The 115,343-nt window shown below is 42.2% G+C and carries 109 protein-coding genes, 16 tRNA genes, 3 pseudogenes and 1 riboswitch (1 of these 129 running past the window's edge); of the genes and pseudogenes, 26 read left to right on the top strand and 102 right to left on the bottom strand.

What is annotated here, in order from left to right:
- A protein-coding gene (locus tag QNI08_RS16410; protein WP_285768467.1) for a nuclear transport factor 2 family protein crosses the window boundary here: on the top strand, positions 1–368 show its 3' portion. The gene continues 82 nt to the left of window position 1, outside the view; the window shows 368 of its 450 coding nt (coding positions 83–450); its start codon lies off the left edge, out of view; the stop codon is at positions 366–368.
- A 487-nt stretch (positions 369–855) separates the two neighbouring features.
- Positions 856–1,308 (top strand): helix-turn-helix domain-containing protein, encoded by a 453-nt coding sequence (locus QNI08_RS16405; protein WP_285768466.1) that lies wholly within the window; start codon positions 856–858, stop codon positions 1,306–1,308.
- A gap of 88 nt (positions 1,309–1,396) precedes the next feature.
- Here the strand turns inward: QNI08_RS16405 and QNI08_RS16400 are convergent, their stop codons facing one another.
- The 12 genes from QNI08_RS16400 to QNI08_RS16345 form a co-directional block, all read right to left on the bottom strand.
- Positions 1,397–2,449, bottom strand: coding sequence for a Ger(x)C family spore germination protein (locus tag QNI08_RS16400; RefSeq protein WP_285768465.1), 1,053 nt, complete (start codon positions 2,447–2,449; stop codon positions 1,397–1,399).
- Positions 2,436–3,509, bottom strand: a complete 1,074-nt coding sequence (locus QNI08_RS16395) for a GerAB/ArcD/ProY family transporter (protein WP_285768464.1) — start codon at positions 3,507–3,509, stop codon at positions 2,436–2,438. The genes QNI08_RS16400 and QNI08_RS16395 overlap by 14 nt, the downstream gene beginning before the upstream one ends.
- On the bottom strand, positions 3,506–4,825 hold the full coding sequence (locus tag QNI08_RS16390; RefSeq protein WP_285768463.1) for a spore germination protein: 1,320 nt from the start codon (positions 4,823–4,825) through the stop codon (positions 3,506–3,508). Before QNI08_RS16390 ends, QNI08_RS16395 begins: the two co-directional genes overlap by 4 nt.
- Positions 4,826–5,354: 529 nt before the next feature.
- Positions 5,355–5,510, bottom strand: coding sequence for a DUF4083 family protein (locus QNI08_RS16385; protein WP_285768531.1), 156 nt, complete (start codon positions 5,508–5,510; stop codon positions 5,355–5,357).
- 144 nt (positions 5,511–5,654) lie between these two features.
- Positions 5,655–6,584, bottom strand: coding sequence for a nucleoside hydrolase (locus tag QNI08_RS16380; protein ID WP_285768462.1), 930 nt, complete (start codon positions 6,582–6,584; stop codon positions 5,655–5,657).
- A gap of 12 nt (positions 6,585–6,596) precedes the next feature.
- On the bottom strand, positions 6,597–7,778 hold the full coding sequence (locus QNI08_RS16375; RefSeq protein WP_285768461.1) for a NupC/NupG family nucleoside CNT transporter: 1,182 nt from the start codon (positions 7,776–7,778) through the stop codon (positions 6,597–6,599).
- A gap of 116 nt (positions 7,779–7,894) precedes the next feature.
- Positions 7,895–8,830, bottom strand: coding sequence for a pseudouridine-5'-phosphate glycosidase (locus tag QNI08_RS16370; protein ID WP_285768460.1), 936 nt, complete (start codon positions 8,828–8,830; stop codon positions 7,895–7,897).
- A complete protein-coding gene (locus QNI08_RS16365; protein ID WP_285768459.1) occupies positions 8,814–9,791 on the bottom strand; it encodes a carbohydrate kinase family protein in 978 nt (325 codons plus the stop codon). Before QNI08_RS16365 ends, QNI08_RS16370 begins: the two co-directional genes overlap by 17 nt.
- A 90-nt stretch (positions 9,792–9,881) precedes the next feature.
- A complete protein-coding gene (locus tag QNI08_RS16360) occupies positions 9,882–10,781 on the bottom strand; it encodes an EamA family transporter (RefSeq protein WP_285768530.1) in 900 nt (299 codons plus the stop codon).
- Between the two features lie 204 nt (positions 10,782–10,985).
- Entirely contained in the window at positions 10,986–12,110 is a 1,125-nt protein-coding gene (locus QNI08_RS16355; RefSeq protein ID WP_285768458.1) for a carbohydrate kinase, read from the bottom strand.
- Positions 12,111–12,501: 391 nt separating this feature from the next.
- Positions 12,502–13,050: a cysteine hydrolase family protein gene (locus tag QNI08_RS16350; RefSeq protein WP_285768529.1), complete on the bottom strand. Its 549-nt coding sequence runs from the start codon at positions 13,048–13,050 to the stop codon at positions 12,502–12,504.
- Positions 13,051–13,553: 503 nt separating this feature from the next.
- Positions 13,554–14,039 carry a peptidoglycan-binding domain-containing protein gene (locus QNI08_RS16345; protein WP_285768457.1) on the bottom strand — a complete coding sequence of 162 codons (486 nt, stop codon included), beginning with the start codon at positions 14,037–14,039 and terminating at the stop codon, positions 13,554–13,556.
- Positions 14,040–14,266: 227 nt separating this feature from the next.
- Here QNI08_RS16345 and QNI08_RS16340 point away from each other — a divergent pair, with 227 nt between their 5' ends.
- The 3 genes from QNI08_RS16340 to QNI08_RS16330 all read left to right on the top strand — a co-directional run bounded on the left by QNI08_RS16340 (position 14,267) and on the right by QNI08_RS16330 (position 18,295).
- Positions 14,267–15,472 carry an L-lactate MFS transporter gene (locus tag QNI08_RS16340; protein ID WP_285768456.1) on the top strand — a complete coding sequence of 402 codons (1,206 nt, stop codon included), beginning with the start codon at positions 14,267–14,269 and terminating at the stop codon, positions 15,470–15,472.
- A 57-nt stretch (positions 15,473–15,529) separates the two neighbouring features.
- Complete coding sequence (gene poxB / locus QNI08_RS16335) at positions 15,530–17,254, top strand: ubiquinone-dependent pyruvate dehydrogenase (protein ID WP_285768455.1); 1,725 nt, start codon at positions 15,530–15,532, stop codon at positions 17,252–17,254.
- Positions 17,255–17,674: 420 nt separating this feature from the next.
- Positions 17,675–18,295, top strand: coding sequence for a GntR family transcriptional regulator (locus tag QNI08_RS16330; protein WP_285768528.1), 621 nt, complete (start codon positions 17,675–17,677; stop codon positions 18,293–18,295).
- A gap of 187 nt (positions 18,296–18,482) precedes the next feature.
- On the opposite strand, the gene QNI08_RS16325 is transcribed toward QNI08_RS16330, so the two are convergent.
- Together QNI08_RS16325 and QNI08_RS16320 are read right to left on the bottom strand one after the other, a co-directional pair.
- Complete coding sequence (locus tag QNI08_RS16325) at positions 18,483–19,028, bottom strand: TetR/AcrR family transcriptional regulator (RefSeq protein ID WP_285768527.1); 546 nt, start codon at positions 19,026–19,028, stop codon at positions 18,483–18,485.
- Positions 19,029–19,337: 309 nt separating this feature from the next.
- Positions 19,338–20,465 (bottom strand): 2-methylaconitate cis-trans isomerase PrpF family protein, encoded by a 1,128-nt coding sequence (locus tag QNI08_RS16320; RefSeq protein WP_285768454.1) that lies wholly within the window; start codon positions 20,463–20,465, stop codon positions 19,338–19,340.
- Positions 20,466–20,606: 141 nt separating this feature from the next.
- Between QNI08_RS16320 and QNI08_RS16315 the strand changes: the two genes are divergently transcribed.
- A complete protein-coding gene (locus tag QNI08_RS16315; protein WP_285768453.1) occupies positions 20,607–21,470 on the top strand; it encodes a LysR family transcriptional regulator in 864 nt (287 codons plus the stop codon).
- Between the two features lie 217 nt (positions 21,471–21,687).
- Positions 21,688–22,998: a CitMHS family transporter gene (locus tag QNI08_RS16310; RefSeq protein WP_285768526.1), complete on the top strand. Its 1,311-nt coding sequence runs from the start codon at positions 21,688–21,690 to the stop codon at positions 22,996–22,998.
- An 84-nt stretch (positions 22,999–23,082) separates the two neighbouring features.
- Here the strand turns inward: QNI08_RS16310 and yyaC are convergent, their stop codons facing one another.
- Both yyaC and QNI08_RS16300 read right to left on the bottom strand, forming a co-directional pair.
- Positions 23,083–23,598, bottom strand: a complete 516-nt coding sequence (yyaC, locus tag QNI08_RS16305) for a spore protease YyaC (RefSeq protein ID WP_285768452.1) — start codon at positions 23,596–23,598, stop codon at positions 23,083–23,085.
- A gap of 74 nt (positions 23,599–23,672) precedes the next feature.
- On the bottom strand, positions 23,673–24,800 hold the full coding sequence (locus tag QNI08_RS16300) for an AbrB family transcriptional regulator (protein ID WP_285768451.1): 1,128 nt from the start codon (positions 24,798–24,800) through the stop codon (positions 23,673–23,675).
- 154 nt (positions 24,801–24,954) lie between these two features.
- On the opposite strand from QNI08_RS16300, the gene QNI08_RS16295 reads away from it, so the two are divergent.
- Positions 24,955–25,827, top strand: coding sequence for a LysR family transcriptional regulator (locus QNI08_RS16295; RefSeq protein ID WP_285768450.1), 873 nt, complete (start codon positions 24,955–24,957; stop codon positions 25,825–25,827).
- 228 nt (positions 25,828–26,055) lie between these two features.
- Here QNI08_RS16295 and QNI08_RS16290 read toward each other — a convergent pair whose 3' ends face one another.
- From QNI08_RS16290 to QNI08_RS16240, 11 genes are all read right to left on the bottom strand, one after another.
- Positions 26,056–27,453: a purine-cytosine permease family protein gene (locus tag QNI08_RS16290; RefSeq protein WP_285768449.1), complete on the bottom strand. Its 1,398-nt coding sequence runs from the start codon at positions 27,451–27,453 to the stop codon at positions 26,056–26,058.
- Positions 27,454–27,573: 120 nt separating this feature from the next.
- On the bottom strand, positions 27,574–28,233 hold the full coding sequence (locus tag QNI08_RS16285) for a cysteine hydrolase family protein (protein ID WP_285768448.1): 660 nt from the start codon (positions 28,231–28,233) through the stop codon (positions 27,574–27,576).
- 135 nt (positions 28,234–28,368) lie between these two features.
- Positions 28,369–28,626: a YciI family protein gene (locus QNI08_RS16280; RefSeq protein ID WP_285768447.1), complete on the bottom strand. Its 258-nt coding sequence runs from the start codon at positions 28,624–28,626 to the stop codon at positions 28,369–28,371.
- A gap of 13 nt (positions 28,627–28,639) precedes the next feature.
- Positions 28,640–30,082 (bottom strand): aldehyde dehydrogenase family protein, encoded by a 1,443-nt coding sequence (locus QNI08_RS16275; protein WP_285768446.1) that lies wholly within the window; start codon positions 30,080–30,082, stop codon positions 28,640–28,642.
- Positions 30,083–30,128: 46 nt separating this feature from the next.
- Positions 30,129–30,410: a hypothetical protein gene (locus tag QNI08_RS16270; protein WP_285768445.1), complete on the bottom strand. Its 282-nt coding sequence runs from the start codon at positions 30,408–30,410 to the stop codon at positions 30,129–30,131.
- 61 nt (positions 30,411–30,471) lie between these two features.
- Entirely contained in the window at positions 30,472–31,032 is a 561-nt protein-coding gene (locus QNI08_RS16265) for an NADPH-dependent FMN reductase (protein ID WP_285768444.1), read from the bottom strand.
- Between the two features lie 59 nt (positions 31,033–31,091).
- Entirely contained in the window at positions 31,092–32,576 is a 1,485-nt protein-coding gene (locus QNI08_RS16260) for an aldehyde dehydrogenase (RefSeq protein ID WP_285768443.1), read from the bottom strand.
- A 6-nt stretch (positions 32,577–32,582) separates the two neighbouring features.
- Positions 32,583–33,395: an alpha/beta fold hydrolase gene (locus tag QNI08_RS16255; RefSeq protein ID WP_285768442.1), complete on the bottom strand. Its 813-nt coding sequence runs from the start codon at positions 33,393–33,395 to the stop codon at positions 32,583–32,585.
- A complete protein-coding gene (locus QNI08_RS16250) occupies positions 33,395–33,973 on the bottom strand; it encodes an amino acid synthesis family protein (RefSeq protein ID WP_285768441.1) in 579 nt (192 codons plus the stop codon). Before QNI08_RS16250 ends, QNI08_RS16255 begins: the two co-directional genes overlap by 1 nt.
- The gene (locus QNI08_RS16245) at positions 33,974–35,119 is read right to left on the bottom strand and encodes an LLM class flavin-dependent oxidoreductase (RefSeq protein ID WP_285768440.1); all 1,146 of its coding nucleotides are present in this window, start codon (positions 35,117–35,119) and stop codon (positions 33,974–33,976) included.
- A 20-nt stretch (positions 35,120–35,139) separates the two neighbouring features.
- Positions 35,140–35,856, bottom strand: a complete 717-nt coding sequence (locus tag QNI08_RS16240) for a GntR family transcriptional regulator (RefSeq protein WP_285768439.1) — start codon at positions 35,854–35,856, stop codon at positions 35,140–35,142.
- A 332-nt stretch (positions 35,857–36,188) separates the two neighbouring features.
- Here QNI08_RS16240 and QNI08_RS16235 point away from each other — a divergent pair, with 332 nt between their 5' ends.
- Together QNI08_RS16235 and QNI08_RS16230 are read left to right on the top strand one after the other, a co-directional pair.
- Positions 36,189–37,601 (top strand): purine-cytosine permease family protein, encoded by a 1,413-nt coding sequence (locus QNI08_RS16235; protein ID WP_285768438.1) that lies wholly within the window; start codon positions 36,189–36,191, stop codon positions 37,599–37,601.
- 466 nt (positions 37,602–38,067) lie between these two features.
- On the top strand, positions 38,068–38,982 hold the full coding sequence (locus tag QNI08_RS16230) for an iron-hydroxamate ABC transporter substrate-binding protein (protein ID WP_285768437.1): 915 nt from the start codon (positions 38,068–38,070) through the stop codon (positions 38,980–38,982).
- 50 nt (positions 38,983–39,032) lie between these two features.
- On the opposite strand, the gene abc-f is transcribed toward QNI08_RS16230, so the two are convergent.
- The 12 genes and pseudogenes from abc-f to QNI08_RS16170 all read right to left on the bottom strand — a co-directional run.
- Positions 39,033–40,664, bottom strand: coding sequence for a ribosomal protection-like ABC-F family protein (abc-f, locus tag QNI08_RS16225; RefSeq protein ID WP_285768436.1), 1,632 nt, complete (start codon positions 40,662–40,664; stop codon positions 39,033–39,035).
- Between the two features lie 327 nt (positions 40,665–40,991).
- On the bottom strand, positions 40,992–42,257 hold the full coding sequence (locus QNI08_RS16220) for an MFS transporter (protein ID WP_285768435.1): 1,266 nt from the start codon (positions 42,255–42,257) through the stop codon (positions 40,992–40,994).
- Between the two features lie 3 nt (positions 42,258–42,260).
- Positions 42,261–42,869: a PadR family transcriptional regulator gene (locus QNI08_RS16215; RefSeq protein WP_285768434.1), complete on the bottom strand. Its 609-nt coding sequence runs from the start codon at positions 42,867–42,869 to the stop codon at positions 42,261–42,263.
- A gap of 211 nt (positions 42,870–43,080) precedes the next feature.
- Positions 43,081–44,586: a malate:quinone oxidoreductase gene (locus tag QNI08_RS16210; protein ID WP_285768433.1), complete on the bottom strand. Its 1,506-nt coding sequence runs from the start codon at positions 44,584–44,586 to the stop codon at positions 43,081–43,083.
- A gap of 874 nt (positions 44,587–45,460) precedes the next feature.
- Positions 45,461–45,979, bottom strand: a complete 519-nt coding sequence (locus QNI08_RS16205) for a histidine phosphatase family protein (RefSeq protein ID WP_285768432.1) — start codon at positions 45,977–45,979, stop codon at positions 45,461–45,463.
- Between the two features lie 266 nt (positions 45,980–46,245).
- The gene (locus QNI08_RS22600) at positions 46,246–46,479 is read right to left on the bottom strand and encodes a hypothetical protein (RefSeq protein ID WP_483313787.1); all 234 of its coding nucleotides are present in this window, start codon (positions 46,477–46,479) and stop codon (positions 46,246–46,248) included.
- A 64-nt stretch (positions 46,480–46,543) separates the two neighbouring features.
- Complete coding sequence (locus tag QNI08_RS16195) at positions 46,544–46,972, bottom strand: DoxX family protein (RefSeq protein ID WP_285768430.1); 429 nt, start codon at positions 46,970–46,972, stop codon at positions 46,544–46,546.
- Between the two features lie 73 nt (positions 46,973–47,045).
- Positions 47,046–47,894 carry a M56 family metallopeptidase gene (locus QNI08_RS16190; protein WP_285768429.1) on the bottom strand — a complete coding sequence of 283 codons (849 nt, stop codon included), beginning with the start codon at positions 47,892–47,894 and terminating at the stop codon, positions 47,046–47,048.
- On the bottom strand, positions 47,894–48,310 hold the full coding sequence (locus QNI08_RS16185; RefSeq protein WP_285768428.1) for a BlaI/MecI/CopY family transcriptional regulator: 417 nt from the start codon (positions 48,308–48,310) through the stop codon (positions 47,894–47,896). Before QNI08_RS16185 ends, QNI08_RS16190 begins: the two co-directional genes overlap by 1 nt.
- Positions 48,311–48,491: 181 nt before the next feature.
- The gene (locus QNI08_RS16180) at positions 48,492–48,797 is read right to left on the bottom strand and encodes an NIPSNAP family protein (protein WP_285768427.1); all 306 of its coding nucleotides are present in this window, start codon (positions 48,795–48,797) and stop codon (positions 48,492–48,494) included.
- 39 nt (positions 48,798–48,836) lie between these two features.
- Complete coding sequence (locus QNI08_RS16175; protein WP_285768426.1) at positions 48,837–49,361, bottom strand: P-loop NTPase family protein; 525 nt, start codon at positions 49,359–49,361, stop codon at positions 48,837–48,839.
- Between the two features lie 136 nt (positions 49,362–49,497).
- A pseudogene (locus QNI08_RS16170) lies at positions 49,498–50,547 on the bottom strand (alkene reductase); the annotation flags it as partial.
- Positions 50,548–50,776: 229 nt separating this feature from the next.
- Here QNI08_RS16170 and QNI08_RS16165 point away from each other — a divergent pair.
- On the top strand, positions 50,777–51,619 hold the full coding sequence (locus QNI08_RS16165) for an alpha/beta fold hydrolase (RefSeq protein ID WP_285768425.1): 843 nt from the start codon (positions 50,777–50,779) through the stop codon (positions 51,617–51,619).
- 176 nt (positions 51,620–51,795) lie between these two features.
- On the opposite strand, the pseudogene QNI08_RS16160 reads toward QNI08_RS16165, so the two are convergent.
- From QNI08_RS16160 to speB, 6 genes and pseudogenes are all read right to left on the bottom strand, one after another.
- Positions 51,796–53,225: pseudogene (locus QNI08_RS16160) on the bottom strand (MDR family MFS transporter).
- A gap of 56 nt (positions 53,226–53,281) precedes the next feature.
- The gene (locus QNI08_RS16155; protein WP_285768424.1) at positions 53,282–53,854 is read right to left on the bottom strand and encodes a TetR/AcrR family transcriptional regulator; all 573 of its coding nucleotides are present in this window, start codon (positions 53,852–53,854) and stop codon (positions 53,282–53,284) included.
- Positions 53,855–54,062: 208 nt separating this feature from the next.
- Positions 54,063–54,155, bottom strand: coding sequence for a putative holin-like toxin (locus QNI08_RS22535; protein WP_220126990.1), 93 nt, complete (start codon positions 54,153–54,155; stop codon positions 54,063–54,065).
- A 503-nt stretch (positions 54,156–54,658) separates the two neighbouring features.
- Positions 54,659–55,420, bottom strand: a complete 762-nt coding sequence (locus QNI08_RS16150) for a class II aldolase/adducin family protein (RefSeq protein WP_285768423.1) — start codon at positions 55,418–55,420, stop codon at positions 54,659–54,661.
- Positions 55,421–55,457: 37 nt separating this feature from the next.
- Positions 55,458–56,879 carry a sodium:solute symporter family protein gene (locus QNI08_RS16145; RefSeq protein ID WP_285768422.1) on the bottom strand — a complete coding sequence of 474 codons (1,422 nt, stop codon included), beginning with the start codon at positions 56,877–56,879 and terminating at the stop codon, positions 55,458–55,460.
- A 92-nt stretch (positions 56,880–56,971) separates the two neighbouring features.
- The gene (gene speB / locus QNI08_RS16140) at positions 56,972–57,970 is read right to left on the bottom strand and encodes an agmatinase (protein ID WP_285768421.1); all 999 of its coding nucleotides are present in this window, start codon (positions 57,968–57,970) and stop codon (positions 56,972–56,974) included.
- A gap of 224 nt (positions 57,971–58,194) precedes the next feature.
- Here speB and QNI08_RS16135 point away from each other — a divergent pair, with 224 nt between their 5' ends.
- Positions 58,195–59,598, top strand: a complete 1,404-nt coding sequence (locus QNI08_RS16135; protein WP_285768420.1) for a sigma-54 interaction domain-containing protein — start codon at positions 58,195–58,197, stop codon at positions 59,596–59,598.
- A gap of 186 nt (positions 59,599–59,784) precedes the next feature.
- Here the strand turns inward: QNI08_RS16135 and QNI08_RS16130 are convergent, their stop codons facing one another.
- From QNI08_RS16130 to garR, 6 genes are all read right to left on the bottom strand, one after another.
- Positions 59,785–60,105 carry an antibiotic biosynthesis monooxygenase gene (locus QNI08_RS16130; RefSeq protein ID WP_285768419.1) on the bottom strand — a complete coding sequence of 107 codons (321 nt, stop codon included), beginning with the start codon at positions 60,103–60,105 and terminating at the stop codon, positions 59,785–59,787.
- A gap of 131 nt (positions 60,106–60,236) precedes the next feature.
- Complete coding sequence (locus tag QNI08_RS16125; RefSeq protein ID WP_257390695.1) at positions 60,237–60,365, bottom strand: hypothetical protein; 129 nt, start codon at positions 60,363–60,365, stop codon at positions 60,237–60,239.
- A 319-nt stretch (positions 60,366–60,684) separates the two neighbouring features.
- Positions 60,685–60,864 carry an IDEAL domain-containing protein gene (locus QNI08_RS16120; protein WP_285768418.1) on the bottom strand — a complete coding sequence of 60 codons (180 nt, stop codon included), beginning with the start codon at positions 60,862–60,864 and terminating at the stop codon, positions 60,685–60,687.
- A 441-nt stretch (positions 60,865–61,305) separates the two neighbouring features.
- Complete coding sequence (locus QNI08_RS16115) at positions 61,306–62,625, bottom strand: gluconate:H+ symporter (RefSeq protein WP_285768417.1); 1,320 nt, start codon at positions 62,623–62,625, stop codon at positions 61,306–61,308.
- Positions 62,626–62,747: 122 nt separating this feature from the next.
- On the bottom strand, positions 62,748–64,193 hold the full coding sequence (locus QNI08_RS16110; RefSeq protein ID WP_285768416.1) for a four-carbon acid sugar kinase family protein: 1,446 nt from the start codon (positions 64,191–64,193) through the stop codon (positions 62,748–62,750).
- Between the two features lie 2 nt (positions 64,194–64,195).
- Complete coding sequence (gene garR / locus QNI08_RS16105; protein ID WP_285768415.1) at positions 64,196–65,086, bottom strand: 2-hydroxy-3-oxopropionate reductase; 891 nt, start codon at positions 65,084–65,086, stop codon at positions 64,196–64,198.
- 246 nt (positions 65,087–65,332) lie between these two features.
- On the opposite strand from garR, the gene QNI08_RS16100 reads away from it, so the two are divergent.
- Positions 65,333–65,977 carry a GntR family transcriptional regulator gene (locus QNI08_RS16100; RefSeq protein ID WP_285768414.1) on the top strand — a complete coding sequence of 215 codons (645 nt, stop codon included), beginning with the start codon at positions 65,333–65,335 and terminating at the stop codon, positions 65,975–65,977.
- Between the two features lie 127 nt (positions 65,978–66,104).
- Here the strand turns inward: QNI08_RS16100 and QNI08_RS16095 are convergent, their stop codons facing one another.
- The 12 genes and pseudogenes from QNI08_RS16095 to uxaC all read right to left on the bottom strand — a co-directional run bounded on the left by QNI08_RS16095 (position 66,105) and on the right by uxaC (position 78,387).
- Positions 66,105–67,226, bottom strand: coding sequence for a GerAB/ArcD/ProY family transporter (locus QNI08_RS16095; protein WP_285768413.1), 1,122 nt, complete (start codon positions 67,224–67,226; stop codon positions 66,105–66,107).
- Positions 67,227–67,271: 45 nt separating this feature from the next.
- Positions 67,272–67,493, bottom strand: a complete 222-nt coding sequence (locus QNI08_RS16090; protein WP_285768412.1) for a hypothetical protein — start codon at positions 67,491–67,493, stop codon at positions 67,272–67,274.
- Positions 67,490–68,725 (bottom strand): Ger(x)C family spore germination protein, encoded by a 1,236-nt coding sequence (locus QNI08_RS16085; protein WP_285768411.1) that lies wholly within the window; start codon positions 68,723–68,725, stop codon positions 67,490–67,492. The genes QNI08_RS16090 and QNI08_RS16085 overlap by 4 nt, the downstream gene beginning before the upstream one ends.
- Positions 68,722–70,314, bottom strand: a complete 1,593-nt coding sequence (locus QNI08_RS16080; RefSeq protein WP_285768525.1) for a spore germination protein — start codon at positions 70,312–70,314, stop codon at positions 68,722–68,724. The genes QNI08_RS16085 and QNI08_RS16080 overlap by 4 nt, the downstream gene beginning before the upstream one ends.
- Positions 70,315–70,553: 239 nt before the next feature.
- A complete protein-coding gene (locus QNI08_RS16075; protein WP_285768410.1) occupies positions 70,554–71,324 on the bottom strand; it encodes an SDR family oxidoreductase in 771 nt (256 codons plus the stop codon).
- 105 nt (positions 71,325–71,429) lie between these two features.
- The gene (locus QNI08_RS16070) at positions 71,430–72,293 is read right to left on the bottom strand and encodes a sugar phosphate isomerase/epimerase family protein (RefSeq protein ID WP_285768409.1); all 864 of its coding nucleotides are present in this window, start codon (positions 72,291–72,293) and stop codon (positions 71,430–71,432) included.
- Positions 72,280–73,302 (bottom strand): Gfo/Idh/MocA family protein, encoded by a 1,023-nt coding sequence (locus tag QNI08_RS16065; protein ID WP_285768408.1) that lies wholly within the window; start codon positions 73,300–73,302, stop codon positions 72,280–72,282. Before QNI08_RS16065 ends, QNI08_RS16070 begins: the two co-directional genes overlap by 14 nt.
- Positions 73,303–73,363: 61 nt before the next feature.
- Positions 73,364–74,524: a Gfo/Idh/MocA family protein gene (locus tag QNI08_RS16060; RefSeq protein ID WP_285768407.1), complete on the bottom strand. Its 1,161-nt coding sequence runs from the start codon at positions 74,522–74,524 to the stop codon at positions 73,364–73,366.
- Between the two features lie 2 nt (positions 74,525–74,526).
- Positions 74,527–75,411 carry a sugar phosphate isomerase/epimerase family protein gene (locus QNI08_RS16055; RefSeq protein ID WP_285768406.1) on the bottom strand — a complete coding sequence of 295 codons (885 nt, stop codon included), beginning with the start codon at positions 75,409–75,411 and terminating at the stop codon, positions 74,527–74,529.
- 17 nt (positions 75,412–75,428) lie between these two features.
- Positions 75,429–76,346 (bottom strand): AraC family transcriptional regulator, encoded by a 918-nt coding sequence (locus QNI08_RS16050; protein ID WP_285768405.1) that lies wholly within the window; start codon positions 76,344–76,346, stop codon positions 75,429–75,431.
- A gap of 235 nt (positions 76,347–76,581) precedes the next feature.
- Positions 76,582–76,782 (bottom strand): annotated as a pseudogene (locus tag QNI08_RS16045) (glycoside hydrolase family 2 TIM barrel-domain containing protein); the annotation flags it as partial.
- A 201-nt stretch (positions 76,783–76,983) separates the two neighbouring features.
- Positions 76,984–78,387, bottom strand: a complete 1,404-nt coding sequence (gene uxaC / locus QNI08_RS16040; protein WP_285768404.1) for a glucuronate isomerase — start codon at positions 78,385–78,387, stop codon at positions 76,984–76,986.
- 259 nt (positions 78,388–78,646) lie between these two features.
- Here uxaC and QNI08_RS16035 point away from each other — a divergent pair, with 259 nt between their 5' ends.
- Positions 78,647–79,828, top strand: a complete 1,182-nt coding sequence (locus QNI08_RS16035; protein ID WP_285768403.1) for an ROK family transcriptional regulator — start codon at positions 78,647–78,649, stop codon at positions 79,826–79,828.
- A gap of 52 nt (positions 79,829–79,880) precedes the next feature.
- On the opposite strand, the gene QNI08_RS16030 is transcribed toward QNI08_RS16035, so the two are convergent.
- The 4 genes from QNI08_RS16030 to QNI08_RS16015 form a co-directional block, all read right to left on the bottom strand.
- Positions 79,881–81,293, bottom strand: a complete 1,413-nt coding sequence (locus QNI08_RS16030; RefSeq protein ID WP_285768402.1) for an MFS transporter — start codon at positions 81,291–81,293, stop codon at positions 79,881–79,883.
- Between the two features lie 340 nt (positions 81,294–81,633).
- Entirely contained in the window at positions 81,634–82,053 is a 420-nt protein-coding gene (locus QNI08_RS16025) for a DUF3021 domain-containing protein (RefSeq protein ID WP_285768401.1), read from the bottom strand.
- Positions 82,050–82,505 (bottom strand): LytTR family DNA-binding domain-containing protein, encoded by a 456-nt coding sequence (locus QNI08_RS16020; protein ID WP_285768400.1) that lies wholly within the window; start codon positions 82,503–82,505, stop codon positions 82,050–82,052. Before QNI08_RS16020 ends, QNI08_RS16025 begins: the two co-directional genes overlap by 4 nt.
- Positions 82,506–82,700: 195 nt before the next feature.
- Complete coding sequence (locus QNI08_RS16015; RefSeq protein WP_285768524.1) at positions 82,701–83,186, bottom strand: PaaI family thioesterase; 486 nt, start codon at positions 83,184–83,186, stop codon at positions 82,701–82,703.
- 438 nt (positions 83,187–83,624) lie between these two features.
- Here QNI08_RS16015 and QNI08_RS16010 point away from each other — a divergent pair, with 438 nt between their 5' ends.
- Positions 83,625–84,479, top strand: coding sequence for a DUF4915 domain-containing protein (locus tag QNI08_RS16010; protein WP_285768399.1), 855 nt, complete (start codon positions 83,625–83,627; stop codon positions 84,477–84,479).
- A gap of 235 nt (positions 84,480–84,714) precedes the next feature.
- Here the strand turns inward: QNI08_RS16010 and QNI08_RS16005 are convergent, their stop codons facing one another.
- A complete protein-coding gene (locus QNI08_RS16005; protein ID WP_285768398.1) occupies positions 84,715–85,287 on the bottom strand; it encodes a YdhK family protein in 573 nt (190 codons plus the stop codon).
- 318 nt (positions 85,288–85,605) lie between these two features.
- Here QNI08_RS16005 and QNI08_RS16000 point away from each other — a divergent pair, with 318 nt between their 5' ends.
- Positions 85,606–86,124: a hypothetical protein gene (locus QNI08_RS16000; protein WP_285768397.1), complete on the top strand. Its 519-nt coding sequence runs from the start codon at positions 85,606–85,608 to the stop codon at positions 86,122–86,124.
- A gap of 284 nt (positions 86,125–86,408) precedes the next feature.
- On the opposite strand, the gene QNI08_RS15995 is transcribed toward QNI08_RS16000, so the two are convergent.
- The 3 genes from QNI08_RS15995 to QNI08_RS15985 form a co-directional block, all read right to left on the bottom strand.
- The gene (locus tag QNI08_RS15995; RefSeq protein WP_285768396.1) at positions 86,409–87,035 is read right to left on the bottom strand and encodes a hypothetical protein; all 627 of its coding nucleotides are present in this window, start codon (positions 87,033–87,035) and stop codon (positions 86,409–86,411) included.
- Between the two features lie 188 nt (positions 87,036–87,223).
- The gene (locus QNI08_RS15990) at positions 87,224–87,991 is read right to left on the bottom strand and encodes an arylamine N-acetyltransferase family protein (protein ID WP_285768395.1); all 768 of its coding nucleotides are present in this window, start codon (positions 87,989–87,991) and stop codon (positions 87,224–87,226) included.
- Between the two features lie 164 nt (positions 87,992–88,155).
- Positions 88,156–89,136 (bottom strand): NAD(P)H-quinone oxidoreductase, encoded by a 981-nt coding sequence (locus QNI08_RS15985; RefSeq protein WP_285768394.1) that lies wholly within the window; start codon positions 89,134–89,136, stop codon positions 88,156–88,158.
- A gap of 283 nt (positions 89,137–89,419) precedes the next feature.
- Here QNI08_RS15985 and QNI08_RS15980 point away from each other — a divergent pair, with 283 nt between their 5' ends.
- The 3 genes from QNI08_RS15980 to QNI08_RS15970 all read left to right on the top strand — a co-directional run bounded on the left by QNI08_RS15980 (position 89,420) and on the right by QNI08_RS15970 (position 91,183).
- Positions 89,420–89,938 (top strand): DUF2243 domain-containing protein, encoded by a 519-nt coding sequence (locus QNI08_RS15980; RefSeq protein ID WP_285768393.1) that lies wholly within the window; start codon positions 89,420–89,422, stop codon positions 89,936–89,938.
- Positions 89,928–90,710, top strand: coding sequence for a cytochrome c oxidase assembly protein (locus QNI08_RS15975; RefSeq protein WP_285768392.1), 783 nt, complete (start codon positions 89,928–89,930; stop codon positions 90,708–90,710). The genes QNI08_RS15980 and QNI08_RS15975 overlap by 11 nt, the downstream gene beginning before the upstream one ends.
- A 107-nt stretch (positions 90,711–90,817) precedes the next feature.
- Positions 90,818–91,183 (top strand): carboxymuconolactone decarboxylase family protein, encoded by a 366-nt coding sequence (locus QNI08_RS15970; protein WP_285768391.1) that lies wholly within the window; start codon positions 90,818–90,820, stop codon positions 91,181–91,183.
- A gap of 68 nt (positions 91,184–91,251) precedes the next feature.
- On the opposite strand, the gene QNI08_RS15965 is transcribed toward QNI08_RS15970, so the two are convergent.
- The 9 genes from QNI08_RS15965 to QNI08_RS15925 all read right to left on the bottom strand — a co-directional run bounded on the left by QNI08_RS15965 (position 91,252) and on the right by QNI08_RS15925 (position 100,268).
- Complete coding sequence (locus QNI08_RS15965) at positions 91,252–91,446, bottom strand: hypothetical protein (protein ID WP_285768390.1); 195 nt, start codon at positions 91,444–91,446, stop codon at positions 91,252–91,254.
- The gene (thiC, locus tag QNI08_RS15960; protein WP_285768389.1) at positions 91,443–93,224 is read right to left on the bottom strand and encodes a phosphomethylpyrimidine synthase ThiC; all 1,782 of its coding nucleotides are present in this window, start codon (positions 93,222–93,224) and stop codon (positions 91,443–91,445) included. The genes QNI08_RS15965 and thiC overlap by 4 nt, the downstream gene beginning before the upstream one ends.
- Positions 93,225–93,363: 139 nt before the next feature.
- Positions 93,364–93,479, bottom strand: a riboswitch (TPP riboswitch).
- A 115-nt stretch (positions 93,480–93,594) separates the two neighbouring features.
- Complete coding sequence (locus QNI08_RS15955; RefSeq protein WP_285768388.1) at positions 93,595–94,383, bottom strand: HAD family hydrolase; 789 nt, start codon at positions 94,381–94,383, stop codon at positions 93,595–93,597.
- A gap of 143 nt (positions 94,384–94,526) precedes the next feature.
- On the bottom strand, positions 94,527–95,060 hold the full coding sequence (locus tag QNI08_RS15950; protein WP_285768387.1) for a histidine phosphatase family protein: 534 nt from the start codon (positions 95,058–95,060) through the stop codon (positions 94,527–94,529).
- A 193-nt stretch (positions 95,061–95,253) separates the two neighbouring features.
- Positions 95,254–95,712 (bottom strand): hypothetical protein, encoded by a 459-nt coding sequence (locus QNI08_RS15945; protein ID WP_285768386.1) that lies wholly within the window; start codon positions 95,710–95,712, stop codon positions 95,254–95,256.
- 271 nt (positions 95,713–95,983) lie between these two features.
- Entirely contained in the window at positions 95,984–96,436 is a 453-nt protein-coding gene (locus QNI08_RS15940; RefSeq protein WP_285768385.1) for a nucleoside deaminase, read from the bottom strand.
- Between the two features lie 254 nt (positions 96,437–96,690).
- The gene (locus QNI08_RS15935) at positions 96,691–97,653 is read right to left on the bottom strand and encodes a DUF4822 domain-containing protein (protein WP_285768384.1); all 963 of its coding nucleotides are present in this window, start codon (positions 97,651–97,653) and stop codon (positions 96,691–96,693) included.
- A gap of 407 nt (positions 97,654–98,060) precedes the next feature.
- Positions 98,061–99,200 carry a zinc-dependent alcohol dehydrogenase gene (locus QNI08_RS15930; protein ID WP_285768383.1) on the bottom strand — a complete coding sequence of 380 codons (1,140 nt, stop codon included), beginning with the start codon at positions 99,198–99,200 and terminating at the stop codon, positions 98,061–98,063.
- A gap of 138 nt (positions 99,201–99,338) precedes the next feature.
- On the bottom strand, positions 99,339–100,268 hold the full coding sequence (locus tag QNI08_RS15925) for a glycerophosphodiester phosphodiesterase (RefSeq protein WP_285768382.1): 930 nt from the start codon (positions 100,266–100,268) through the stop codon (positions 99,339–99,341).
- Positions 100,269–100,495: 227 nt separating this feature from the next.
- On the opposite strand from QNI08_RS15925, the gene QNI08_RS15920 reads away from it, so the two are divergent.
- A complete protein-coding gene (locus QNI08_RS15920) occupies positions 100,496–101,722 on the top strand; it encodes an ATP-binding protein (protein ID WP_285768381.1) in 1,227 nt (408 codons plus the stop codon).
- A 38-nt stretch (positions 101,723–101,760) separates the two neighbouring features.
- Here QNI08_RS15920 and QNI08_RS15915 read toward each other — a convergent pair whose 3' ends face one another.
- Both QNI08_RS15915 and QNI08_RS15910 read right to left on the bottom strand, forming a co-directional pair.
- Positions 101,761–102,591 (bottom strand): ABC transporter permease, encoded by an 831-nt coding sequence (locus QNI08_RS15915; protein ID WP_483313788.1) that lies wholly within the window; start codon positions 102,589–102,591, stop codon positions 101,761–101,763.
- Positions 102,592–102,614: 23 nt separating this feature from the next.
- Complete coding sequence (locus QNI08_RS15910; RefSeq protein ID WP_285768380.1) at positions 102,615–103,382, bottom strand: ABC transporter ATP-binding protein; 768 nt, start codon at positions 103,380–103,382, stop codon at positions 102,615–102,617.
- A 373-nt stretch (positions 103,383–103,755) separates the two neighbouring features.
- On the opposite strand from QNI08_RS15910, the gene QNI08_RS15905 reads away from it, so the two are divergent.
- Both QNI08_RS15905 and QNI08_RS15900 read left to right on the top strand, forming a co-directional pair.
- Complete coding sequence (locus QNI08_RS15905; protein WP_285768379.1) at positions 103,756–104,748, top strand: ABC transporter substrate-binding protein; 993 nt, start codon at positions 103,756–103,758, stop codon at positions 104,746–104,748.
- Positions 104,749–104,775: 27 nt separating this feature from the next.
- The gene (locus tag QNI08_RS15900; protein ID WP_285768378.1) at positions 104,776–105,669 is read left to right on the top strand and encodes a TauD/TfdA dioxygenase family protein; all 894 of its coding nucleotides are present in this window, start codon (positions 104,776–104,778) and stop codon (positions 105,667–105,669) included.
- 176 nt (positions 105,670–105,845) lie between these two features.
- On the opposite strand, the gene clpP is transcribed toward QNI08_RS15900, so the two are convergent.
- Together clpP and QNI08_RS15890 are read right to left on the bottom strand one after the other, a co-directional pair.
- Complete coding sequence (clpP, locus tag QNI08_RS15895) at positions 105,846–106,430, bottom strand: ATP-dependent Clp endopeptidase proteolytic subunit ClpP (protein WP_285768377.1); 585 nt, start codon at positions 106,428–106,430, stop codon at positions 105,846–105,848.
- 30 nt (positions 106,431–106,460) lie between these two features.
- Positions 106,461–107,165 (bottom strand): sigma-70 family RNA polymerase sigma factor, encoded by a 705-nt coding sequence (locus tag QNI08_RS15890; protein WP_285768376.1) that lies wholly within the window; start codon positions 107,163–107,165, stop codon positions 106,461–106,463.
- A 354-nt stretch (positions 107,166–107,519) separates the two neighbouring features.
- Here QNI08_RS15890 and QNI08_RS15885 point away from each other — a divergent pair, with 354 nt between their 5' ends.
- From QNI08_RS15885 to QNI08_RS15870, 4 genes are all read left to right on the top strand, one after another.
- Complete coding sequence (locus tag QNI08_RS15885) at positions 107,520–108,011, top strand: tyrosine-type recombinase/integrase (protein WP_285768522.1); 492 nt, start codon at positions 107,520–107,522, stop codon at positions 108,009–108,011.
- Between the two features lie 15 nt (positions 108,012–108,026).
- Positions 108,027–108,221 (top strand): hypothetical protein, encoded by a 195-nt coding sequence (locus QNI08_RS15880; protein WP_285768375.1) that lies wholly within the window; start codon positions 108,027–108,029, stop codon positions 108,219–108,221.
- A gap of 517 nt (positions 108,222–108,738) precedes the next feature.
- Complete coding sequence (locus QNI08_RS15875) at positions 108,739–108,978, top strand: hypothetical protein (RefSeq protein WP_285768374.1); 240 nt, start codon at positions 108,739–108,741, stop codon at positions 108,976–108,978.
- 323 nt (positions 108,979–109,301) lie between these two features.
- Positions 109,302–110,126, top strand: coding sequence for an STAS domain-containing protein (locus QNI08_RS15870; RefSeq protein WP_285768373.1), 825 nt, complete (start codon positions 109,302–109,304; stop codon positions 110,124–110,126).
- 356 nt (positions 110,127–110,482) lie between these two features.
- Here QNI08_RS15870 and QNI08_RS15865 read toward each other — a convergent pair whose 3' ends face one another.
- The 18 genes from QNI08_RS15865 to QNI08_RS15780 form a co-directional block, all read right to left on the bottom strand.
- Positions 110,483–112,075, bottom strand: coding sequence for an FMN-binding glutamate synthase family protein (locus tag QNI08_RS15865; RefSeq protein WP_285768372.1), 1,593 nt, complete (start codon positions 112,073–112,075; stop codon positions 110,483–110,485).
- 90 nt (positions 112,076–112,165) lie between these two features.
- The gene (locus tag QNI08_RS15860; protein ID WP_285768371.1) at positions 112,166–112,312 is read right to left on the bottom strand and encodes a hypothetical protein; all 147 of its coding nucleotides are present in this window, start codon (positions 112,310–112,312) and stop codon (positions 112,166–112,168) included.
- Positions 112,313–113,292: 980 nt separating this feature from the next.
- Positions 113,293–113,373: transfer RNA gene (locus QNI08_RS15855), tRNA-Leu, on the bottom strand.
- A gap of 573 nt (positions 113,374–113,946) precedes the next feature.
- A tRNA-Leu gene (locus QNI08_RS15850) sits at positions 113,947–114,027 on the bottom strand.
- Between the two features lie 8 nt (positions 114,028–114,035).
- A tRNA-Cys gene (locus tag QNI08_RS15845) sits at positions 114,036–114,109 on the bottom strand.
- 7 nt (positions 114,110–114,116) lie between these two features.
- A tRNA-Gly gene (locus tag QNI08_RS15840) sits at positions 114,117–114,191 on the bottom strand.
- 3 nt (positions 114,192–114,194) lie between these two features.
- Positions 114,195–114,269: transfer RNA gene (locus QNI08_RS15835), tRNA-Gln, on the bottom strand.
- Positions 114,270–114,306: 37 nt separating this feature from the next.
- Positions 114,307–114,382, bottom strand: a tRNA-His gene (locus QNI08_RS15830).
- Between the two features lie 17 nt (positions 114,383–114,399).
- A tRNA-Trp gene (locus QNI08_RS15825) sits at positions 114,400–114,473 on the bottom strand.
- Between the two features lie 6 nt (positions 114,474–114,479).
- Positions 114,480–114,562: transfer RNA gene (locus QNI08_RS15820), tRNA-Tyr, on the bottom strand.
- Positions 114,563–114,578: 16 nt separating this feature from the next.
- A tRNA-Thr gene (locus QNI08_RS15815) sits at positions 114,579–114,654 on the bottom strand.
- A 7-nt stretch (positions 114,655–114,661) separates the two neighbouring features.
- Positions 114,662–114,737: transfer RNA gene (locus QNI08_RS15810), tRNA-Phe, on the bottom strand.
- An 11-nt stretch (positions 114,738–114,748) separates the two neighbouring features.
- Positions 114,749–114,824, bottom strand: a tRNA-Asp gene (locus QNI08_RS15805).
- 5 nt (positions 114,825–114,829) lie between these two features.
- Positions 114,830–114,903 (bottom strand) — tRNA-Met (locus QNI08_RS15800).
- An 83-nt stretch (positions 114,904–114,986) separates the two neighbouring features.
- Positions 114,987–115,062 (bottom strand) — tRNA-Val (locus tag QNI08_RS15795).
- Between the two features lie 16 nt (positions 115,063–115,078).
- Positions 115,079–115,153, bottom strand: a tRNA-Glu gene (locus QNI08_RS15790).
- 9 nt (positions 115,154–115,162) lie between these two features.
- Positions 115,163–115,254 (bottom strand) — tRNA-Ser (locus tag QNI08_RS15785).
- A gap of 5 nt (positions 115,255–115,259) precedes the next feature.
- A tRNA-Asn gene (locus QNI08_RS15780) sits at positions 115,260–115,334 on the bottom strand.
- Between the last annotated feature and the right edge of the window lie 9 nt (positions 115,335–115,343).

Genomic DNA, 115,343 nt, shown 5'->3' with positions numbered 1-115,343 from the left:
GACATTATGTAGATAAAGGGTGGAATGGCAAGGAAGTGAATTTTGAAAAGCTTCCTGCTCTTTTTACAGAAGACGCGGCTTGGAAATGTGCAGCAATGGGTGTGGATTCCAAAGGAATCGATAATATTATCGAAATGTTAAAAGCAGCGACTGCCGAAGGTGAGCTTGGCATGCACAGCTTTACTAACCCGATCATTAATGTCAGTGGAGATAAAGCGACAGGAAAATACTTATTATGGGTTGGTGTAAAAAATCATGATGGTACGAACCTCGTTTATCAAAGTGAGGATGTTGAATACCTGCGCACTGCTGAAGGATGGAAAATCTCTGCCATTAACCTTCACTTTGCCCAATTATTAAACTCATAACTCAATTATAGATAACTTCATTACAAGCCCTCCTGTATACTGCATGTCATTCAGTATACAGGAGGGCTTGTTCATTCACAAAAACCTAATCCACGAATTTTTTGACCGCGTAATACTTATACCCCAGATACATGCTTTATCAAGACTCCAGTAAGGCTCCCGCCAATCGCTGATAGTTAGCCAATAAGCAGAGCCGAGCTTGCTCCCCACTATCACACACATTTTGTACTCACGTTTCATTGGAATGCGATAAACTAAATTTATATTTGATTGAACCTAACCATCGCCCTGACTGAATCATCATCAATACGAGTAAAAGGACGCATGTACAAACAGAAAATATTTTTAATAGAAGGCCAAAAACCTTCATATAACAAGGTTTCCCCTGTTGTAACTCATAGGTTGCGCGGCAATGCGCATATAACTAGCTTTACTTTATAGGTGCCTGTTCACAATACTAGGAATCAAGAAAGGAAATGAACCATTCATGATACTAAGCGAACGATTGAAACAAGAACGAGAAAAAAGGAATTGGTCTCAAAATGATCTCGCAGAGAAGATCCATGTGAGTCGGCAATCCGTGTCGAAATGGGAAACAGGAAAAAATTATCCGAGCATTGAAGTGATCATTCAATTGAGTGACTTATTTCACATAACGATTGATGAATTATTAAGGAGTGACGAGGAATTGAAAGAAAAAATAATACGAGATAGTAAGCAATTGGCTTTTCCAAGGTGGAAGGTATTTTTTGATTGTGTGTTTTTACTTGGATCATTTTTGTTAGTGTCTAAACTCCTCGTTTTGGGTCTTAACAAATTTGTTGGCACAGACATTACATTACTAAAAGGGATGCCGGCTGTGTCGAATTTCCTGCCATTGGCCTTGATGCTAATCGGTGGTATTGGTTCAGATCATTTGAAGGATAAATATGTCCCCTGAATAAAGCCGTCTGCAAAGGGCTCTTGTTGAACAAGAGCCCTTTGCAGTTTACTAAGCGTGCGGCGGAGCTTTCGGGATCAGGAAGGTGTTACTCCATATTAACTTCGACCTCGAAATTCACCTTCAGGTCAGGGAAATATTCATCTCTCCAGTTTTTTAGTTCATTGTAAGAAATCAACTGTTGAAATTCCTGCCCGAATCCAAAGATGTCTGTATGGCTTTCCTGCATCCGTTTAAGTATGTGAAAAAAACGCTCTTCGATGATCCTTTCAAGTTCTTCCATGATTTTTTTATTTGTGACTCCATCATTTCTTTCTAAAACGTTAATTTTTATATTCAAGTTGCTGGACAATGACGGTTTATCATTGTTCAACGATGGTTTGAGTCGGATTGAGCTGTTTGAGACCATAATGCTGGCAAAGCCTAAGCTCTCGATTTTCCCTTTTTCATTTTTGTTTTGCAGCACTCGGATCAATTGGATTTCTTCCGGTTTTAGTCTATCCATTATTTCGCCTTTTTTCAGGATATCGGAGCCTTCAAAGATTAAAACCGTATTCCTTCCGGAACGGATGAGGGGGACGGCAATATCTTTAGTGGAAGAAAATAGGCTTCGATACACTTCCCACACAGGCGTACTAAAAATTTCTGGAGCCCAATCAGCCCCTTTATTGAAAAAATCATAGATGGAAGAAGCATGCACACCCAATTTATCGTTAATGCTTGATAAAACACCCTCAACATTTTCGTCCGTTATGGCCATTAACGATCTGGAGGGAATCTCTTCTGAACCCATTAAAAATTTCACAATATTCGTAAATTCCTTTTGATTATGCGCCAGATGGTTTTGGACGACAATCAATCTTATTTGGGTATAGTCAATGGCATTTTCGGAGTTTGTCCTGATTTTCCCAAGAGCACTTGTAATCGTTTCGCCTGTTCCTGTTACGACTTTTGATACTTGGCTTTCATTTTTAAGTACAGGTATTTGCAATGTCACTTTATACTCTCCGCCATTGGTCTTGGAAATGCCCAATACTAATGGAATGGTGCGCTTATTTATATCTTTAATATCCCAACAGCCGCAGAGAAGGATTACCGTTAAAAACACGACAATGAATTGAAATAGCCTATTGTTTTTCATGGCCCCTTACACCTCCATTCGACCAGAATCCATAAATAAATAGGGCTAATGGAATGATGATCATGAATAAAGCCTGTGCACCGGAGCTCCACAAAAAGTATTTTTCGAGCAAAGATTTGTTCGGAACGACTAGTGCGATTAACAGCGCGATGAAAGAAAATGCAATTATCCAATTTGAGGAATTCCATCTGTATATTTTTTGCATGATTGTTCCTATCAGCCAAAATAAAACGGAATTAGTCAGAATCACTAAGCCAACAAGCAATACACCAAAGAAAATGGCTTGCCGATTGAATGAAAACCAGCTAATATCGATGGAATCCATTGCTTCCAAGAAAGGGTTTTTCAGTGTAACGACCGTATCTTGCCCGAATATAAACAACGGGATATATACGATTGCCAAAAACAATACCGTTACAATCACCCACACTGCCAAAAGCTGGCGAAATATCAATTTTGTTTTGGAAGTTATGAATCCCAAAAAGATAAACGACGAGAATCCTAAAAGATAAAAAAATTTGATATCCAACAAGAACTTAGGCGGAAAATTCAAACCTGGGGTAACATTATGTATATTGAAATTTATAACAGAAGAGAAAATATTCAAAACCACCAATGGAATGACAAACAGGAAAATAAAAATTGCCGAACGTAAAATCGTTCCTAAACCTTTCAAAGCTGTATAAACCGATATGAAAAATAACAGAATCAATATTGCCCAATAGGGGGTCCGTGGCAAGAAAATCGAAATAATGACCTCCGTGTGGATACGAATGTTGAGCGAAGCCAATGCAATCAAGTTGATGGCAAATGGAGTCAGAAAAATGATTGCCGCCCATCTTCCCATTTTCAAAAATATATCGGTGACATTCTGTGCTGGAAAGTAATTCAACCCTTTCATGTAAATCCAAATCAAGATTAATTGCAGAAGGCCTTGGCATATGATTACTTCCCAATGAGCTGTTTTCGTTAACATATAAATGAGATTAGGATATACAACATAGCCAAAACTTAAATGTATGATAATGAAAACTGCTCCGATTTGTATCCGCTGCGTCACTTTATTTCTCCTTCTTTTTTAATACGGAACGTCATATAAGGAATATCGTCCGATGTTAAACTCGCCAAATATATTATGGTGAAAATAAAGCCAGTGCATACCCCAAGAATGCCGAAAAGCGATGCCAATATTAAAATGGGGTATTTCAGCAGTCGAATGTACAACGAGTTTTGCATGCCGATGACCGACGAACTCGCAATCACGACAGCAGTGATCACGATGACCAGCAAATTACTGACCAATTTGGCCTCCACCATTGCCTGTCCCAGTATGATACCGCCAACCATTGTAATTGCGGGACCGACGCTTTTGGGGAGCCTTACGATCGCTTCCAGTATTAGATCAACCAATACGACCATTGCAATGGTTTCCAGAAAGGCCGTTAAAGGAATGCCCTCCCTGCTCTTAGCGACAAACAATGCAAGATCCAGTTTGAATACCTCGGGATTGACTGATACCAAAGCAACATATAATGCGGGAAGGATCAACGTGGCCACAAGTCCGATCACTCTAAAGAATCGAAGCATGAATGACAGGATGAATGGGAAATTACGATCATTTATACTAAATAACATGTCCCAAAGGAGATTGGGGAAAACAAGCGCAAAGGGGCAATTATCTAAAAACAACACGATTTTATTCCTTTTTAATGCATGTATGGCCGAGATCGGCAGTTCAGTGGCAAAAAGATGACTGACAGGACTGAACCTGCGTTTGCCGAATTGCAAATTAAGCTCATCAATGGTTTCAATATCGTTTTTAATTCCTTTTAATTGCTGTTCGACTTTTTCAATAAGGGCATTCGGGGTCCTTCCTTCGATATAAAGCATTGACAGCTTGCGCTTTTCCAGCTCTCCGACCTGATAGGAACAATGGCAAAGACTGGTGGTCGTGAGCCTTTTCCTGATCATTCCGACGTTCGTATTGATATCATCACCAAAGGCATCTGTTGAAGATTGAATGGGACTTTCATTTTTAGGCTCGGAAACGCTGCTCCTTAGATTTTGGATGAATGGATTGACGACGGCATTCTGCTTGCCATCCAGTGAAACGATCACCAAGTTCCCTTCTAGAATGCCTTCAATCAGTTGTTCTGTATTAACGTTTATCCGGTTACTAAGGTTCATGAACAGCGCTTTTGCTGACCTGGAAGAATCCTCTATTTGCTGAATATATAACTTGGACTTAGGTAAATCGACCAGCGTTTTGAATCCCATCAGGAAAATGGTTGTTTTGTCCACTAGTTCTTCTTCAATGAAAAAGTCACCTTGATTGGAAAACGTGGTTTCAAGTTCTTTTACTATTTTATTCCTCATTTATTTTCCCCTTAACAAATAGTAATAAGAAAGATTATTTGCAAAAAGGATCGTTTTTATTCGGTAAACAGGGGCTCACTCAATGATAGGTATATTTTTTTGGTGAAAATATCGTATACAGATGTAAAACTTTTTGGTTTTATAAAAAAAGCTGCCCTTAATGGCAGATTTTAAACTGAAAACAGTCTCGATTAACATCGAGTTTGTCTGAATTCCCCTACATATGTGTTCCATTTGCTCGGTCCTGTAGACACGTATTTCCAAGGCGAAGTCACTCACCTTCCATGCCTATCCCCCTTCATTCCTCTGCCCCCCTACTGTTAGTTAGTTCCAAGGAATTCACCCTATCGTTTAGAGTGAGGAAATCAGCCTTTAAGGTTCAGTTTTTCTCTTAATCTGGATCAACAAAAAAAAGCCGCCCATTTGCAGCACTGAACTTCAACGATAATCGTATGCCTGATTACCATAAACAAGCAAATCAACATTTCGTAACCAAAAAAATGGAATTTACAGTGATCGATGTAAAGCATTATTTCTTATCCTTTTCAAGTAGCTCAATTATTCTATCAAGTTTTTGTTCCGCATTGCCGGACTTGCTTGTATGTCCAGTAACAAGGTTCCTAATAAAAAAATAAACGGCAGAAAATATTCCTGCTACCATAATAAATATGACGATTTGATAAATGATGTCGCCAGAATTAAAAATAAAAAACCACCCCTTTACATAATCAGCTTATTATACCACAATTTTCTTTTTTTATTACGTAGGAACAGGCGATCCTGCCACATGGAAGGATCGCCCGTATTGATTCGTATCTCTCATGAAACTCTAGTATGTCTTCAATGCTTCAATCATCATTTTCCAAAATCCTTCTGTGTCCAGTTCCAATCCATACTTGGCATTCACTTTTCTTCCCGTGATCCCATGCAGATCAATCGAAGTTGTTCCTGCCGTAAACTCACCTTTCGTTTCCACTGTAATATTCACTTCTTTAGTTGTAAACAATTCTGGTGCAACACAGTAAGCGACAGTTAGTACATCATGCACCGGGGCCCCGGAAAAATTGAACATTTCTTTATATGTCGAGGCAAAGAATTCTAGTAATTCCCCCACTATTCTGGCCACATCGTTATCAATTTCCTGCACTTGATCAATGACTTCCTTCGTGGCCAAGGCTTGATGTGTGATATCCAGTCCCATGACCACTAATGGAATGCCACTATCAAATACCTTTTTGGCCGCTTCCGGATCCGCCCAAATATTGAATTCTGCAGTCGGTGTCCAGTTTCCGAATGTCCCGCCGCCCATCAGGACGATTTCTTCAATATTGTCTTTAATTTCTGGTGCTTTCAATAAAGCTAAAGCAATATTTGTCAAAGGACCTGTCGGAAGGATAGTAACGGGATCATCTGCTCCTTTTATAAGCCGTATGATCGTATCGCAGCCATGTTCAGCACTCCAGCTCCGTGAGGGCTCAGGCAATTCAGGACCGTCCAGACCTGAATCCCCATGAATGCCTGGTGCCGTCTCGCGTATGCGAATGAATGGTTCACTTGCGCCTTTTGAAACCAGCACATCGTTTAAAGATACTAAATCACAAATCTTCAAAGCATTCCTTGTCGTTTTTTCGATTTCCGCATTCCCGGAAACCGTCGTAATTCCCAAAATGTCCAATGATGGTTGTGAAGCTGCCAAAATGATAGAAATCGCGTCATCATGCCCAGGATCACAATCCAAAATAATTTTTTTCGTTTTCATCCTACTCTCTCCTTACATGACGATTCCCATGATCGTTCCTGAAATTACGGAAGCCAATGTGGCACCAAGCAAAAGCTTTAAAGCGAATTTTGATACATGATTGCCCTGTTTTTCACTAATGGATTTAATTGAACCTGAAACAATGCCCACCGTTCCAAAATTGGCAAAGCTAACTAAATAAACAGATACAATGGCAATCGTCTTATCAGAAAGGTTTTTTGATATTTCACCAAAATTCAGCATCGCCACGAATTCATTTGTAACAAGCTTTGTAGCCATTATTCCGCCGGCTTCAACGGCTTCAGACCAAGGAATGCCCATCAAAAAAGCAACAGGTGCAAACAGATATCCGATAACCGTTTGGAAAGAAAAATGAAAAACATTTAAAAAGATTACATTGATCAATTCCATTAAGGCAATGAACCCCAATAACATGGCAGCAACCGTAATGACGATTTTAAAGCCATCCATTACACTGTCACCGACCATCTGGAAGAAGGGAACTCTTTGATTCTCTTCCAATTGGATCAAATCCTCATCGTCTTCCAAATCATATGGATTGATGATATTGGCAATGATAAGAGCACTGAATATATTCAGGACAACGGCGGTTACGACATATTTGGGTTCCAGCATCGTCATGTATGCTCCAACCATAGCCATGCTTACCGCACTCATTGCCGAGGTACAGATCGTGTATAGCCTTTTTGATGATAAATGCGGTATTTGTTTGATGATTGTTAAAAAAACTTCAGGCTGACCCAGGACAGCTGTGGACACCGCAAAATAGCTTTCCAATTTCCCCATTCCTGTTATTTTACTTAATACCAATCCTAAATATTTGATTAGGAATGGCAAAATTTTAATATAGTTCAATATTCCAATTAAAACCGACATGAATACCAGGGGCAATAGAGCAATAAAGAAGAAAGTCGTTTTCCCTTCATTCACCATACCGCCGAACACAAATTGAATCCCGGAATCAGCAACCGCCATCAGTTTTTCAAAAAAAACGCCTACATTGGTAATGGCAATCAGGCCAATGCTAGTATTCATCATCGTGTACACTAAAATGATTTGCACGGCCAACATGATGAAAATTCGTTTATATTTTATTTTTTTCCGGTTATTACTAAATGAAAAAGCGATGATAAAAACAAACAGGATCCCTGTTAGCAAGAATAAAAAATCCATTTGACCATCCCCTCCAGCGTGTTAACGCTTTCAACCTTGTATAAAAAACAACTTCCATAAGTCTAGTTGTTTGGTAGAACAACACGGTGAACTTATGGAAGTTGTGGCGATATTGCTTACACTCCCAGTTTATTATCACTCAACTTCTCATTGAATCTCACTGCTATCTGTGTTCCCACTTTAGCATTGTGCTTCACTAATTCGATATTGGCTTCAAGGCTCTTGCCGCCAGTTAATTCCTTGATTTTCCCTAACAGGAATGGTGTACTGTCCTTCCCGATAATATGGTTTTCTTCCGCTTCCCTGATAGCTTGATCGATGATTCCATTGATATAATCTTGATCCATGGCAAATTCTTCTGGAATTGGATTGGTAATCACTGCTCCGCCCTTCAGGTCTAGTTCCCATTTGGTCTTCAATGTCTCTGCTATGACATCTATCGAATCCGTCGAGAAGTTCAATGCATGCTCACTTTCCCTAGTGTAAAACGCTGGCAGGCATTCCGTTTCATAACCTATTACAGGAACTCCCTTTGTTTCAAGATATTCAAGAGTAAGGGCCAAGTCCAGGATTGATTTGGCACCCGCACATATTACAGCCACATCAGTTTGAGCTAATTCCTCAAGATCAGCTGAAATGTCCATGGTGGTTTCCGCGCCTTTATGAACCCCGCCGATACCGCCTGTCACAAAAACTTTGATGTCGGCTAACTCGGCACAGATCATGGTTGTAGCAACGGTTGTGGCGCCTAGCTGTTTGGTGGCGATGATTTGTGCTAAGTCACGTCTCGATACCTTGGCTACATTCGGGCTCTTCCCAAAAAGCTCGAGTTCTTCATCTGTTAATCCAATTTTGATTTTTCCGTCAATAATAGCGATTGTTGCCGGAACAGCACCGTTATCACGAACAATTTGCTCGACCTCCCGCGCCATCTTTACGTTTTGAGGATAAGGCATTCCATGGGAAATGATCGTGGACTCTAATGCGACTACTGCTTTGCCTGACGCCTTTGCCTGTTGCACTTCTGAAGACAGTTCAATATATTTTTTCATTTGAAAATTCCTCCATATCCAATTTAAATTGTTTTTCCGATAATTCTTGCCTAACTGTATATTTTGACATTATCGTTTTATGAGCATTGACCAATCCCGATTTAATGACATGATCAAAATCATTCTGTTGCAGCCAAGAGTATATGACACCTGAACAGAAAGAATCTCCCGCGCCTGTGACATCAGCCACTATCGGTGTCTCGATGGATGGGAAATGTTGTATTTCACCATTGGCAGCCCCGGTGACCACCCCATTTGATCCGTTAGTCACAATAACATTTTCCACTCCTAGCTCCAGCCACACCCTTACTGAATTTTCCCAATCATTCCTATCGTTGATTTTGACATTCAAATAAGTTTCTGTTTCATCTTTATTAACAATCAGCCAACTCACTGCATTCATTTTTCCAGGAAGCGCGCTCATTTTTTGAGATGAAACAGGGATGATGACTAAGGGAATATGGTGTTTTGCCGTGAATGAACCAAGAAATTCTATCGTCTCTCTTGGACAATTCAAGTCCACAACAATGCATTTGGCCATGAGAAGAAGCTCGATATTCTTTAAAAGCAAATCAGGTGTAATGTAATCAAAAATCTTCATATCGGCCAGGGCTAAAGATAGATCACCGTTTTTGTTGATAACCGCCGTATATGAACCGGTTGCTAAATCGGCGATTGTCATGACATGCTCCAAATTCATAAAAGGCGAGGATGACTGATAAATGTCCAACCAATCAGCATCATTTCCTCTTGCTGACAGCAATATGACTTCTTCCCCCAGGCGCCCTAAGTTTTCCGCAATATTCCTTGCTACTCCCCCAACCGTTCTAGAGGAACCTAAGACAGGATTGGAGGTTTTATTGACAATTTCATTTTGGGTATATAGTTTTTTATCAATATTTGCTCCCCCTATACAAATAATGGGGGACTTCTGTCTTCCCGCATTAGAAGTATTAATCAAAACACCACCCCCTTTTCAAACATTTGTTTTTTAATTAAACATATGTTTAGTATACGCTTACATTCTCACTTGTCAATAAATTTTTAAAATTTAGTTAAATGCATTTTTTCTGTTTTTTGTCCCAAACAAATGTTTATCGCTTAAAGTCGAAACGAAAATGCCCATGATAATGATCATGACACCCAATATTTGCAATAAAGTAACCGTTTCATCCAACAAGATGACCGAGATTAATATGGCAACAGGCAATTCGACTGCACTCAATATTGACGATTTGCTCAGTCCTATTTTAGGGATGGATATACTGAACAGATAAACGGGAAGTACCATTCCAAATAAGCCTAAAGCTAACCCATACATCCATAGCCCTTCACTGAAGAGCGTACCATCCCAGATGACTTGAGGTGACTGAAAGACAGCTGTTGTCAGGAAAGCGAAGAAGGCAACCAAAACTAACCGATTAGATGTTGCCATCGTTGATTTTGTTTTACCATTAAAAAATAGAAATAGAGAATAGCATAGGGCTGCTCCAAGTCCCCATAACCAGCCTTGAAGCGGCACCGTCGTTAGGTCGACATCCATTAAGCCAGCAGCCGGTATGGTTCCGACGAACAATAAAAACAGCGCCAAGCATTCAGCTCGTCCAGGAAATTGCCGTTTGGCGATACATGAAATCAGCATCCCTATCCACGTAAATTGAAATAAAAGAACAACAGCCAAAGAAGCAGGTAAATAATTCAAGGAAAGACCATATGAAATATTGGTCATCCCCGTCAAGATTCCTGTAGCGATGATATTTTTGATTCCGCTGCCATCCAATTTATTTCTTTGCGCTGCAAATATGCAAACTGCAAGCATAAAGCCCATGATAAATTGGCTTGTAACTGCTTCCGCAGCTGAAAAGCCATGGCGCATCGACAACTTTATGATGGTTGAAACCACACCGTAGCTGCATGCCCCAATGATTACAAACAGTGGATACAAATACATCTTGCTCACGGGATTCATCTCCTTTCATGTTGCACAACATATAAAAAAAAGAATTTTAAACAAAAGTTTATCATAAAGACAAATGTTTAGTAAATATGGAATCATTTATTTTTCCATAAAAAAAAACCTTGAATTTCTTGTTTTCAAGAAAATTCAAGGCCCGTTTCATGTTTTTAACACTTGTTCACGTGTATATCCTATCGTTTATGTTTCCGGATCCGATATATCCGTATCATCATCCTTGCAGTTATTTTCAACAAGTGCATAAATCTGCTCCGCTGTCACATCCGCATTTGTCTCCCATGTCTGCAAGGTGATAGCGGAAGCCGCCATCCCAAATCGTAATGACCGTTCAAAGGATTCATTTTGGTTCATACCAAACAAAATGCCGCCTATCAATGATTCCTCCACTCCTGTGCTACATAGGAAATGGTCTTGGATTGGAACCAAATGCTCTTGACTTCCATCATTGGCTGCCCAAAAAACCCCCTGCCTGTCTAAGGTAATGATAACTTGTTTGACTCCTCTTTTTATGATTCTCTCGGCTGCTTTCTGGCAATCGTCAATTGTCACAACCTCCATGTCGGCCAAAATCGACGTTTCATCACGATTGGCAATCAATAACTCTATTCCTTGTAAATTAGTCGGCAATCTCGAGGCCTTAGGAGCTGAAACGGGATTCACCCATAAGGTCAATTTTTCCTTTTTGCATCTTTTAATAAGGTATGTCAAGGTTTCTTCGGGAAGGTTGGAATCTGCAAAGATGATATCCGAAGCTGCAAGGTGCGACCAACGGGCTTCGATGAACTCAATGCTAAACTGGTCATAAATCTGCATATCCGCGACCGCTAAAATCATTTCACCAGAATCATCAAGTATGGACGTGTATGTACCTGTTTTCTCCAAATTCATTGCCAAGCATTGACTCACATCCACACCGTAACGCTTCGTTTCCTCCAATAGCCATTTTCCTTCTTGATCATCTCCGACCAATGTAATCAAGGATACTTGGCAGCCTAACCTTCCGAGGTTCTCTGATATATTTCGGGAAATGCCGCCACAAGACTGTCTAACCTGTGCAGGATTGGAAGTGCCATATTGAATCGGCTTCAACGTTTGTGAGGTGCGGTCTATATTAGCGCCTCCAATGCAAGTGACTCGCGACTCTTCCCGAACGATATAAGCCCGTCCTATTATTTCACCCTTTTTTGTCAGGTTCGAAATATATCCTGCCACCGCCGATCTCGATAGTCCAAGTTTTACAGATAACTCCTGTTGAGAAATAAATGGATTTTCCTTGATTAATGCCAAAATATACTGATCTTTCACCGTATTTCCCCTTCCATATCTATTCTCTTTTGTCATATTATTGTGGGTTTATATACATAGACGGCCTATAATAAATAATTCATACCGGTTTTTTCTACTTGTTAAGGTAAGTTAGTCCACCTGTTCATTTGACTTCTCCAACGAAAAGAGTCAGATTGCAAGATTCATTTCATTTTTTACGAAGGATTGTCTTAGTTTTATTTTACCAAAATTTATACAAAGAGCCTATGAATCAAGATTATTCTGCATTGAAAAAGTTCAACCAATAGATTCAGCTGATGGTGAAGCAATATTCGTTTTATTAGCGTCCCTTAACATAGCCACTGTTTCACCTGGATTCGTTCATAAAAATAGCGATTCTTATTAAAGAATCGCTGCGGTTATCATTCACTTATTGAGGATGGATTTCGCTTTGCATCCAATCTAGCTCTGTTGATTTTTTCAATCGTATATTTGCATTTGAACTTCGAAAGTTCTTTAACGTTTCATGGACATGTTCGATAATCCGGGGAGCTGACAAGTGGTTGGCATCATTCGTTGTGTGGGCATCCGCGATAAGGGTGACATCATACTCCAAATCAAAGGCACCCCTGCATGTCGACTCAACACAGTATTCCGTCTGCGCTCCACAAATGTATAGCTGTGTCACGTCCAACTTGTCGAGTGTTTGTTTTAAAAGGGTGTTACTAAACGAATTTGGTACGCGTTTGAAGATGGTCACCTCTTGATTGATTGGCTTCTCAAGCCTCGGGTGAAGCTCCCACCCAGATTCGCCCGTTTTCAAAGGGCCTTCTATGGATTCATGCCGTATATAGATAATCGGTATTTGTTTTCCCCTTGCACATTGAATCAAATAGTTGATGTTATCCATTACCTTATCGCGTTTATAGCCTTCTTCAACAATGGCTGTCTGCACATCAACGATCAGCAATGCTTTCATCGCCACAAATTAGCACCTCCGTCTTTCACTGATTTCATCAACAGAAACAAATCAAGCATCTCCACGGTGCAAGATTTAAGATCAGCAAGCAACATACACACAAATGTTTTTATAATGTGCGGGACATCTCCTTACTTGAAGGAAATGTTAATGTATATTGACTCATTGTCTGTCCTTATTCCACCTATATGGAACGTCCGCCCATTTAAATAAAAGGATGATCAAGAAAATAAAAATACCGGTCAACATATTATCCATCCACTCAACTTCCTTGTAAGCAATGCGTTGCCATATGGATGAAACAAGAAAATATATGAAGGACAATCTTACGCTTTCTTTTTAAATTTTATTCACCGCCTTCATTAGGAACGCTTAACTGCTGCGTTCGTATTTGCACTTGGTTTCATAAATATATTAGACGATTTTTAAAATTACGATGTATGGAACTGAAAAAAGAAAAACGTGCCTAGGCGGCCACGTTTTTCACACGGAACAGTCAAGCCCTAATTGGCATACAAGCGGTATTGATCGCTTAGAGTATCACCATTACCGTAGATATAGGCCTTAGATCCAGATGTATAGGAGGAGTCATCGTACTTCCATTTGATTCTGAGCCCCATGTTTCCCCCTGCCCCATAGGTGTTCTTGCCATTCTTTTTAATATATTGCGAAAAGCTGTCCCACGTCTTGGGCCCAACCACACCATCCACTTTCAGCTTGTTTTCTTTTTGATATTTCCTTACACCCGCTTCTGTTTTCGGTCCGAATATTCCATCGACGTCAACGACGGCTGAATCGGTATAAAAGCCCATGACATTCAGGATATATTGCATATTTCTGACCTCCACCCCATGAGTGTCCTTACGCAAAATAGAATTTTTATCCCAGCTATCGGGATGGTGGAAACCTCCGGCCGATGCGGAAGCTGTGGAAAAAGATATCCCTAAGGCCATTGTCAATACTGCCAAGCTAGTGAATAATTTCTTCATGAAACCATCTCCCTTTCTTTTGTGCATCTCAACCACCTTAACTATTTCCACTCAGCCCCTAAATCCCCCTTCCGACCAATGTCCCGTTTTGAAAATCCCCTCAAATAGTGCCTGGTAGCAACACAGAATAGGAAGATTGATTTTAGTATTCCTACGCTTTGCCCCCTCCCTTAATAATCACGAATAGTACTGCATTCAAGATGGTCATAATAAAAGCAATTGTTCCAATGAAAGGAGGAATCAACATTCCTAGAGTTAATAAGGGATTGATTGTGTTTGGTACGATCATCATCCAGGTAGGCTTGGGCACGATCTACACGTGGAGCTTATTCAATCAGCCCTTGGCAGACAAGTTCGGCTGGAAACTCAGCTCCGTCGCGATCACCTTTTCCATTACAAGCTTTGCATTGGCAGTGGCAACGCTCTTTGCCGGGAGATTGCAGGAAAAATGGGGGCTTCGTTCGTTGATCGCAGTAGCGGCAATCGTGCTTGGAGCTGGATTGATCGCCAGTTCATTCGTTTCATCATTATTGGTTTTATACATCACTGCAGGGATTGTGGTCGGTTTCGCGGATGGGTTGGCCTACATTACTTCATTGTCCAATCTTATTAAATGGTTTCCGGAGCGGAGGGGCTTGATATCAGGAATTTCCGTTTCGGCTTACGGAATGGGGAGCCTGCTATTTAAATACATCAACACATGGTTAATAAATAATGTCGGGGCTTCACAGACCTTTATGTATTGGGGAATCATCGTAATGGCCATGGTGCTGATCGGATCTCGGTTTATAAGGGAGGCTCCGGAGCCATCCGGAACTGATGCGTCCGCTCTTTCAAACTCGAATGATTATACAGTCAAGGAAATGATGCGAACCAAAGAGGTATATCTATTGTTTGTCATGTTCTTCACCGCTTGCATGAGCGGGCTTTATTTAATCAGCATTGCCAAGGATGCAGGTGTCCAATTAGCTGGATTGGATGCGGTCACTGCAGCCAATGCCGTAGCCATGATCGCCATTTTCAACACGATTGGGCGTCTGATCCTCGGAGCCCTTTCGGATAAGGTCAGCCGATTGAAGGTGATTGCCTTCAGCTTTCTCGTCACCGCTGCAGCAGTCCTTGTATTGACCTTGGGGAAAATCAACTTCACCCTCTTTTTTGTCTGTGTGGCAGGCATCGCCTTTTGCTTTGGAGGTAATATTACCGTCTTTCCCGCAATTGTTGGTGATTTTTTCGGTTTAAAAAACCACAGCAAAAATTATAGTATCGTCTATCAGGGCTTCGGCCTTGGTGCTCTATCCGGCTCGTTCATTGCCGCCATCATCAATGGATTCAAGCCGACATTTATGATCATTGCCGTATTATGCATCATATCCTTCATCATTGCTTTAAGGGTGAGGCCCCCCAGTTCCCGCAGGGAAAACCATCTATAACCGTCATATTGCTAAATCATGAAAAATTTATCACCATGAACATCGAGGAGGAAAAGAATGAAGCAAACTATCGCAGACCTACTAATCGACTCATTATTGCAAGCAGGTGTGAAAAGAATTTACGGGATTGTTGGCGATTCCTTGAATGCTGTACTCGATTCCATCAGGCGCTCCGGCAAGATTGAGTGGATCGGGGTCCGCCACGAGGAAGTCGCAGCATTCGCCGCAGGTTCAGATTCCCTTTTGAGCGGCAGCATCGCGGTTTGTGCAGGCAGCAGCGGCCCAGGGAACCTTCATCTTATCAATGGCTTGTATGATTGCCATCGCAGCCGCATTCCCGTATTGGCCATCGCGGCCCATATTCCCAGCAATGAAATTGGCAGTGAATATTTCCAGCAGACTCATCCTGAACAGCTGTTCAAGGAATGCAGCCACTTCAGTGAGCTGGTGTCTAAGCCCGAGCATATGCCTCGCATGGTCACCATCGCGATGCAGCATGCGGTTTCAAGAAAGGGTGTAGCCGTCCTGGTTCTTCCAGGTGATGTAGCTGCAATGCCTGACAATGAAACCGTCCCTGATAAGGTTGTACATGTGACGGAACCGGTTGTCCGCCCATCCGATGCCGAATTGCAAAAGCTGGCGGAATATTTAAATCATGGCAAGCGAATCACATTATTGTGCGGTGCAGGCTGTGAGGGTGCCCACTCCCTTCTTATGGAACTGTGTGACTGCTTGCAGTCACCGATGGTCATTGCCCTCAGGGGGAAGGAGCATCTTGAGTATGATAATCCTTACTCTGTAGGTCTTACAGGCTTAATTGGCTACTCTTCCGGCTATCACGCAATGATGGATTGTGATGTATTGCTGATGCTGGGCACCGACTTCCCATATCGGCAATTCTTTCCCAAGAAAGCCGATATCCTTCAGGTAGACCTCAGGGCCGAGCACCTTGGACGCCGGGCCAATTTAACTTTGGGATTATGCGGTGATATCAAGAATACGATTGAAGCTTTGCTTCCTTACCTTACAGAGAAGCATGGCTCGCGGCACCTGAATAAATTCATTGACCATTATAAGAATGTCCGCGAAGGGCTTGATGAACTTGCAGTGGGTAAACCAGGTCATACACCGATCCACCCTCAATATTTAACGAAAATGGTCAGTGACCTTGCCAGTGAGGATGCCATCTTCACCTGTGACGTCGGGACTCCTACATTGTGGGCAGCCAGATACCTTGAAATGAATGGGAGAAGAAGATTATTGGGATCCTTTAACCACGGTACGATGGCAAATGCTTTGCCTCAAGCAATAGGGGCACAGTGCATGGATTCAGGCAGGCAAGTCATTGCCCTTTCAGGCGATGGGGGCCTTTCCATGTTAATGGGTGATATGCTGACGGTTCAACAACATAATCTGCCCGTCAAAATCATCGTGTTCAATAACAGTGCACTTAGCTTTGTCGAATTGGAAATGAAGGCTGCAGGCTATTTGGAGACAGGTACAGAGCTTAAAAACCCGAACTTGGCAGCCGTAGCCCAAGCAATGGGAATCATGGGGATACGTATTGAAGACCCAGCAGATCTCCAGGATTCACTGAAGCGGGCCTTTGAACATGACGGACCTGTATTATTGGATGTACTGGTGAATCGCCAGGAAATTTCCCTTCCACCAAAAATCGAATTTGACCAGGCACATGGTTTCACATTATGGATGGTCAAGGCAGTCCTGAATGGTGACGGTAATAAATTGATCGAACTTGCCAAAACAAATCTCCTGCGGTAGTCAGATTGATTCAAAAAGGGATCCGCTTCGGATCCCTTTTCCTTCGATTGTCTTGGTTTTTTTATTTGCTGTGAATATAGCACAAGTGATTGATCCTGGAGTTACAACTTATCAGGCAGAAAGGATTTTAGAGTAAGGTTGTTCTTGTTATTTTCGTTAGTTTAGAAGCCAGCCAAATGACCCCTAATATCTTTTCATGATTTCTCCTCTCTTCCTGCTCCTTTCATACATTTCACCATATTTAGATGAATGGAATATAGCTCCATCGAAACGGATTCACCACAACTTTTTGGACACAGTTTTTCAGCGAATAGTACAGCAAGCATTTCCTGTGGTATATTACATACTAACAACCGTTTTATGGAGGGGAGGTTTAAATTGAATATCGATGAAAATGAACCAAAAATAAAGCGGACGTTCATGCGGGATGAAGTGTATGATAAGCTTCAGCATTGGATTATGGTGGGAAAGCTTGAGCCTGGTATAAGATTGCGAGACCAGGCTCTATCTGAAGCATTAGGGATCAGCCGCACTCCCATCCGAGAGGCTTTGCTTAAGTTGGAAGATGATGGACTTGTCATCACTAAAGCCAATAGGTGGACCATTGTATCCCCCATCGTTTTCCAAGAGGCAGCAAATATTTATTCAGTTGTAAGTGCACTGGAAACCCTCGCACTGGAGGAAGCCTTTCACCAAATTTCCTCAACGGAGATAGGGATATTGGAGAACCTCAATGAAGCGTTCAATCAAACGATGCTAACGGGAGATAAATTCGCAATACTGCAGGCAGATAACGAATTTCATGACAAAATCATTCAGCTATCGAACAATTTGGAATTACCCAAGCTGCTCCTGAGTTTAAAAGTGAAAATTCGTCGGATAGAAGTCCATTATTTCAGCCAAAACGATACCATGCTTCCGTCTTATAAAGAACATCAACAAATAATTGAAGCTCTTAAAAAGAAAAATTTAATGCTTGCAAAGGATGCAATCAAAGCGAACTGGAAAAATAGCTTGGAACGTATACGTACGAAATACTGAACAATGGATGATTCAAACGGAAAAAGGCAGGAACCCGCTTCTAGAGGAAGCGCGCTTCTGCCTTTTCCACTCGTTCACTGCCTGCTGTTCATGCAGCATTTCGCCATACAGCCGCATATTTCTTTTGGTATGTCTCGTCTTCCAAAGCCGTTATCAGCTCGAGGGCCTTCTGTTTTATCTCTTTCATCTAAAGGTTCCTTTCCAATAGAAGTCCCAATTGTTCCGCCACGGCTTGAGGAGGGGCAGGAAAATCTTTCGTGAAATAAGCTTCGACTACGCCTACGATAGCCGATCCAAAGAACCTAAGCACAACTTCTTTGTTTAATCCCTGATTCATCCCTTCGTATATATTCACATCACCGCTCAATTCTTCCATAACAAATTCGAGGAACTGATTCCGAAAGGCAGAAGCCCCCTTACTCTTCAGCATCGTCGAAAAGAATAAAAAATTTCTTTCAAAGTATTCGAACCAAATCAGGTTCGCATCGATGAAATCCAACTCGGTTGCTGATTGGCATAGTTTCCTTAGTTCGTCCATATGTTCTTCGATGAGCTTATCCAATAAATCGAACTTGTCCAGATAATGATGATAGATCGTCCTTCGACCTACGTTTGCTCGATCCGATATATCTTGAATCGTAATTTGATCGAAATTTTTTTCAGACATCAGTTCGATAATCGCTTCTTTTATCGCTTGTTGGGATTTGAGTATCCTTCTATCCACCATGGATATTGATGTCACCAACTTTCTATTAATCAGGTTTCCAATTTATTATACACAGTTGCGCAATATCGCATCCATATGTATTTTCCAAGAACAAAGCATTATCAGCCATATCGTTGTGGAAAACATGTATTTAGTAAGACCACTATGCATGAAGTAGCTGCTTAAACACCAGGGGAAAAGGTTTAGATGTAAATGGATGCATAAATATGACGCACCGATGGAATCGATGCGTCATATTTGCAAGGGGGTGTGCACAGGAGATAACAAAAAGACAGTTGGGATGAACAGCCAAGATATAGCCCAATTTTGCTTAAATCAAGCCAATTGGTGAATAAGCTCGTAATTTCTTTTCGTATACACATTTCCCTCTAAAATGATTCTCGCTGTACGCACAACCTTTATGGCACGGATGTGTCCTGCCAGGAAATCGACCTTTGTTTCCATTATGCCTGCCGGGTGGGCCAATCGGAGAACTTCATGTCTGATATCGACCATTTCAGATAAGATCGTTTCCTGTAAGTACGCTCCTGCAGTTGCACAGATTGCCCCTGTAATGGCAAGCGCTTGATGAGGCCTTTGCATGGACATCATCCTGATCACCAAATCCATATCTTCCGCTTTCCTTTCCGTTCCAGTTACATCAACATAATTCATTGGAGGGGCAATGATGGTCATTTTAGGTACAGCTGGAGATTTAATCGTTGCAGATTTCCGGTCGGAAAACCGACACATTTCAGCTGCAATTGAACGGATATCTTCCAATTCATTTAGCTTTTCCTGTGAGAAATCCGCTGGAAGTTCCCTTCCGATCAGGCCAATATCATGAGCCCTTACAAAAACAAGGGGATTGGCGACATCAATGATTGAAACAGGAATGAGCCGGTCTTTCGTTTTGATCATGTCTACTGGGTTCCCCGTAGGAAAAATCTTACCGGTTACAGCTCCTTCTGCACGATTAAAAGAAAGGTATACAGGTGAACCTGTCCCGGGCACACCTGGAATCGAGCAGCTTCCCTCTGTTTTCACCTGCCCATTTTCAACTTCCACTTCCGCTGTAATCAATTTTTGTGTGTTTCTATTAAAAATCCTTACCGTCGTAACAGGCTCTATGGCAGGAACTAGACCTTGTTCGATGGCGTATGGCCCTACCCCGGATGATATATTTCCACAATTCCCTTTAAAATCCACCATTTGGTTATCTATGCTTATTTGGGCGAATGTGTACTCCACATCATAATCCGTTGAATCGGCCTTCTTGATGATCGCTGCTTTACTGGTCAATGAATTAGCTCCGCCAAGTCCATCAATCTGCCGATGATCAGGACTGCCCATAACATCAAGTAAAAACGCTTCCCACTGTGACGGATCAGAAGGCATATGCTCATAATTGAAAAAAACCCCTTTACTTGTGCCGCCCCGCATCAAAACTACTGGTATTTTCATTACACCAACCACCTTTACAATATTATCCCAGTACTACCAGTTCCTTTGAAAGTATAGTATGATAAATTAAATTATAAGTAAAATACATATTTTTTTAAAAAAAACCAAAAAAAATCTTATAATCAATATGAGGTGTTTACTATGGATGAAAAAGATTGGACAGCGATAAGGGTGCTTTATGAAGAAAAAAGCATCACTCGTGCCGCAGAGCGTTTATATATTTCCCAGCCTGCATTAACATACCGGCTTAAAAACCTGGAGAAAGAGTTCGGAACAAGCATTTTCTTTAAAATCAAGGGGGGAATCGAGTTTACTTCAGAAGGAATACATTTAGCTGGTTATGCAGAAGAAATGGTCAAAAAGCTGCAGCAAACCAAAGATTATATGCTGAATATGCAAAACGAAGTAAGAGGCACGCTACGGCTGGGGGTTTCCAGCAATTTCGCCCAATATAAGCTTCCAAAAATATTGAAAAGTTTTTCAACCCAATTTCCGCATGTCCAATTTAATGTCAATACTGGATGGAGTACAGAAATCATGCACCTTCTTGATTCGTCGAGTGTTCAATTGGGCATATTACGGGGGAATTATGAATGGTATGGGATTAAAACGTTGCTCCATAAAGAAAGACTTTGCTTAATTTCTAAACAACAAGTGGATCTAGATAATCTGCCGGAGCTACCGTTCATTAATTATAAAACTGATAGTTCACTGAAAAACCTAATTAACGGCTGGTGGCATGACAGATTCTCGGAGCCTCCATTAGTTACCATGGAGACTGATCGGCAGGAAACGTGCAAAGAAATGGTTAAAAACGATCTTGGCGTTTCCATATTGCCGGAAATATGCATGCAGCCTGCAGATAACTTGCATACGTACGGATTGTCCTACAAAAATGGAGAGCCTGTATTAAGAAATACTTGGTTAATGTATAACCAAGAATCATTAAAGCTATCTTCCGTAAAAAACTTTATTGATTTTTTAAATAAAGACGCCACTCTCTAATCTTCTGGCACAATGAAAATGATGACCCATTTTCATTGTGCTTTTTTTCATACTGGATTATAAGTTTTTTTTTTATAAAAACATTAAAAATCATCTATTTTACTTATTTAAACATTTGTAATATTCTAAAAACAGAACGTAATAGCTGGAAACTATAAGACTAATTTACTTTGCACCTGTTTATTTGTAAGCGATTACTTTATAGGAGGGGATTATCATTCTTACTTTTCTCGGTGTTTCAATGGTCGTCATCTTTACTTACTTAATCATGTCCAAACGTTTGTCACCAGTTACAGCCTTGACAGTCGTCCCGATTGCTTTTGCCCTCATTGGCGGTTTCGGTACCAAAATTGGGGATATAATGCTGGAAGGGTTAAAAGTTGTTGCCCCTTCAGCTGCCTTGCTATTGTTCGCCATCTTGTTTTTCGGAATACTTATTGATGCAGGACTATTCGATCCCCTTATCAAGAAGATGCTAAAAATCGTGAAAGGCGATCCAGTCAAGATTGCAATCGGAACTGCCGTAATAGCCATGACCGTTGCTCTGGACGGGGATGGCACAACGACGCATATGATTACCGTGTCTGCCATGCTGCCGCTTTACTTACGGCTTGGGATGAACCCCCTTATCCTTGCTACGATATCCATACTTTCAGTAAGCATCATGAGCGGGATGACGCCTTGGGGAGGTCCTGCCACAAGGGCGATAGCGTCTTTAGGGTTAAATGCAAATGAATTCTTCATCCCGATTATTCCAACCATGCTGGCTGGCATGGCTTCCATCCTATTTACTGCCTATGTACTTGGAAAACAGGAGCGTAAGAAACTGGGCATTGTTCAAATCCAGCACGCTCCAGGAATGAATATAGCTCTTGATGAGGCAGCGGTTGCTTCAGCCATCCATGACGATTTAAAGCGGCCAAAATTATTCTGGTTCAACCTTATCTTAACGGTTGCAGTCATGGTCGTCCTTGTAATGGGATTAATGCCAGTGCCTGTTTTGTTCCTCATCGGTTTTGTAATTGCTTCGATGATCAATTACCCCAATTTGGAGCAACAAAGGGAACGGCTTGTGGCCCATGCTGGCAACGCCATCACGGTTGTAACATTAGTCTTTGCGGCTGGTATCTTCACAGGGATTTTTTCAGGAACTAAAATGGTCGATGCAATCGCAAATTCATTAGTCGCCATCATTCCGGATTCCTTGGGCTCATTCTTCCCGTTGGTCGTGGCCTTGACCAGCATGCCATTTACATTCGTCTTATCCAATGATGCCTATTACTTTGGCGTTCTGCCCATCCTTGCCGAAGCTGGTGCTGCGTATGGAGTGAATCCATTGGAGGTTGCCCGGGCCTCCGTATTGGGCCAACCGATACATTTTTTAAGTCCGCTCGTTGCTTCGACACTGCTGATAGTAGGTATGGTAAAAACAGATATCGGTGAAATACAGCGGTTTGCATTTAAATGGGCCCTCATTTGTTCATTAATCCTCATCATTGTCGCTATTGTGACGGGAGCTATCACATAATCATCAATTTTCTTAGGAAAACGGGACTGCCGCAAAACCCATTTTGGAGGGTTTATGCGACAGCCCCGTATAAGCTACTGGATGTTAGTCTGATGCCTGACTGATTATGTTCACGATTCTTTTCGCAAGATTCATGACCGTGTAAAGACGCGTATCATTTAAAAACTGCATCGTCGGTAATGGATCAATATAATTCACCATCCCCACGATGTGAAAATCCCCGACTTCCGGCAAAACTTTTTTCAATGCTTTTCCAGGTATAAGCGGCCCCTCTTTCAGCAAAACCTCCCCCACTTGGTTTTGCTCACCTAAACATGCATCCACACTGATGATAAATGGTCTTTTGAATTGTTTATTGATCTCTTTCAATGTTTCCTCCAAGTTAAATGCATGTACAGGTTTTTCCAAGGTGCCAAAAACACGATACGGCACTTGATGTTCTTTTAGCATCGTTCCCACTAAAGGGCCTAAAGAATCTCCTATGGAACGGTCTGAACCTATGCAGAGAAAGATGATATTCTCGTATTGATGACCGGAATGCCGGATTATCTCTTTCATTTTCAATGTTAATGCATCTAATTTTCCAGGATGATGTTCCACAGACCTCCGCTCCTTTTTCTTGATTCTCCATATCACTACAATTATACGAATAATTGAATGAAATGTATGTAGATTCAAGCAGAAGATTGGGAATATATGTTTTTCGCCTGATCCCAATGATTCAATAGCCTGAAGATTGGCGGCAATATAATGCACACGATTATGATTCGGAGTACTTGCACCGCTATGATGAATGTAGAGTCCGCATCCATCAGGATCGATGTGGTCGTCATTTCAGCAATCCCGCCAGGAGCGAATGCAAGTACCGATGTAATAAGGGCGATGCCGGTCATTTTCGAAACAATGATGGCACATAGGATCATCGAAAAAATAAGACCTATCGTACTTATTAAAGCTACGATTATCGTCCGCTTCAACCCAATGAACATATCTTTTTGGAACCTCCCGCCAATACTTGCCGCAATAAACACTTGGGATACGATCATCACGGCATGCGGCCACCATGGAACGATATCATGGCCCATATAAAATGAAGCGGATGATTGAAAAATGGCAACTCCGATCATGCTTCCGATTAACCATGGAGCTGGGAATCTAAGATACTTGGCCAATTGATGTCCGCTGCAGGCGATCCCGATTAACAGGATGGTCCAAAGCACGTTACCGATATCAAAAGATGAAGCAGTCCGAGAAGGTTGGATGACCTGCTCGGCTTGACTGCCGGACCATGAAGAGACAATAAGCGGAATGATGAGGATAACCAGGAAAACTCGCATGGTTTGAATGATGCTGACGACTGCAGTATTCGCCCCTACCTCTTCCGCAATCCCAGGCATGGCAGACAATCCGCCTGGCGCGGTTCCAAAAAAACTAGTCAGCATATCCGTTTTACTGTATTTCCATAGAATAAATCCAGAAAGTAAAGAAAAAAAGATAGATATAAGCAGCATGAGGATAATGGTCATCCAATGCTCCTTGAAAATATGTAAAAATGTCAGGTTTATTTTCTGGCCAAGTTCGATTCCTAAAATACATTGCCCTATTAACAGCCAGTGTTTAGAGGCTCCCCTTTGGTTTTGGCCATGCTCCAGGAATGATGGCCTTAAAAAGGATAATAAGGCTGCCGCCAGGAATGTGCCAATCATCCATCCGATGGAGAGACCGGTCAGCGAGAGGAAATATCCGCCCAGGCTACTTAAGGCGATAAACCAAACGTCTGGAACAAAAGTGTTCATTTTCATTTAAAACATCCTTCTTTCATCACGTTTAAATTGTTGCACCGCTGAATCCCATTCATATTACCAATATAGTATAATCATAGAAATAAATATAATATTGAATTATTATATTTAACCATAAACAAAAGTTATTTCTAATTATTTCGGGGTGATTTTCATGGATGAGAGAGACTGGATCGTTCTCCAAACTCTTTATAATGAGAAAAATATAACAAACGCAGCTAGAGTATTATATCTTTCACAGCCTGCGTTAACCAATCGATTGAAAGCGATGGAAAAGCAATTTGGAGTTCAGATCGTCAAGAGGGGCCGCCGCGGCATTCAATTTACGCCGCAGGGAGAGTATTTGGTAAAAAGCGCCAAGGAGATGTTATGGCATATCCAAAGGATAAAAGAAACGGTTTTGAATATGGAGGATAAGGTTTCCGGAATATTGAGATTAGGTGTTTCAACTTTCTTTACCGATTATAAACTTCCAGGGCTACTGAAGCTTTTTAAAGCTCAGTACCCTGATATTGAATTCAAGGTTACAACGGGATTGAGCAGCCAAATTACCCACCTAATGCATAACCAGGAAGTTCATATCGCCTTTGTAAAAGGAGATCACAGATGGAATGACAAAAAGAAATTGCTCTTTGAAGAAAGTATTTGCATCGCTTCCAAAGAAGCAATTGATATTCGGCTCCTTCCCACCTTGCCTAGAATCGATTATCAGACCGATCCATTGCTTAAGAATGATGTCGATAATTGGTGGGCTGAGAACTATTCACAGCCTCCGCTCGTCAGCATCAACGTCGACAAAGCTGATACCTGCAAAAAGATGGTTGCGAATGGGTTAGGTTACGCAATCATGCCTACCATGATATTGAATGATTTGGATAATATCCACAAAATTAGAATCAGCTCGAAAGATGGGGAAAAGATCATCCGTAAAACCTGGATGTTTTATCACGAGCAATCATTGGAGTTCAATATTGTAAAAGCGTTCGTTGAATTCATGGATGGGATTGACTTGCAAACCATTTCATGATTAAAACTGCAAATTCACGGCCACAAAAAATAAAGCCTGTATCCGAGATGGATCAGGCCGCTTTTCTATTTATGGGGTAAAGTTTATTAAAAGGGAAGTTTGTGCTGTCCACCAATAGCGGTTAGCCCCCCGTATAGCAACTTCATATTCCCTATCTACCTTCGTTTCCCTCTAGGCACTTCGTAAGATTATGGATCTTGTTGCTCTCCCCGAATTTATGTGTACCCATCAGGAAGGGAATTGATCTTGTTCAACCGGCAGGGAATCTCCCTCAGATGGAGACAACGCCTTACTGACCTTTCGCTTCATTGGAAAGTAATACAAGACGGCTGGCAAGAAAAGTCCCATTGCCCAAGCCAGGTCTGCCCCATTGAGTGCTTGGGCGGCAGGACCAACATAAAAAGATGTATTGACAAAAGGAACTTCCGCAATGATTGAGGCGACAAACGCAAAGGTTGCAATCCAGTTGATTTTTCCGTACTTACCATTTAAATCGAAGATATCTTTGACACTATATTCTCCTTGACGCAATATATAATAATCAACAAGGTTAATGGATGTCCATGGAATTAAAAAGTAACTCATAAAAAAGATGAAATTCATGAAGAACTCAAGAAAATTCCCTTGTCCCACAATGCATAAAGTGGTAGCTATGATCGTAATGCAAAGCAGGAACCCCATCCGGACTTTCGGTGTAACCTTGAATTTAAAAAAAGGCTCGATTGTCGTTACCGAGGACATGAAAGCACCGTAAAGATTAAAAACATTAATGGCCAGCTGCCCAAAGACGATCAATGCAAACATAAGGATCGCAAAGTTTCCGAATAAATGGGCTAAGTTGCCTCCGGTGTTGTCGAGAAAATTGGGTAGGGCCACCGTTAAAACTGCACCTAAAACCATCATCCACACAGCACCGATTACTGTACCTGAATAGCTGTACCAAAATGTTTTTGCAGGCGGGGTTTCAATGGGTAAATAGCGTGAGTAATCAGCAACATATGGTGCATACGATAACTGCCATGTAACCGCAATGCTTACTGACAGGAAAAAACCGGACAAAGCGATATTACCCGGTAACCATTGCTCTGCAGGCACCGGCAGCTGAAAGACGATAAAGGTCATGATTAAAAAAAGTAAAAATGATGCTGCCGAAAACCACCTTTGCACCTTGTGAATGAGGTCATAACCATAAAGGGCGACTACAAAACATATCGCACCTATTATAACTATATTCGATGTTTGGTTAATGGGAACAATGTTCGATATCGTTTGGGCCGCAAGAAGTGTATTGCTTGCGAAAAACCCTAAATAAATGAACATCACAAGGAACAAGGGGATGATGGCACCAATGACCCCGAATTGGGCCCTGCTTTGAATCATCTGCGGAATTCCAAGCTTCGGTCCTTGTACTGAATGGGATGCCATGAATATGGCACCTATGAGGGAACCAAGTACGATGGCCATCACACTCCAGAATAAGTTAAGCCCCAGCATGATGGGCAATGACCCTGACACAAGCGTAGTAATGTTCATATTGGCTCCAAACCAAATCGGAAATAAGTCTTTCGCCTTACCATGTCGTTCATTCGCTGGAATATATTCAATGCTTCGCTCTTCCACTTTCATCTCGATTCCCCCTCGATTAGAACATTCACCAAGCCGCTGCCCGAATTATCCTAGATTCATTTCCCGATATGAGCCCATCACCTAAAAAAGTGAACATCAAAAATAGCTATCTACCCAAAATCATTTTAATTTTGAGTAGATTTCCATAAGGTTATCAGGGGAGAATTGGAGTTGGTCCGGAGCTTGCGCCTCCCAGACACGGTGCTTTTCATTTCGCAGCATTTTAACCATTTGATCAGCATCATAAATTTTCAGATCATATACCCAGTTGGCCATCATCAAAGTTGCTGACATATGGGCGCCTAAGGTAGTCGTTCCACACAAATCTTTAACGAGATTAACTTGATAATCACGATAATATGCATCTAATACAGTAGCGAAAACACAACAATCCGTAAGGACCCCTCCAACCAACAAGTGCTTGATATCCAAACTTTTGAGCATCAAGTCGAGATTGGAACCATGAAAGCCGCTGTATCGGTATTTATCAATAATGATGTCATTTTCATGAGGTCCTATCTCGTCTATAATCTCAATGGAATCGGTATGTGAATGATAATAGATAGGCTCTCCTTGTAGATTGACCGGTTCTTTATTGGCAAGTCCAATACCATCTGCCCTGCTTATATGCCGAGTGTAAATTATGGGAATCTCCCGATGGCGGCATGCACTAATAAGTTGCTGCGCTCTGTCGATGATTCCTTCCATCCCGACAACGCTTGAAGTACCGCCTTCTTTTTGTAAATCAATCAATAGAAGCGCCGTTTTTTTCTTATCCACTGTAGCCCACTCCTCAATATCGTACCCTCGAACCCATACTAAGGTACAAGCAAGATGCAAGAACATTAATCTGCCATGTACCATGCAAGAGTAAAGGATAAAAAAATGATGATTGAATTTCATTTGTTCGCTATTCTATAGCAACGACCATTCCTTAAGCTCGAGCCGGCGTGACTTCTCTACAACGTGTGGATCCCTTTCCGCCAGTGTGAGGGCTTCTTCCATCGAATCCGCGATATATACCACTAAACCTCCTGTGCCATCTGCAAACGGGCCTCTTGCAAAAACCTTCCCTTTAATGTCCAATTCATCTAAATATTCAATATGGCGTGGGCGCACATCCCTGTTTTTCTCAGCATCCAGCATATGCAAAATCGCTGCATAATAAGCCATGCTTCTTCACCCCCTAATTACGATTCCAAATGACCAACTTCATTTCAGTCATTTCTTCGACTGCATATTTTAATCCCTCACGCCCAGTACCGCTTTCCTTCACACCTCCGTAGGGCATATTATCGACACGGAATGTCGGAATATCGTTAATCAACACTCCACCAACATGTAAATTCTCTGCAGCATCCAGTGCTGTATGCACATTGTCGGTATAAATTCCTGCTTGAAGGCCGTAGTTGGAATCGTTGACCAAATCAATCGCTTCTTCAATGGATTCGATCTTGTTAATCAGGACGATCGGTGCAAACACTTCCTGACAGGAAACCTTTAAATGAGCTTTGGCATTCAAGATGACGGTTGGATGAAGCAGATTGCCCTCCGCTATTCCACCAGTTGCAATCTTCGCTCCGCCTTGTTTCGCCTCCTCGATCCAATTAAGGGTTCTTTCGACATCATTTGCTGAAATCAAAGCGGAAACCTCCGTCTCTGGATCAAGCGGGTCGCCAAGGGCTAATCGTTTCGTCGCTTCAATGAATAAATCGACAAAGCGATCATGGATTTCTTCATGGACATAGATCCTTTGCAAGGAAATGCATACTTGTCCCTGATTGGAAAACGCCCCATTCACACAGCGAGAAATAATCTTATCCAGGTCTACACCACGGTCAATAATGACGGCCGCATTGGAGCCCAGTTCCAATGTCACGCGCTTCAATCCTGCTTTATTGCGGATTCCAATCCCGACCCCGGGACTTCCAGTGAACGTAATCATATTCACTCTGGAATCGGTGACAAGCTTATCTCCAACCACTCTTCCTCCGCCCGTGACCACATTTAGGGCTCCTTCAGGCAACCCTGCTTCCAGCAATCGTTCGGCCAGGAACAATGATGAGAGTGGAGTTTGGCTTGCTGGCTTTAAGACGATTGTATTTCCAGCAGCAATCGCAGGGCCGACTTTGTGGGCCACCAGATTCATGGGGAAATTGAAAGGTGTTATTGCCCCAATCACTCCGATCGGTTCGCGTACAGTGTAGCCAAGACGATTCTCACCGCCCTGTGCGGCATCCAGCGAGAGCGTTTCCCCATGAATCCGCTTCGCTTCTTCTGCCGCGAACTTGTAGGTTTCAATCGTGCGGGCCACCTCTCCCTTAGCGGATGTTATCGGCTTCGAGGATTCTATCGATATGATATGGGCGGCTTCATCCGCGCGCTCTTCAATAAGCCGGGCCAATGTTTCCAATATCTTCGCGCGTTGATGTGCCGGCATTTTTGCCATCACCTTCAATGCATTTTGTGCCGCTTCGATAGCCCAACCGGTTTCTTCATCTGTAGCCATCGGGATTTGGGCAATGACTTCCCCTGAGTAAGGAGACCGAAGTGGACGATATTCTTTTGCTTTCACCCATTTTCCATTGATGAATAATTGTTTAGTTAAAGCGCTATCTATAATTGTCATATCCCCAGCTACCCTTCACTCTTTGTATGTGCTTTTAGCTAACGATTCAAGTCGATACCATTCTTGGAAAAAAAAACTCTTCTAATTTTACCGTTAATCCCCCATGACCGAATTTATATTGGTTATTTTTCATATCAGAATTTCCTTTGATGAATTCGAGGAAAAATAGGATGCTATTTCGTCTTTCTAGAATGTTATTGATTCCTTGCTTATAAAACCAAGCATCAATGGTATTATAAACCCCTCTATTGATTCCATATTTTTCATTACAAACGGTAATGAAAGATAGATCCGTTAAATGGATGGTCTCATCTACATTAAATAGCAATTAGGTCCCTCCTTGCTACCTCCGTCCCGAGATATTGCTTTTTGTAAGATAATCTTTCCCCTTAATTTAATTGAGGCTCTTGTTTGGCACCTTTCAACGCTCTTTGCATAAACACGACTTCTTCACTCAGCAGGTTGATGCGTTGTAAAACTGCTTCATCTGTCAGCTCATTTTGCGCATTGAAATGATCGTTATGAGCATAAACAGATCCAGGTGCAACAAAGGCACGGAAATAGCTAGCGATGGGTTTCAGCTGATTTTCAATTACCAAGTAATGCTGATACGTTCCGCCATTCGCAACAAAGCCCATTACTTTATTGCGGAAGTCCTTTGGTGGCACCAAATCAAACAGGTTTTTCAAAGCCCCGGTAATCGAACCTTGGAAAATAGGTGTCCCGATAATGTAAAAGTCCGCTGAAGTCACGATATCGATTACTTTTTTTGTATCTTCGGAATAAGTGGATGGATTGCGGCCATCACAAAATTGAAGGTCATAATTTTTTAAATCAAGCAGCTCCACTTCAATATCGGGGTGGTTATTCCTTACCTCTTCTAAGACCCTTTCCACAACGACTTTCGTTTTTGAACCTACAATGGTCCCTGAAATTCCCAATAATTTCATATCGTACCCCTCCTTATTAGAACCCTTCGCCAACATAACATTCATCAATCTAATTTCGCTTATCTCATTATGAACGGGTCAGGAATCGGGTCGGAGGAGGTGTTAACCCATACAACCTTATCCTGCATATAGTCATGGATGGCCTCATAACCGCCTTCCCTTCCGTAACCGCTTAGGCCGGACCCCCCAATTGCTGCGATGGGTGAAATGCTTCGATAAGTATTTACCCATACGATTCCAGCACGTATTGCCTTCGCGACGCGATGGGCCTTTCCAATATCACTCACCCAAATGCCTGCCGCCAATCCGTAATCAGTACTGTTTGCTAATTGAATGACCTCTTCCTCATCTTTAAAAGGGATGACACTTAACACAGGACCGAATATTTCTTCTTTCGTGATCCGTGAAAGGTTATCTGAATGCTCGAAGATCGTAGGTTCAAAATACCAGCCCTTATCCAAATGCTTGGGCCTTTGTCCACCAATCACAAGTTTTCCGCCCTCATCCAATCCGATAGCCACGAATTTCTCGACACGTTCCAATTGCGCTTTCGTTGCCAGCGGCCCCATTTCCGTATCATCGAGAAATGGATCACCGATTTTAATTTTTGAGACACGGTCAACAAGCTTTTTCATTACTTCATCGTAAATATCAACATGTAAAAATGCTCGTGAACCAGCGACACAGCTTTGTCCTGATGCACCAAAGATACCAGCTATGATCCCCATCGCTGCATTATCCGGATTGGCATCCTCAAACACGATATTAGGAGATTTACCGCCAAGCTCAAGTGTTACTTGGGCAAAGTTTTGAGCTGAATTTTGAACGATATGCCGGGCTGATTCCGAACCTCCCGTAAAAGCCACTCGCCTTACAAGAGGGTGTGAAGTCAATGTATCTCCAACAGGCATTCCAAACCCGGTCACCACATTGACGACGCCCGGAGGGAACCCGGCTTCTTCAACCAGCTTCACTAGTTCCAATAGAGATGCCGAAGACACTTCCGAGGGTTTGATGACGATTGTATTTCCAGCCACAAGAGCCGGGGCAAGCTTCAATGTCGTTAAATATAGCGGGGAATTCCAAGGTGTGATGGCCGCTATTACCCCTAGTGGCTCCTTAGATGTAAACGCGAACATTTCTTTTTTATCAATTGGTAAAGTCCGTCCATGAATCTTGTCCGCCAGTCCTGCATAATAATAGAAAAATTCAGGTAAATAATTTACTTGTCCGCGCATTTCCCTGATTAATTTTCCGTTGTCCAATGATTCAACTTTGGCAAGCCCTTCGGAGTGTTCTGCAATCAGCTCACCAAGCCTCCTGACGAGACGTCCCCTCTCAGTGAAGGTCATATTTGCCCACCCTGAACTCAGGAACGCTTGATGTGCAGCTTGAACAGCACGCTCAACGTCCTCAGCGTTTCCTTTTGCAACTTGACACCATGCTTCTTCAGTTGCAGGGTTATAGCTTTCGAAATATTCACCACTTGATGAATCCGACCATTCTCCGTTTATATACATCTGATATTTCTTCAGCTCGTTCACTTACTGTCACCCCTCCACTTTGATTAATGTTTGTTTGTCAATGAAGGAACGAATGGCTTCATTCACGATTTGGGCTCCCTCAATCGGCAGCATATGCTTCATATCGCGCACAATCATCATCTCTGAATCGACGATCTTTTCATGCATCTGTTTAGCCATTTCAGGACTGGATCCCATATCTTGTTGTCCCGTTATGATTTGGGTCGGTACGCTAATTTGTTCGATTTGGGGCCATAGTTCTTGATCAGCCGTAGCAAAAAGACGATAAGCGGCTAAATAAGAAGCGGGATCGTTGGTTTCGAGCCGTTTTCGGATTTGGCTTACCCATTCATTTTGTGCATTCAGGAAATCAGGATTGAACCAACGTTGAATGGCTGGTTCGACCGTTGCCAGGGGCCCTATTCTTTCCACTTCTTCAACCCTTTTCAGAATGGCTTTCCGTTGTTCCTCCGTCCGGTTTGCAACTGCATTCATGATTGTAAGCGTTTTAATTTTTTGCGGATATTTTAGCGCAAATGCCGAAGCGACCATACCGCCCATGGAAAATCCGACAATATGACAGCTCTCGATTTTCAAATAATCAGCCAACTCAGCCAATTGTTCAACAAACTGCGTAAGGACATAAGGACCCGGAGGGTGCAATGACCCTCCGTGCCCTACCATGTCATACACGATGACATGGTAATGCTTGGACAAATCCTCCACTTGCCTTTCCCACATTCTAAGATCAAGGCCTACACCATGAATGAGAATAAGAGATTCACCGGCCCCTCTCTCTTCAAAATGGGTGGAATCTTGCCCATTCGATGCAGCCGGCATTAAACCAGCCCCATTTCAACCATGTCCTGATGCCTGTTTCCTGTTCTAGGATGTGGACGGCCTCCTGTAGAAGCACCAATGGCGACAACGATCTCATCTGCTCTCGGTGCATCTGGAATGGAGGCTTCGAAGGTGATGAAGTGTGATCGCTCTGATTCGTCTGTCTTATGCACCATCGGGATGAGCACAGCAGATCCTGCGCCGCCGCGTTTGTTAGTGAAGCTTAAAATGCTCGTGCCTTTTACGGCATCGCGGAATTTGTTACCGAATTTTAACGTATGGATAAATGCCGATGCATGCTCGACCTCCCCATCAACTCCCACTACCGCTGCCTTTCCGAATGCTTCTACATCATCCGCTGAGCCGATATGCTTAAATAGTTCAGAGACTAATAGTTCGCCGATTTGCGGGGCATATTCATCAATTTCCGGTTTTAAATCGTCCACATATCCCCTGCCAGCCCACGGGTTCTTGATTACCGCCATGGTTGTGATCATTTTGATGGGATTATCAACCTCTTTACCGCCTTCAATACGTGTTTCTTCCACTGCTGTATACACCTTGCGAATTTTCAACATTTACATTACCCCCAATTTGGTTTCTGTGAATCTTGGCATAACTTCTTCCGTAAACAATTTTAAACTTTTCATCATTTTGTCATGCGGCAGCCCATTGTGATTGACCCAAAGCAATAGTGTTTCCAAATTCAGTTCGGCCCTCAATTCTTGAATTTTCTCCGCTACATAATCTGGCGTACCAAACAACAAGTTCCTTGGATGCAGGAATTCATAATTCAACTCTTGTCCTTCCTTCACTGCTTCGCCTGGATCCATGAGGTTACTTAACCCTCTCCAATGACAAATCCACCGGTAGTTGTTCAGCACTGCTTCAGCCGCATCTTGGCGAGCCTGTTCCATCGTTTCCGCTACATATACATCTCGTACCAAGGCAATGCCCTGTCCTAACGGCACCTCATAACCCTTTGCTTTGGAAGCCCTTTCACGATACAGTTCAAAACGTCCTTTCAATTCCTTAACGGTCGGCATCCAGAACATTCCTTTTATATCGTTTTCTGCAGCCAATTCTATCGAACGCGGCGAATCAATTACTTGCCATAAAGGAAGTGACTCCTGATAAGGTCTAGGCATTAGGGAAATTTTATTTATTTCGCCTTGTTCCAGATCCATGAATTCCGAAGTGGCCGGACTCATCGGGTGACTCCACTTCAATCCTTTCGGGGGAAATTGGTATATGTCACCTTGATGTGAAAAGAAACGGTTTGACCAAGCTTTCTTTAAAATTTCCAATGTTTCTTCAAACAATGCCCGGTTTTGTTCCTGATTTGCCGGGTCTGCCAATGTATTTAAATTAGCTGCTTCCCTTCCGTATAATCCTCGGGCGAGGCCAACCTCGACACGCCCTTTGCTCAGCTGGTCGAGCATCGCTATGTCTTCAGCCAAACGCAACGGATGCCAGAAGGTTGCGACATTCGCTGCCTGTCCGATCCGGATATTCTTTGTGCGGGCAGCAATATCCGCACCCATTAAGATCGGGTTGGAAATCAATTCATTGCCTTCATGTCCAAAGTGATGTTCCGTATACCAGATTGAATCATATCCATTTTCATCACAATAAATCGCTTGCTCACGGGCTTCATCCAACACCTTATCATACTCATCATGCCTGCCTTGTCCCGCTAGGTTTGCAAAGATTCCAAATTTCATAACACCCATTCCTCCTCGATTCAATTTTTCTGACCAAGTTTCTTTGCGATATCGATCTTAAGTTGCATTCCACTGGCTTTGACGTGCTCCCTCATTGCTTTCTCGGCTTCCTCGCGATCGCCTTTTTCAATGGCAGCCAGGACTGCCTGATGCTCCTTCAAGGACCTTTCCCTCCGATTCGGATCTTCGATGGTCAGAAAGACGTATTGCCTATAAGGGATTTGATTGAGCAGCAAATTCAGCATGTAACTTAATTTGGAGTTATTGGCACCCTCTTGAATGACGGAATGAAATACTTCATTCGCTTCAACATAAAGCTTTTTATCTGAGGTTTGGATTGCCTTCTCCATGTCGGACACCGCTTGCTTCAGTGTTTGTACGGCCTCGATATTGCCTCTTTCCGCCAGCAGGCCCGCTGCGAGCCCTTCCATGACTTCCTTTAACGTGAATAATTCGTTTAGTTCATCTTCGGTCGGTTTCGTCACACATGTACCGACTCGCGGAATGATTTCGACCAAGCCTTCTCTTTCCAACTGCTTGAATGCTTCCCTTATGGGTGTCCTGCTAACTTTGTAATATTCCGATAAAACGGTTTCCGATAATTTTTGCCCTGGCTCATATTCTCCAGTCACGATGAACTCACGTATGGCATTCGTTACCTGAGCTGTAATTCCTAAAGTCAAAATGGCTGTAATGAAAAGCCCCTCCCCTTTGTAAAAGTATGTACCATGTACCATGCAAGCTCTTGATAAGTGCAATTATAGGCCATGGTAAATAGACTGTCAATTCTAAAAATTAAAAATTTCCATTTTTTCGTTCCTAACTGCCTTTCTACTCTATAAAGGGAATAAACCCAAACCATCTTTAACAAGCATAGGTACAAGCTGATTTTGAGAAAATTCAACAAAATTCCATTTCCCCTTCAATGATCAAACCGAACCTCACCATTTTTCTAATTAAATATTTTTTCTGAAAATATTGACATCTGTATACGCTTACAATTATAGTGAATTTTATAAAATAGCTTGCATGGTACATGGTAGAAAATAATTTGATTGGGGGAACATTGATGAAAGTTGAAACTCGCAGTATAGAGTACATTCCGGCAGATGAGCGCCATGGTAAGGCCCGTGATTTATTTCCGATATGGTTTGGAGCTAACATGCATATTACCACCCTGGTGACCGGTGCACTTCCAATTGCATTAGGCCTCAATTTATTTTGGAGCTTAACGGCCATAATCGCCGGGACCTTATTAGGCGCCATTTTCATGGCCTCCCATTCAGCTCAGGGACCTCAGCTCGGAATCCCGCAAATGATACAAAGCCGAGCACAATTCGGCGTAATCGGGGCGATTTTCCCCTTATTCCTTGTGATGTTCGTTTATTTAGGATTCTTCGCAAGCAGCGGTTTACTTGCAGCACAAACATTAAGCAGTTTAACAAAGATTGATCAAACCTGGAGCATTTTGGCTTTAAATGTTCTTTGTTTTGTTGCCACCATTTATGGCTATAACCTCATTCATAAAATGCAGAAAGTATTGTCGTGGGCTTCGTTCTTCATCTATATCGCAGCCACGTACATCGTATTTCAATTGCAGGTTCCTGCAGGCAGTTGGGAAATGGGACAGCTGGACTTCTCCGTGTTTCTATTGGCAGTCAGTATGGTTGCAACATGGCAACTGGCATACGCACCATATGTGGCGGACTACTCCCGCTACTTACCGGTCACTACACCAACGGCACATACATTCTGGTATAGTTACGCAGGCACAGTGATCGGGACGATTTGGATGATGACACTAGGCGCAGTCTTGACCATGGCAATCCCTAACTTCCTTGATCACTCTGGCGGAAATTTGGCAGGACTATTTGGAAACTTTGCGATAATCATGTTTTTCATCATCATCTTTGGACAACTTGCCATCAATGTCTTTAACCTATACGGAGCATTCATGGCAACGATAACCACCATTGAACCATTCATCAAATTGAAGGTTACACCAAAAGTCAGAATCGGGATGATATTTTGTGTAACAGTTGCCGGAACGGTTCTGTGCTTACTGGGACAAAGTAATTTCCTGGCTTTTTTCTTGAATTTCATCTTTTTCATCAGCTACTTTTTGATCCCCTGGACCTCCATCAATCTTGTTGATTACTATTTACTCCGTCATGGCCAATATAATGTAAAAGATATTTTTGATATAAACGGACAATATGGCAAGATAAATTGGATTGCCTGCATCGCTTTCCTATTATCGATCTTGGCGGAAATTCCTTTCATCAATACATCATTCTATGTAGGGCCGATGGCCAAGAGCTTTGATGGAGCAGACATCGCTTGGGTCATTGGCTTGATCGTTCCGGCTGCTTTGTATTATTTCCCGATGAAAAAGAAATTGAGTGCAACTCTGCTGACTGTACAAAATATCGAATCCACTAGTTCCTCAGAAACAAACAATATTGAAAAAAATGCTAAGTAACCAACTAGAATCATACGGTATGCAAATGACCAAGCGTGCACTGCCTCCCTTCTAGACGGAAAACCAGTAACTCCTATATAAAGGAGTCGGTTATTAGCCAAGATGCATTTTGTGAAATAACCTCAGTATTAAAACATCCACTCCTGAGGTTATTTCTAATTCCTGCTCATAGACCCCCTCTTACAAAAAGGGTTCCCCAGCAGCCCTAAATACCCCGTTTCATATTATAAGCGCATGCTATATTATCCTATGAAACATTCGCGGCTGATGTTTTTCAAACCTTTTAAAGCTTTCGATGAACCTTCTTAAAAATCCTTATTTCATATAGTTTAGCACTCTAACAAAAGTTATTGACAATGATTATCATTACTATTAATATTTGAGGTAGTCTTTCAAATTGTCTATCATTTTTTCACAGTTTTTCCCTGTTTTTACCTATACTATAACCAGCTAGGAGAAAATCAATATGAAAAAGCTTTTCTTACCATTCTTACTGTTGTTCGTACTTATTCTCAGTGCTTGTGGAAACAACGAGAAAACGAACGAAAACAAAGAATCCAAGTCTAAAGCGGATACCGTTACCTATCAATCAGAAACAGGCCCCGTTAAGGTACCTGCAAATCCAAAAAGAATTATCGCTCTTACCAATGGACCAAATGTTTTGGCTTTAGATGGAAACATCGTTGGAATTGATCAATGGACGAATACCAATCCCCTCTTTAAAGATAAGCTAAAGGGAGTGGAAGTCGTTTCAGAGGATAATCTGGAGAAAATCATCGAACTTGAACCGGACCTTATCATAGCTGGATCTCAGATGAAAAATATCAAAAAGCTTAATGAAATTGCCCCTACAGTCGTATTCACGTGGGGAAAATTGGATTATCTATCACAGCAAGTAGAAATCGGAAAGCTTTTGAACAAAGAAAAGGAAGCAACAGACTGGGTTAACGATTTCAAAGAGCGTGCAACTTCCGCCGGGGAAAAGATACGTGCAAAAATCGGTGACGATGCAACCGTTTCTGTCATTGAGAACGATGCCAAGGAATTTTATGTATTTGGAAATAATTTTGCACGCGGAACGGAAATATTGTACCAAGCAATGAATTTGAAAATGCCTGAAAAAGTAAAAGAAAAAGCACTGAAACCGGGCATTTATACCCTTTCAGCAGAGGTGCTTCCTGAGTATACCGGAGATTATATTATCTTTAGTAAAAACCCGGATGTTGAAAATTCATTTGTGGGCACAGAAACATGGAAAAACATTCCTGCAGTCAAAAATGGCCATATCTTTGAAATCAATAGCAAAGCTTCCACCTACAGTGATCCAATCACTTTAGACCACTTGCTGGAGTTCTTCGAAAAATCTTTTCTTAACAGTTAATATGCAAAGAAGGAATTCCCATTAGGAGAATTCCTTCTTTGTTTTAGTCATTAGGAAAGATCTTTTATTTGTTTGGTAAGCTCTTTGAACCGGAGGTCAAGCCCAGCATAGTCTTTATTGTTCGGGGTCATGAAACTTAGCTTTCCTAAAACCTCCTGTCTTTCCGTTTCAAGCTGTAAGCGCGTTTCTTCCCTATTATCCTTTGTCGGCGGTGCTTCACTCATTTGCTTGTATATATTATTATTTGCGATGATGATTTTTGAAGTTGTAGTTTTTTCCAGAAAATAGCGATCATGTGATACGACCATTAACGTACCATTATAGTGTGCTAACGTCTCTTCAAGCTGTTCACGTGAAGCTAAATCCAAATGATTCGTTGGTTCATCCAGGATCAGGACATCCTTCTCTTCCAGGATATATCTCATTAGCTTACACTTCACACGTTCCCCCATGCTCATATTGCTAATGGGTTCCTTCCATTGGGAAGCCATGAATCCTAAATGCTTCATTAAGTTTCGAACATGCCCCTTTTCTGCAAATGTTTCCTTATGAAATAATTGTTCAGGTGTTTGAGCAAGCGGCAGGTCGAATACTTCTTGTGTTAAATAGCCGATGTTTGCTGTGGGTGAAATCCAGATGTCTCCTTCTGCCGTTTCCTGCCCGACGATCACTTTCAAGAAAGTCGTTTTCCCGCTGCCATTCGCTCCCGAAATCGAAACCTTCTCTCCATGCTGGATCGTGAAGTTGGAGGCTTTAAAAAGAGTTTTCCTGTCATATGATTTCGTTAAATTTTTCACTTCCAAAAAGCGTTTTCCCACTTTTTTATTTGCCTTCATCGAGAAGCTGACCGTGTATTCGGCCTCAAGGGGGTCGACTTTAATCTTTTCGAGCTCCTTTTCCAGCCGTTTTTGTTTTGACTTTACTTGGGCATCCATCCGCTTTGCCTTTACACGATAGAATTCCTTTGGGAATTCCTTTTTCGTTGATTGTGCATGCGCTGTTTTAGACCAACTTGTGAGTTCATTCATTTGACCTTCAATGCGTTCGACCATTTTTTGCTGTTTGTCATATTCTCGTTGCTGTGTTTGCCTTTTCTGTTCACGGAATTTCATATAACTGGAATAGTTACCTTTGTGACTGATGAGCATCCTGTTTTCAATGGACCATATTTTAGTTGCAACGGCATCCAAAAAATAACGATCATGTGATACGAGGATAACCGTATTTTTTAGAGCCTTTAGCTGATTGGTGAGGAACTCCAAGCTTTGCTCATCGAGATGGTTTGTCGGTTCATCCAATAATAATATATCTGCATCCTGAGAAAATCCCCCGGCAAGTCGCGCTTTCAATTTTTCCCCGCCGCTTAGCTTCGAAAAGTCGACATTTGGAACATGCCATTTTTCCAATAATTCAGCTTCCATGGGAGTGACAGCTTCAAAGGAATGACTCTCGGTTTCTTGTTCAACCATGGTGATGTTTAGACCGTTCACGACTTGCTTAATTTTGCCTTCAGTCGGTGAATCTTCATTGTTCAATAACCGCAGCAATGTGGATTTCCCCGCTCCATTTTTCCCGATGATGCCAATAATATCGCCTTCCTGAACCGTGACATTCACCTTTTCAAAAATGGTATGATCCTTTATGTCAAAGCAAACATTTTGTAATCGCAATAATTCCTTCATTCAGATCCACCCTTTTAAGGGAGAAAAAAAATCCTCCCAAGATTTTGGAAGGATTAGTCTCATTTTACCGTACTGAAATAAGCCATCTCGCTATAAAGCTCTAATAGCTCAAGAGATGATAGAAAAATGGGCAGACTAATCCTAAATTATTATCATTCGAAATTAAAATTTCAAAATCTAAAAAAATAAGATTAGTTATCCATTGTCCACCCATCATCCCTTTCCATTTATAGTTAGTTCGATTCTAACACTTATCGATTCATTCCGCAATGAAAGAAATTCCCCATTTTATGAATCGGCGGCAACTTGGAAACTGCTTGAAATATTTTATGCTTGAAACCTTTTTTCATGGATATCATTTAAGGCAGTGAATTTCCCCACGATAAAGATGAGGATAAAAGTTCCCAATAAACAAGTTGCCCCTCCTGCCCCTAGCAAGACAAAAGAAATTCCGATCCACTTGGCGAGCAGAGATCCCAGAGCAGGTGCAATAAGCATTGATAAGGTTTGTAATGAAGTGGATGCTGCTGAGACTCTTCCCATCAATTGTTTAGGTGTCTCTGTTTGTAAGATGTATCCATAAGGAACAGACTCACCTGAGCCCATGAAACCAAGGAAAAATGCGCCAATTACCCATGCCGATCGGGGAAGCTGTATAATCTCCATACTTCCAAGCGCCATAAAAATGATCAATGCTCCGCTAACAAGGAATGAACCTGACATAATATGTATCGGTTTTCTTCGCCAGTTAGTCCAGAAGCCAATTAACAGTGAGCCTGCCACACTGCCCAAACCTACGGCACTAATCAGCAATCCAAAATTCCCTTTCGTGAAACCTAAATTTTGCGCAATGAATACAAATAGTCCGTCGTAAAGGAAAATGATAAAAAATGCTACAGAGGAGAGGATTACTGAGCTTTTTAATAATGGGGTATGTGAAATATGCTTTATACCTTCCAATAGTTCTTTCCAATAATGTTCGTCATCCCTTTTTTTATTTTCAGCAATATATTCTTTTTCATCCCTGTTGGGAAGAGTTAATAAAAATAAAATGGCTATCAAAAAACCTGCAGCCTCAAATAAAAATGGACTTTTCGTTCCAAATAAAAATATAAGGCCTCCCCCTAATGCAGGGCCGATGATTTTCATGGAATTACCGGAAAGCTGGCTAAGTGTTACCGCCTGAGGAAGGTAGTTTTCAGGGACTGTAAATCTAATCATACTTTGTCTTGCAGGATCGTAAATGGCTGAGGCTGTTGCTTTCAAAAACACAAATATTAAGAGGATATAGAGGTTAGGGGCAAGAAACATCCCTCCAATAAACATGATTCTTAAAAATAAACAAATGATCATCAATTGTTTTTTTGGAAGGCGGTCGACAATTACACTGGCAAGGGGACCAAAGACGATCCAAGGAAGTCCTAATGTAATGATAACTGCAGCAATGGCTGTCTCATCCAGCCCCCAATGATAAGCAACGATAACTTGTAAAGCAATAAAATCTAGCCAATTACCTAGATCAGAAAATAGCTGCGCGCTAAATAGGGAACGAAATGGACGGAATTTCAAAGGCTCAAATAGTTCTGCTTTCATACGTTATTTCTCCTTTTCCCCTCGAAATGCCTCTCTTCGTCTTGCTAGCAGTTTTTCTGTGTTTCCATTTGGATCCTGACCTTTTGAGAGTTGATTATTTTCGAGGGCATGTATCGATTCCTCTATCCACTTTAACTCGGTTTCCAACCGTAATTCAGCATAGCGGATGGAAAGCATGCCAACATCACTGATGTAAGAAACACCATTTTTTGACCAATCATTTACGAATACAAGCATTTCCTCGGTTGTTTTTTTTCTTTTTACAAGATGACTGATTAACACTGAACCTTCCATATCATCGTGCCAAGTCGACATCTTCATCAATAATTCATCTTTTATAATTGGAAAGGCCGGAGGGAGCCGCAGCCAGTTCTCAAATTCCTGCCACCCTTTTGGCGTAAGCTCATATAGTTTCTTTTTTCGTCCTCCTTCTTCTTGTTCAATGGGAAGAACAAACCCTTCTGCTTCAAGCTTCGTTAATTTTGGATAAAGACTCCCGTAACTCATTCCCCAGTACAATCCAGCAGCTTTATGCTCAAATTCTGCCTTAATATCATACCCAGTACTGGGCCAAAAGCTCAATACAGCAAGAATAGAATGTTCAATTGACAATATACATCACCCTTTCCATATATCCCTTGATATATCAATATATATGTTTATTAATTGAACAATTCTTACAGTTCAAACAAGTACAATTAAATAGTCCATCAGATAAGGCGAGCTATTTTTCCGCCAATGTAGAACCCGTTATTTCCTTCTTATAGCGAGGGCACAAAAAAAGAGCCTTCAATCCAATTTGATTAAAGGCTTTTCCCAAAAATTAACTATAAGCTAATTCTTTTTTTTTGTTCAAACCAAGCGCCTCGGCTGTTGAAGAATGTACTTCAGTCAGAAGCTCTGGATTTTCCATTAGTGACAATCCATAGGATGGAATCATTTCTTTTAGCTTTGGCTCCCACTCTTCCATGTGCTGCGGGAAACATTTTTTGAATACCTCAAGCATGACGTGGACGGCAGTGGAAGCTCCTGGGGAAGCTCCCAATAATGCTGCAATTGAGCCATCAGCTGCACTGACGACTTCCGTGCCGAATTGAAGCGTCCCTTTGCCGCCTTCCGCCGTGTCCTTGATAACCTGCACGCGTTGGCCGGCTACCACTAAATCCCAATCCTCGCTTTTGGCATTCGGGATGAATTCTTTTAACTCTTCCATGCGCTGTTCTTTAGATAACATGACTTGCTGGATCAGGTATTTTGTCAATGACATTTCTTTTGCTCCTGCTGCCAGCATGGTTAAAAGGTTATTCGGTTTTACAGATGTTACTAGATCGAGCATTGAACCTGTTTTTAGGAACTTCGGTGAAAAGCCGGCAAACGGTCCAAATAGCAGTGATTTTTTATTGTCGATAAAGCGTGTATCCAGATGCGGAACAGACATTGGCGGAGCACCGACTTTGGCTTTTCCGTATACTTTCGCATTATGCTGTGCAACAACCTCCGGATTATTGCACACCATGAAAATGCCGCTTACAGGGAATCCGCCAATGTGCCTTCCTTCAGGAATTCCGGATTTTTGAAGCAAATGCAGGCTCCCGCCACCGCCTCCGATAAAGACGAATTTTGCAGTATGGCGCTCGACGCTGCCGTTATCGGCATTACGCACTTTTAATTCCCATGAACCGTCTTCAGTTCGTTTCATATTATCGACACTATGCTTATACTTGATATCGACGTTTTTCGTCTTTAAGTGATCGAACAACATGTTCGTCAAAGCACCGAAATTGACATCCGTTCCAGTGTCGATTTTCGTAGCTGCTATCGCTTCCTTCGATTGACGATCTTGCATGATCAGAGGAATCCATTCCATCAGTTTTGCTGGATCATCTGAAAATTCCATCCCTTCGAATAAAGGGTTGTTTGTTAGCGCTTCAAAACGTTTCTTTAAGAAAGTTACATCCTTATCTCCCTGCACCATACTCATATGCGGCAATGGCATGATAAAGTCCTGTGGATTTTTGATCAGCTTATTGTTTACAAGATATGACCAAAACTGAGTTGAAAGCTGAAATTGTTCATTGATTTTTATGGCTTTGCTAATATCTATAGATCCGTCCGGTCTTTCAGTTGTGTAGTTCAGCTCACACAGGGCAGCATGCCCCGTTCCCGCATTGTTCCACTCATTAGAGCTTTCCTCTCCTGCGCTTTCAAGCTTCTCAAACACCTTGATATCCCATGCCGGTACTAATTCTTTCAGAAGTGTCCCCAAAGTGGCACTCATGATTCCGGCGCCAATTAAGATGACGTCTGTTTTAGTTTCTCTGTTGCTCATTTTAACCTTCCTCACTCCCTATTTTTGCAGAAAGGATGTAGGCGCTCCTGCATAGGCGTCACACCAAGTCAAGGCGTGACTTAGTCACACACCTTTTCTGTCTCCATTATACCCCTATAATAGTGTAATACAATTGTTAATAGATTTAAATAACTACTATTACTATATTGTTAATATTTAGTTCGATGAAGTAATGAAATCATGAAAGAAAAAAACTGCTTTACACCTAGCCGCCCTTCCAGAAACTCAAGCACTGTCGGTTCATGGAGGAATTAATTTGCATGATTTTTCCTTCTTGCGGATTTCCTTACACCATATATATTACCATTATGCACCAATTTCAAACTTTCACGATAGTAATGATTTATGCTTTTACAGAATTTCCGAAGTGTAACCATTACCTATACTTTCATCATACCAACATGAGTGGTCCGTCCAGAAAAGCGATGGACCCATTTACTATTATAACACTTTTATTTAAGAAAACCGGATACAATCGCACGTACAAAAGGCCGCCATTTGGCGGCCATCTAACGTTGTACTCAACTTTCCAACCCTTTTGTATGAATGTCCATGGTGTATATTCCGCAGCTTCTTGTGAAATACTGACAATACATTTTGGCATTTTCATTTTTAAGCGTTTGCTCCGTCACCTGTTGATTTTTCCTCTTTTCTTTACCCTTAAAAACACTTATGAATACGATTCCCTTTTTAGAGTGGCCATTCTTCAACTTATCAAGAATGATTCTACTATCATTATCTTGGTGGAAGTTAAGTACGCTGGAAAGGATAATGAATTAATTATTTTCGGTTCAATCTCGAACGCCAATTACTAGCAAGCATCGAGAATCATGCATTCCAAATACCGATTTTTTTAATCCAGATGACTGGTACTATTCATGATTCTTATAAGCTTATATGGGTGCTCCGTATATTCAAGAAGATGTATGCCTGTATTATTGGAAACGAACCATATATCATTCATTTCGTGTGGTAATTGCAAGAACCTTGCAATCAAGTTCGTTATCATTCCGCCATGGGAAATGATAGCAATTCTTTTATAGCTGGCACTGTTCTCTTTGATATCGGACAAGACCTGTTGTGCACGCTTGGTAAAATCCTCTTCACTTTCGCCCTCTTGCCTTTCTCTTAAGCCGTCCAGAAATTCCACTGGACATTTGATCGTATCGGAAAGCATTCCTGCAGTCCCACTGGCACGAAGCAAGGTACTTGACCAGATGCATTCCGGGGGAAACTCTTCTGAAACCCTTCGGCACATTTTTTTCACTTGTTCGATTCCATTGGCGGTTAAAGGTAAATCTGTCGTTCCTTGATAATCTTCTTCAAGGAAATCATCTTCTGATTCACCATGTCGAATTAGTAATAGCTGCAAGCTAACACCTCATTTTTAATTTTATGCCTTCAACTTATTAATTCTATTTACCTTCAATAAAACCTGCAAAAAAGATGGCACTGTCTTTCACGAAAACATCAATGATGCGGGCGAATATGACAACCTCTCACCGTCATACCTTTTAGAAAAAGTTAGGATGTGACATTGCTGGATATGGGGAAGGATACGCAAATCGTTTTTTATGTAATAAAAGGCTCAGCAATAAAGAAGTTTCTCGTGTTGGACCTAATTGTTGGGACAGGGATTTATTTCACGATCAAGATCATCTCATCCAGCATAATAATGGCGAGCGTCGGCAGTTTCATCGGAACGGAAGGAATCAAGCAGGCGCCGAAATATTTAAAGAAAATGCAACGGGATTGATGCTCCTTGTCGCCAATTAACACCCCCATTTTAAAAAGGGCTGTGCACGGGGTTCCATCATCCTCTTTGGATAATGAGACATATGCACAGCTCCTGCTTCTCTTTATGACTTTCAAAAGTTCGCTTCCCCCTAGTACTCGACTGGAGAGATGTCCCTCAAATAATAGTTCATTCATCGTGTTAACCTGCGATTGATTTAGAGCTTTGCCCTCGTTTATGGGTAGGTAATTTAGAGTCTAATGACAGGAATCGGCTTCCATTTAAAACTAGGTGCAGGGCACTCACCATAAGTATGAGGTCCATTTCGTATCCTGCCCCTTCCTCATTGCCCAAGAAACCTGCCGGAAGCTTCACATAAATGATGGCACCCGCCATGATGAATGCAAGGAGAACAGAGATTACTCTTGTACCAAGCCCGACAATTAAAGCTATACCACCAGCCAATTCGATTGTTGCAACTGCATAAGCCATGAATCCTGGAATGCCGATACTTTGAAACCATCCGGAGATGTTATCCAATCCGCCTTGGAATTTGGACAAACCATGCATAAAAAACGTAACACCAAGCATCACTCTTAATAAAAACGTCCCGATTTCTTGTTTATTCATGAGACATCCCTCCTTAATTTTATTAACACTACAAAGTGTAGTGTTATAATCCAGAAAAATCAAGTGAAAGCCATCAGACAATCACTATGGTCATTCCCAACAGGATGATCAAAACATTTATCGAGACGAAAATCGTAGTAAAATTCGCTCTTAGTGGAATCGTTTCATGTGGATCGACTAGCTGCCGAAGCCTGTAATCAACCGCTTCATTTGAAAAGTGAGCAAGTACAGGAGCAGAATTATCAGCGCAGCAATATTTTATTAACTTCAACAATGCAACGCTTATGGCTAGTTCAGTCCCCGTTTTCTTTATCGCATATTCATCAGCCAATAATTCACTCATTATTTTATAATTTTTATAACACCATTTTGTGAGCGGGATGAACCATAATGCTTGAGAAATTAACTGCAGCGTGAAGATTACTAATGGGTGATAATTTTTTTGGTGAAAGGATTCGTGCTCCAACACCGCTTCCAGCTCGTCAACGTCCAATAATTCCATTAAACCCGTACTGATAACGATGAACGGGTTCCAGAACCCCAATGTAAATGCAAGTGGTTCATCAGCGTTCACCACTAAGATGTTTTTGACGTGGTTGAAAGTCTCATTCATTGATTTTGTCCCTTCATCGTTTTTGGCGATGAATAACTTATGTTTGAGCTTCCTCGATAGGAAAAACTGCTCTGCAATTGTAAATATCGTGTTCATGACACTGTAGGCAATCACAATATTCAGCAAAGTGATGACCGCAAAATAGTATATTGTACCTTCCTTGAATAAACTAAAGCAAAATTTAAAGAAGTTTGCTTTAATATTGACTCCAAAAAGGATATGCACCAAAAACGCACCCATTTGACTCCATGCTGCACATGCGATTAAAAGGCTCAGGCTTACGACGAAATACGACTTTTTCTTCCACATTACAATTTATCCTTTTTCAAGGCTAGGATCTTTTGTTCCAATTTTTCAATTAAACTTGGGTCGGCATCTTTCATGGCATCAAGCATATGGCTAATGACCGCCCCGCCAAATTCATCAAGTAAATTTTCAGTCAGCTTCTTTGACTGCTCTTCTAAAAACTCTTCCTTAGACTGCACAGGAATAAATAATGAAAGCCTTCCTTCGGACCTCTTTTTTAAGATACCTTTTTCAACCAGCCGGTTCATGACAGTCATCACCGTATTAAAATTGAGTGGCTTGTCTTTTTCCAAGTACTGCTGAACCGCTTTGATACTCAGCTCACCCTTCTTCCATAAACATTCCATGATACTCGCTTCCAATGGTCCGAAAAAACGATTCAGGCCAACTTCATCATATTTAAAAATTTTAATATCCATCTTCCGCCCTCCACTATAAATAGTAGTGGAAAAATTTGATGAAATCAAATTTCAGAAGCTTGTCTCCCAAACTAGTACGATATAAATGAACGTGAAGCAACTGCGTATCTCTGCGCTTCACTTGGTTCACAAGGAAAAAGAGCTGCCAAAGCAACTCTTGAAAAGAATATTCACTCATTGTTCATTCAAATACAGGGCGCATGAAGCTTCTTTCATAGCTGATGATGCATTTGGTCTCTTCTGCATATTTATATGCCGCTTGACATTCTTCATCCAAGCCCATCTTTACCCGATACTCTTCGTATGCCGCTAGACTCGGGAAGGTGAATAATGCATAGGCAATATTATTGGCTCCCTCATGAGGCAGGAAATACCCTTGATGTGAACCGCCTAATTTGTTCACCAAGCGAATCCACATTTTACCGTATCCCTCGAACTCAGCTGCTTTGTATGGGTCGATCACGTATTTCAGATAGCATGTTACCAATGTCCATTCCTCCTTTCTATACCTATTTCCCTGTCAGGCTTACTCATTCCTTCCATTTAAGAAATATCCTTCAATTTTTTGCTTGCTGTCCAAAATGAGGATTACCTTGCCAGGCTCTTTCCTTTGAATCTCGACCAATCTGCTTTTCATTTTTTTCTTGCGAGAATGATAGGTTGTAAGGATGAATTTAATAAACGCCCAGTCCAGTTTTTCTACGCATCCTTCACGCATATCGGGTCTTGTCTTTCCCTCATTGATCAATCGGCGCTTTACTACACGATACAGGCAAACGCGAAGGGGAAGTTCCAAATAAAAAATCGTGTCGGCATGCTTCAAGCGTATATCGATCGAATTACTATAATTGCCCTCCATTATCCACTTATCGTGAGCTAATACTTCCTTCTGGGCAGCTAAAAACTCCTCAAATGGGGCCTCGACCCAATCAGGTCTCCAGTAGAATGTATCCAAATGATGGACATCAATATCCAGAATGTTCCCGAGCATTCTGGCAAAAGTGGATTTTCCAACACCTGCGGACACTCCAATTACTATAATCCGTTTCATTGCCTGCCTCCCTTTGCTTTTTGAAATCATTAGTGGGCTAACTGCTTACCCTTCGGTCACATCAGAAAAGGCGATTCCCCTGAAATGGAGAATCGCAAATGGAAAAGCTGCACTCATGCAGCACCCTGTTTTTTCATTAAATCAATTGGCTTAAATGTTGCTTTGCATCGTACTCAACCAGTTTTTCATCTTGCTTGATTTTTGTCAGGTAATCAGGGTTGGCGATGAGCGGACGGCCTATTGCCGCAACATCGATGATTCCTTTTTCCAATGCGGCTTCCGCTGTTTCAGGATCAAATCCGCCGACACCAACTATCACCCCATCCCAGTGTCTGCGAACCAATTCATGCAAAGTCGCTCCTCCGGCAATCGGTTTGGTGAATTCCATCGTGGACGGATGAATCATTTTGACACCCGTTTCTTTAAATGCCTCAATGAATGCTACTATCGCTTTTTCTGGATCTTCCCACATATAAGTTGGCTGATCTATTTTAAAAGCGGAAAAACGGATAAGCGTCCGGTCCGCTCCGACTACATCGATGACGGCATTAAGCACTTCCTTCATCAAAGTCAGGCGTTGCTTTAAATCACCGCCATACCGGTCCGTCCTTTTATTGGACGCGTCGGAATTAAACTGGTCGATCAAGTATCCGTGTGCACCATGAATCTCCACACCGTCAAAGCCTGCTTCGATTGCATTTCTAGCCGCTTGTTCATATTGATCCACTACTTGTGCTATATCTTTTCCAGTCATTTCCTCGGGCACTTCGAACGGCTTTCCGAATCGTGAAACCTTTCCTTCGGCGGCGATGGACGATGGTGCCTGTGGAGGAAGACCTCCAGCAATCTCGTGGTGGCTTGCACGGCCGACATGCCAGATTTGCGCTATGATCTTCCCCCCTTCAGCGTGTACGGCTTCCGTCACCTTTTTCCATCCATCGATTTGCTCTTGCGTATACAGGCCGGGAACGCCAGGATTCCCCTTTGCCCTTGGTGATATCACCACACCTTCTGTAATGATGAGCCCGATACCATCTTGGGCACGCTTTCTGTAATATTCTACGATCGCTTCATTCACAACACCCGTTTCGTTATCGGCAAACGACCGTGTCATGGGAGCCATCGCAGTTCTTGTTCTTAAATTCCAAGCACCAATCGTTACAGGTTCAAAAATTTTAGTCAGTAATCGATTCATTCGAATTCCTCCTGTTAAGCGCGTTGTTTTTTTGATAAATATCTATCATTGTGTAAGATTATCCGAAATATGGGTAATATTCAAATAATTAACTCCAAATCCGTTCCATTTGATAAAATATGGTAATAAAGACCAACGAGATTTTATTTTCCCGGCATATGTAAGAGGATAATCATCAAATTTCTTATTAACCGAGCAGCTGCAATAAGGAGGATATTACATGTGGAAGCGTAAAATGATTGAAACGAAACGTGGTAAGTTCGAGGTCTTTGTTCAAGGTGAAGGTGAACCAATATGCATCACTCATTTATATAGCGAATTCAATGAGCTTGGCTACTATTTTGCGGATGCATTTGTAAATGATTTCGGCGTGCACCTTGTAAATTTGAAGGATGCCGGAAGCTCTTCGAAATCCGCTGTAGACGCAGAATTGAGCATGAAGGAATCTGTGATGGATTTAGAAGCCATCAGGGAAGAATTAGGTTTGGAGCAATGGGGCTTTGCTGGGCATTCAACTGGGGGGATGCTCGGTTTGGTTTATGCAACGTGCTTTCCCGAGTCCCTTTCCAAGGTAATGGCCGGGGGGGCAACCGCTACAAACAAATATATGGAGCATAAAGGCAGTATGTACAGTCCTAGCAGCACGCTTAATCAGAAGTGGAAAGAGATATTTTCCATCATGAAATCATCACAACATACAATTGAGGACAAAAGATCTGCCAGTAGAGAGTGGACGGATATGTCACTATACAATAAACGGAAACGAGATGGATACTTTCGGCAACCTTCTAGCGGCAGAGTCGTTCAAAGGCGGTTAGATTACTTTTCCTTTTATGACTTGCCTAATTTTAATATACAAGATGAACTCACTAGGGTTAGTATTCCGGCTATCGTTTATTGCGGACGGCATGATGCACAATGTCCTTTGGTTTTCTCAAAAGACATCGACGCCAGATTGAAGGATTCGACACTTTATATCTTTGAAGAAAGTAACCACTTTCCTTATCTCGAAGAAAAAGACCGGTTCCTTGACATGGTATCGGATTTCAGGAAAATGTACTGAATCATTTTGTGCCGGCCATGCGAATGGGTTTATCCAGTGGTGCGCCCTTGACCGTATTTCCTAAACGGACGTCTCTCCCGTTTCAAAATCTAAAGAAGATGCTGCCTGCAACATACAGACAGCATCTCAGGCGAGTTGCACAGCTTTATAATTCTTCGATTTTTCCTTTCTTGTTCCTATTCTTCGCGCGCCGCTTTGATGAAGAACGAAATGATCAAACCGACAATGGCAAGGGCAAGACCGAAAATGAAGGCATCCTGAACTCCCGCCGTCAAAGAATTGCTAACGACTGATGGATCGAACGGATCTTTTGCATTAGCGATATAGTTTTTTTGGGAGGCTGACATGATGGTAATGGCTACCGTCGTACCGATGGCACCCGATACTTGCTGCAGCGTATTCATGAGTGCCGTGCCATCGGGATATAAATTTTTCGGCAGTTGATTCAGCCCGTTTGTCTGGGCAGGCATCATGACCATCGAAACACCAATCATAAGGAAGGTATGCATGGCTATCACCATGATGACGGACGTTTCAGCCGTTACATTCGTCAAGGTCCATAACATCGCTATCATGATCACGAAGCCTGGAATCACTAAGCCTCTTGGACCGAACTTATCAAAAATGCGGCCAGTTATCGGTGACATGATACCATTCAGCACACCTCCAGGCAATAGCACAAGCCCCGCGGAAAATGCGGCCAATGCAAGCCCGGTTTGCAAGTATAAGGGTAAAAGGATCATGGAAGACATGATGATCATGAAGGTAATGAAGACGGTCATTAGCCCTAGGGTGAACATCGGAAACTTTAAAACACGCAAGTCGATCATCGGTCTATCCATATCGAATTGTCTTAAGGCAAACAGGAATAAAGCTATAAGGCCTATTATGAGCGAGGCAAGAACGATAACGTCCTCCAGCCTTGATCACCTACAATACTAAATCCATAAACAATTCCCCCAAAGCCGATTGTCGATAAGATTATGGAAGGCACATCGATTTTTGGCTTGGTGATGGATGAAACGTTTTGCATATACTTGAGACCAAAAAGCAAGGCAATTACAAAAAACGGCAAAGATACCCAGAATATATAATTCCATTTCAGATTCTCGATGATCAAACCGGAAACCGTCGGTCCGATTGCAGGTGCAAACATGATCACTAGCCCCATCAAGCCCATCGTCGCTCCCCGTTTATGAATCGGGAAAATCACCAAAATCGTATTGAACATGAGCGGCAATAAAAGCCCTGTTCCAATTGCCTGAATGACACGTGCAAGCATCAAGATGCCGAATCCAGGTGCTATCGCTGCTATAATCGTCCCAATAATGGAAAACACCATGGCTGCAATGAATAGCTGCCGTGTACTGAACCATTGGAGCAAAAGACCGGAAACCGGAACCAATATACCCAAGGTCAATAAGTAACCCGTAGTCAGCCATTGTACGGTGGAAGGGCTGATGGTGAACTCCTGTATGAGGTCCCCAAGCGCCATATTTAAAGCGGTCTCACTGAATAACCCGATGAATCCTGCAATTAAAAAAGAGATCAAAATGGGTGTCGTTCTTATGGCCGGACTTTGCTGCTTTGTTGCATCTGTAGACATAAAATGAATTCCTCCAATTTCTTACTGTGTTACTAAGCTGAAAATTTTCCGCCTGACTATTTAGTTACCAACAATAACGGGATTTGTTCGGCTATCGCTTTTAACGGCTCCCCGTTTTTTGCCGTTAACGATAAAAGGATTCCGCCTTCGATCAATGCATTGATGACGATACTTAATTCTTTTGATCGTTTCTCGCTGTAATTCGCCTCTAGTAATTTCTGCACATAAATGGCTTGCCAGTCCTTCATCGCCTCTTGACACGCTGTTCTTATCGGCTCGCTTGTCGTGAAAGTTTCCGCGGCTATCGTCCCGATCGGCAGTCCCAATAGATTTTCCCCTTCCTCAAAAAGCCCGGATAAGTGTAGAATATGAGCCTGGATCGCTTTAATCGGATCATCAAACTCCCCAAATCCCCGTTCAATTTCATCGATGACGATTTCTTTCGTATGAATGACCGCTGCGATCGCCAATTGTTCCTTACCTTTTGGAAAATAATGATATAGGGAACCTTTAGGAATCCCACTTTCCTCTATGATGTCCTTAAGCCCGACACCATAATATCCGCGTATTCGAAAAAGTCGTGAAGCAACCTCAATAAGAATGTCTTTTGAGTTTTTTTTGCCTGCCATAGCTGGATCACCCCTAAAAAATTATATCAACCGGTCTATATGAATATACGGGGATATCAACGTTTTGTCAAAGCTGAATGCTTAAGAAGCGTTTGGAACGTCTGAAACAAAAAGAACACCTCATGTGGTGTCCTTTCCTTTTTCCATTTAGGTCATGGAACGAAATATCGCCGCAGTTTATAGCCTCACATGAACTTACTCAATAACGTCAAGGATTCTTGTCATGATTCTTGAAATCAAGAATAGCAATTACAAACATGCCAAAGCTTAGCATCAGGGAAATAACTTCGAACGTACCCATCCATACATCGCCTCCTTACAATCAAGCTTTTCCTGATCGGAGATTGTCCTATACAAAAAAACATGAAACAGTGGCCTACGCACCCCATCCAATTCCTGCTCTAATCCAAAATCTTTTTCGCCCCGGCATTTGCAGCCCTGAGTGAAGGGCGGGGACCTACTTCCTTTTTTCTGGAAAACTCCGACCCATGCTTGATTGCCCCCCATGCCTCCAAAGGTAGGGAAATTGCTGAGTAAGATGCGCTTTTCCTAAATGATTCGTCTCCCTAAGCCAATGGTTCAGTTAGGGATCACACAAGCAAGTTTTGTTTGAACCGGTCCCTTCCTGAAATCGAAAAAACACCTATCCCAGTTATTACGAGGATAGGTGTTTTTCTAAATGCGATGATTTAAAAAATGCAAAGCATTCGAATCGAATGTTATAGACTTATCTGGAACTGCCTGACGGCTGAAGACTACGTATACATGTAGGAAGATTTGGCTGGCAACAGCCTACAGCACGAATCATTTCAACAGATCCGGCTGCTCTTTTCTGATTTTATCCCAAAGCGGCTGAAAGCTAAGCCACCCCTCATATTCCGTCCCCGTTTGTTCTGCCGTTAATCTTGCATACCCTTCATCAATGAATATCGGCTTACCCGCCATTTCGGCCATAATCTGCGCTTGACATGACCGTTCCATCGTTATGAACCACCAAACGGCTGAATCCACTGATTGGCCAACCGTTAATAATCCATGATTACGAAGGATGACAGCTTTATTTCGCCCTAGCGCCTGAGCGATCCTTTTTCCTTCTTCGGCTGCATAGACTACACCGGTAAAATCATCGAATAGTGTATGGTCACCATAAAATTGGCAGGCATCTTGGGTGATCGGGTCCAGCAATCTCCCCAGTGATGACCAAGTCTTTCCATAAACGGAATGAGCATGTGCAGCCGCAATCGCGTCCGGCCTCGCTTTATGGATTTCCGAATGAATGGCGAAGGCAGCGCCATTCACTGAATGCTCGCCCTCCACAATATCCCCTTTGTGATTCACCAAGATAAGATCTGTTACCGAAATTTGGCTGAAATGCAGCCCGAAAGGATTGACCCAAAAATGATCTGTATATTTCGGGTCGCGTACCGTGATATGGCCTGCTATCCCCTCATCAAAGCCAAACTTCGAAAAAAGGCGGAATGAAGCTGCCAGCCGTTCTTTCCGATGTTGGCGCTCTTGCTCCAGTGTACTGAATGTAGCCGGCTGCAAGGAAATCGTCTTCGTCATTTTCCTTCCTCCTCATAATTTATTCTGAAACAATCCATCAATTGGCAATATCTATGTCCTTCCCCTTTAGATCACCTTTAGGTAAGGTTTCATTTTGGGGACTTAGCAAAGTAAGGGCAGTGATGACGACTAAGCTGGTGGCAAGTCCATATAAAATCGGTCCAGTGGAGGAAGGCCCGGTTATGACCAATCCAACGATGATAACGATCATGCTTGCCAGGATGGAGTAGAATGCAGCGGTAGCCGTGACCCTCTTCCAGAAGAAGCCAAGAATGATCGGAAAGAACACGGCCCCCGATAAGATTGCGTAGGCTACATCCAATGCTACTAAAATATCTTGAATCCAGATGGAAACAATGATGGTCATCACACCAATCGTTAACGTGGTGATTCGAGATGTTTTTACAAATTGACGTTCGCTCATTCCTGGACCAAAATATTTTTTAATGAGATCATTGACGACTAAAGTGGATGAAGCGAGCAATGTTCCTGATGCAGTGGACATCAAGGCGGAGACCACACTCGCAATGACCACTCCCAATAGTCCCGCAGGCAAAGTTTCCATCGCGATGCTTGTAAACGCCGTTTGCGGGTCACTTAAATCAGGTAGGATGATAAAGGCGCACATTCCAATGATACTTATAGCAACCGCATAAAAAATGCTGTATATCCCGGCTCCTACCGTTCCGCTGCGGGAGATGGCTTTAGTCCTTGCCGTAAAAAGGCGCTGCCAAATATCTTGTCCCACAACTACCCCTAATGTAAATAATAAAAAATATTGAAAGATCGTCGCGCCGCCGATGTTGCCTAATTCAAAATGTGATGCCGGCAGACTCTCTTGAAGTGAGCCCCATCCACCTGCCTTCGAAATGCTCATCGGAAGCATGATAAGGAAGATACCGATTGTCATGATGACGAATTGAATGACATCCGTCATGGTAACCGACCACATTCCGCCTAAGATTGTATAAAATAAAACGATTCCGCCTCCGACCACCATGGAAACCGTCAAATTCCAGCCAGCCAAAACATGTAATATCGTTCCCATCCCGATTACTTGGGTGACAGTCAGCATGAAGGTGTAAATGACCGAGACCAATGCACTGAGCAGGCGCGTTTGCGAATTGTATCGCTTCTCAAGCATTTCACTGATCGTCAAAACTTTTAAATCAAAAATCTTATTCGTCAAAAACAACCCGATGGCAATGATGCCAAGGCCGATCATCACGACCAGCCAAATACCGGATATCCCGAACTGATAACCTAACTTTGCCGTACCTAAAGTAGAGGCCCCGCCTAATATCACAGCCGCCAAACAGGATAAATACATGAAATGACCTAGATTACGACCTGCCACAATGAAATCATCAGCCGTTTTTGCCCGTTTTGATCCGATTACCCCTACAATGATCAAAACTGAAAAATAAAGAATCATGATTGATATATCCAAAAACTTCATGTACACATCTCCTTTTGGGGTAGGTTTGTTTTAAACCGCTTTCCTTTTAACAAGAGAGGAAAGGTTTTTTCGCCTGTTCCTTCCGCTTGTCATTAGTTGTTAAGCTGCTTCTGCAAATCTTGCACCTGTTCCAATGTATCCTTTTTCCCTTTTTTCGCGAGTGCGATGAGGGTGATGAATTCATAGACAATGTTGGCCGCTGCGGCTGCGGTGACTTGTCCATGATCGTACGAAGGTAAAACCTCGACAAGATCAAAGCCAACGAAATCAATTTCCGTCAAGCCCCTGACAAACGCCAATGCATCATCCATGCTTGCCCCTGAAACCTCAGGCGTCCCTGTGCCTGGTGCATATACCGGATCTAAAAAATCAATATCAAATGATAAAAAGACCGGGCCAGCCGCTACACGCTCATGGATGACCTCCAGCATCTTTTCGACGCCGTTCCGTTTATAATCATTTGTTGTATAAACGGCCAAGCCCAGGTCCCGGGCGTCCTGTAAATCCTCCGGACCGTACAGACCGCCTCTCATGCCAATTTGGAGGGAACGCGATACATCGATGAGACCTTCTTCTATCGCGCGGCGAAAAACGGTTCCGTGATTGTACTTTTGATCGAAATAACTATCCCAGGTATCCGAGTGGGCATCAAATTGCAGCAGGGCAACCGGTCCATGTTTTTTTGCGATTGCACGCAGCTCCCCTAGTGTAATGGAATGGTCCCCGCCCATTGATATCGGGATGATTCCTTTTTCAATGACTGGCGTAAGCTCATCTTCGATTTTTTTATACGTTTCCGAAATATAGCCAGGAACAACCGGTATGTCACCATAATCAATTCCTGATATATATTCGAATATATTAATATCTTGTTCTGGATTATATGGACGTAATAAAATGGAAAAATCACGAATGGCTCCAGGACCAAATCTCGCCCCCGTCCTAAATGATTGCCCGGAATCGAATGGAATTCCGGTAATCAGAAAATCCATATGTTCATCCACCTGTTCGATGAAAGGAAGCCGCATAAACGTACGCACGCCACAAAAACGGGGTGATTGGAAAGAGTCTTTCGGTTGATATTTCATCATGTAACATCCTCCTAAGTTTCTGTTATTGTTTCTTATCTTACCTTTACTAAGCAAGAATCGCGCCAACTTTCCAGCTGTCATTTGTGGGGGGTTTATAATTTTTTTGCAACGATTGATTAAAAAATTAATTAAACCCTTCTTTTTTGATTTAAGTTTTGATTATTCAGACTTTTTGATTTATATTTTAATTAAACATATCCGGATATGAAAAGGAGTCGGGACCTATGAATGACGAAATGCTGGAGGAAGAATTAAAAAAAATCATCGAAACCTCCAATAATAATATCCTCATTACCGATCAAGATGGAATCATTTTATATTCCAACCCAAAACTATGGGAGATTTACGGAATGAAAAGTGACTCTTATATCGGGACCTCCGTTTATCAATTGGAAAAAGAGGGCCTGCTCGCACCTTCCATCAACGCGCTTGTTTTAAAGGAAAAGAAAGCGAAACGGATCATGCAGCAAACCAAAACGGGACATGTGGTCATGTCGACAGGCTATCCCATATTCAATAAGGAGGGCATTCTCGCAAGGGTGATCAGCTATGGTCAGGATCAGACAGAGATTTTGCAATTGCAGAATCAATTCGAGCACTTGCAACGAAAAGTAAAAGGCTATCAAACGGAAGTCGAGGATTTAAGGGAAAAGGAACTCGATCATCATGATATGATCGCGAGAAGCAACGAAACGAAGCATATTCTAAAAACGCTGCATAATGTCGCAAGGACCGATGCCACCATTCTCTTATTGGGGCCTTCAGGGGTAGGAAAAAGTACATTCGCCCGTGCGGTCCATGATCAAAGCAACCGGAAGAAAGAGCCTTTCATTGAAGTCAATTGCAGCACGATTCCCGATAGCCTGTTTGAATCGGAGATATTCGGCTATGAACCAGGGGCCTTTACAGGGGCAAGCAAGCATGGGAGCCAGGGCCTGATCGAACAGGCTGACAGCGGTACGCTTTTTCTGGATGAAATCGGGGAACTCCCCCTTGCCATGCAGGCTAAATTATTGAAGGTGTTACAGGAAAAAAAGTTAAAGCGTCTTGGAGGGAAAAAGGAAATCCATATAAACTTTCGTCTTGTAACCGCAACAAATCAAGATTTGAAAAAGATGGTCAGTGAAGGCAAGTTCAGGCTCGACTTATACTATCGATTGAATGTGATACCTATCCAGATCCCTGCATTGCATGAACGTAAAGAAGATATTCCGCTCTTAATACAACATTACTTGCGGAAAACAAATAAAAACTATCACAAATCAAAAAAAATCCATCCATCTACATACGAAGTGCTGACGCATTATGAATGGCCCGGAAATATACGAGAATTGGAAAATCTGATTGAACGGCTGATCCTGACCATTGAGGAGATCACTATCTTTCCTGAACATTTGCCCCAATCCATCACGGGACAAATCAACCAGCCGGAAGATCCCACAATGCTGGAAATCGAGCAGAACTGGGATGAGAAATTCGATTTGAAGAAAACCTTGGAAATGGTTGAAATCCAATTGCTTTCGAAAGCATCGAAGCAATGTAAAACTACATATGAAATGGCTGATCATTTGGGCATCAGTCAGCCAACGGTCATCTATAAATTAAAGAAATACAAAAAATATTTCTAATGCAAAAAAAACTGCCGACCGAACAAAAAAGGGCGCCCATAAATGGGAGCCTGAATTTTAGTGAAGGTAAGCTATTGTATGTAAACGACCGCCATTCCGCTTCCAATAGGGAGGCGATAGTTATAAAACAAATTACATTATGCACCTTGGCTATTACCGCGCACATAAAAAGGGCAGGCAAGGAAATTATTTGACTGCCTTTTTCACTGCTTTCACCTCATATAATGCTCCTTCTGAACTGACGATATACTCTGGCTTAGGCTTTCCAAGATTGGCTTTGTGTCCCGCAATATGGACCTCACTTTTCTCCCACTGCTTCCAATGCTCTTCCGATTCCCATTTGATCATGATGATTACCTCTTCATCGCCGCGTCTTACCTTTTTCACCATTACGCTTAATTCAATGAACCCCTCCTGCTGTTCAATGACTCCTTCCGCACTGAATCGTTTCACCACTTGGCCGGAATTACCTTCTTTAACCACTGTTTTCCTCATTTGAACGAACAATATGAACATCTCCAATCGACATATATATAGTATCATTTTAGTCGATAACGATTCTCATTGTCAATTATTGTGAAACCACACAAAAAGAATCAGAAAGTCATACTGCACTTCCTGATTCATTATTCATTGACTCATTTTTTATCCTTAAGACTTTTGGGAACATAGTCATTCAGTTTGTTAAATAAAGAAGTAATGTAGGAGTTGAGTTCAAATCGATCCTCCTGAACAAATTCAGCCAATGACACTCCATTCTTTTTCATTTCTTCTCCCCCTTATATCTTTCAGCCTGCAACATGAACGCATTACCCTCTGCTTGCTTTGAACCTTGGCACCTTCACCTAACCTATCGAGGCAGGTTATCAGGATTTTCCGTTACATGAACGATCAATACAAGCGTTTGGTAAGCGCTTACAAAGTGAAAAATGTTATAATCCTATAGATTGCTATTTAGGTAGGCAGCTTCGACTAAGTGAAATTACACTTTCATCATGCATATATTTCCATGCTTCACTGATTTCCAAACACGGCAGCTTTTCTATCATATAGTAACTACTTGTCTTTTTCTCATTGTACAAAGTTTCATGAAATGCTTTTCAGAAGGTCAGTTAAACGGATGAACTCATCCTTATTCCGATCTTTCAATGAGTCATCGATCGCTTTTTCGATTTGTGCTTTCCGATAATCGCTTAAGGCCTTTTTTAATACCATTTCTGCCATCTCTTCAGGCTCCAGTGATGTTCCAGGCAATTGCTTCTCCATTCGAAACCAACTCCTTAACCTTTTTTCTATTATACTAAATAACTTGGAGATTATTATAATTTATTTAAATGTTTCCCTTTCGTCTTTTTTTATTTCCTTATCCACATGATTCCCACATTGTCACTCTTCTATACATTAAAAATACTAAAAGATTGCTTTTCCCTTACTTGGCGGCAGGCCATTGTCTCAGTGCCCTTTGATTCGTTTTTTTATTCTACACAGATTAATGGAGCTAAGTATTTCAAGAATGATGGACGGCCCATTAAACCATTTGAACCATCCATTTTTTTACTTATATTCATTGGCAGACGATTTTGTTCATGAATCTGCTTTCATTTGCCGTTGAAAATTTTTTTCGTGGTGTCCTTCTTGCCAACAAGATCAAGAAACGCGTAAAACCCCATCCCGTCCATGTTGTTCGGACGGAATGAGGTTTTTTCATTAAATGAACAAATTGATGATGAGTACACCGGCAAGTCCCACCAAGGAAATGATGGTGACCATCACGGACCATGTTTTAATGGTCTTTCCTATCGATAGGTTAAAGTATTCCTTGTAAATCCAAAAACCTGCATCATTTACATGGGAGAATGTTATGCTCCCTGCTCCTGCAGCCAAGACCATAAGCTCCGGACTTACTCCAGTGGCCGCAACAAGTGGTGCTGCAATCCCTGCCGCTGTCATTCCAGCCACTGTAGCTGACCCTATGGCCACCCTTAAGATTGCTGCTATCAGCCAAGTAAGGATCAACGGTGAAAGCGTTGATTCCGCCATGATGCCAGCAATATATTGATCAATGTGACTGTCTATCAATACTTGTTTGAACGCCCCGCCTCCTGCTATGATCAATAGAATCATAGCAATTCCGCTGACCGAGTCGGAAAAGGACTTCATGATCTCATTCATTTTCTTGCCTCGATTAAGCCCAAAGGTAAAAATGGCAATAATGACGGAAATCAAAAGTGCTATAGCTGGATTACCTATGAAATCAACAACAGGCATGAGCGATGACGTAGGCATGAAGATTTCTACAGCTACTTTGACCGTTATCAAGATCACTGGCATGAGCGAGGTGAGAAGACTTGTTGCAAACGGCGGCATTTCTTCCTCTTGGAATTCCTTAGGATTGAATAACTCCTTTGGAATGTCCGCTTCCAAGTCTTCTTTTTTAAACAGCTTCGTGAATAGCGGCCCGCCGATGATAATGGATGGAATCGCAATGATGACCCCATATATTAAGGTCTTGCCCAAATTGGCATCAAACACACTGGCTACTGCCGTCGGTCCTGGATGCGGAGGCACAAATCCATGCATCGTGATAAGGGCGGCTATGACGGGCATGCCGATATACAATACTGGTACCCCTGCTGCAATCGCGATCGTGAATACCAATGGAATCAAAACGACGACTCCCGTTTCAAAGAAAAGGGCGATTCCTACAACGGATGCCGTAAGAACAGCAGCTAACTGCACTCTCTTTTTGCCAAATGCTTTGATCAGTGTCATTGCGATTCGTTGGGCCCCGCCTGAATCAGTCATCAACTTGCCAAGTATGGCCCCAAATACGATGATTATCGTCAGATTACCAAGCGTTCCGCCCAAGCCAGTTTGAATGGACTCAATTGCAGCGATTGGTGTCATTCCTTCCATGATCCCCACTACCAAGGAAACGATCAGCAAGGATATGAAAGCGTTTAATTTCAAAGCGATCATTAAAACTAGCAATAGGGCAACCCCTATACAAATAGAAAGTATCGGCATTTTCATCCACCTTTTCTTTTAATTGTGAGCATGGCCTGAAATCTCAGGCCAATACATGCATTCTTTCGCACCCAATTGTATTCGCTTACACCCAGTCCCGAAGCGGCCTTATGCCGCTCCGTTTACTGATGCAGCAGCTCCGCCACTTCTTTTAAGGTTGCCTTTGTTCCGACATTGCCGGGGAAAATCACATAGGCCATGCCAGGGAACTTGCTTTCGCTTCCAGTCAACCATACTGGAATTCCAGGCTTTATCTGGCCGGCTACCGTTGCCCGCTTAACGCTTAGACCGTTCGTCCCTATATCACTTGAAGTGATGCCGCCTTTGGCAATAATGAAGCTTGGACGTACGTCGAGACGCTTGACGATGCTTGTGACGGCATCAGATATCTTCACTGAAAGCTTCAATTCTTCTTCTTGCTTGTTTTCTCCAAGATCTAGTCGCTCCCGCTTCGTATATATGGTGACCGTTTTCCCATTACGTATCAATTGTTCGCTTGCTTCAATGATTCGTTGAATTTCCGTCTCGAACTTATCAGGATAAAGCACGAGGTGGACATCGAATTCGATGAATTCGATGAATTCGCATGTCCGAAGAGCTTCAAACTGCTCCGTTGTTTTTTTCACATGTGAACCAATCATGATCAGTCCGCCGTGACCAGGATCTCCTTTCATGAGCTCTTCTTTCGTCAGCAAGGGTTTGTCATCAATTCCCCCGATGATTTTCGTTAGTGCCGCTGCACTTCGGAACATGAAATGCTTGCCTGCTTTCAAAGCTCGAAGCAATGCAATCACCACCACTTTTGCGTCAACATATTCAACCGCATTAACAATGACTTTATTGAAATCTTCAACTGCCATTAGCTGATGGACCAATCCATCAATATCAAGGGCACGAATACTTTCCAGAGACAGATATACAGCATCCTTCGCTTTAAAGATCCCGTTTGATTTTTCTTCAGCCCATTCACCAAGATGTGACGCTTTGAAACCGAAGGTCCGGTCTTTTGCAAATTCGGTTTCACCAGCCGGCATTAATACAGCTTCATCCTGAACATAATGAATGTTATTAATCGTAAAGCGACCGCCTTCCTTAAAAAAGGGCATGATGACTTCTCCATCAAACTGGATGTCCGAATGTGCTTCAACCGTATTTTTCAATACCTCTGTTTCAAGAGGATAATGACCACGAAGCGTTGAATCCCCGCGACTAATGATGATGAATTCCTTGTTCTGCCTTTCAGCTGTATCCTGGATGACCTTCGCTATTTCCTCATGTGCCCGTTCGGTTTCGGCTGCTGTAAATCCCCTGGAATTTGTCAAAATGAAAAACATTGAATTCCCTTCGGCAAAACCCGCTTCAATGCTTTCAGCAGACCAATCTGTAAAAACGGAGATGCCGTGAACCGTTTGAACACCGGTTGGATCATCATCCAAAACGATGATTTTTTTATTGAAATCCACCAGTTCGTCAGCAAGCAGTTCATTTACAGCCAGCTCATCCGGAACTGCCGGCAGGCTGGCAAATGTATCTTGTGCGTTTAGATTGCTAGAATGATTGTTAGTCATATTTACACCCTCCTTACTTCCACGTTTGCCAGTTTTTCATAATACTGCACAATGCCGCCATGATCATCTCCGGCTTTTCCATCCACTTTAAGTGCATGGAAAATTTCCAGCAGTTGGCCTGACAAAGGAAGCGGAACCCCGATTTCATGAGCTGTTTCCATGACATTCGTGATATCTTTCAAGTTAATATCGATCCTTCCTCCAGCTACGAAGTTTCTGTCCAGGATTAGAGGCACCTTTGCATCAAGTACAGCGCTTCCAGCTAAGCCTCCGCGAATGGCCTGATACATTTTTTCCACATCAATCCCCGCTTTCGCTGCAAGGACGAGTGCTTCGGACATTGCCGCAATGTTTAAGTTAACGATAACCTGATTCGCCAGCTTCGCCGTGACACCGCTGCCATTCTTGCCAACCAAGGTAACATCCGTCCCTACGGAATGGAGAATATCACTAACTGATTCGAATACGCTTTCTTTCCCTCCGACCATGATCGCCAATGTTCCCTCGATCGCTTTAGGTTCACCTCCGCTAACCGGGGCATCCATCACTTCAACGCCCTGTTTGCCCGCTTCAGTTGCTATTTCAACAGATGCTACCGGAGAAATGGAGCTCATATCTATGATTACCGTCCCTTTTGCAGCCGTTTTCAAAATTCCTTCCTCTCCAAGCACGACTTGTTTCACATGCTGCGAAGCAGGCAGCATCGTAATGATGACGTCACATGTTTCGCCCATTTCCATTGGCGTTCCTGCTTTTGCACCTGCCCCTACAAGCTCCGCCACTGCTTTTGCATTAAGATCATTAACCGTTAATTCATAACCTGCTTTAAGTAGGTTGAATGACATGGGTTTTCCCATAATGCCCAATCCAATAAATCCAATTTTTTTAGCCAATTTCATTTCCTCCTTATTCACTTTCTTAAGCTGGTCGTTTTTCCCTGTCCAACTTACCCTCTACTGCTATGAAAGGACCTGTATCAAGTGCATGTCCTAAATTTGATTTATAAAGCGTTTTCAAAACCTTACTATAGATTGTACACACTTTTAATAAATTTGTATACAATTTTAATTTTAATGTATACAAAAATTACACTTTTAAATAATCATGCTTATCCTTATACTTTAAGATAAGAACAAATCATGATTCGGGAGACGATTGAATTGGTAAAAAAAGAAAACGTTCATGCCTATGTACAGGCTTATGAATATATACGAGACCGGATTTTGAACGGTGAACTGGAACGCGGAACGAAGCTTGTAGAAGAAAGGCTGGCAGAAGAAATCGGCATTAGCCGGACACCTGTGCGTGAATCCATCCGGAAGCTGGAACAGGAAGGGCTCATAAAGCAAAAACGTGTCGTGAACCCAAGTGATATGGATCTTCGGCACATATTTCAAGTTCGTATATTACTGGAAGGATTTGCAGCGCGACATTGTGCCAGTTACATGACGGAAGAAGCTCTCGTGAAACTGAAAGAGTGTGTCGATATCGGCAGCACCGGAACTCCGGAAGAAGTCATGTCAGCGAACAATCAATTTCACGAAATCATTATAGCCGCAACCAACAATCCGATGATGATAGATATCATTGACAGGATGCGGTCCATTATCTACCTGTTCCGGAAAACGGTTGTCTACCATAAACGCCCATTTTTGATTGAGGAACATGAAAATATCTATCAGGCCATCCTTCTTCATAGTGGAGACGATGCCGAGCGGTTAATGAAAGAGCATTTGCAGAATGATCTGGAATTCTGTTTAAACCGAATGGAGCAGAAGCATTGAATGCAAAAACGGTGCTCTATCTACATAAAAAACGCTTGCGTAATGTTGCGCAAGCGTTTTTTCATCCCCATTTGTGAAAGTGGGGTACGGGAGGCTGGGTAATATATCCTTCATGGAAGAAACTTGATCATTTCATGGGAGCATCCGTTGTATTGCTTTGCTTATTCTTTTTATTTTTGTTGCTTATCATAGCTATCAGCAACAATAGCAGCGGAAGGAGCGTTTGAATCACGGCTCCATAAAACGGAAACGCATTGACATTATAACGCTCCAAGTCCATTGAGTTCGATATGGACCAGAAGCCTGTAATCACAATGAATATCCCCAGTGGCCATACAATGGGGCGATAATCAGTAAGCTTTAGCCACTGAGCTGTACCTAGGGCAGTAGCATAAAAAAACACGGATATTTTCACGAATGCACCGACCACCCAAATGGCCATGATGAACGACTCCATATGCTCGAAAAAATCGGCGAAGCTAATGTATCTAGCCACATTCATTAGTGGATATACCTTGGACGATGTGGTTGGTCCAAGAACGAAGAGGACAACAAGGTTTACGATCACTAATGTCGCCATTACTGCAAAAACGGTCATCATGCCATATCTCATCCCTTTTTTCTTATCCACTAAAAAAGGCAGGAGAAAGGAGATGAGGAAAAACTCAGTGTACCATCCGCCTGGAACAATCGAACCTTTGAGAGGGGGCATCACCCCGTTTGCCAGCACAGGGAAAATATTCTTGAATTCAAGATCTGGGAACACCAAAATGAACAAGATTATTTGAGGTATTAAAAAAACAGGTATGAATAATAGAGCGCCCCTCCCTAAGCCTTCTAAACCACCATGCACGACAAAGGCACAAAGCAGGACCATCGAGGCCATGACCACGATGATCGGTGTATCGATCAGAAAGGAATCCACGACAAATTCTGCATATTCCCTGACGATGAGCCCGGTGACTTGAATATAGAATGACAAAAATAAAAAGCCAATGATCTTGCCCAGCCACCGCCCAATGATTTGCTCGCTATATTGGATGATTGTTTGTCCCGGATAAAGCTTGTGAAGCTTTACAGCAAGATATACAGTCAAATATCCAATGAAGGAGGCAAATATCGGTGACATCCAAAAATCAGTCTTCGCAAATTTTGCCGTTACGCTTGGAATGCCCAGTATGGCGGTTGCCACAATGGTTGGGTACAGCATGAAAGCCATTTGAAGAGAAGATATTTTACCTTTTTCCATGGGTTTCTCCTTTCCAGTCAGGAAATAAATCCCTTGATTCCTGCCTTACCTTTCCATAAACTCTCCTAGCGGCCTGAAAAAAGCTTCGATCCAAGAAGTTGGGCCAGCCATCTCCTGAAGGTGGAACATGGATAGGAGCAAGCCGATAAGCAGCAGCGAGACCAAGGCAAGCTTATCTTTAGCAGATTTTTGTTTCAGTTTGGGCCATTCATATAAAATGATCAAAATGGCAATGAAAGCTGTACTTAAAAAAGCCGCCCATTTCACCTATCCTTCACCTCTTTCTCTGGCAATCCTGCCGGTTTGTTAATATAGCCCTGCCTGCGGATATGGGAAGTGACATCGACCTCCACTTCCATTTCTTCGAAAATTCGTTCCCAATCATTTTCGGCTTCACTGAATTGTTTTGGATATTTCCGATAAAATTCCTTCGCTAGGCCGATAACATCATCTCCATTACCCTGAAGGTGCAATAAGGTTAGCCTGATTCGCTTTTCAACATCTTTTTGGTAAGTGCGTTCTGCGATTTTCAGTGACTTCGGAACGGTAAGGTTTAATTTTGTTCCATTCTGAATAACCGTTCCTTCGGTATCGACCTTCACGGACACCCTCCAATTGCCATTCACAATATATGGGATGATCCGTACCCGAGAAGATATTGGATTGATGGATATCAGCCCTTCTATGCCTTCAGGCTTCAACGTAACGGTATACGATTCCATATCATCCTTTAACCACAATAAACCCCTTGTTTCCTTCTCCGTCATCGTCCCAGTCATTTTATCCCTTTCGAACAAAGCTGTACCAAAGATATAAGGTATGCCCTGTAATTTCGCTTCCCCTTTGGCAGGCGGCAGTATTTTTATGAATGGGAGGGCAACCGCTTGAGAGTTGCCTGTTAACATCTCGTCCAAATTATGCAGGGTGACACGCAAGCCCAAATGTAAATCCGATAATTCCTTGATCACTTCTCCCGAATAGTTTTCCAGCGGCGGCAGCGATTCCAAGATCGCCTTCCCTTTCCCTTTGCTTACATACACATTCGCGCGTTCACGCGGCTGGGGATGGCGCAGTAAAAAATCCAGCTGCTCCTGAATCCCTTCCTTCGCCAATCCTTCGCCGAATACAAAAACTTTACAATGGCCCCAGAATACCTTTCGGGGTACCTTGCCTTGAAGCTTGGACAAGGCTTCCGACAGATTGGATCCTACATCGGATTTCACCAAGGTAGTCGCCCCGCCCGCTCCTTGACTTGGCCCCCCTTCCCCCCCTCCGCTACTGATTGATTTAGGGATGAAGACCTGGATCGACAATTCGATGGAACCGTCATCCTTCTTATCGATCGAGGCAGCTGTGACAATGGCCAAATCATTGATTTCGACTCGATCCCAGCAGCCGCTCATGAAAGGAATCGTCAACAGGAGGAGGAGAATGATACTTATGGATTTGTGTCGATTCACTTTCTCTCGTACCGTAACTCGGCCCCTCTCCTTTATCACTGTTCTTCACTTCCCCTGTTTGGTTTTGGTCCCTGTTCAGGTGACTCGCGGTATAGGTTGGCTTCACCTGTTAGCCGCGGTCGTGAATCCATCATCCACCATGGGGCCCTCCACAGCACATCTTTCAGCTCCCGGCTTTTCATCGGGGCTAGCGGGGATAGGTAAGGAACCCCAAAAGAACGGAGATTGCATAAATGTATGGCAATGGCAATGACGCCCATCATGACGCCAAGCAGCCCCAATGTCCCGGCAAGCAGCATCATTGGAAACCGCAGCATCCTGATGGCGATCCCGGCGATATAACGCGGCATCATGAAAGAAGAGATTCCTGTGATGGCCACGACGATGACCATCGGCGCTGATACCAATCCCGCTTGGACGGAGGCTTGCCCGATGACAAGCGCTCCCACGATACTTACTGCAGACCCTATTTGCTTTGGCAAACGGACACCCGCCTCCCTTAATGCCTCAAATGTAATTTCCATGATGAGAGCTTCCACGATGGCAGGAAACGGAACCGCTTCCCTGGAAGCTGCCATGCTAAGCAATAACGCTGTCGGTACCGCTTCTGCATGGAAGGTCAAAATGGCGACGTATAGCGAGGGCAGTAATAAAGATAAAACCATGAAGACATAGCGCAGCCATCTAATGACCGTTCCTACCATATATCGCTGATAATAATCCTCTTGGGACTGAAGCAGCGAAAAGAAGGAAATCGGGGCAATCAACGTGAATGGAGTCCCCTCGACCAGAATGATGGCACGACCCTCCAACAGGGAAGAACTGGCAACATCCGGACGTTCAGTCGACATGATTTGCGGAAAAGGTGAATAGGGATTGTCCTCGATCATTTCCTCGATGTACCCGCTTTCTAAAATGCCGTCCATCTTGATTCGTTGCAAACGTTCTGTAATTTCAGTGATCAAGGACATATCCACCAATCCATCTATATAAGCGATTGCGACAGTCGTTTTGGTATAATCGCCCAATTTCATGGATTGTATTTTAAGGGCAGGGCTTTTAATGATCCTTCTTAGCTGTGCTGTATTGACGACGAGGGATTCAATGAATCCCTCTCGCGACCCCCTGATTCCTCCCTCCGCGACGGGTTCCTCAATTGCCCGCTTCTCCCATTTCGACAATCCTAGAGAAAACCCGTCACCTTCACCATCATACAAAAGGAGTGGATTTCCAGCAGATATCGATTCAATGCACTCCGCTATCGTTTTCACTCTTTTCATTTTGGAAACAGGCAGTTTATGCTCAAGGAATTCATGCAAAGGTTGTGAAGCAACGGTTTTTTCCTGCATGAGCGTGGATAATACATTTTCTTCCATTCCCCCGATATCAGAAAGGCCCTCGATGTAAATGATCATGGCCTGGGTCTTTCCAAAAAGTAAGAACGAGCGAAACATGACATCCGAGCATTTATCATAAATGGAGCGAAAGGTCTCCACATTTCGGCTGAAACTCGCATCAAGCGGATCCTCAGGCTTTGAATCCTGGTCAGGTTGACGTATATCCGCCTTTTTCACTTTCCGTTTATCCAATAATTTGCCTACATTACGAATCAAACTGGTTACCCCCATTTTTTCCAGGTCGCTCAAACTTCATTTTTCTATGTTTCTTCATAAAGGGGATTTTATACCATATATCCTTGAACTCACAAACACGATTTGATTAATGACAGTTGATGAAATACGTGGGGGTTATCAATGAGGATCGAAGGGAGAAAGAAAACTGCTAATGGTTTATACGCACACAAAGTAAAGAGGTAAAGCCCCTGTTGGCTGCTTTACCTCTAGTCATTTTTGTTAGCATTTACCTCTTAAATGGTCATGCTGCCAAATCCACCGTCCACTCGAATGAGTGTTCCAGTGACAAAACTGGATGCTTTTTCAGAGGCGAGCCATACCGCAGCACCTTGCAATTCCTCCGGAGTGCCGAATCGATTCATTGGCGTATGTTCCATGATCGACTCGATTCGTTCAGCGCTCAGAATTTTCCTGTTTTGTTCAGCAGGGAAGAAACCAGGGATGATCGCATTGACACGTATGTTTTTAGGGGCAAATTCGCGCGCCAAAAACTGTGTCACGCTGTTAAGTCCTGCCTTTGAAACCGAGTATGTAAAAACCTTTGATAAAGGGGTCGTCGATGAAACGGAAGAAATATTAATGATGCTTCCTGGTCTTTCCTGATCGATCATCTTCTTCGCAAAGATCTGACAAGTTAACACGATGCCTTTCAGATTGACATCCATAATGTCATCCCATTCATCCATTTCCAGTTCAAAGAACGGTGTTGAACTATTTTTCCCAGGTGCATTCAGAAGAATATCCCAGCCGCCTGACCATTGTTGGATTTCATCTGCCGCTCCCAATAGCGAATCACGAGAGCAAACATCAGCCTGAAAGGCCCTTGCGCTCCCACCTTCACGTTCAATCACCTTAACAACTTCTTTTGCTTTGTCAAGATTTCGCCCGACTATCGCAACCTTGGCACCCTGTTCGGCAAAACCCTTGGATATGGCAGAACCCAATACGCTGTTTCCGCCAATGACAACGGCGGTTTTTCCAGTTAAATCGAATAAATTTGTCATTCCGCATCTCCTATCCTGAAAGGGATTCAATCGGAGCATATCTACTCTCGATTTCTTGGTTAATTACCCGTTATTATTTGATAATCTATGTTTTCCCGTATCGTATTAAAACCAGTCTGAATAACCTAGATTCCTTAAATGATCTGCCGAGGCTTTGAGGCAATCGAATGGATCCCGTCCGTATACATCATCTTGCTCAATGAGGAAGTATTGTGAACCGCTTTTCAAGCCGGCTTCAATAATTGCCTTGAAATCAAGACTTCCTTCTCCAAGCTCTGCGAATTGAACCACATTGTTAAAGGCTTGGAAAAACTCCCCTTGGTCAAAATCGTTTTCAAAACCGCTCATATCCAATTGACCGATGCGATAATCCTTTAAGTGAATTAAAGCGATTCTTCCCTCGAATTTATTGATTACCGCAACTGGATCCAGCCCGCCCCTTTGAATCCAATGAACGTCCAATTCAAACCCTAGCTTGCGTGTATTATTCTTGATGATATCCAAAAGATATTCACCTTCGTATTTTTGGAATTCTATATGGTGATTATGGTAATACAATTCTATGTCATGCTCGGCCAATCTTTCTGCCGCTTCGTCCGCTTTTTTTACGAAGCGGAGGATTTTATCTTTGTCTCCTATCGTTGTAAAGGGAAGCATGCCGATGCGTAAAAATTGGCAATCCAATGTTTTGCAGTCGTTTACGATCTTTTCAAAATCATTCGTTAGTGTTTCCCCTGGCATCCCTGGCAGCATAGGTTCTAGCGCGGCTGATAGAGCCGCGATTTTTATACCGAAATCTTGGCTGGCCTTTTTTAACTGGGCAACATTTTCGGCTGTCATCGGGATTTGTGAAACCTCCACAGCATGAAAATTGAGTTCCTTGATTTTTTTCATCGTTTCATAGACGCCCAATTCTTCGACCTTTCCTTTAAGCATCATCATTTGTACACCAATTTTAGCTTTTCCCATTATATTGTCCCTCCATGAATATCGCTTTTTTCATTTGCGATGATTTTCGAATGGCTTCAATCATTTTAAGTGATTGAATGGCTTCCCTGGCGTGCACGTAAGCTTGTGTGTCAAATAGAATGCTATGATAGAAGGCATCAATTAATTTGGCATGACTGGCACCATAATAGAATTTCGAGCCAGGAAGCTTCGCATCCTCAGCCAATCTTTCCATCTTTCCTTCTTCATCTATGCTAAAGAGAATGCTGTCTTTAATCGTTAGTTTCCCCTTCTCCAACATCACCTGTAACTCCACACTGTCATTATCGGCATTGGCAATTGTAGCGAAAAACAGCCCGCGTGCCCCGTTTTCGAACGTGATATGTGCTGCGGCTGTATCTTCCACTTCAATCTCATAGTCCAGCAGCCGGGAAACCTCCCCTTTTATCGAGACCACTTCCCCGCCGATAAGCTGCATCAAATCCAGCGTATGAAGGGCTTGATTGATCATGACCCCTCCGCCTGAATGGGCCATTTTGCCGCGCCATGGCTTCATCTCATAATAGGATGGCGGCCTGCTCCAGGCCACTATCCCCTTCACTCCAAGTACCTTGCCGTATTTGCCGCTCTCCACCTCTATTAGAAGCTTTTCAAAAGATTCATTGAAGCGGTTCTGTAAACATACACACAACCTTACATGCTTATTTCCTTCCTCCAGTTTCACGAGTGCCAGTCCTTCTTCGATATTCAATCCTAAAGGTTTTTCCAGGAATACATGCACCCCTTGTTCGATGCAATATTTTGCCACAGGATAATGAAGATGGTGGGGCAGACAAAGGTGGACACAATCGACTGCTTCCAGTTCAATCATCTCTTGGTAATCTTCATAAAATTTGACGCCAGGTACGGAATCCTTTAAAGCATCATCAATATCACAAACGGCGCACAGCTCAACCAACGGGTTAGCTTGTATGGCAAGAATGTGTATCGGGGAAATATCTCCAAGCCCGATAACCGCTGTCTTCAGCATACTCTACCTCCTTCTCTAATGGATTTCTTCACCAGCAATACCTTTTCAGCATGAAATCACATTACGATGTGACAGGTGCATTCTTTTCTTCTTCTATTCGCTTATTCAGTTCAGCCAAATAAAGTTCTTCATCGAATGGGATTTCGATTTCTTTATCCAGCCAGCTTGATAGGTGAATCGCATTTGCCAAGGTAACTCCATGGATCCCGTCACTGCCAGGAGCCAGTAAAGGGGTCCCCTCCACAATCGCAGCTGTGAAGTTTTCCAATACCGCTATATGCTGTGCACCCCATACACTTTCGAATTCCAGCACTTCCTCACTATATATATCAGAATGGTTGCCGCCCATGAATATCTTCATGACATCCTGCATACTCATGCTGTCACTCAATTCCAATTCAGGCTTTGAGAGTCTTTTGACCGTCACTTTCTTGCTGTCATCAACCACGATTTTCCCCTTGTCCCCCAATATTTCAAGCCGATCTGTGCCAATGACATCATGTGTACAAGTAATGAACACACCCGTGGCTCCATTCCCGTAATCAAGGAGAGCCGTCACTTCATCTTCGACTGCAATTTTCCGCTGATAACCGTATTTCACATTGGAATATACCTTTTTCGGCATTCCGCATATCCATTGAAGCAAATCAAGCTGATGCGGTGCCTGATTCACGAGAACACCTCCGCCTTCTTCTGCCCACGTTGCTCTCCAAGCACTTGAATCGTAGTACCCCTGTGGTCTCCACCAAGTTGTGATCATCCAGTTTGTTCGGCGTATTTGGCCAATCTCCCCATTATCGATGATTTCCTTCACCTTTTGATACAGTGGATTCGTCCGTTGATTGAACACGATACCGAATGTCAAATGCGGTTTTTTGGCTGCAAACTCATTGAGCTCCCTTACCTGCTTCGTATATACACCAGCTGGTTTTTCGACCAAAGCATGAATCTCCCTTTTCAAGGCCTCCACGCCGATTTCCGGATGCAGAAAATGTGGTACACAGGTAACGACGGCATCCACAGCTCCGCTATCAAGCATATCCTTATAATTTTCATAAAAAGGGACCTCTGGATATTTTTCTGCAGCCAACTCTTTTTTAGCCGGATCGATATCACAAATGGCCCCGAGCGTCATGTTTACCACTTTCCCATCGGCCAAAAATCCTGCATATAATCCGCCTTGTGCCCCTAGCCCGACAATCCCCAATTTCACTTTATCCATATTCATTTCTCCCCTTCAGCTATTTTTTCTAGAATCTTTAATAGTGCATCGTATTGAAGCTTGTAGCCGCTTTTTCCATCAAGCTCTTTGTTCTCGATAACCATCATCGCATCTTCCAATTCCAGATCCTTCAGTGAATCAAATTGGGCCAGATGCGGCTCAAGTGTTAAGAAACCTTTGTAGCCCCCATCTATCAATTGTGAAAGGATTTCCGGTATTCTGCCGTCTCCTGTTCCGCACAAAACATTTTGTTTGCTTCCCGTAACGGCATCCTTGATATGGATATAGATCACATCATCCTTCAGTAAGTTGAAGCATTCCTGGGTGTCTTCACCACACTGAACAAAATTGGCAAAATCGAAGATCGCCTTAAAATTCCCCGAATCTACCTTTTCCAATATATCCACGCATCTTCGGCCAATATCTCCGTAGATGTCCTTCTCATTTTCATGCAGTAAAATGACATCGTATTTTTCGGCTATGGCTGTGAACTCTCTTAATTTCCTTATCACATCTTCTTCAAATAAATCAGGATTTTCCCCATTCGGAATATAAAAGCTGAACACGCGAATATATTTGCAATCAAGCAGGATGCTTATTCGGCAGATAACCTCCAGCATCCGCTTTTGTTCCAAAAAACCCGCTTCATCATTTATAAAGACCTTTCCGATTGGCGAACCGATGGAAGAAACACCTATTCCTGCTTTTTGTAGTCTAGGAAGGACCGTGCTTCTTATGTCTTCGATTGAAAATTCCCCTATGTTTCTCCCATCAATGCCGCGCAAAGAAATATAGTTCATTCCAAGCTTTGCCACAGTTTCAAGCTGGATATCAAAATCCGATGAAATTTCATCGGAAAATCCAGAGATCAGTAGATTTGTATTCATTCAAATTCCCCTCCCCTTCAAGATATCCCAATGTTCAGTCTTTTTTTACGGTACTGAGATGGCGTCATGCCAGATTTCTCCTTGAAAAACCTGCTGAAGTGAGCAATACTTTCAAATCCCGAGGCACGGGAAACCTCACCAAGCGTTTGACCAGGTTCCATTTCCAGCAAATACTTCACCTGGTTGAATCGGCATCCCATCACGTATTCCATGACAGTAAATCCAGTTACTTCCTTGAAAACATGGGATGCGTAAGACTTACTAAGATTCATTTCATCGGCCAATCTATCCAAACTTACTTTTTCGGTATAGTGTTCGTTGATCCATGAAGCGATTCCCTCCGCATGATGCTCCTTTTCAGTCCTTTTGCTGGAATGTTGAGCCAATGCCGTATGGCTCATTTTATAGATCCTCACCAGCAGCTGAACAAGCTCCAGCTTTATCTCCCCTTCACTCGTATCGCTTTTCTTACCTGTTTGCTGCAGCTCTGCACCTAGATAAGAGATAAGGCTGCTGATCCTTTTTATTCCTTCGTCCACACAAATCCCTGCTTCATCATACCCTGTCCGAAGCAAGCAATTGTTAAGCTTTTGAAATGGATCGAGTAAGTTGGGCATCCCGAGAATCGCCAACAGCTCTTGCAGCCATAACGGTGAAAAGTGGATCATGCTTCTAATGTAAGTACTTCCCGGCTGCGGATTAGGTTTATGCAAGGTCATGCCATCCAAGAGAATGATATCCCCTGGCTGTAAATCATAAATTCGATTATTGATTAAATACCGGCAATTCCCTGAATGAAATAAATAGATCTCATATTCATAGTGTGAGTGGAAATTGAACGGGTGCGCTTCCATTCCATGCACCCTGTAAAAGGAAGTGATCCATTCCCCCATGAACTGCTCTGGATAAGAAGACGATGTTTCATAATCATTCATTACACTGAACACCTCACAAAGTAAGCGCTATCAATTCGTTAAATTTATTTTATCTGAGCCAAATAAAAAAAGCATTCTCCTAAAAAGCTGAAAAATTCTTCATTTTTGTCTGAGATTGCTTTTTGCAAACCACTATCAGGCAAGGACGTTCTATTTATACAAAAGCATCAGGAGAGAACCTGATGCTTTTGCCTTTTCCAAACGACATGGTTTGTGTCCATTGAGCTTATTTCTTTTAGTAGTAATCAGGAATTTCCGTCCAACGTCTGCGCAACTCATGAGCGGCATGTTTCGGTTTTCGCTCACGAGTAAAGACACCTTTTTTGTTCCCTTGGACACGCATAATGCCTTGGCTGGTTGAAAAGTCCGCGAAATTCCAAACTTGTTCGCCGACAAAGTTATCGAATACCTCATGATTGACTTTTAAATATTCCACCTATTACTCCAACATCATTGAAGGATGCAGGAACAGCCATCGTCATTGTGTCTTATAATTTTGCGTCCTTCCATCCTTCATGGAAACCTGAATCCAATTTAAAGTTCCATACTCCATTAAGGTCGATAAGGTTTTTCGTTCAGTTACAATCGGGTATAACATGTTCCACACTCTTTTGTGATTAAATGATCCACCCGCATCTTATCGTCTCGTAAAATAGTTTTCGGCATTATAATAGCCGATATTCTTGACCATTTGCTCACGCAGCCCTTTATCATCCGGCATTAATCCTTGCTCCGTCCAATCTCCTAGGATATTGCAAAGTATCCTGCGGAAATAATCATGGCGGGCGTAAGATAGGAAGCTTCGGGAATCTGTCAGCATTCCAATAAAATGGCTTAAAAGACCGACATTCGCCAGTTCCTTCATTTGTTTCTCCATCCCGTCGATGTGATCATTAAACCACCAGCCTGAGCCAAATTGCACCTTCCCGGAAATGCCCTCTTCACAGAAGTTTCCAGCCATCCCTGCAAGAATCGGATTATCCTTTGGGTTTAGGTTGAACAATACGGTCCTTGGCAGGGAATCCTCTTGATCGAGTGCATCCAGAAAACCAGATAATCCTTCCGCTATATTCGCCTCGCCGACAGAGTCGAAACCGCTGTCGGTGCCGACCAGTTCCTTCATCTTGGAATTGTTATTCCGCATCGCACCCATATGCAGCTGCATGACCCATTGCTTTTGGGCATACATTTTTCCGAGCTCCTTCATCAAGAAAGAACGGTAAGCATCCAGTTCTTCCGTTGATAGGCCTTCACCATTCAACCGCTTTTTCAATATGCTATCCGCTTCTTTTTCAGTGGTAGCTATATAAACCATTTTCTGAATATCATGATCCGAACCTCGTCCGCCGTTTTCATGAAAATAGTCGACCCGATGCTTAAGGGCACTTATGAGGCCTTCCATTGAAGACACCTTACTATTCGTTACTTGTTCAAGCCTTCGAATCCAGCTGTTAAAATCTGGACGTTCCAAGAATAAGGCCCCATCAGGACGGAAGGTTGGTGCAATGGTTATATGAAAGGATTCATCCTTCTCCAATAACTGATGAAATTCAAGCTCCGAAACAGGGTCATCCGTCGTCCCGATAAATGTAACGTTTGATTTTTCCATAAATGACCTGGGTCTGAACTCTTGCCTGGAAAGCTTTTCATTACACTCATCATAAATTTCACGCGCCGTGAGCGGACTCAGGGTCTTTTCGATGCCAAAAAACATTTTCAACTCCATATGTGCCCAATGATACAAGGGATTACCTATTAAGTGAGGCATCGTTTCCGCCCATGCAGCAAACTTCTCCCAATCGCTGCCATCACCAGTAATATATTGCTCGCCAATGCCTTGCATGCGCATTGCCCGCCATTTATAATGGTCGCCTCCTAGCCACAATTGCGTTATGCTTTCATACGGTTTATTTTCCCACACCTCTTGTGGGGACAGGTGACAATGAAAATCAAAAATTGGCAGGTCAACACCGGCATTTTCGTACAATTCAATGGCTGTGTCGGTATTCAACAAGAAATCTTTATCCAAAAAGGCTTTCATATATTTCCCTCCTGATTCATTAATAAAAGTTAAAGCATCATCCAACCTGTAAGCCCTTTCATTTAGAAGCTCAAAAACATCACGTAACTTATTTAATTCGTTTACTAAACTAATTAAATATATGAATAATTTATCATTTTTTAACTTTTCCGTCAATTAACTCTTTCTGAAGTGGCAAAAATCAAATCCTAAATGACGTTCGTGAACCTGTTATAATGGTCATATAACCAAAAGTTGTTGCCAAAATGGGAGGATTATAATGATAACCGGTGATGCAGCATATATAAAAAAGATTAATCGTGCATTGATTATTAAAGAAATAATAAAGGAAGGCATGATTTCAAGGGCAGATTTGTCCAAGGTTACGGATTTAACAAGAGCTACCATCTCTGCACAGGTTGCAGACTTATTGGAAGAGGATTTGATCGTGGAAACACAACTGGAACACAGCGGCGTCGGCCGTAAGCCCATCATGCTCTCCTTAAACGGCCAAGCAGGATATGCTCTCGGCATCGACATAGACTTTGGGCGGCTTTCCTTCACTTTAAGCGACCTCCTGGGTGAGTGCATCACCTCCTCCATCCAAGAATTATCGACGACGGACTATTCGGAGATTCTCCAGCTGGTGATGAAAACGATCAAACAGCTCAAAGACAGTTATGCTGACAGCCGCTATGGGATCGTGGGGGTCGTCATTGCCATTCATGGCCTTGTAGGAAAAGATGAAATCATTCACTATGTACCGCGCTTCAAATGGCATGATATCGACTTGAAAAATGCCATTGAAGCAGAATGTCAAATTGATGTCCATCTTGAAAACAATGCCAATTTAAGTGCATTTGCCGAGCGGATATTCGTGCATCATGAAGCGAACAATCTGCTCAGCACAACCTTTCACTCCGGTATCGGCCTTGGGATGATGATGAAGGATGATTTTTTTCGCGGACATGATGGATTTGCTGGGGAAATCGGCCATATGATCGTGGTTCCTGACGGAAAACAGTGTAATTGCGGCAATAAAGGCTGCTGGGAGAAGTATGCTTCGGAATCGAGTATATTTGAATATCTATCAGCGGAAAAACAAGTACCCAACCTCACATATGAGCATATTCAAAGGATGATTGATGAAGGTGATGCAATGGTACATAAGGCAATGGAGCGTTTCATTTACTATATTTCGATTGGCATAAACAACCTCATCAACATGTATAATCCCGATGTCCTCGTATTGGATAGCGAGCTGCTGCGAATATATCCTGATTCCATTAGCAAGATCAGCAACAATCTGAACTCCTCGATTAGCCATTACCGTGAAATCACTTTATCGGCGATCGGCAAAAAATCATGTGTAATGGGCGCATGCGCGTTGGCAATTAAAAAATTCCTTGATGTTCCCATCCTGAATCTTCCTTATGAAGTCGTCCATCAGGATAAGAGCTGATTGAACGGCAAAAAAACTCCCCTTTCCGTAGTAACGGAAGGGGAGTTTCACATTAATCCATCCTACCTCTTCTCTCAGCCAAATCTTCAGCCAATTGGAGGGTCCTTTTCTTATTCAATGGATAAAGGAAGGCCAATATCAAGAAAACAACGATATAGATGACTGAGGGGGCTAATGTCGCCAATGCATGAATTCCCTCAAGAGCTTGTTGGGTTTGTGCTTCACGCGTAGCATCGTAGCCCACCATGGCAATCGCAAAACCGCCAATTCCTCCTGCAATTGCCTGCCCTACTTTACGAGCGAAAGAATAGATCGAGTAGACGGTTCCATCTTCGCGAAGCCCCGTCAAATATTCATGATAGTCGATTACATCCGTTACAAATGCCCACACCACGATATTAAAGAATCCGAATCCAAACATCCCTATCGCAGATATGATGATGAATTGCATAGCGGATAGGTTCGGCAAGAAGTACAAAAGACCATATACCACTCCCGCAAGCAGCATTCCCATGGACGCCGTTTCTTTTTTACCGAACTTCGCCACGCATGGTTTTGCTATCGGCATGGCCAGGAATACTGCAGCGGTTTGTACGAAACCGATGATGCTCAGGGCCCAAGCATTGCTGAAATAATCTTTAAATAAGTAGACGTTAATCGCTCCAATCAGCATCGTACAGATCATAAAAATCAAAGATGCACAAAGGATGGACAATAAAGGCCCGTTTTTGACCATTCCTTTTACGGACTTCTTTATAGACGTTTTTTGCACTTGATTAATCGGAGCACTGACCCGTTCAGTCGATAATTTATAACAGGCCATATAACAAGTGATGGACAGGATGCCAAAAATGATGGCTCCAAGCAGAAAACGATTGGGTTCTGCCTTATTATCCACGAAAAGAAGCAATGGTCCCGCTACGTTAATGATTAAACTGGCGAGCATCGCGCCCATAGTCCTGAAGGTGGATAAAGATGTGCGCTCGACAGGGTCGCTTGTTATGACGGAGGCCATCGAGCCATATGGAATGTTAACCGTGCTATACAAAGTTCCCCACACAATGTAGGTGACAAAGGCCCAGGCCATATAAAACCCATCTGACATGCCTGGGATTTTCACGAACATCAATACTCCGGATACGACTAAAGGGAAGGACATTCGGAAAATCCAAGGCTTGAATTTTCCTTGCTTGCTTGGTTTTCTCGTATCAATGAAACGTCCCCAAGTAACATCAGCAACCGCATCCCATAAACGCGCTATTAAAAAAAGAATTCCTACCGTAGCTGCACTGATATGGAAAATATCAGTATAATAAACCATTAAAAAGGAGCTTACTAAGATAAAGAAAAAATCGTTTCCAAAATCCCCGAATAAATAGCCTATCTTATCACGCATTCCGAATTTTCTGAATTCACCAGTCACAGCACCTTTTTCAATGGACTCCAATCTTTCTAATTGACTCATTCCCATCCCCCCATACCCATAGAAATATAATGATTCATCCGTTTTTATCCTGGAAGAAATAATCATGTATGGCTTAACCAAATAAATCACCTTGCCACTTCTCTTCTTTTGAAAGCCCTTACAACAAACTCGCTCTCCTTTAATTAGTTTAGTAAACTAACCAAATATTTCTATAATTAGAATATCACCTGACTTTTCTTTCGTCAATAACTTTTGTAAGCGTTAACATAAAATATTTTGAAAATTATGTTTTATCATTAACCATATAACGCGATACTGTAAAAAATTTCTAGCCAAGGTGTGCAGCTAATAAAAGCTGCACACCTTGGCTTATCTATTCTCATTTTCCTCTCTTATCTAATCCGTCATTCAGCACTTTCACTTGGTAGCGGAAATAAAGATAGAAAATTATCCAGACGACCCCATAAAAAGGCAGGAAGATCGCTATTCCAGTCATTAATCCTTTAAAAGTGAAGGGAATCCAGCCGACAAAGAATGAAAGCAGGAAATAAAGTATGGTGACAGTGAGGAAGTGCAGGATGGTTTGAAATATTAAGCTCCATTTTTCGATTTCGAATAAGATGGTTGCCGTACTGAAAAACCATCCACATAATAGGCAGCCAATTGCATTTTTCACAAAGAGTTCACTGTCCAATTCATGAACTCCGCCAAAACCGATGAAGCCAAAACAAGTCAGCACCATGACGAGCGCTCCAAAGCAAATCCCAACAAAGCTGCGGACCAATAGTGTTTTCATCATAAACCCTTCCTTTTCCATTGAAATGCTTTCTTAATTCCTTGAACATAGTGCCGTGAAACATATTCCTTTTCCCCTGACCGGAAATACACACATAATTTTCCATTGAAGGAGGCCTCAAATCTGCTTAATTCATCTAAATTGGCAATCACTGACTTGGACAATCTCACAAACTGGTTGCCTGGAAGGTCCCTTTCAAGCTCGTATAATCTTTCTCTCATTTCGAAGGTCCCTTGTTTTGTCCGTACCATTATCGAATCTTGTTCGGTGAACAAACAGATGATTTCCTCTGCCCGGAAAACATGCTGCATGTCTTCCTTCCTCCCGACGAAATACGGTCTTTTTCTTTCTTTTAAGCGCTCCATCAATTGTTCCACTTCCTCATTCCAAGCATTGTTGCGGATAAGCACTTCTATCGCCTTGACCTCCTCATCTATCTCTACCTTTATTTTCATATGTGCTGCCTCCCTATAGCTTATAGTTTAAATATATTGAGAAATTCAATTTCCCGACTACCTTTTCCAGTAACAGGTACTTTTTCAGCCTTAACCGGCTTGAAAGGAGTACTTACATACACTAAATAACCGTCCAAAAAGTTGGACGGTCCATATCCCAAGTTATAGAAGCCTCTAAGGATTGAAAGCTTTACTTTACGCTTTACTTGTAAAAGTGCTTGGCATTACGACTGCAACAACCTCTCCACGAGCGCAAACTGAATCATGTGCAAATACTTCCGTTTCGATTCGCCACTTCTTCGGGTGTATCTCGTGAATGGTGCCAACGGCCATTAATGGCACATCGTTCGGGGTCGGCCTTATAAACTCCACATTTAGTGAAGCTGTCACAAATCTTGGAGGCCCCGCCCCGTCCCCTGCTTCATGTCCGTTTTTTCGATGCAGGGCCAAAGCGGCGGAGCCAGTTCCGTGACAGTCGATCAGCGAGGCAATCAAGCCACCGTATACGAACCCGGGAATGGCCATATGCTCCGGACGCGGTCTATATATCGTCCTCGTACTCTCACCATGCCAGCCTGTCCGAAAGTGATGGCCTTTCTCGTTCAAACGGCCACATCCATAACACCAGGCAAATTCGTCGGGATATTCGTCTTGGATCGCTTTTTGCACAATCTCCTCCATCATTTATTCCCCCTTACTTATTAGGTAGGTATTAGGTGAACCTGTAAAGTCATACTCCCTGAATAATGACTTTGAACGTAAATCTTTCGCAGCCATAATACTTCATTTCCCTGCTGTTTTCATCCACTTTAAGGACATATCCTAAAAGTCTCCGTATAACGCTGATCGAAGATCCGGTATGTCCAACCGACAACGATTTCAACTCTATATCTATTCTATTTCTTCAGTGGATTATCCTGCCGATTACATTGAACCCTTTGCCTTGTTGGAACCAAATCGTTATGTATGCAGAGGAAAGGAAAATACCACTGAAATCAACAACATTTATAAACCATCTTAAAAATCCACGATTATCCTACCTAGCTAGTCCATACCATAATGAAATTAATTCATACTGTATTAAAAGGGAATGATCCCATAAAGGAGGGTTTACCTTACATGATACCTATAGACGATTGTAAATTATTAATTTCATGCTGCAATCATAAAGGCGGTCTTTATTTACTCCAAATAAAACATCAACAATATGAAATGAAAAAGGTGTTGGACGTCGGGTGCACAGGTATTGCAAAATACGGCAGCCTTTTTGTCGTAATCTCAAATTCTCATGGAATCTACATTTTGGATGAAAACGTAAAGGTTATAAAAAATAAGCCTTTATCCACAGAATTAGATTTACATGGAGTAGCAATAAACAATGATAAAGCTTATATTGTTGAAACTAAAACGAACTCAATCGGTATTTATGATCTAAAAAATGATTTGGAAAGAGTAGATGAAATAAGATTTTCACCGGTGAATGAAGATGTTGCCCACGTCAACGATTTGCATATAGCAAATGAGATGTTATATGTTTCCATGTTCTCATATCCCCCAAGGAAAAGCTTGACCTCTTTCCCAAGCTATCTCTCTCATAAAACCATTCCCAGAGGTGTCATTTTAGAATACTCTTTGGAGGAAAGAAAAGTGGGTAAGCTTTGTCATGAAAAATTATATCAACCTCACAGTGTATTACGTCATGACGATCATCTGTATTATTGTGTTTCAGGTGAGTTCCTGGTGAAAAGGAATAATGAAAATATTTTTAAATGCCTCGGTTATACTCGCGGGTTAGCAGTTAAGGATCAAACGATGTTTATTGGTCAAAGTGAGAGCAGACATATTCCGATTTTATTAAAGAAGCATTCGAATGTATTGCTGGATTGCGGGATTTATGTACATGACATCTCTACGAAGCTCTCCTCGTTCATCCATATACCGTCTGAAGAAATTTATGGAATAGTGGTGATTTAAATATAGTGCTGTAGACACGTTATGAAAAATAAATAAGAGCTGCCTTCAAAAGCATAATGGAGCACCACCTCCTTATTTACTATTCAAAAAATCCATATATCACCATACATTCTCCCTCCTTAAACAAGTCCTTATACCGGTACGGAATGGTCCAAATACGAGTCCAGTTTGTTTCATTTCAATCAAAAAGAGGAATGGCTTACTGCCATCCCCCTTCTATATCTGACGGTGTCTATCATTCGTCAGCTGATAACTCACTTTCCGTTACCCATTGGTGATTCTTCACTTCCTCTCCTCCCGAAGCCGGTGTAAAATCAACCATGTACACTGTGGTCTTTTCTGCCGTTTCGATATTAGCAACAGCGCCATCCATCCCTTTCATATGAGATGCATTTATTATAACCTCCGCTCCCGGATCATACGGTTCCTCACCAGCACCTTTAATCTCCTCTTGAATGATCCATTTATGATTTTCGACTTTATCCCCTCCGGTTGTAGGTGTATACGATACAGCGTAAGCCGTCGTATCAAAAGCACCCACTACCGTTGCTTTTGCCCCCTTCATGCTATCCATATGCCCAGTTTTGATGATCGCTTGACTTCCAACCTCATACGTTGGATTTTTTGCAGCTTTTAAACCTTCAGGAACATCCGCTGATCCAGAATGGTCCATATCCATTTCGCTATGATTGCCTTCTTCAATAGGCTCCTTGTCTCTATTTTCGTTGGTGGAACAAGCGCCAAGGACTGAGAGCAATGCTGCCAATAACAATAAAACGGCCGGCATTTTCGTTTTTGCATTCAACATGATAAAACCTCCTTATGTAATTACATGAAATCATAGCATTCGAATATGCAGAAATTATGGAGCGGACTCGTGATGAGGAACTGCAGCCAGGGATTCTTCTTACGCATATAGTCCTTCCCTTATAGGGATGTGCCCAGACATATCAGATGAATGGAGACGAATTTCCCTATTTTACAATAGAAAAATCGTCTCGCTCCTTAATCGTCAATCTTGCTGACTCGCTCACGACATATGTAACTTATGATAATCTAAGATGATCTAACTAAATAAAATGGTAGGTTAACTGTAGAAAGTGGGAGGAATCTGAGTAAAAAACGGGTGGCTTTAAGTTTAGGCATTTTATTGATGGGAATTATAGTTATTCGGTATTTTTCAGCATATTCAGAAAGATTCACGGAAACCACAAACCTTTCCAATGAAACTATTGGAGGAGTAAAAATCCACGAAAGCATATATAATAGTCGTTTTATTACACAGTATGATAAGCGATTAAGTAAAAAAAATAATCACGAATATGATTATTACCATTGGAAAGGCGGATTAGAAACTGCCTCCATTAATGCTAATAAAGATAAAGGCTCTATCATGCGGTTAATAATAACTGGTACCGGTAATAAAACATTTAATAATCCTCTCCACACCGCAAAAGGAATTAAATTAGGTGATACAAAAGAAAAAGTTCTTTCTATGTATGGAAACAAATATTACATAAGTAAGGAGCAAGGAGCTGACATTATCGGATATATTGACCACAAACAAAAGATCACTTTAGAATTTTGGTGCATCAATAGTGGTAAAGTTGCTGAAATTCGGTTGGATGATTCCAGTGTTAATTAAATGCCATGCCATTGTTGCAAGTAAAGATTAGGTACTTACTGTCATTTATCGGGACTCATTAGAAACGATTACGAATTAATATCTCGGTGCCCTCAATCTTTCCGAGAAAATACAAAACAAGAAGGAATAGTCCTTCTTGCTTTGTACGCTTATACAACATGCAGTCATTCAATGCTGAGTTAACCCAGGATGCTTTCATTATTACTTGAACTTTGCCTCATTTTAATAGTGACAGTGGTCGCATCGGTTCCTTTCGCCAGGTTCATTTGAATGATCGGGAACCTTTATTCCGATGCTTGCGATTGCTCGATCTTTTTTATGATATGCGCAAGATTCACGGATAAATGCTGGTTATAATCCCTGCCAATCGACTTGAATAATCCCTTCGCTATGCCCACCAATAAGAATCTGATATGTTCTTTTGCAATCACGGATTGATAGGCAAGCGTTGAATCGGCTTGAACACCGCCGATTTTATCAGCCATTTCTTTCATGAAATCGATGATGGTCACTTCATGCAGTTTACCTTCCAGGCTGGTTTTCAAGATGACTTGATTTCTCCAAGATACTAAGTCGATTCTTTGTTTAGAGTAGTCGAAGAGTTCTTGCGGTACTTCTGCAAGACCAGTTTTGCTGATTTGAATGCAGCCCTTCACGGGATATAATTTTGGATAAGGATTGATTTTCTTTATTAAGGATTGATCTATGGTGACCTTCTCCCGTTTAATTCGTGTATGCCTCGTTTCACCTAACATGAGTTTTAACTGGCTCGCAATTACATGATTGAATTCTTCCAATTCAAAGAGTTCAACCAGCATTACGCTATATTCCAAAATCGTGATTGCTTCATCGAATTTTCGTTTCATGCCAGCATTCGATCTGGAAAATACCAATCTATTATTTCTTTCCATGAGCTTCCCCCGATCCTTCGAATCCATCTTTCTATTGCAGCTTATCGTACCGCTATTTCTTCCATTTCGCATATCGCCCTGCAGATTTCAAGGTACCGATATCTTCTGGATTGAACTATCTGACTAAAAGATCGGCCAATATCCTCGACGATCTTTTAATCAGCGCTAAGCGAAATTCCATTGTACTGCTATCTATCAAAATGTCGTTTCAGCAATTCCTTGAATCGTTTGCCATCTATATCTTCCTTCGTCACTTTTCCATCGGCCCATCGTGTAAAGGATGTATCGGTTAAAGTGATATTCCCGTTGCCTGTAAGACAGGTGATCAATGGATGCTTATTGAAAGGTGATTGGGGATTTTCCTTGATGATCGTCTGAACCTCATTCAATTCCGCTATATTTCCCACCGGCTTGGAGGTATCGAAAGCATATCCAATTTTCCAATCGGGATCTTTATATTTCAGCTTTAACTCAAGAATATAATTTCCATGTTCTGTGCTTTCCCTAGTTATCCTGAATTCTCCATTTTGGGAAGTCACTGTTTCCCCATTCAAGGGAACAGGCTTGAGCGGCAGGTTTCCCCCAAATCCCGTATCGACTAAGTACGTTCGGCCTTCATGCTTCAAGAGAATGGCAACATGCGTCCTTCCGATTGTCATCCACCCTTGATTGTAGATCACACCCCGGACCAAGGTTACTTCAAAGCCATTTTCCTCCAAGAAAAAATAAAGGGCTGCATTCAATTCATAGCATACTCCACCTTCATTTCTTACTAGGATTTTATTGAAGATATTCTCTTTGTTGATATCAGTAAGATTGGCGGCGATGATCGATAAGTTTTCGAAAGGAATTTTTTTGCCTGTTTTTTCAAGAATATCATCCAATCCTTCAAACGTCAGTTTCTCATCTTCCCTGATGCCTATCCTTTTCCTGAACAATGCATTCAAATCACCCATGCCGTTTCCTCCTTTAAGTCAGCAACGCTGAAGCGTTTATGCTTTGTAAATATTTATTAGCTTCGTTATCATTTCATTCGTACTGGAATAAAGGACACTCCCTGCATGTATCAGTAATTATACCAGACACTGTTGAGAGAAGGGCTTGGTCATCTTTGCAAGGCTCATTCATTTACTTTCAATATGATTTTTCCTACGTTCCTATTCGCCTCCATATGTTCATGGGCCTTTTGGATTTCGGCAAAAGGGAAAACGCGATCCACGATTGGCCTTATTTCATTTTCGAGGAACAATGGCATCACTCTCGAAACGAACTCCTCGGTCAACTCTTTCTTATACACATCGTCCCTAGGAGTCAATAAAGTGCCTTTTAACTGCACCCTTTTTATAAGAAGTTCCATAAGGTTCACTTTTTCCACAACAGTTCCGCCAAGGATACCGATCAATACCCAGCGTCCATCGGTCTTTATGCTTTTGAGATTCCTCTCCCAATAAGAAGCTCCAATGAAATCGAGGATAACATCCGCTCCTAGATTGGTGGTGGCCCTCAGTACCTCCTCATCGAAGGCTTGTTCTTTATAGTTGATGCAAATATCTGCTCCCAGTGAGCGGCAGAAATCCAATTTTTCCTGTGAACCTGCAGTGGTGAGGATTGTTGCTTTTGTCAATTTTTTAGACAATTGGATGGCTGCCGTGCCGACACCGCTTCCGCCTGCATGAATCAATACGGTATCTTCATCCGTTAATCCTCCTAACCAAAATAAAGTTTGGTACGCGGTCAGGAAAACTTCTGGAATTGCTGCCGCCTCTTCGAATGAGAGGGTATCCGGTATTTTCATCGCCCTGTCTGCAGGCATCACAGCATATTCTGCATAACCGCCGCCATTCACAAGCCCCATTACCCTTGTCCCTGATTCGATGTTTACCCCGGCCCCTTTTTCTACTACTTCGCCCGCAACCTCGATTCCTAGTATCGGATTGGCCATGTAACCCGATTTACCTTCCCGTGAAACAATATCGGTCCTATTGATTGCAGATGCTTTCACCTTTATTAAGATTTCCCCTTTTTCAGGCTTGGGCATTGAAAATTCTTGAAACTGCAATTGCTCAGGGCCACCTGGTTTTTTTACCACTACAGCTTTCATGCTTATCGCTCCTCCTTTATGATTAAATGGCTAGCTTCTTTAAAATGGTCTGTCTAGAAGATGAAAACTATGCTACTCCAAAAAATAACCACACGCAAATGATTCGGTCCGTTCCTTTCATGATCGAGGCCTGAAAATACTGATCTGAATAGGTCGATACATAAGGAAGCATAAAAATGGACCATATGACTGTCTATTGCTTCCAAAACAGGGTAAAGTAAAAGAACCATATTAAGGAAATATTCACAAATAAAGAATTTTTAATGATTTGAGGAGGATAATAATGGAGTTTAAACCGAGGAATCAGAACAATCATTCTATAGCCGAAATCCGCTATGCTCATTCGTCCCGCAATTTATGGTCCGGCATTCTTTTTGGCATCGGGCTGATTGCCTTCATTGATGAAGCCATCTTCCATCAACTGTTACATTGGCATCACTTCTATGACAAATCCACATCCAATATCGGGCTGGTCTCGGACGGTTTGTTTCATGCCCTTAGTTGGTTCGCAACGATAGGATCTTTGTTCATGTTCGCCGATCTTCGCCGCCGGAAAGGATTGTGGCTGAATAGATGGGCTGGGGGCATATTGCTTGGGGCAGGTTCTTTTCAATTATACGACGGCATCATCCAGCACAAGCTCATGCGCCTTCATCAAATTCGCTACAATGTCGATATTCGCCCTTATGACTTGATTTGGAACGTTGCAGCCGCTGCAATGATTGTATTCGGGATTTTCTTAATCATTCAAACACGGCGGAGCACGCTAAATGTGAAAGCGGACAGCCATCATGCACAATAACGCACACGTCCATGATAGCGGTGCTGGCTCGGATTTGTTGATATTGGCAGCATTCGCGCTTGTTATCGTGATTTATATAGGAGCTGCCGTATATTCTGGCCGTCGGTATAAAAAATGGCCAATATCCCGCATCTTGTTTTGGGTGCTTGGCGTCATGTGTACAGGCTCAGCAATAGCCGGCCCCTTGGCTGATCGAGCGCATATCGACTTTACGGCACACATGATCGGCCATATACTGCTAGGAATGCTGGCACCCATTTTCTTGGTACTCGCAGCCCCTACCACCCTTGCTCTTAGAACATTGGATATCCAATCGGCACGACGCCTTTCGAAATTGTTGAAAAGCTGGCCAGTGCGATTTGTAAGCAATCCCATCATTGCCTCCATTCTCAATATCGGCGGGCTTTGGATCCTCTACACGACTGATCTGTATCGGGCGATGCAGCATACTATCATTGTGCATGCATTGGTGCATTTTCATGTGTTTTTTGCCGGATATTTATTCACCGCCTCGATGATTTACATAGATCCCATGCCGCATCCGTTCAGCTACAAGTTCCGGATGATCGTGTTTGCCCTCTCATTGGCAGGACATGACATCCTTTCGAAATACATTTATGCCCATCCACCGAGCGGAGTCATGAGGACACAGGCAGAAAGTGGCGGAATGTTCATGTACTATGCAGGGGATGCCGTTGACCTTGTGCTTATCTTCCTCCTTTGTTACCAATGGTTCAAGGCCATCAGGCCGAGGGAATCACTTGCCATATAGCGAAATAGGTTCAAAGCTAAACTCCTATGATTTTCTTGATTAATCATTCCTCATTTGTCTCATACTAATTTTTGATGAATAAAATTTAGGATGGAGCTGAATGGATAATGGAATTTGAAGCAAGGAATTCTACTGAAAATGCTCTTCATGATTATAAGGCTGGGATTGGTGTGTTTACCGAAAAAATGCCAGATCTCGCCGAGAAATTCAATTCTTTTACGGAAGAGTGCTTTAAAGAAGGACAATTGACCAAGAAGGAAAAACAGCTTATCGCATTGGGAATCAGTCTGTACTCACAAGATGAATACTGCATCATCTACCATACTAAAGGATGCCTCGATCAAGGCTGTTCGGAACAGGAAATCCTCGAAGCTATCGGGGTGACTGCGGCATTTGGAGGAGGCGCGGCCATGAGCCAGGCAGTGACCCTCATCCAGGATTGTATCCTGGAAATCAATCAGCTGAAGCAATAAAAAACGAGGGATAGGACCGGTCCTATCCCTTTTCCATTGTCATGCGAAAAGAATCAGAAACGGAAGCACTACCATTGCAGGCTTTCGATCAATTGGCATTTCAGGCATTTTTGGATATATTCTTTTTTTTCGAATTCATGAGCGCAATTTTCCCTGAGCCAGCTCAGCTCTTTCCTCAGTTGATCCAATTGTGCTTCCAGCTCTTTCATTTCAACATTAATTTGGATGACCCGATCCAGCGAATTCTCCCCTTCCTGAATCATTGATAGATGGTTCCATCCGTTTTCCTGAACTCAGATGCTTTTTCCCTTAGCCCTTCCCCGATTACGGTTTCAAAACCGATTCCCTTTTCTTTCGCCAAATCACGAATGTCCTGAGAAATTCTCATGCTGCAGAATTTCGGTCCGCACATGGAGCAGAAATGGGCCGTTTTGGCGCCTTCAGCCGGCAGCGTTTCATCGTGGTATTCGACAGCCCTTTCCGGGTCGAGGGAAAGGTTGAATTGATCTCTCCACCGAAATTCGAATCTCGCCTTTGAAAGGGCATCGTCACGTTTTTGGGCATGCGGATGGCCCTTCGCAAGGTCAGCTGCGTGGGCTGCAATTTTATAGGTAATGACACCGACTCGGACATCTTCCTTGTTCGGGAGGCCCAGATGCTCTTTCGGCGTTACGTAACAGAGCATCGCCGTTCCAAACCAGCCAATCATCGCAGCACCGATCGCCGAGGTAATGTGGTCATAGCCAGGAGCGATATCCGTAGTCAAAGGTCCTAATGTATAGAAAGGCGCTTCCTGACAGACTTCCAGCTGCTTATCCATGTTTTCCTTGATCAAATGCATGGGCACATGCCCTGGTCCTTCCACCATTACTTGAACATCATGCTTCCAGGCGATCTTCGTCAACTCCCCCAATGTTTCCAATTCTGCAAATTGAGCTTCATCATTCGCATCTGCAATCGAACCTGGACGAAGCCCATCTCCTAATGAGAAAGAGATATCATATGTTTTCATGATTTCACAAATTTCTTCAAAGTGAGTATAGAGAAAGCTTTCTTTATGGTGGGCCAGGCACCATTGTGCCATGATCGACCCTCCCCTTGATACGATTCCCGTAACCCGCTTTGCTGTTAGAGGGATATACCTTAAAAGCACTCCAGCATGTATGGTGAAGTAATCAACACCCTGCTCAGCCTGCTCGATTAATGTATCCCGAAAAACCTCCCAATTTAAATCTTCAGCAATTCCGTTCACTTTTTCCAACGCTTGATAAATCGGGACCGTTCCGACCGGCACAGGCGAATTCCTGATGATCCATTCCCGTGTCGTATGGATATTCTTACCCGTGGAAAGGTCCATGATATTGTCTGCCCCCCAGCGTGTCGCCCAAGTCATTTTCTCCACCTCGGCTTCAATCGATGAGCTGACGGCTGAGTTTCCGATGTTTGCATTTATTTTCACGTGAAAATTTCGCCCGATGATCATCGGCTCACTTTCAGGATGGTTAATATTTGCCGGGATGATTGCCCTTCCGCAGGCTACCTCATTTCTCACAAACTCGGGTTCAACATTTTCCCTGATTGAAATGAACTCCATTTCAGGGGTAATGAGGCCTTTGCGTGCATAATGGAGCTGGGTGACATTTCCCCCCTGCTTTGCGCGTAAAGGTTTCCTTTTCAGTCCGGGAAAAATATCGGCATTGGATTGTGATGCTGCTTTTTTGTATCCGTTATCCTCAGGTTTTATTTTACGCCCTTCATATGCCTCAACGTCCTCACGTTCAAGGACCCAGTTTCGTCGGATCGGGTCGAGGCCTTTATGGATATCCACGGGATATCCAGCATCCGTATAAGGGCCGCTGGTGTCATAAACCCGTAAAGGCGGATTTTCCTCCTCGCCAAAGGTCCCGGTTGTCGGACTTAGCGTAATTTCACGCATCGGTACGTTAATATCCTGCCTGGAGCCCTCTACATACACTTTTTTACTTCCTGCAAAACTGGACATGATCGAAACGTTCAAGTCATTTACTGAATTACCCATCATGATTTCATTTCTCCTTTTCAATTCAACTCAACTAAAAAGGACAAAATCCAATCCATTTCGCACGAAAAAGCCAGATCTCCGATTCAAGACCTGGCTAACGTTAGTATGACTACAGAAATGACAAACTGAATCGTCATCGCTTAGTAGATTCTAACTTCCCCACGCTGGTATGAACCAGATCAGGTCCTGAGGGTTAAGAAGCTTTTCGCGCTCCTCTCTCAGCCCAACGTTTATTGGACACCCCTAGTCTGAACAATATAATAGATTACAGGGTAACTATATCTCACCCATTGCAATCTGTAAATCATTTCAAAGTCCTAATATTTCCTTCATTCTTCCGATGATTCATTAGGCCTTGAAATGTAAGCCATTAATCTTCCAGCTTCTCAAGGATAGGGAAGATTTCCTCCAAATGCTTGATTTCATAGGTTGGAAGCACTTCATTCCGCTTCTTATCCTCGCGATTTATCCAGACCGACTTTATACCCACTCTGGTTGCTCCCAAAATATCCGTCATTAAATTATCGCCGACCATCAATACTTCATCCTTATCCAGCTCCATCATTTTTAAAGCGTGCTCAAAAATGGACGCATCCGGTTTACCGCGTCCAAACGCTCCCGAAATGACGATGTGATCGAAATAAGGAACCAGTTCAGGTGTGATTTCAAGTTTGGTATTCTGCAGCTGTGGTGAACCATTCGTCAGCAAAAGCAATTTGTACTTCCCTTTTAGTTCATCGAGCACTTGAAAGGACTCTTCGTAGATGAACGGTTTTTTACGCCTTTCGGCAGGAAAACGTTCTGCCAGCTCAAGGCCTAATTCAGGGTCATCGATCCCTAATGCCTTCAAGCCCTTCGTCCAGGCTTCATTCCGATAAGCCGGAACAATCTCAGCCATTTTGCGGAATTCATCATGGTCATCGTTAAAATCGCCCCATAGCCCTTCAAAAGGGTTGATTCCGATCATCTGTGTAAATGCATATGTATCGTAAGAAGAATAAAGCTGACGCGCTTCCTTTCGCACAGCTTCCTCAAGCTCGCCGGCATTTATGTCATATTTCTCCCTAGCCGCTTCGCATGTAGCGACAAAAGCCTCTTTCACGCTTTTTTGATCCCAAAGTAACGTATCATCCAAATCAAAAAAAACAGCCTTAATCAAATTATCCTACCTCTTTCCCCATTATGGAATTCGAAAAAATTACATTAGTACAATCATAAACTACAACCTTGGGAAAATGAATAACTATTCGGAAAATGACTGCATCTTTCTAAAATATCCGGCGGAGAGTCTTAAAAACCTATTCATCTTTGGAAAACATACAGCATTCCGTTGCTGGCAAGCCTGAATTTTGGGCCGACGAACCCCCGTCTCATTAGCTCTTTCCTCAAATAAACCATAAGCGCAGCATGACTCACGATCAGAACGTCCCTTTCACCCTTTGCAAAGACCTCGTCCAAAGCTTTATTGATCCTCCGCTTTGCAAGCTTGATTTCCTTCCTTGTTTGCTTGTTCATGAAAGAACAGCAGCGAATCCAGATTGCCCAGAGAATGAACGGCAGCTTCACCTTCCCTTTAAGAGGCGGGGAAGGGATTTCCCGCAGCTCCTCCATAAAGTGAATCGTGCCAGGAAAAATATGTTCCGCTGTCTTGACCGCCCTTGTCATATCGCTGCAATAGCATTCCTTCCATTCCGCCTTTCCCAATGAAGTCGATCCATAAATGATATCCGCAGCATCATAATCGATGAACCATTGCTTCATGTCATCGGCAGATACGGATTTCCCGGTCGGGAATTCTTGCGCCACCTTAAAATGCCTTACCAACCCAATTTTCATATGTACTCCTCTTCCAATGTGTTTTATGCACTAAAAGGCAATCTTCATTGCAAAAAAAGCCTTAGATTTACCTGGTCTCCTATTTGATACCCTTTTCTTCGCTTCTTTTAACAAAGAGCAAACAGGGTTATATCGCAAATAATCATCAATCTAATAAGAAAAAGAGAAAGCATTTGCCTTCTCCATCTATCCATCAACCTATCAAATGAAGCTCGGTGATCGTACATCTTTTCCTGAATTTATATTTCCCGCTCAAGTCACTGAATTGATATTCATTGAGGGCTTTTCCAAGCTGTTCCTTAAGCTTCTCCACCCTGATGGAGGCATCAACCAGCTCAGTCCAATTTCCCTTGCCGATTATCTCATCGAACGGAATGATGGAGAGCACTTCATCATAGATTTCAATGCTTTGATCGATCCCAAAGCTGCCATAGATACTGCCATTTTCATCAGCGAAGATATGCTCCGATTCCAGCTCTTCCACCAGCACTTCAAGATATCCTTTCGACTTAACGGGCTTGATGGCAATCTCTGCCTTCGCCTTTACAGGTCCCAATCTCTTATCGATGATTTCCATCGTCAATTGGACGTGAAATGGAGGATACACCTGCTCAAACCCTTCACACAGTTCCGCTGCCGAACTATATACCATCTAAAACACCCTCCTTTTTCACTAACATTATATAATAGATCCAGATCTTTTCCTTACCAAAACACTTATTCAAGCTCAATTGGCACCAGTTATGCAAGCAGCCAAAAGGATACCCAGCATTTTTTTGCTATAACTTATCCTCATACAGCGTAATGAGGAATGGCATGAAGTTCCTATATTTCTCTATGAAATATAAAAAGCCCAATTTCCTGGAAAACAGTTAGAAATTGGACTTTATCGTTATTATGGATTTGGCACCAGCCCCAAAAGACTACGATCTCGTTTTCCAAAGGTGTAACGGATTGTTTTTCCCTTCAGTCAATGGCATTTTCATCATAGAAATTGAGCGCTCCTCCTTTGTCTTTTGCAAATCCTCATATATACTTTTAGATTTCCCTAAACCCGCTTCTGCCGCATCCTCGACTGAAGCACAATAAAAAACCTTATTGATCCCAGCAAAATACATGGCCGTTAGACACATCGGGCAAGGCTCCCCACTGGCATACATTGTATAACCGGAAAGATCATTCGTTGGATTTTGCTCCTGTGCGCGCCGGATGGCCAGTAATTCCGCATGACCACTACTGTCATACGTTTTGTGCAGCTCATTAACGCCTTCGGCTACAATTTTGTTATGAATCACAAGTACTGCACCAAAAGGTTGACCGCCTTCACGAACATTTTCTACCGCCAGCTCTACTGCTCGTTCCATGAATTTATCCACTCCAAAACCTCCATCCTTTTAATTAGGCTGTTTTCTCCTACTTTTTTGCTATTGACCAAATAATGCGATGTGGTTGATATTCTCATTCAAAGAGGGTGTGTGATTCTCCTCATAAAAAGGGCATTGCTGAATAATAATCTATCGATTTGGAAATTGGTGCAGGAACAATTTCAGCTACCCTCTTTTTCCTTTTCTTGAAAACAAAAAGGGAACGGAAAAATCCATTCCTTTTTTGACTAGATGCTAGCATTCCTTCATTTAGTGAATGTTGGTTTAAGATCGCCTTTGTACGGTTCATGTTCGACGAATACCGTTATGTCCTTGCCATCATTGTCTTTACCTGTTCTTTTGTACGTGAATTTTTTATCATTAAGTTCGGTAAGCTCAAGAGCGACACCATATTTATTTTCGCCAATTGATACATGGGCCCGTATTTTATTATCGTGAACAACAGCGAAGTAGCCGTAATCCCCGCGGCTTTCACCTGTTTCCAGCTTAAAAAACTCATATTCATTGGTCAAGTCATCAAATTTTGCCAAGCTTATAAAATTCATGTTGGCCTTTGTAACATCATTACCATCTTCATCTAAAACCTTTGTTCCATTCCAAAGTCTGCTGCCTAAAATCTTATCTCCATCGACATCTTTAACAATATCCCCAGTGGTAGTGTCCAACTGCTTGTCAGGGTCAGTGAAAGACAGCTCTTTTTCTATATATGGAACATGCTCAACGAATACTTCTACATCTTTTCCATCAGCATCTTTTCCCATTCTTTTATAAGTAAACACATCTTTATTTATTTTTTCCATGTCAACTACCGCTTGATAATTCATTGATTCTGAAATTAATATTCTCTTCTTCCCATCATTGGTGATGAAGAATGTTCCTTTATCGCCACGACTTTCTCCTGTCTTTGCATCAAAAAATTCATATCTCCCTGATTCTGCATCATATTTCGCTAGGCCAATGAAATTTGCATTTTCTTTCGTTAAATCATTATTATTTTTGTCATACACTTTTGTACCCTGCCAATTTGTGCTACTAAGAGTGTTAGCCATTTCCTTACCTTCAGTTAACGTATCTTCCTTGCTCGTTTCCTTATCGGTACGTTCTTGCTTCTGTTCATTATCTTTTTCTTTGGTGTTGGTGTTGCAGCCTGTTAAGAATAATGTGAATCCAAGCATTATTGAAGTTATTGCTTTTGCTTTATTGTTCATTTTTATCTTCTCCTCATTTCTTATTTTCGGTGTATTTTAATATATCCCATTATCTAAACGATAAATGAATATCGAGTTTACATGCACGCTTATAAAACCCGGCCATTTTGCTCCTGAAGTTAACAGATTTCGTTCCTCCTTACAGATCGGGTGTTTACTACTTCTTTCATGATAATCCCCAGTTATAAACTCCCCCTAAATAAATTCTTAAAAAAAGATAAACTTATTCTTAAAACGTCTTTGTGTGTGAACGGAAATGCTCCTGTCCCGGCGATTTCGCCCATCATTCAGGATATGATTCCTTTGTTAACGGTCTCTGTCGAAGTCTGGAACAGCTCCATTGACAAATTACCGACGAAAAAAAGTCCAATGCACTGGCTGCATCGGACTTTTTTTAACACCTTTCATTATGGTTTTAACACCACTTTAATGCATTCATCTTCATGATCGTTAAAGATTTGATAGGCTTCCCCCGCTTTTTCGAGAGGCACTCGATGGGATATGATTTCAGTTGGATCGAACTCTCCAGCGGTTATTTTTTCGAAAAGCATTGGCATATAATGAATGACCGGCGCTTGTCCCATTTTAATATTGATGTTCCGTTCAAATAAATCGCCTAACGGGAACATATTATATTTGGATCCATACACGCCTGTGAGCTGGAGCGTGCCGAATTTCCGAACAGCTTTAAGCGCAATCTCGATTGCACTCAGTGTTCCTCCTTGAAGCTTCAGCTTTTGTTCGATTGCCTCAATCGTCGATTTCTTGCCATCCATTCCGACACAATCAATGACGACATCCGCCCCGCCAGAGGTGATTTCCTTTACATAGCCGCCCATATCATTATATTCATCGAAGTTATATATCTCGACCTTATTCATCTGTTTCGCCTTATTGAGCCTATAAGGAAGATTGTCGATGGCAATGACTCGCTTTGCACCTTTCATCCAGGCGAACTTTTGGGCCATCAAACCAATCGGGCCACAGCCAAGAATCGCTACCGTATCCCCTTTTTTCACACCGGCATTCTCTACACTCCAATAGGCGGTCGGCAGCACATCAGACATGAACAAGAGCGACTCATCTTCAAGCTCACAAGACTCCGGGATGACAAAAGGCATGAAGTTCCCATAAGGGACCCTTAAATATTCCGCCTGCCCGCCAGGATAATTTCCATAACGTTCAGTAAAGCCAAAGTATCCCCCTGTATCCACAGCTTCATTCGGATTGGAATTATCACATTGACTTTCCATATCATGTTCACAATAATAACAGTGCCCGCATGAAATATTGAAAGGCAAAACAATCCTGTCCCCTTTTTTCACCTTCGTTACTTCTGGTCCGACTTCTTCTACGATTCCCATCGGTTCATGGCCAATGACGTAATCCTTATGCGTCGGCAATGCACCTTGATAGATATGCAGATCGGAACCGCAAATTGCCGTCGAAGTCACTCGTACGATGATATCATCTTTTTGCTGAAGTTTCGGATCCTCAACTTGTTTCACCTGGATATCTTTAGCCCCTTGAAAAGTAACTGCCTTCATGATCATCCTCCTAAAAAAATTCTAATATTCCTGCTATACCCACTAACAAAGATTGGTAAGCCGCCTTGTCACCCTAATTTTCCCCAATAATCAGGCATGATAACCGGTCCTCGCAAATTAAACCCCTTTTAGTACGGTTCATTCCTTCTTTTTGTTAAAGGCGTTATTAGGTTTGTGCTCTCTTAGGACCTTATTAAACAGATCCGGATAGTTCGTAAACACCCCTGTTGCCCCCCATTCCAATGCTTTTTTCATATCAGCCCTCTCATTGACTGTATAGGGATGGAATTGCAGGCCTTGGTTTCTGACCATTTTCACATATGCTCTATCCACCATATTGAAGTTCGGGCCGACTCCCACAGCATATCCCTTTATGGATTGCAATTCTTTTTCGGATATGGCCGCTGGATTCTTATAAGAAAAAAGTTGTACTAGAGGCAACTTTGGATTCAGCTCATGAATCTTCAAAAGACTTTCCTTACTGAACGATTGAATAAGCACATTTTTGGTCTTGCCCCTTGAATCTATCATTTTATTATCCTTTAAAGCCTTTAGTAATTTTTCTTCCATCCCTGGATATACTTCCGGGGACTTTGTTTCGATATAATAATTGGCCTCCCTGCCGAATTTCCTGAAAACTTCTTCCAAGGTGGGAACGACTATCCCTTCATATTCCTTTTTTGCCAGTTGCGGATATTTCTGGTTGAACCATGTACCGGCATCCAGTTTTTTGATAGCGGCAAGCGTTAAATCTTTAACAAGGCCAGTGCCATCCGTGGTGCGATCGACCCTTTCATCGTGCATCGCTATCAATCTTCCATCCTTTGTCATTTGAAGGTCGATTTCTATGTAATCACCATTCATTCGCTCTCCCATTTGATAGGCGGGAATCGTATGCTCAGGAGCGTAACCAGAAGCTCCCCGATGTGCAATATTCACAATTTTTTTCTCATAAATTGGCGATCCAGATTGTTTTTGGTGTGCAGCAGAGGCACCCATGGATATAGACTGCAATATGATGGCCGCACCTAACAAGCTTAATCCTGCTTTCTTCATGCTTCTGTTCATATTCCCTCTCTCCCTTCTGTCATTACCATCAGTTTAGAAGGGGAATATGAAGTTGCAGCAAATATCGTGTAAAGAAACCATTTATTAGAAAAGATGATTATAATGAACTAGTGGGCATGAGGTTGGTGCAAAACAGCATTTTATGGAAAATTCCACTTTATCCGATTTACAAAAAACACGTATCAGCTTACTATTAAACAAACAGTACATTAATCTTAAGGGGAATTATGTTAAAAAACTATCAATATTACCAAAACAAACAACGATTGATCATGAGGGCATTTATGGGCATGATATCCTTATTACTATTGATAGGCATTTCCGTATCACCAATCAGTTGGAAGGAAAATCCTTATGAAATGACTTTTCAGGTCATCCTCATATCTGGAATGATCATATCTTTGCTATTTTTCATTAAAACAGAAGGCAACTTCTATAAAAGATTATTCATTTCCTTAATCACTGTTTATTTATATAGTAAATTCTGGGTCTTTCCTGATACCGCAATCATGCTGGCATTATTTGCATTAGCGCCCTTGATCCCGATCTTTCTCTTCGATAAAATCGGGTTTTATATTGTCGCGACGCTAAATATCATCTTGGGTCCTGCTTCCATCCTGTTCATTTCCCATACAGATCTTCAATATACGTATGAATATGTCGCTTTGGATACCTTTGGAAATATACTGAATTTCATTGCCATCCAGATCATATTGGTATTTGTATTCATCGGAACTCACAATCGGATGGAATCGGCAAATGCCTTCCAGAAGGAGATTCAGCAGGCCAAGCAATTGAGTTCAGTCGGCCAGCTTGCTGCAACCATCGCCCATGAAATTAGGAATCCCATTACAGTCGTGAAAGGCTTTGCCCAATTGCTAGATCAAGAGAAAGAACTGACTGAAACGGAAAAGTTTTATGTACAAACCATGCTTACTGAACTTGAATATACACAGGTAATCATCAATGACTATTTATCCTTGGCAAAGCCGCACACGGGAGATATACAGGTCATTGGCTTAAATGATGAAATCCAGAAGGTTTCCGATCTATTGACCAGTTTTGCCAATAATCGCAATATCGGCTTCCGCCTTGATTTTCGCAGTGACCTGCAATTGAATATGAATCCAATCGAGCTTAAACAAATACTCGTCAATATCATCAAAAACGGAATTGAATCAATGAACGACCCCGGATTCATCCAAGTGGAAACAGAGCAGGAACGCGATATGGCAATAATACGAATAACCGATACAGGCATCGGCCTCGCCAAAGATCAACTCGATGAACTCGGGACTCCATTTTATTCGCTTAAAGATAGAGGCACAGGAATCGGGTTGACCGTTTGTTATTCCATCGTTCAAAAATACAAAGGGAAAATCGTCGTCCAAAGTGAATTGAACAAAGGGACGGCCTTCACGATTCATTTGCCTTTTTATAGCGATACCCAATAGGAAAAGGATGGCCCCATTGCCGGAGGTCATCCTTTTCCCTATGCTTTGAAGCTATCTTGCCATTTCAACAAATGATTTTCCAAAAAGCGTACGAATGAATCTGAGATCTTACCAGCCAAAGCAAAAATGATGATGCCGACGAATACGATGTCCGTTTGCATGAACGAACGGGCATCCTGGATCATGAAGCCCACCCCTCTATCCGCTCCCAGCAATTCAGCGACGACCAAGCACATCCAAGCAGAACTTAATGCTAAACGGATCCCAAGCAATATATTGGGCAGGGCTGCCGGGATCATCAGCTTTGTAATTTTTTCCAGACGGCTATATTCAAGGATTCGTGCCACATCATAAAGCTTTTTATCCACATTCCGCAATCCTAAAAATGTTTGTAAATATAAAGGGAAAAAAGCGCCTAATGCAATAAGAAGCACCTTGGATAGTTCACCAAAACCGAACCACATGATGAACAAAGGTGTAATTGCAAGTAAGGGGACGGTTCGTAACATTTGGATGCTTGGGTTTAAATATTCCTCGGATTTTTTTTGCATCCCAACAATGATACCGATCAATAACCCTAAAAAACCACCCAATGCAAAGCCAAGAAGCGCCCTAGTTAGACTGATTTGTAAATGACCCGCCATTTCTCCTGATTTTACGAGGTCGATGAATGCCGTAGCGATCAAGGATGGTGATGAGAATAATTGGACCGGCAGGATTCCTGCTGAACCCAATGCTTGCCAAGCAATCAAAACCACCAAGGGCAGGAAGGTACCACGCAATGCAGACTTGGCGATTTTAGCTTGTTTTTTCCTTTCGCTCATGACAAGCTGCTCATTTTGAGCAATGGTTTGTGCAGACATTTCCATCTTCCTTTCTTGTTTCAGCGTATTTAAATGCTCCAATCTTCCTTATCCTGAGGATGATGGTCCAGCAGGTTAAGGATATGTGACCTCAATTCCTGAAAAGACTTGCTTGTTCTCGACCTTGGATATGGTATCTCGATAGGGACGATTGCCTTGATGCTTCCCGGCTTGGCATCCATGACGACCACTTTTTCCGATAAAAAAAGCGATTCATCAAGATCATGAGTGACAAGCACCATCGTTGTCTTGTTCCTTTCCCATATTTCAAGCAGCGCTTCCTGAAGATGTGTTCGCGTGAATGCATCCAATGCGCCAAATGGCTCATCCAGCAACAAAACGTCGGGATTGCGCAACAGTGCCCTGGCAATGGCCACACGCTGTGACATCCCGCCTGACAGCTGACGCGGATACACCCTCTCAAACCCTTTAAGCTTAACAAGCGCTATCAAATCGTCCACCCTCTTGCGTGTATCCTGATTTTTCAATGAAAGGTTACCTGAAATATTGTTCTCCACGTTAAGCCAAGGAAATAAGCGATGCTCCTGAAAAATGAAACCGCGGTCCTTGGACGGACCACTAACCTGATGATTCCCCACAATTATCTTGCCATCAAACTCCAAATCGAGGCCGGCGATCAATTTCAATAACGTGCTTTTCCCGCACCCGCTAGGTCCAATGATGCTAACGAATTCACCATCATTGACAGTAAGATGCAAATCTTTCAAAACCAGGATGCTTTCTTGATCATTCTTGAAGGTTTTGCTTACATGTTTGATTTCTAACGCAGATACCAATTTCCTCACCCCTTCTCGAAAAAAAAACTAGAGTTCCAGCAACGGGCGCACCATATGTCCCATTGCTAAAATCTCTAGTTAACTAGTCGATTGCTTCAATATTTCATTTTATATTAACGTATCGATTATCGAGAATCAAGATTTAATACCGATTTATTTTATCGGATTAATCACCAAAACAATTGACAGATTATTCTAACGGCTGATAAGATTCATTCATACACAAATCCATATTCATGTAAGTCATGTGAATCCACTGGACTACTGGAGATTCAATGAAGAGTATCCCGTTTACTCTTCATTGGATCTTTTTTTCGTTCATATTCTGACTATGCGAATTTGGTAAGTGTAATCAAACAAAGGGAGGGAATTCATGAGGAAATATCGTGTACATGTAACCGGGCTGCTGCTTGCGGTCCTCATCAGCACCACGGCATTGGCAGGCTGTAAATCAGATGCTGGCAAAGCTTCCGGGGAAAGTGAACCAGTCAAAGTGAGTATTGCCTTAAATGGCAAGATGGGACCGCTGGTCATTGCAAAGAATAAGGGATTGTTCGATGAAGAATTTTCCAAACTGGACGCAAAAATCTCTTGGAGTGAATTCCCGAGCGGACCGCCGCTTTTGGAATCCCTGGCCTCCAACCGGGTTGATTTGTCTTTTTTGGGGGATGGTGCACTGATTGCCGGAATTGATAAGAAACTTCCATTCGAAGTGATTGCCCAGACCGGACAGGGTGGATCCTCCGTCCGAATCATTACTCACACAGACGGTACCATTAAGCAGGTTAAAGACTTAAAGGGAAAAACGGTCGGTGTTGCCTCGGGAACTACCGGTCATGTTTATTTAATCAAGGCCTTGAAGGCTTATGGTTTAACGACGGATGACGTTAAGCTCATCAATTTGCAGCCCGATGATGCCCAATCCGCCTTCGAAACGAAACAGCTGGACGCCTGGGCGACGTGGAATCCTTATTATCTAAATAATATTGAAAAAGGAAAGGCTGTCGCACTGAACGTTAAGGGAAAAATATTGGCTCCTGGTGCAATCATTGCCCGTACAGGGTTTGCCAAAGAGCACCCGGAAATTGTCGAAGCATATTTAAGGGTTTATAAAAAAGCGGCCGATTGGCAAATTGACCATCCAGATGAAGCATCTGAAATTTATGCCAAAGCAACTAAAATGCCTGCTGCTACAGTCAAGAAAATAATAACGGCCGAAGAACCGAATATTTTCTTTACAGAGGACGCCATCAAGGCCCAGCAAGAATCGATCGATACATTGGCCAGTGTGGGCTACATCAAGCAATCATTTGATTTTCAAAATGAGATCCACAACGAATACATCAAGGAAGCATTCAACAATTAAAATCCAATATACGGGAGGAAAATGAATATGACGGAAACTAAAACACAACAAATAAAAGTGGTGCCAATAGCAGGTAGGATCGGCGCGGAAATTCGCGGAGTGCAATTAAGCGGTGACCTGGATTTGAGCTTTTTAAGTAAAATCCAGCAAGCGCTGAACGATCATAAAGTCGTTTTCTTCAAAGGGCAAGACCATTTGGATGATGCAGCTCAAGAGGCCTTTGCCAAACTTCTTGGCGATCCTTATGCACATCCTACGGTACCGGTCAAAAACGATACGAACTATATATTCGAATTGGATTCCGCACAGGGTGCGAAAGCGAACCAATGGCATACCGACGTCACTTTCGTCCCGGAAGTTCCTAAATACTCGGTTTTACGAGGGGTAACCATCCCGAAGGTTGGCGGAGATACAGTCTGGGCCAATACTAGTACGGCGTATGAAGACCTTCCCGAAGGATTGAGGAAATTGGCGGACGAACTATGGGCCATCCATACAAATGAATATGATTATGCCCAATTCAAGCAAGTCGAAAGCGCAACGGACGAAATTAAAAAGAAATACCGGGAAATATTCGAATCGACCATTTATAAAACGCGGCATCCAGTCGTCCATGTTCACGCAGAAACCGGGAAAAGGCATTTATTATTAGGTGGCTTTGCCGGAAGGGTGGAGGGCTATACAACAAGTGAATCCGAAAGATTACTAAGTATCTTTGATTCTTACGTGACCCGTTTGGAAAATACCGTGCGCTGGCAATGGAGTGAAGGAGATGTTGTCATTTGGGACAACCTAGCCACACAGCATTATGCCATAGCCGATTATGCGGACCAGCACCGTGTCGTTCGCCGAGTCACAGTTGGTAAGGAAATACCGATAAATAAGGAGAACGAATCGAGCAGGCTGCTCACTAAGAAATAACGCTCTATATACTAAAAAACACTTCTAACCTTCTGAGTAACTCATTTACTTCAAGAAGCTTAAAGTGTTTTTTGCTGCTTTCGCGATTATTTCCAGTTCCATCGTCCCAACTTTGCCTAAATACGCAAGAAAAAAGAGCTTCGGAATGGGTGTGCACCGAAACCCTTTTTTCCTTTTTAATGATCTTGAACGATTATTTCATCGATTATCCCGTAATCCTTCGCCTCATTTGCGCTTAAGAAATAATCACGATCTGTATCCTTCGCCACCTTTTCGAGAGGCTGCCCAGTCCTTTCCGAAATGATTTGGTTGATATGGTCCTTTAACTTCAATATCCTCCTGGCCGAAATTTCAATCTCCGTCGCTTGCCCCCTTGCCCCTCCAAGCGGCTGATGAAGCATGATTTCGCTATTCGGCAAGGCACACCTCTTCCCTTTCGTACCTGCCAGTAAAAGCATGGCTCCGAATGATGCCGCCATTCCCGTACATACAGTCCGGATATCCGGTTTTATATATTGCATCGTATCGTAGATGGCAAAACCGGCACTAGTAGATCCACCAGGACTATTGATGAAAATGGTAATTTCCTTATCAGGTGAGTCAGCAGCCAGAAATAACAATTGGGCTACGACACTATTGGCTAGATGATCGGTGATTTCTTCGCCAATCATGATGATGCGGTCTTTTAACAGTCGGGAATAAATATCGTACGAGCGTTCACCCTTGCCGGATTGCTCAATTACATATGGAATGGTGGTCATATCTCTTCTCCCTCCTAACAAAATGATTGGCTATGCAGCCATCGAGAGTGTGTTTGCAGGAGTGAAGGATGCTTTTGCATGCAGCGATTTGAATGATTTAGGAACCATCGATTCACTGTTCAGCGCTTTGAATGACGGGATGCTTCTAATGAGGATAGCGGGATCTTGCGCCTTCAATGCCTGTGTCATCAGTGATATAAGCCTTTGCTCTTCTTCATCTTGCCAGTTTCCTACGCCAAACGGCGTACTTTCCTCGGCATTATTGTCAAACCGCTTTTTGACCCTGTTCAAGATTGCCTTTACCGCCGATTCCGTCGTGTTCAAATAATTCGCGATTTCTTTGGAGCGATACAGAAATCCTTCCTTCAACAGAAACACGACTGCTTGCTTCGGGGTAAGGGATTTTATGAGATATTCCACCGTTTCAAATGGATTTTCCTCAATCGACGCTTGGAAATCGTTATCTTGCAGATCGCCTAGAGCTTCCTTTTTTCTTTTTCGAATCGTATCGATCCAGGAATGGCGGGCTATCGTCTTCAATAATGCCGGTGTTAGCGCCGTCTTCTTCCCATAGACCCTCATGGCCTTGATGATCGTATCGTGAGCCAGATCATCGGCATCCCAATCACTTTGCGTCAGGAACCGGCAAAACCGAAGCAATTCCGGATAAACCTTATCTAATGCCCTGTCATGATCCGTTATTTCATGATGTCCTTCCCTCAACTTCTTTATCATTTTTTTCACTCCTTCAACACCCTCTATCCTCTAAACGTTTCAAAAAGAGAAAAAGATACGGGGCGAAAAAATTCCCCAACATTATTCTTTATATTGTATTCCATTTTTTCCAGTGGATATCCTTCCATTCGAAAAACTGTTCGATGGTGCTCCCAAGACAAATCAGCAGTCGATTCTGCCGCTTTAGACGAGGCTCGACATGCCAAATTGACTTCTGGTCTCTCAAGGTGTTAACCTTAAAAAGTATACATTCAAAATACTGATTTCACTAACAAGGATGAAGGGTGATTGCATTTGCCAAAAGAACATTTAATTGACGTTCAGCCAATCAAATCATTGGAAAAAGTAGATGATATGAAATGGTCATTGAAACGACATTGCAGCGAGAGGGACTACATATTGTTCTTGTTAGGCATCCATACCGGCTTACGCATATCCGAGCTTTTATCATTGAAGGTAAAGGACATTAAAGGCAAGACGGAGGCGACCATGAAGGAAGGCAGGAAAAAGAAGCCTAGAATAATACCGCTTGATGAGGTATGCCAGGAAGTGGCAGCTTATATAGATACCATTGATGGTGTATGGCTATTTCCCTCACGTAAAGGTGACAAGCCCATTAGCAAGATACAAGCATATAGGCAGCTTAAGAAAGCTGCAGAAATGGTCGACATTGAGAGCGTAGGCACCCATACGATGCGCAAGACGTTCGGATACTGGTTCTATGAACGAACTAAGGATTTAGCAGCATTACAAGAAATCCTTAACCATTCACACCCTGAAGCAACATTAAAATACATCGGGATTCCAAATGGGGAGCAAAGCAGCTTTAATGACTATGTACTATAGGAGGACAAAAGAATAATGTCACTTACTGAATACCATGCAAAGTACGAATACATCATTCGCAGCAATATTTCCGACAGGCAAAAAGCATTGAAATTAGCCGATTTGATGAACGATATGGAAAGCCACCTGCAAAATGACATCGGGGAACATCGTAATAAAGAAGCCCATGCTTTGTATAAAAAACTCTCCCTTTTATCCAACTTGTTATAACAGGGAGCCTGCCTATGCTTTATAAGCTGGGTTAGATTATTTTCCAATTTCTCAATCCTCCATACACGCTCTGCATTGGATTACTGTTGCTAAAAACCGAACAAGATTCTTTCTCTTCCCGGAAATAAAGCCAAATCCTTATTTATATGAAATGTTGTGAAAGTACTTACCATATACAATCATATATATGTGTGTTAGGGTTAGATTAATAGAACATTGGCGTTGAATCATATTTACTCCTTTGTTGGAAGGAGAATCTTGTTAAACAAAAAAAATATGTTCATAAAAAAAGCGATAGATAATTACTTTCTAAACCTCAAAGAAGAAAACCTGAACCCAGATGAACTAATCGAATTAATTAATCATCTATCCAGGATTTATGATCGAATAGCCTAAAATGGAACTTTTCATTACAAAACTTGCGCTTCCTCAACAGAATAATCTTCAGGTATTAAATAATACTTGGGTCCTATCAGACTGTTTTTAGTCACTTCCCATTTATGGAGAGGAGACGAGTATGACAGTTGAACATATCGAGAAATTACTATCAGAATTATGTTATTTTAATGAAGTGGATATTACCCATACTTTTTCTTCCAATGGAATTCGCATTTTGCAAATAAAATGCTTAACCATACAATCACAGGATATTTTCGAATTAACTTATCCGGATAGCGATAAAGTGGATCATTTTAGTGATAAAGCGGAAGCTGCTAACGCCATTGCCCATATTATTTCTAAAGATACTCCTGCTTAGGGTATCTTTTTATTTTTTAGGCTTGCCTTGTAGTGATGGAATCGCTACTGCCACCACCTGGAGATGCTGGCGGTACTGAGCAATGGAAGATTCATGAGCAACGCGCTCGGATTTAATTTTACTGGAAGCTCCCGATGAAAGGGCTTATCATATACAGTCATGCATATCGTTGTTAAGGTTAGATTTAAAATCCGCTGCCGAAGAATTTCTTGCAGGATAAATTTGATGAAAAAGAGTGTTTTTTTAATAGAATCAGCAATTTCGCCCCTCTTCTATAAACGAATTTGAAGAGTATCATTTCAAAATTTGGAGGTAGATCCTTTATGGTAAACACCGTAAATGTTTTAAACTCAAGAGCAAAAGAAATTTCAGATAATATTTTATTTAATAAAGAGAAACTTGCATTACAACGTTTCGATTTCGATTCAAATCTTTATACGAACGACATTGCCGATCAAATTAAAACTTGGAGAGAAAAGCTGATCGATATCTACGCAATGTCCATAAATCAAGAACAGAAAAAGGTGTATGAGATCCTTCAGGCTTGGGGGAATGAAACAGTCGATTTACTGGTCAATCTCAACCTGCCTCTTGATTTGGCCATTGAAGAAGTCCGATTTTACCGAGATACAATTGGTGAAATCATAAAGGATACGGCTAAGGAATTTTCTATGTCAATTGATGACTTTTATACGATCCTATCAAACCTTGATTCTGTAATAGATAGAGCCATTCATTGGCTCAGCATTTCATATTCCAGAAGCTATTCAGCGAGGGTCACTATAGCAGAAACAACCGCTCATGACCTTTCCATCCCCATCGTACGAATAACTTCAGAGATAGGTGTGATCCCCCTCATAGGTGTCCTTGACACGCAAAGAGCCACTCACCTAATGAGTCAAGCACTTGATATGGGATCAAAGTTGAATTTAAACTATATGGTTATCGACTTATCGGGAGTACCGGTTATTGACACCATGGTCGCACAACAAATTTTTAGAGTCATTGAGTCATTGCGGCTTATCGGTATAGAAACCCGATTATCCGGCATTCGACCAGAAATTGCCCAAACAATGGTTAAATTAAATATTAAACTTAACGAAAAAACATCCTCAAGCTTACACCTGGCCATCAAAGACTTACTTTAAGTTATTTTGCACAGTATATGCTTACGTCCGGCTCTCATCAGCTTGGCAGCCGAAGGAGGAGAAACTTTATTGGCGGCACGCTTTGGGCGGGCCGCCTTCTTTTTAGGCTTGGCTAAGATTGCAGCAATTGCACCTCTTTATCCAGCAGGGTTTCCATTGAAGACGCTTTCCCGCAGGTCCCTAGCACATCTGCTTCATCACAACTCATCTATACTAAACACAAGAACAATGTACCCCTTCAAGGTTATTAGGATTGATTTAATCATTCATTATATTCCAAAGCTACAATAGTTGAATGTACAAAATAGCACTTAAATCAGTCCAACTCTCTCCTAAAGTGACACTCCAATTATTACTTAAGTTTTAAACCTTTTATTAGCAAAAAGTTCAATGTCACTGGCAGAGGAAATTCTTCCGTAATTATCTTTGTGTATGATGTGTTTTCGTTCAAATTTTATTGGCGTATCAATTCCTGCTGCAGCTGCAAGATTAAATAGTCCTTCACGAAGGGAAATTACGTAATTGGCAACTCGGTATTGTTTTTCCTCAATAACTAAACCTTCCTGTAACTTTGAATCAGTTGTCGCTACACCCGCCGGGCATTGATTTGTATGACACTTTTCTGTCATGATGCAACCGATGCTAATCATAAAGCCACGAGCAATATTGACTAAATCCGCCCCCATTGCTAAAGCAATTGCAACTTTATCTGGCGATATCAACTTGCCAGATGCAATAAGTTTAACCCTGTTACGTACACCATATTTTTTCAGCATCTCATCTACAAGTGGCAAGGCTGACATAATTGGAAGTCCAACAGCGTCTGCAAGCTCCTGATAGGTTGCCCCAGTTCCTCCTTCTCCCCCATCCACTGTAATAAAATCTGGCCCTTCACCTGTATCCCTCATAATTTTTGTCATTTCCTCAAGAGCATCAAGATCTCCCACGACAATTTTGATACCGATAGGCTTTCCGCTTACATCTCTCATTTTTTGTACAAAATCGAACAGTTCGCTAAAATTATTAAATTCATAGAATCGGTTTGGACTGTTAATTGTTTTTCCTGGTTCTACCATACGAATTTTTGCTATTTCCATTGTCACCTTCTGCCCCTCAATATGTCCACCTCTGATTTTAGCACCTTGTGCTAATTTAATTTCAAATGCCTTTACCTGTTCAATCTCACTTTTCTTTCTAAATTCTTCCCAGGAGAATTTCCCATCCGGTGTCTTTACTCCAAACAGTCCTGGACCTATCTGCATTATAATGTCGACGTTTCCAGAAAGATGGTATTTAGTAATACCACCTTCACCAGTATTCATCCAAGTCCCACCTGCCAGCCCTAATCCTCTCGAGAGTGCAGTGATTGCATTCTTCCCAAGTGCACCGTAGCTCATGGCAGATTGTCCGACAAGTCCTTTTAGTTTAAATGGCTTCTGACATGTATTTTCTCCTATGATGACAGCATCCTCCTGTCGTAAAAAATATGGTTCCATTTGTTTGATTTTCAAAATTTCTTTTCGAGTCAATAGACCTTCCTTCATTTCTTCATAAACCTTTGTATCAATTTTCTGGGAATTGTCTAACCTTAATTCTTCTCGGAGCTTTGGAAACATACTATTCTTAATATAGTAGCCAGCTTCATCGAAGTTACGTTCTGATCCAAATCCTATTACTCGACTCTTATATTTTCCTGATTTCACCACATCTTCGAATTGCTTTCTTGAAAAGGGGGTGCCCTCATTATTAGTATCAAATAAATACTGCCTAAGTTCCGGCCCAACTTGCTCAGTCAAATATCTAAGTCTTCCAATTAAGGGGAAATTCCTCAATATCGAATGCTCTTTTTGTGTATCATCCTTACGGTATAAATACGTTGCTACTGCTGCCGAACCCAAAATTGCGAATCCCTTTAAAAATGTTGGAAGGTTTTTCTTAAACTTTGACATACTATCATCCTTTCTCTTATTTGATCTTTCTTGCAAACTCTATTTGAAATGTATCTTAAAATAATACCTATTTTTAAAAAAAATATATTATTACCTATTTTCCCTTCCACTCGAGATTGTCTTTTTATTTCTACTTAATTTTATTAATCCTTCCGCTTGAATTTCAATGTCCTTTTCGGACACATATTCTTCTTTAATAATTTTCTTTTGGAAGTCTATTTGTTTTTTGTTTTTCATTCGCTTACCTCCTGTCTATATAAATTAATTTATACGGATTGCCAAACAACCCCCTTACTTTAAAGCCCCAAATTAAATTTTTTCAAAACTACCTACTTTCTATAATTTTCATTTGAACCATATTACCATTTTTTTCTTTACATGAAATTTCATTTTTAAAACGCCAAACACCAAAAATGAAACAGAAAAAGAAAAACATTTAAGTTACACAATAAAATGCGTAGCTTAAATGTTATTTTTTGTACATTATAATAACTCATAATAAGATAATCCTTTTGTTGTGAAAATCTGTCTAATCACATTTTCACGCCACTAATTTCAACATAATCTGGAATTAAATCGTCAATTTCCATTAGCTCGTAGCTGAAACAGCGGGAATGCTTTTTATAACCAGAATCTGTAAGTGAATAAAATACTCTTGTTTACATTGGCGGAAGGGGGCGAAACGGCACTCCGGAGAAACATGATTTTGAATCGGGTAAAACGATTATTTATTTCCGGATCCCTTATTATATACCGCTAACTAGGAATTTTTTACATTTTACTAAACATCATTTACATTTAGGATTCAAAAAATGAGTCCATTCCTTAATAACTCCCTACTCTAATAGAATTATTAAACAAATTATTCATGCTGCCTTTTCAACCTAATTGGCCAATCCTTTATGGGCTTACTTCTTTGCTTTTTTAAGTAATTTTTCTTTCCACTCGCGATCAGCATTTTTAATTTTATTTTTTCTCATTAATTTTCGTACTCGAATATCAATATCCTTTTCAGTCACATATTCTTCTTTGATAATCTTTTGGAAGTCCATCTGTTTTTGATTTTCATTAGCATTCCTCTCAGCATAAATGTTAATGTTTCTAATTAAGTTTCCTTTTCTTTTTTGTTAGAACATTCAGTCAATTATTCACAAAAAAAAGGCAATGCTGAGATTGTCTCAAAGCATTGACTAATCAGGGCTAAACCCCTTAGGTGATACCGGTGGCCGGGGTCGAACCGGCACTCCAGAAGAACACGATTTTGAGTCGTGCGCGTCTGCCAATTCCGCCACACCGGCATGATTTGTTGGAGTTTACAATAGTTATAAGCAAATGCTAATCACTTATTGTCCACACAATTATTAAATACCCTTTTATTAAAATAATATATTATAAAGCATTTGTCAATTGATAAATCAACTAAAAAATGAAAAGCACGTTTGATAAGTGCCTAGAATGCTTGCTATATTTGAGAATTATATTTTTCGCCCCTTAACTTTATTGAATAGTTCCAGCCACAGGCTAGTTAAATAATCTTTTGCCACTTCAAAAAAACTATCGCCCCTGTTTACCTTATATACATAAATAACTTCCCAACGGCATCGATACCCACAATATAAATCACTACATCTTTAATAGCTATAATATCGCGAGACCAAATCGCTAGTCACATCCTTCTAAATATTCAAGAATAGGCTCAATATCTAGCTTAATTATAGAAAATTTCTAATATATTTAAACTTAAAGGCACTTAATAATCGAAGTTGCTTCCCGCACGATTAGCACTCTGCTTTAGTTAATTGAATGCAAAAAAAGTCAATGCTGAGATTGTCTCAAAGCACTGACTTATAAGGGCTAAACCCTTTAGGTGATACCGGTGGCCGGGGTCGAACCGGCACTCCAGAGGAACACGATTTTGAGTCGTGCGCGTCTGCCAATTCCGCCACACCGGCATGATTGTTGGAGGCGGCAACCGGAATCGAACCGGTGGTAAAGGTTTTGCAGACCTCTGCCTTACCGCTTGGCTATGCCGCCAACGTTTTGGAGCGAAAGACGGGATTCGAACCCGCGACCCCAACCTTGGCAAGGTTGTATTCTACCACTGAACTACTTTCGCATATGGCTGGGCTAGAAGGGATCGAACCTTCGCATGACGGAATCAAAATCCGTTGCCTTACCGCTTGGCTATAGCCCATTAACGTTGTATTCATTATTGCACATTTTTTTCAAAATGGGGCGACTGATGGGAATCGAACCCACGAATGCCTGAACCACAATCAGGTGCGTTAACCACTTCGCCACAATCGCCATTATTAGATTTAAATTGGCAGGGGTAGTAGGACTCGAACCCACACCGGAGGTTTTGGAGACCTCTGTTCTACCTTTAAACTATACCCCTATAAGATGGTGGAGGGGGCAGATTCGAACTGCCGAACCCTAAGGAGCGGATTTACAGTCCGCCGCGTTTAGCCACTTCGCTACCCCTCCGGATATGGATGAAACATGGTGCCGGCAAGAGGACTTGAACCCCCAACCTACTGATTACAAGTCAGTTGCTCTACCAGTTGAGCTACACCGGCACTACTATGGTGGCTCAGGACGGAATCGAACCGCCGACACAAGGATTTTCAGTCCTTTGCTCTACCGACTGAGCTACTGAGCCAAGCAATAAAATGGCGGTCCCGACGGGAATCGAACCCGCGATCTCCTGCGTGACAGGCAGGCATGTTAACCGCTACACCACGGGACCATAGATTGCGGGGACAGGATTTGAACCTGCGACCTTCGGGTTATGAGCCCGACGAGCTACCGGACTGCTCCACCCCGCGACGGTAATAATGTTGCTATTCAGGAATCAAGTTTTCGTGTAAAGTGTTTCAAAAAGATGAAACAACTTGACCTTATGTAAAGATGGTGGAGGATGACGGGATCGAACCGCCGACCCTCTGCTTGTAAGGCAGATGCTCTCCCAGCTGAGCTAATCCTCCAATATGTTGTCTTAAATGGTGACCCGTACGGGATTCGAACCCGTGTTACCGCCGTGAAAGGGCGGTGTCTTAACCGCTTGACCAACGGGCCAGATATAAATGGCGGAGAGCAAGGGATTTGAACCCTTGAGACAGGGTTACCCGTCTACACGATTTCCAATCGTGCTCCTTCGGCCACTCGGACAGCTCTCCATTTATGGCTCCGCAGGTAGGACTCGAACCTACGACCGTTCGGTTAACAGCCGAATGCTCTACCACTGAGCTACTGCGGAACAATATAA

It is taken from the genome of Peribacillus folii (assembly GCF_030271255.1).
GTDB lineage: Bacteria > Bacillota > Bacilli > Bacillales > DSM-1321 > Peribacillus.
The sequence above is the reverse complement of the archived record's forward strand: the minus strand, read 5'-3'. Positions and strand labels throughout refer to the sequence as shown.

Excerpts from the sequence above, each read along its gene's own strand:
- QNI08_RS16405 (WP_285768466.1), top strand. The coding sequence starts at position 856 with ATGATACTAAGCGAACGATTGAAACAAGAACGAGAAAAAAGGAATTGG.
- QNI08_RS16400 (WP_285768465.1), bottom strand. The coding sequence starts at position 2,449 with ATGAAAAACAATAGGCTATTTCAATTCATTGTCGTGTTTTTAACGGTA.
- QNI08_RS16390 (WP_285768463.1), bottom strand. The coding sequence starts at position 4,825 with ATGAGGAATAAAATAGTAAAAGAACTTGAAACCACGTTTTCCAATCAA.
- QNI08_RS16380 (WP_285768462.1), bottom strand. The coding sequence starts at position 6,584 with ATGAAAACGAAAAAAATTATTTTGGATTGTGATCCTGGGCATGATGAC.
- QNI08_RS16375 (WP_285768461.1), bottom strand. The coding sequence starts at position 7,778 with ATGGATTTTTTATTCTTGCTAACAGGGATCCTGTTTGTTTTTATCATC.
- QNI08_RS16370 (WP_285768460.1), bottom strand. The coding sequence starts at position 8,830 with ATGAAAAAATATATTGAACTGTCTTCAGAAGTGCAACAGGCAAAGGCG.
- QNI08_RS16360 (WP_285768530.1), bottom strand. The coding sequence starts at position 10,781 with ATGTATTTGTATCCACTGTTTGTAATCATTGGGGCATGCAGCTACGGT.
- QNI08_RS16350 (WP_285768529.1), bottom strand. The coding sequence starts at position 13,050 with ATGAAAGCATTGCTGATCGTTGATGTGCAGACAGCCATTGTTGAAGAA.
- QNI08_RS16345 (WP_285768457.1), bottom strand. The coding sequence starts at position 14,039 with ATGAAGAAATTATTCACTAGCTTGGCAGTATTGACAATGGCCTTAGGG.
- QNI08_RS16340 (WP_285768456.1), top strand. The coding sequence starts at position 14,267 with ATGAAAGGAGGAATCAACATTCCTAGAGTTAATAAGGGATTGATTGTG.
- poxB (WP_285768455.1), top strand. The coding sequence starts at position 15,530 with ATGAAGCAAACTATCGCAGACCTACTAATCGACTCATTATTGCAAGCA.
- QNI08_RS16330 (WP_285768528.1), top strand. The coding sequence starts at position 17,675 with ATGCGGGATGAAGTGTATGATAAGCTTCAGCATTGGATTATGGTGGGA.
- QNI08_RS16320 (WP_285768454.1), bottom strand. The coding sequence starts at position 20,465 with ATGAAAATACCAGTAGTTTTGATGCGGGGCGGCACAAGTAAAGGGGTT.
- QNI08_RS16315 (WP_285768453.1), top strand. The coding sequence starts at position 20,607 with ATGGATGAAAAAGATTGGACAGCGATAAGGGTGCTTTATGAAGAAAAA.
- QNI08_RS16300 (WP_285768451.1), bottom strand. The coding sequence starts at position 24,800 with ATGAAAATGAACACTTTTGTTCCAGACGTTTGGTTTATCGCCTTAAGT.
- QNI08_RS16295 (WP_285768450.1), top strand. The coding sequence starts at position 24,955 with ATGGATGAGAGAGACTGGATCGTTCTCCAAACTCTTTATAATGAGAAA.
- QNI08_RS16290 (WP_285768449.1), bottom strand. The coding sequence starts at position 27,453 with ATGAAAGTGGAAGAGCGAAGCATTGAATATATTCCAGCGAATGAACGA.
- QNI08_RS16280 (WP_285768447.1), bottom strand. The coding sequence starts at position 28,626 with ATGGCTTATTATGCAGCGATTTTGCATATGCTGGATGCTGAGAAAAAC.
- QNI08_RS16275 (WP_285768446.1), bottom strand. The coding sequence starts at position 30,082 with ATGACAATTATAGATAGCGCTTTAACTAAACAATTATTCATCAATGGA.
- QNI08_RS16265 (WP_285768444.1), bottom strand. The coding sequence starts at position 31,032 with ATGAAATTATTGGGAATTTCAGGGACCATTGTAGGTTCAAAAACGAAA.
- QNI08_RS16255 (WP_285768442.1), bottom strand. The coding sequence starts at position 33,395 with ATGCCGGCTGCATCGAATGGGCAAGATTCCACCCATTTTGAAGAGAGA.
- QNI08_RS16250 (WP_285768441.1), bottom strand. The coding sequence starts at position 33,973 with ATGTTGAAAATTCGCAAGGTGTATACAGCAGTGGAAGAAACACGTATT.
- QNI08_RS16245 (WP_285768440.1), bottom strand. The coding sequence starts at position 35,119 with ATGAAATTTGGAATCTTTGCAAACCTAGCGGGACAAGGCAGGCATGAT.
- QNI08_RS16240 (WP_285768439.1), bottom strand. The coding sequence starts at position 35,856 with ATGGTACATGGTACATACTTTTACAAAGGGGAGGGGCTTTTCATTACA.
- QNI08_RS16235 (WP_285768438.1), top strand. The coding sequence starts at position 36,189 with ATGAAAGTTGAAACTCGCAGTATAGAGTACATTCCGGCAGATGAGCGC.
- QNI08_RS16230 (WP_285768437.1), top strand. The coding sequence starts at position 38,068 with ATGAAAAAGCTTTTCTTACCATTCTTACTGTTGTTCGTACTTATTCTC.
- abc-f (WP_285768436.1), bottom strand. The coding sequence starts at position 40,664 with ATGAAGGAATTATTGCGATTACAAAATGTTTGCTTTGACATAAAGGAT.
- QNI08_RS16220 (WP_285768435.1), bottom strand. The coding sequence starts at position 42,257 with ATGAAAGCAGAACTATTTGAGCCTTTGAAATTCCGTCCATTTCGTTCC.
- QNI08_RS16210 (WP_285768433.1), bottom strand. The coding sequence starts at position 44,586 with ATGAGCAACAGAGAAACTAAAACAGACGTCATCTTAATTGGCGCCGGA.
- QNI08_RS16195 (WP_285768430.1), bottom strand. The coding sequence starts at position 46,972 with ATGAATAAACAAGAAATCGGGACGTTTTTATTAAGAGTGATGCTTGGT.
- QNI08_RS16190 (WP_285768429.1), bottom strand. The coding sequence starts at position 47,894 with ATGTGGAAGAAAAAGTCGTATTTCGTCGTAAGCCTGAGCCTTTTAATC.
- QNI08_RS16185 (WP_285768428.1), bottom strand. The coding sequence starts at position 48,310 with ATGGATATTAAAATTTTTAAATATGATGAAGTTGGCCTGAATCGTTTT.
- QNI08_RS16175 (WP_285768426.1), bottom strand. The coding sequence starts at position 49,361 with ATGAAACGGATTATAGTAATTGGAGTGTCCGCAGGTGTTGGAAAATCC.
- QNI08_RS16165 (WP_285768425.1), top strand. The coding sequence starts at position 50,777 with ATGTGGAAGCGTAAAATGATTGAAACGAAACGTGGTAAGTTCGAGGTC.
- QNI08_RS16155 (WP_285768424.1), bottom strand. The coding sequence starts at position 53,854 with ATGGCAGGCAAAAAAAACTCAAAAGACATTCTTATTGAGGTTGCTTCA.
- QNI08_RS22535 (WP_220126990.1), bottom strand. The coding sequence starts at position 54,155 with ATGGGTACGTTCGAAGTTATTTCCCTGATGCTAAGCTTTGGCATGTTT.
- QNI08_RS16150 (WP_285768423.1), bottom strand. The coding sequence starts at position 55,420 with ATGACGAAGACGATTTCCTTGCAGCCGGCTACATTCAGTACACTGGAG.
- QNI08_RS16145 (WP_285768422.1), bottom strand. The coding sequence starts at position 56,879 with ATGAAGTTTTTGGATATATCAATCATGATTCTTTATTTTTCAGTTTTG.
- speB (WP_285768421.1), bottom strand. The coding sequence starts at position 57,970 with ATGATGAAATATCAACCGAAAGACTCTTTCCAATCACCCCGTTTTTGT.
- QNI08_RS16135 (WP_285768420.1), top strand. The coding sequence starts at position 58,195 with ATGAATGACGAAATGCTGGAGGAAGAATTAAAAAAAATCATCGAAACC.
- QNI08_RS16125 (WP_257390695.1), bottom strand. The coding sequence starts at position 60,365 with ATGAAAAAGAATGGAGTGTCATTGGCTGAATTTGTTCAGGAGGATCGA.
- QNI08_RS16120 (WP_285768418.1), bottom strand. The coding sequence starts at position 60,864 with ATGGAGAAGCAATTGCCTGGAACATCACTGGAGCCTGAAGAGATGGCA.
- QNI08_RS16115 (WP_285768417.1), bottom strand. The coding sequence starts at position 62,625 with ATGCCGATACTTTCTATTTGTATAGGGGTTGCCCTATTGCTAGTTTTA.
- QNI08_RS16110 (WP_285768416.1), bottom strand. The coding sequence starts at position 64,193 with ATGACTAACAATCATTCTAGCAATCTAAACGCACAAGATACATTTGCC.
- QNI08_RS16100 (WP_285768414.1), top strand. The coding sequence starts at position 65,333 with ATGATTCGGGAGACGATTGAATTGGTAAAAAAAGAAAACGTTCATGCC.
- QNI08_RS16095 (WP_285768413.1), bottom strand. The coding sequence starts at position 67,226 with ATGGAAAAAGGTAAAATATCTTCTCTTCAAATGGCTTTCATGCTGTAC.
- QNI08_RS16080 (WP_285768525.1), bottom strand. The coding sequence starts at position 70,314 with ATGGGGGTAACCAGTTTGATTCGTAATGTAGGCAAATTATTGGATAAA.
- QNI08_RS16075 (WP_285768410.1), bottom strand. The coding sequence starts at position 71,324 with ATGACAAATTTATTCGATTTAACTGGAAAAACCGCCGTTGTCATTGGC.
- QNI08_RS16070 (WP_285768409.1), bottom strand. The coding sequence starts at position 72,293 with ATGGGAAAAGCTAAAATTGGTGTACAAATGATGATGCTTAAAGGAAAG.
- QNI08_RS16065 (WP_285768408.1), bottom strand. The coding sequence starts at position 73,302 with ATGCTGAAGACAGCGGTTATCGGGCTTGGAGATATTTCCCCGATACAC.
- QNI08_RS16060 (WP_285768407.1), bottom strand. The coding sequence starts at position 74,524 with ATGGATAAAGTGAAATTGGGGATTGTCGGGCTAGGGGCACAAGGCGGA.
- QNI08_RS16055 (WP_285768406.1), bottom strand. The coding sequence starts at position 75,411 with ATGAATACAAATCTACTGATCTCTGGATTTTCCGATGAAATTTCATCG.
- QNI08_RS16050 (WP_285768405.1), bottom strand. The coding sequence starts at position 76,346 with ATGAATGATTATGAAACATCGTCTTCTTATCCAGAGCAGTTCATGGGG.
- uxaC (WP_285768404.1), bottom strand. The coding sequence starts at position 78,387 with ATGAAAGCCTTTTTGGATAAAGATTTCTTGTTGAATACCGACACAGCC.
- QNI08_RS16035 (WP_285768403.1), top strand. The coding sequence starts at position 78,647 with ATGATAACCGGTGATGCAGCATATATAAAAAAGATTAATCGTGCATTG.
- QNI08_RS16030 (WP_285768402.1), bottom strand. The coding sequence starts at position 81,293 with ATGAGTCAATTAGAAAGATTGGAGTCCATTGAAAAAGGTGCTGTGACT.
- QNI08_RS16025 (WP_285768401.1), bottom strand. The coding sequence starts at position 82,053 with ATGATGAAAACACTATTGGTCCGCAGCTTTGTTGGGATTTGCTTTGGA.
- QNI08_RS16020 (WP_285768400.1), bottom strand. The coding sequence starts at position 82,505 with ATGAAAATAAAGGTAGAGATAGATGAGGAGGTCAAGGCGATAGAAGTG.
- QNI08_RS16015 (WP_285768524.1), bottom strand. The coding sequence starts at position 83,186 with ATGGAGGAGATTGTGCAAAAAGCGATCCAAGACGAATATCCCGACGAA.
- QNI08_RS16010 (WP_285768399.1), top strand. The coding sequence starts at position 83,625 with ATGATACCTATAGACGATTGTAAATTATTAATTTCATGCTGCAATCAT.
- QNI08_RS16005 (WP_285768398.1), bottom strand. The coding sequence starts at position 85,287 with ATGTTGAATGCAAAAACGAAAATGCCGGCCGTTTTATTGTTATTGGCA.
- QNI08_RS15995 (WP_285768396.1), bottom strand. The coding sequence starts at position 87,035 with ATGGAAAGAAATAATAGATTGGTATTTTCCAGATCGAATGCTGGCATG.
- QNI08_RS15990 (WP_285768395.1), bottom strand. The coding sequence starts at position 87,991 with ATGGGTGATTTGAATGCATTGTTCAGGAAAAGGATAGGCATCAGGGAA.
- QNI08_RS15985 (WP_285768394.1), bottom strand. The coding sequence starts at position 89,136 with ATGAAAGCTGTAGTGGTAAAAAAACCAGGTGGCCCTGAGCAATTGCAG.
- QNI08_RS15980 (WP_285768393.1), top strand. The coding sequence starts at position 89,420 with ATGGAGTTTAAACCGAGGAATCAGAACAATCATTCTATAGCCGAAATC.
- QNI08_RS15975 (WP_285768392.1), top strand. The coding sequence starts at position 89,928 with ATGCACAATAACGCACACGTCCATGATAGCGGTGCTGGCTCGGATTTG.
- QNI08_RS15970 (WP_285768391.1), top strand. The coding sequence starts at position 90,818 with ATGGAATTTGAAGCAAGGAATTCTACTGAAAATGCTCTTCATGATTAT.
- QNI08_RS15965 (WP_285768390.1), bottom strand. The coding sequence starts at position 91,446 with ATGATTCAGGAAGGGGAGAATTCGCTGGATCGGGTCATCCAAATTAAT.
- thiC (WP_285768389.1), bottom strand. The coding sequence starts at position 93,224 with ATGATGGGTAATTCAGTAAATGACTTGAACGTTTCGATCATGTCCAGT.
- QNI08_RS15950 (WP_285768387.1), bottom strand. The coding sequence starts at position 95,060 with ATGAAAATTGGGTTGGTAAGGCATTTTAAGGTGGCGCAAGAATTCCCG.
- QNI08_RS15945 (WP_285768386.1), bottom strand. The coding sequence starts at position 95,712 with ATGGTATATAGTTCGGCAGCGGAACTGTGTGAAGGGTTTGAGCAGGTG.
- QNI08_RS15935 (WP_285768384.1), bottom strand. The coding sequence starts at position 97,653 with ATGAACAATAAAGCAAAAGCAATAACTTCAATAATGCTTGGATTCACA.
- QNI08_RS15930 (WP_285768383.1), bottom strand. The coding sequence starts at position 99,200 with ATGAAGGCAGTTACTTTTCAAGGGGCTAAAGATATCCAGGTGAAACAA.
- QNI08_RS15925 (WP_285768382.1), bottom strand. The coding sequence starts at position 100,268 with ATGAACAGAAGCATGAAGAAAGCAGGATTAAGCTTGTTAGGTGCGGCC.
- QNI08_RS15920 (WP_285768381.1), top strand. The coding sequence starts at position 100,496 with ATGTTAAAAAACTATCAATATTACCAAAACAAACAACGATTGATCATG.
- QNI08_RS15915 (WP_483313788.1), bottom strand. The coding sequence starts at position 102,591 with ATGGAAATGTCTGCACAAACCATTGCTCAAAATGAGCAGCTTGTCATG.
- QNI08_RS15905 (WP_285768379.1), top strand. The coding sequence starts at position 103,756 with ATGAGGAAATATCGTGTACATGTAACCGGGCTGCTGCTTGCGGTCCTC.
- QNI08_RS15900 (WP_285768378.1), top strand. The coding sequence starts at position 104,776 with ATGACGGAAACTAAAACACAACAAATAAAAGTGGTGCCAATAGCAGGT.
- clpP (WP_285768377.1), bottom strand. The coding sequence starts at position 106,430 with ATGACCACCATTCCATATGTAATTGAGCAATCCGGCAAGGGTGAACGC.
- QNI08_RS15890 (WP_285768376.1), bottom strand. The coding sequence starts at position 107,165 with ATGATAAAGAAGTTGAGGGAAGGACATCATGAAATAACGGATCATGAC.
- QNI08_RS15885 (WP_285768522.1), top strand. The coding sequence starts at position 107,520 with ATGAAATGGTCATTGAAACGACATTGCAGCGAGAGGGACTACATATTG.
- QNI08_RS15880 (WP_285768375.1), top strand. The coding sequence starts at position 108,027 with ATGTCACTTACTGAATACCATGCAAAGTACGAATACATCATTCGCAGC.
- QNI08_RS15875 (WP_285768374.1), top strand. The coding sequence starts at position 108,739 with ATGACAGTTGAACATATCGAGAAATTACTATCAGAATTATGTTATTTT.
- QNI08_RS15870 (WP_285768373.1), top strand. The coding sequence starts at position 109,302 with ATGGTAAACACCGTAAATGTTTTAAACTCAAGAGCAAAAGAAATTTCA.
- QNI08_RS15865 (WP_285768372.1), bottom strand. The coding sequence starts at position 112,075 with ATGTCAAAGTTTAAGAAAAACCTTCCAACATTTTTAAAGGGATTCGCA.
- QNI08_RS15860 (WP_285768371.1), bottom strand. The coding sequence starts at position 112,312 with ATGAAAAACAAAAAACAAATAGACTTCCAAAAGAAAATTATTAAAGAA.